This window comes from Rathayibacter agropyri (genome assembly GCF_013249015.1).
GTDB lineage: Bacteria > Actinomycetota > Actinomycetes > Actinomycetales > Microbacteriaceae > Rathayibacter > Rathayibacter agropyri.
In genome coordinates, this window is sequence record NZ_JABRPL010000001.1 from 55089 (window position 1) to 169410 (window position 114322).

Here is a 114322-nt window from a genome sequence, read left to right on the forward strand (position 1 = left end):
CGCCCTGGCTGACCGAGCAGGGGCACGCCTCCTACGCGTGGACTCTCCTCGGCGCGGTCGCCCAGGCGACGTCGACCATCGACCTGACGACCTACGTCACTGCTCCCACCATCCGCTACCACCCCGCGGTCGTCGCGCAGAAGGCGGCGACCCTGGCGATCCTCTCGGACGACCGCTTCACCCTGGGCCTGGGCTCAGGGGAGAACCTGAACGAGCACGTCGTCGGCGAGGGGTGGCCCTCGGTCGCCGTCCGGCAGGACATGCTGGAGGAGGCGGTGCACCTCATCCGCGAGCTGCACACCGGCGAGTTGGTCACCTGGGAGGGCGACTACTTCCGTGTCGACTCAGCGCGGATCTGGGACCTCCCGGACAAGCCCGTCGAGATCGGTCTGGCCGTCTCCGGGACGAAGTCGATCGAGCGCTTTGCCCCGATCGCCGACCACTTCATCACCACCGAGCCCGACCCCGAGCTCATCTCGCAGTGGACTGCGGTTCGCGGAGCCGACGCCGCTCCGTCGCGCACCATCGGGCAGATCCCGGTCTGCTGGGCGCCCAGCAAGGAGCAGGGGGTGACGCTCGCCCACGAGCAGTTCCGCTGGTTCGCGGGCGGCTGGGCGGTCAACTCCGACCTGCCGACGCCCGCCGGTTTCGCGGGCGCGAGCCAGTTCGTGCGCCCGGAAGACGTCGCCGAGCAGATCGCCTGCGGACCGGACCTCGACGAGCTTGCCGAGAGCGTCGTGCCCTACATCGAGGCGGGCTTCACCGACATCGCGCTGGTTCAGGTCGGCGACGAGCTGCAACAGCGCTTCCTCGACGAGGCGGCAGAGGGGCTGCTCGAGCGCCTGCGCTCCCTCGCCCCCTGACTGAGGCGGGCGCTTCCCGATCAGAAGCCGCGGAGGCGCTCGATGTCGCGGCGGTCGCGCTTCGTCGGCCGTCCGGCGCCGCGGTCGCGCACGATCACAGCGGGAGCCGACTCCCGCGGCGGAGGCGGAGGCGTGCGGTCCTCCACGCACTCGGCGGCGACCGGGGCGCCGACCCGCTTGACCACCAGCCCGCGCACGACGAGTTCTCGGTCGAAGCCACCGATTCGGGCTCGCACCTCATCGCCGACACGCACCGTCTGCGCCGCCTTCGCCCGCTCCCCGTTCACGCGGATATGGCCGGCCCGCGCGGCGGTCGTGGCGGCGGAGCGGGTCTTGTACACGCGGACCGCCCACAGCCAGGCGTCCACTCGCACCGAACCGGTCACCGGGATCTGCATCCCGCCAGTCTACGAAACGGCCCGCTCCCTTCTCCACGGCCCACCATCCACCCCGCGGCCCGCCAGAGGCCGCCGACAGAAGGATCGACATGAACCGAGACGACAGCATCTACTCCGGGTCCGACGACGCACGAGGCGACGACGCCCTTCGTAGTGACGACAGCCGCATGGTCGCCGCGAACGACAGCTCCGGTGCCGGTGGCACGCGCGGCGACGTCGGGATGAGCACCACGAGCGGCGCGGACACCGGCGTCCCCACGCGGGGCGCACCGCCGCACAGCGGCTCGCCCTCGGAGCTGCGGCCGACAGCCTTCCCGCATGCGGGCCTCGAGTTCTCGCTTGTCCCGTCGGGTCACGAGGAGTGGCGCATCGAGCACCCTGCTGGTCGCGCTGTCGGTGTGCTCGCCGTGATCTCCCACGCGGGCGAGGAGGCGGAGGCTGTGTTCGTCACGCGCCGCGTCGGCTCCGAGGATGCCGTGGCCGAGGGCACGGACTGGCGCGGCATCGTGTCCGCCGTCATCAACGACGAGGCCGCCGATCAGCGCGACGCCGTGCAGCCCGACCCCACCGTCTCCCACGTGCGCGGCGGCCTCATCACCCGCGCCCCGTCCGCCCCCGACGCCCTCTCCTGACCCCACTGCCCCTCCGCGAGATGCCACTCGAGGCCACCGTCACCCGGCGTGTCGCGTACCCAAGTGGCATCGCGGAGGGGGTCAGCGGGCGCCGCTGCGGTGCGGGTGCGCGTCAGCGTCGAGGGAGGGGCGATCGAGGAGAACCGTCAGCAGGGCGCCGAGCAGCGAGCCGCTGCCGTTGGACACGAGGTCCTGCACGTCGGCGACCCGGGTCGGCAGCCAGAGCAGCTGCGCCGTCTCAAAGAAATTTAATTTTGCATAAGCCTTAGTGAGGAAGCGATGTTCTGGCCTAATAGCATAGGAAGCCTATTCAAGGCCCCGACGGGTCACTACTAAACCCCTGATCAGTGAACATTTCCAAGCTGGGAATCGCGTGGCCTGAATAAGCTCTACGGCAACCCTCGTGTAAAAAGCAGTTGCGGAAATATTGGCGTGGAGTAGGCTGCTCGCCCAAGCACACCAACATTTACAAGCATGAAAGAAGATGAAATGAACAACGCGGGAATTTTTGCCATCGAGTTCGATCTGGATAATATCGAGGTCATAGACGTGGCAAAGGGCCTGGATGACCGTGCACTTGGAGTTTCAGCTTCCGACACTTGGGCTTACACGTCCTCGTCTTCGTCTACGTGCAGCTCCACCTGCTAGAAGACGCATGGAGGCTTAGCAGAGCGCGGCAGGGTCAGTACGAAATCCTAGATCAACGCTTATTCCCAAGCCGTGGATCGTATGCTCGGCATAGATCTCATGATAGCGAAGTAAGGGTAATAAACCGGAGGCCGTCCGGCCCGGGCGAGGATCACGATCAGTGAGTGACACCGATGAATCATACGTCGCGTTAAATCTTGAGTTGCGGATTCCCAACTTTGATCCGCGCATCGGTGACGAGGTCATCACCCGCGTTGCTCAAGATGTCGGTGGTAGACCGTGGTGGTTTCTCCGATACTGGCAATCGGGGCCGCACATCCGCTTCAGGGCCTTGCGCGGCGAAGACGTGGAAATCATCATGCAGTCGGTAACGACCAGCTATATGGATTGTATGACCTCATCCTGGAAGGGTGTTACAGTACTGACAGATCGGGAATACCGGGACGCCACATTCAGCGCTGCACGACAGGGTGAAGGGCATGGTGAACTGGAGTCTCTGCCGCTCGCGCCCCTCGGAGTGCATGTGCGTCCGTTCGAAAGCGAAGAGACCCGGTATGGGGGAGTGCAGCGCTATCGCGCAGCCATTAGGGCATTTGCTGAGATAGTCAATCTAGATAAAACCACGGATGGCGACGAAAGAATACGACCGTCCGCTCCTCTGTCGAATAGCCCTGAGTTCGTTCCCGGATCGGTTGTGAAGATGATGGACCGGATAATTGGGAACTCTCGTCCAGACGGTTTCGAGCACGTGGACCCGCGTCTGGCTGGCCCGACGGTGACGGACGTGCTGAAAACCGGATTCGCGTCGATACACGGAACGTACCTCCGCTCGATAATTCACACCACATGCAACAGACTAGGGCTTGCAGTAGAGGCGGAGAGGTCGTTGCGCCGGACGGCCCTCGATCTAGTGGATAAACACCGTCGACCTTTACGCCGAGACGATATCAAATGACCCGGCCTCGATTCGGTGGAAAAGTAAACCTATAGTAATAGGCAGGAGCAGTACATGTCTGATAGATCGCGCGTGAGTACACCTAAATCGAAAATTGTGATGGGTGCTCTCAACGTCGCGGTCCCGGTTGCGCTATATTATTTGTCCCGCGCTCTCGGCGCGAGTCAGGTTGTGGCGCTGATGACGGGAGTCGCCTGGTCTCTTGTCTCCACGACGTACGTCTTCGCGATCACCCGGCGGATCAGTGCAAGTTCCGGCGTTGTCGGTTTTCTCCTCTTGCTCAGTGTGATCACCGCATTAGTCACAGGGGATGCCTCGTCGGTCCTCGTCGCCTCCGGCATCGTGCCCGCGGGCATCGGTGTGCTCATGATTGTCTCTGCCGTCGCAGGACGACCCGTAATTCAGGGCCTGATCGCCCCGGCCATCGACGCCGCTGCGAAGAATGAGCGAGTTTCTGCTACGTGGATGTGGAACAACGAACCGACTTACCGACGCGCCATGATCGTGTCCACGGCTCTGTGGGGGTTCTTGGTCCTCGCCGAGGCAGTGGCCGGTGTAGTCCTGGCTGTGACTTTGCCGGTCGACGAAGTGGTGGTCATCCGTCCGGTGGTCGGCATTCTAATCGTCGGGGTAGCTGGCGTCTGTCAGTACCTGCACATACGCCATCTGAAGAAGTCCGTACCCGAAGAACTACGTGAGGGTGGGAACGCCGAGTGAAGCAACCGCGGCTCGTGAATAATGTACGACGCAAGGCCATGAAATTCGGAGTCTCGTTCCTGCCGGACGTCGATCCTGGCCTACGGTCGCCGGTCCAGTACTTCCGCGACCTCATTCGACTCAGCGTTCAGGCAGAAACGCTCGGATACGACTACGTCAAAATGACAGAGCACTATCTCGGGGACTATGGTGGCCATTGCCCGTCACCGATGATGTTCCTCTCAGCCGTAGCGGTCGAGACTCAGGACATCAGACTCATGACGGGAGGCATACTCCCGGTCTTCCATCACCCGATTCAGATCGCATCGCACGCGGGCATGCTCGACGCCTTGAGCGACGGTCGCTTAGAGCTGGGATTCGCACGCGGCTTTCTTCCCTACGAATACGCAGCATTTCAGATCCCGATGAGCGAGAGTCGTGACCGTTTCTGGGTAACCGTTGACGCAGTTCGTCGGTTGCTGAGCTCCGAGGACGTTTCCATAAGCAATAAGTACTGGGAATTCGCGCACGTTACGACGCGCCCTAGACCGCGCGGTATCGAGGGAATTCGTTCTCTGGTGGCGGCGTCTACGTCGGAGGAGTCGTTTGTCCGCGCCGGAATGCAGGGCGTGGGCTTGATGATCAGTCCCGGTCTCACCGCGCCATTGCCGCATCTCGTCAACACATACAGGAAAAGCTTTTTCCCGTCTGGCCACGATGCCGCCCCGCGGGTTGTGGTGCGGCGGTTTTTGCCGAGGAGGGCGAGGTGGGGGTCGTCAGGAGCTTCATCGGCGCCGGCTGGCACGGCTATGGGCATTGCGTGAGCGCCACGCTGTCAGGTCGTGTCCTGCGACCCGTCGGGGAGTTCGATGACTTCGAGGTGGCCGAGCTGTTGAATTTGCCGCGCGCGACGCACGTCTTGCTCGCGGGATTTGGCGGCCTCGATCGTGAATTCGGTGCGGTTCACAGCTTGGTCTGACGGGATCACCTTGGTGGCGATCGGGTGCGCATGCGGCTCACCCGGCGTGTCGCGTACACAAAGTGCCATCTCGCGGAGGGGGTCAGCGGGCCGGAGGGGGGTCAGCGGGCGAGGAGGGCGGTGTTGATGCGGGTCGAGAGGTCTCGGTCGACAGGGCGATCTACTCCGTTGACTGCGCGGATGGGTGCTGCGTTGCGGGCGCTTGAGACAAGCCAGGCCGCGTTCGCTGCGTCGAGGTCTGGTGCGCGGAGGGGTCGTACGGCGGTTCGTAGACCCAGGCTGGGCGCCAACTCGAACAGGTCGCTCTGCGTGGTGCCTGGCAGCAGCCCGAGGCTTGGTGGAGGTGTTACCAGTTCCTCGTCCGTCAGTAGCACGAGGGTGGAGGTCGGTCCTTCGAGTAGGTAGCCGTCGCTTGAGACGAAGACCGCGTCGTCCGCTCCTCGCCGCGCTGCCTCCCGTGTTGCCGCGCGGTTGACTGCGTAGGAGAGCGTCTTCGCTCCCGCGAGCAGCCAGGGTGACGTCTGCTGCACGTCCGATCGCAGTCCGCGGTCCAGGAGCACCACCCGAACGCCGTCGCGTCGTGCGGGACCGAAGTCGGGGCTGGTCTGCACGAAGACCACGCCGGTCGGTCGTCCGTCGCCCTCTACACCGCGGGTCAGGATCGTCTTCACCATCGCCTCGGCGACAGGCGGATGTTGGGCGACAGCGGTCGCGATCGCGCTCAGCCAGGCCGCGCGGTCCGGGCGGGGAAGCTCTAGCATTCGCGCCGATCGCTCGAAGCGGTCGAGGTGCGCGTTCACCGCCTGGAGACGGCCGTTGACGAGGTTGATCGTCTCGAAGACGCCGTCGCCTCGGGTGAAGCCGAGATCGGTGACGTCGATGTCGCCGCTGCGGTGCGGGTGCGCGTCAGCGTCGAGGGAGGGGCGGTCGAGGAGGACGAGCGTGTCAGCGGGCATGGGCGGTGCGGTCCTTCCGGGGGCGGCGGGGGTAGCGGATGAGGAGAACCGTCAGCAGGGCGCCGAGCAGCGAGCCGCTGCCGTTGGACACGAGGTCCTGCACGTCAGCGACCCGGGTCGGCAGCCAGAGCAACTGCGCCGTCTCAATGACGGCCGAGACGCCCAGGCCGATGAGCGCGGCGAGCAGGCGGCGGCGCGGAGGCAGTTGCGCGGCGACCAGCGCCCCGAGCGGCACGAACAGCAGCACGTTCGCGGTGAACTCCGCCACGGTGAAGTCAAACCAGCGGGTCAGCGGAGTCGAGCCGAGGAAGGCGATGATCCCGCGGATCAGGTCACTCGGCTCCCCGGAGGGGTATGGCGCGGGCGTCAGCGTGATCGAGGCAATCACCGCGAGCCACGCCAACGTCGCGACGGGGAGCAGTCTCGAGCGGCGCATCGTCCGATTGTGTCAGTCCGTCGCCGTCAGCACGTCCGACGCCGCGGGTCCCGTGTGGGAGGCTGGAGGGCATGACGAGCGAGGACACCGGCGGCGCCTGCGTGCCCTCGCGCCCTCCGTTCGACTCCGCCCTCGGGGATGGGTGGGTCGAGATCGGCGACGGGCGCCGCTTCTGGGGTCGGTTCGGCGCCGCGGGCCTGCTGCTGCGTGATCCGGCCGACCGCGTCCTCCTCCAGCACCGCGTGAGCTGGAGCCACTTCGGCGACACCTGGGGCCTCCCCGGTGGAGCTCGGCATCCGGAAGAGTCAGCGTTCCAGGCCGCGCTCCGCGAGTCGGAGGAGGAGGCGGGCGTCCCCGCCGAGCTGATCGTCCCCGTCCTCTCCAGCGTGGTCACGATCGGACCCTGGAGCTACTCCACTGTCGTCGCCGACGCTCTCGAGCACTTCACCCCGCGCATTACCGACGCCGAGAGCACGGAACTGCGCTGGGTCGCTCCTGAGGACATCGACGCCCTCCCTTTGCATCCCGGATTCGCCGAAGCCTGGCCGGGCCTGCGCTCGCTGGCCGCGCCGTTGCCCGTGCTCGTGATCGACGCGGCGAATGTCGTCGGGTCGCGGCCCGACGGGTGGTGGCGCGATCGCGCTGGGGCCGCGCAGCGCCTCCTCCTTGCCCTCGCGCGGCTGGCGGCCACCGGGGTCCCGGGCGCGCTGCTCGGGATCGACGCCGAGACGGTCTGGCCGCGCGTCGTGGTCGTCCTCGAGGGCGCTGCCCGCGCCGCCGATTCGACCGCGGCCGTCGAGGCGGCACCCTCCGGACGCCTTCTCGTGGACTCCGCCGAGGGCTCCGGCGACGATGCGATCGTCGACCTCGTCGCAGGCTTCGATGCCGTCGTCGTCGTGACCGCCGACCGCGGACTCGTCACCCGCATCGAGGCGCTCGGGGCGACCGCGACGGGACCACGATCCGTCCTCGATCTGCTCGACGCGGCCCGGGAATAGGCCGTCGGGCACCCCGGTTGCATCCCCCATGACCACGACGCCGATGACCCTCGACTCCCATGACCAGACGATCGCCGACGGCATCGTTTTCATCGACTTCTGGGCCGACTGGTGCGGCCCGTGCAAGCAGTTCGCGCCCGTCTTCGAGGCGACGAGCGAGAAGAACGCTGACATCACCTTCGCCAAGGTCGATACGGAGGACCAGCAGCAGCTCGCCGCGAGCTACGGCATCTCGTCCATTCCGACGCTCGTCGTCTACCGCGACGGCATCCCCCTGATGGCCCAGCCGGGCGCCTTGCCGGCCCCCGCCCTCGACAACCTGATCGAGCAGGTCCGCGGCCTCGACATGGTCGAGGTGCGTCGTCAGTACGAGGAGGCGAAGGCAGCCCAGGAGGCGAGCGCCGCCTCGCAGGTCTGATCCCGCAACGGCGTCGTTCGAGATCAGCCCGTGTTCTGCAGGCCCGCCGCCACGCCGTTGACGGCCAGCAGGAGCAGGCGCTGGTTCTGCTCGGTGCCCGAACCGCCCGGGTCGGTCCGCAGGGCACGCAGGGCACGCAGCTGAAGGAGCGAGAGGGCGTTCACGTAGGGCGTGCGCAGCCGCACCGCCCGGCCGAGCACCCGATGCCCGGTGAGCAGACTCTCCTCTCCCGTGATCGAGAGCACCCAGCGGCGGGTCAACTCCATTTCGCCGAGCACGAGGCCGGCGAGATCGTCGCGGGAGTCGAGCGCGAGGTAGCGGCGAGCGATCCCCTCGTCGGTTTTCGCGAGCGACATTTCGACGTTGTCGATCATCGTCGTGAAGAGCGGCCAGGAGGCGTAGGCCGCCTGGAGCAACTCCAGGTCCCCGACCGCCTCAAGGGCGCTGCCCAGGCCGAACCACCCGGTCAGGTTGACGCGTGCCTGCGTCCACGCGAAGACCCACGGAATCGCCCGGAGGTCCTCCAGCGACTCGACCGAGAGACCGCGGCGGGCCGGGCGCGAGCCGAGTGCGAGCAGCCCCACCTCCTCCTGCGGGGTCACCCGGGCAAACCACGGGGCGAAGCCGTCGGCCTTGACCAGCTCGAAGAACCGGCGACGGGATTCGCGGTCCATCGTCGCGGCGACCTCGGCGAAGCGGTCAGCGGCTGCGGCATTGCGCTCGCCGACCGCGGGGGAGGAGGCGAGAAGCGTCGCTCCCGCGACCTGCTCGATGTGTCGGGTCGCGATGTCGGGGTTGCCGTAGCGGGCGAAGATGACCTCGCCCTGCTCCGTGAGCTTGAACCGGCCGTCGACCGAACCCGGCGGCTGCGCGAGGACCGCGCGGTTCGCTGGACCGCCACCGCGACCAAGCGCACCGCCGCGGCCGTGGAACAGTGTGAGCACGATCCCCTCGCTGGCGGCCCACTTCGCAATGCGCGCCTGGGCGTCGTAGAGCGCCAGCGTCGCCGACACCGGTCCAACATCTTTCGACGAGTCCGAGTAGCCGAGCATCACCTCGAGGCGGTTGCCGGTCTCGGCCAGACGCTCGCGGACCTGCGGGATGCGGATCATCTCGGCGAGGATGTCGGTCGACGCGTCCAAATCCGCGAACGTCTCGAACAGCGGGACTGCGTCGATGATCGGGGGAGTCCCGTCGGTCGCCGCCTCCGCGAGCTCGAAGACCGTGCGCAGGTCGTCGGCCGACTGAGTGAACGACACGATGTAGCGGCGAGCCGCCTCCGTGCCGAAGCGCTTTTGGACCGTGGCGATCGCGCGGAAGACCGCGAGCACCTCGAGGCTGCGCTCGTCGAGCTCGCCGCCCGCACGCACCGCCGCGATGGTCTCGCGGTGCACCTTCGAATGCTGGCGCACCTCGATCTCGGCGAGGTGGAAGCCGAAGGTCTCGAGCTGCCAGACGAAGTCTTGCAGGTCGCCGTAGGCGGCACGGACGTCGCCTGCAGCGACCAGCGACTCCTGCAGCGTGCGCAGCTCACCCAGCAGTTCGGCGGCGTCGGAGTAGGCGAGCGGCCCCTCGGAGCGCGTCGCGGCGAGGCGGTCTGCGGCGAACAAGAGCACTCGGCGGTGCGTCTCGTTCGGCGAGCGCTCCGCGATCACTGCGGCGAGCTCGGGGGCTCGCTCGGTGCACGATGCCCAGAGAGCGTCGACGGCGGCCGACGGGGGAGTCGTCGAGCCGTCGAGCGTCAGCGCGCGGCCGACGCGGCGGGCGACCCGCTCGAGTCCGATCAGCACGTGTTCGGAGGCAATGTCGACGGCTTGCAGGGTCGTCTCGGCGGTGACGAACGGATTGCCGTCGCGGTCGCCGCCGATCCAGGTGCCGAGGCGCACGAAGGCAGGAGCGACTGGCGAGCGCATGCCTGAGCCTTCGCCGAGTAGGGCGTCGTCGAGGCGGCGGTAGACGCGGGGCAGCACAGAGAACAGCGACTCGTCGAAGACGCTCATCGCGGTCCGCACCTCGTCCAGCGGACTCGGCTTCGACTCCCGCAGCGGCGCCGTGCGCCAGAGGGTGTCCACCTCGGCCAGGAGGCGGCGGCGGATCTCGACCAGCACGACCCCGCCCATCCGCGGGTCGTCGCGCTGCTCGAGCAGATCGCTGATGCGCCGGATGGTCGACGCGACCGCACGGCGGCGGGCTTCCGTCGGGTGCGCCGTGAGGACGGGTCGGAACTCCAGGCGCGAGAGGCGGTCGAACGCCTCCTCTTCGCCGAGTTCCCCGGTGAGACGGCGCATCGACGCGAGGATCGAGTCCTCCGGCGATTGGGCGCCCGCGTCGGCTTCGCGGCGGCGCAGCACGCGTACCCGGTGGAACTCCTCGGCCACGTTCACGAGGTGGAAGTAGCAGGTGAACGCCCGAGCCACCTCTTCGGCGCGCTCGAGCGAGAGCGAGGCGACGAACTCCTCCGCCTCTGCCATCGTGGCGGCGGCGCCGCTGTCGTAGGCGCTGATGGTGAGCGCGCGCAGGCGTTCGACGTCCTCGTAGAGCGCCGGCTCCCCCGATTCGCGCAAGACCTGGCCCAGCAGCTCGCCCAGCAGGTGGACGTCGCCACGGATCCGCTCATCCAGCGGGGGAGAGGTCGTCCCGTCGGCGGAGGAGAGGGACGAGGAGGCAGGTGCTGCGGTCGCGTCTGACGCGTCGGAGTACGGAGGCACGGGACAGACCTTAGCGGCGGGGCCGATCACGCGCGTGAATCCACCCTCATGATCGAACCTCTCTCACGATCGAAACTGGAATGATCAAGGGGTGACCGTGACACTCGCATCTCCCGCCTCCGCTGTTCAGACCGAGCAAGCGGCGCCCCACGTCGTCGTTCTCTTCGGCGCGGTCGGCGACCTGGCTCGGCGCAAACTCATTCCGGGGATGGCCCACCTCGCTCTGTCCTCGCTTGCTCCCGACTTGCAGATCGTCGGCACCTCACTGGAGGAGCACGACGATGATTCCTTCCGCGCCTTCGCAAAGCTCGCCTACGACGAGTTCGGCAGCCGCTCGCTCACGACCGCCCAGTGGGACGAGTTCGCCTCGAAGCTGCGCTACGTCCCTCAGTCGGCCGGTCCCGCCGCGCTGGCCGAGGCAGTCACCGCCGCCGAGGCGGCACTCGGACCCGACGTCAGCCGCCTGCACTACCTCAGCGTCCCGCCCAAGGCCGCGCTCTCGGTCGTGCGGATGCTCGCCGAGGCGGGTCTGGTCGAGCGCTCCCGCATCATCATGGAGAAGCCTTTCGGCGTCGATCTCGACAGTGCCGTGGTGCTCAACGCCGAGCTGCACGAGACCTTCAGCGAGGAGCAGATCTTTCGGATCGACCACTTCCTGGGCAAGGAGCCGGCGCAGAACATCCTCGCGTTCCGCTTTGCCAATGGGCTCTTCGAGCCGATCTGGAACCGCAACTTCATCGACCACGTTCAAATCGACATCCCGGAGAAGCTCACCCTCGACCGCCGCGCCGAGTTCTACGAGTCGACCGGCGCCTACAAGGACATGGTCGTCACCCACCTCTTCCAGGTTCTCGCCTTTATGGCGATGGAGCCGCCGACGGCCCTGGAGCCGCAGGCAATTAGCGAGGAGAAGAACAAGGTCTTCCGCTCGATGCGTCCGCTCAATCCCGAGAATGTCGTGCGCGGCCAGTACATCGGCTACCGCGACGAACCGGGCGTCGCCGCCGACTCCGAGACCGATACCTTCGTGGCGTTGAAGTGCGAGATCGACAACTGGCGCTGGGCGGGCGTGCCGTTCTACCTCCGCACCGGCAAGCGGATGGCCGAGGGGCAGCGCATCATCTCGATCGCCTTCCGCGAGCCGCCGAAAAGCATGTTCCCGCAGGGCTCCGGAGTCGGCGCCCACGGGCCGGACCACCTCACCTTCGATCTCGCCGACGCCTCGAAGGTCTCGCTGTCCTTCTACGGCAAGCGGCCCGGTCCCGGCATGCGGCTGGACAAGCTGAGCATGCAGTTCGCGCTGCAGGAGACCGACCGAGCCGGCGACGCGCTGGAAGCCTACGAGCGCCTCATTCTCGACGCGATGCGCGGCGACCACACGCTGTTCACCACGGCCGAGGGCATCGAGCGCCTCTGGGAAGTCTCGGCGCCCCTTCTGCAGGACCCGCCGCCCGTCCGCCTCTACGCCCCCGGCTCGTGGGGCCCGAATGCGATCCACCAGCTGATCGCCCCGCACGCCTGGCGGCTTCCGTTCGAACGCGTCTGGCGCGACAAGCGCTGACCGCGCCGCCGAACGCCCGGCCTAGGCTGGGGCGCATGATGCGCACGGGGGAGGACCGGATCTGGACGGTCCCCAACGTCCTGAGCATGGTGCGCCTGGCGCTCGTCCCGGTGTTTCTCGTGCTGGTCGTCTCCGGCCAGGATGCGCTCGCCCTGCTCACCCTCGTCGTCTCGAGCCTCACCGATTACCTCGACGGATGGATCGCGCGCCGCTTCGACCAGATGACGCGCCTCGGCCGGATCCTCGATCCCGCTGCCGACCGGCTCTACATCTTCGCGACCGTCCTGGGCCTCGCCACTCGCGATCTCGTGCCCTGGTGGCTCGTCGCTGTGCTGCTGGCTCGCGACCTGATGCTCGTGGTCCTCGCCGTGATCTTGGCGAACCACGGCTACGGGCCACTTCCGGTGCACCACCTGGGGAAATTCGCCACTTTCTGCCTCTTCTACGCCCTCCCGCTGATCATGCTCGGGCAGGCGTTCCCCGCTCTCGCACCCGCCTCGCTCCCTCTCGCCTGGGCGTTCGCGCTGTGGGGTGCGTTCCTCTATTGGTGGGCGGGGATCGTGTACGCCGTGCAGACGCGCGGACTCGTCCTGCAGGTGCGCACAAGGGATCAGGGGTCCGGCGAGGGTCACGATTCGGATACGCTGGGCCGGTAGGAGGTACCTCTTGGTCGAGCCAGTCGGTGGAGCATCATCCGCCCAGCACAAGTCCGTTCCCGACGAGCCGTCGACGGAGACGACGCTGACGTTCACCGACGACATCGGTGCCCAGCTCGCCGCTCTCGATAACCGCGCCTCCCGCGAGGAGGCCGAGGCCGTCGGCGCCCTCCCCTCCGGTTCGGCGCTGCTCGTTGTGCGCCGCGGCCCCAACACGGGTGCCCGCTTCCTTCTCGACACCGACTCGACCACGGTCGGCCGACACCCCGAGGCGGGCATCTTCCTTGATGACGTCACGGTCTCGCGTCGTCACGCCGAGTTCGTCCGCCGGGGCACCTCGTTCGAGGTGCACGATCTGGGCTCGCTCAACGGCACCTACTTCGACGGAATCCGGATCGAGTCCGCGCTCCTCACCGACGGCTCCGAGGTGCAGGTCGGCAAGTTCCGTCTCACCTTCTACGCGTCCCGCGCCGACCTCGTCGCCGCTCCGGACGCGTGAGCCGTGGGCCGCTCGTCCGCGCGCGCCCTCTCCACCGGCTCCGCCGCTCTTCTGAGCATCGGGCAGGTGCTGGCCAGGCTCACCCCCGAATTTCCTGACGTCACTCCCTCGAAGCTTCGCTTCCTGGAGGAGCAGGGTCTTGTCTCGCCCGCCCGCACCGAATCCGGCTACCGCAAGTTTTCCGCCTCCGACGTGGAACGGCTCCGGATGATACTCGCGCTCCAGCGCGATCACTACCTCCCGTTGAAGGTCATCCGCGGGTACCTCGACGACATCGACGCTGGTCGCGAGCCCACCCTGCCCGCCGGTGTCGGCGGTGGGGGAGCCGCCCTGCTCGGCCCGGCCACTCGGCTCAGCCGCGAGGGGCTCTCGAGCGAGTCCGGCGCGAGCGCCGCTCTCATCCAGGAGGCGATAGCCGCGGGCCTCGTCCGGGGCGGCGACGTTTTTGGCGACGAGGCGGTCACGACGCTGAAGGCTCTCGTCGAGCTCGGCCGCTCGGGCGTCGAGCCGCGGCACCTGCGGCCCTTGCGCGTCGCCGTCGAGCGCGAGATGTCGCTGATCGAGAGCGTCGTCGCCTCGAGTTCTCGGCGCGGTGAGGCCTCAGGAACAGCGGGCGCGGCCGAGAATGCGATGGGGCTCGCGGCCCAGCTGGGCACCATCCGTGGAGCGATGGTACGCAGTGCCCTGTCGCGGATCGGACGATCATGAGCCACGGCGAGTGGGGCGCTGACCGCGGACGACACGCCGCCGCCGGAAGGCCGATGTCGTTTACTCGGCCTGCCGCGGTGAGTACGGTAGGGAGCGCGTTCGGAGGATCCGGCGTCCGGATCCGAGAGGCACAGGGATGAGAGAAGTCAGCCGCGACGTCAGCGGCCAGCGCGACCTCCTCCTTTTCACCGACGGGCTCCCCGATCTCGACGCGGATGCGGGCTACCGTGGCGCCGTCGCCGCTCGCGCCGCAGGAATCACGTACCGCCAGCTCGATTACTGGGCGCGTACCGAACTTGTCGAGCCGACTGTCCGTGGGGCGTCCGGGTCCGGCACCCAACGCCTCTACGGCTTTCGGGACATCCTCGTGCTCAAGCTGGTCAAGCGCCTGCTCGACACCGGCATCTCGCTCCAGCAGATCCGCACCGCGGTCAACCAGCTCCGCGAGTCGGGTGTAGATGATCTCGCCCAGACCACGCTGATGAGCGATGGCGCAAGCGTCTACCTGTGCACGTCCAACGACGAGGTCATCGACCTCCTCAGTCGCGGGCAGGGCGTCTTCGGCATCGCCGTCGGCAAGGTCCTTCGCGAGGTCGAGTCCAGCCTCGTCGAACTCGACCACCAGTCTGTCGACCCGACAGACGAGTTGGCCCAGCGCCGCGCCTCCCGCCGCGTCGGCTAACGACGGCGATCCATACGGCGCGCCGCTCGGCGCCCCGGACCTACTTCGCGGCCGGAACCTGCTCGCCGATGCGGCCGGTGCGGATCACGCGGTCGAGCAGCAGATCGAAGTTGTGCGCCATCTCCTGAGCGCTCTCGCCGGGCCACACGTGGACCGGCTTCGCTGCGCCCTGAGCCTGCTGGAGCGACGTGCGCTCGGGAAGCTGCGGGCTCAGCACCAGGGGACCGAACATGTCGCGCAGCTCCTTGATCCGGAACTGGTGCTCGAGTGACTGCACGCGAGCGCGGTTCACGATGATGCCGAGAGGCTGGAGGCGCGGGCTGAGGCCGCGGCGAATCTCTTCGATCGCGCGCAGGGCGCGGTCGGCGGCGGCCACCGAGAAGAGGCCGGGTTCGGTGACGACGGCGACGCGATCGCTCGCTGCCCACGCCGTGCGGGTGAGCGCATTGAGAGACGGTGCGCAGTCGATCAGGACGAGGTCATAGTCGGCCTCGACGCTAGCGAGCGCTTCCTCGAGCTTCCAGATGTCGCGGATGCTGGGGTGGGGCCCGTCGAAGTTGATCGCGGACGGGCTGCCGATCAGCACGTCGATCGTGCCGTGGTGCTCTTTCGTCCAACCGGACGGGGCGATCGCCGAGCGGACGATCTTCTCCTTCGGCGACGTCAGGACATCCGCGATGTTCAGGTGCCCGGCGACGTTGATGTCCATCCCGGTCGACACGTCGGACTGGGGATCGAGGTCGACGACCAGCGTTCGCAGGCCCTTCGAGAACGCCGCGGATGCAAGGCCGAGGGTCACCGTGGTCTTGCCGACGCCGCCCTTAAGGGAGCTCACGCTGAGTACATGCATGGCTGACTACTTTACGGTCCCCCGGGCGGCAGAACCTAACCGTCCGCCGCACACGCCGCGCGTGCGTGTCGCGCAGGCGCCCCCATTAGCAGCCGCGGCAGCGCCGATCCAAGCCACCCCGCACCATCCCGGCCCGCCGGTACACTGACCGCAAGCGGAAGGAGGCTCGTTCGCATGGATGAGCGCAACGACGAACAGCCCGACACCGGCCCGACGCCTCGGACCGCTCTGGACGCGGCGCGGGAGTTCGAGCAGTACGCGCCTCGCGCGAGCGATACTGCGCCGACCCTCCTTCCGGATGGCGTGCGGTCGTCCTCGCCCGGCCCCCGCCGGCGATCGACCGCCCCCGCACCGGTCGAGGACGAGAACGCGATCGACGTGGGCCGCCTCGGTCTTCCGACGACGCGTTCGCACGCTCTCCCGCCGCCTGAGCCCGCACCGGATCCCGCTCGGCCTGTCCCCGGCGGTCCCGTTTCTGCAGGGACTCCCGTGAACCAGGAGCAGTCGCAGGCCGACGAGACCTCCGGGCTGTCCGTCCCCACCCGACGCGACCGCCTCCGTGCGGAATCCTCCGGATCGGGGGCACCGACGACTCCGGGCGCTCAGGGTGGCGTCACTCCCGAGTCGGCGTCGATGCTGACGCCCGACCGCCTCCTCGAAGTGAACCGCAAGACGCGTCCAGCGCCCACGGGTGGCTGGAACCGCTTCCTCTACGGCCTCACCTTCCGCACCGTCAACCTCGGCGACTCCGCGAGCGTTCGAGCCTGGAAGGCGATGGACGTCCGCATCGGCCGTCAATTCGAGGGCGGCACGCGCTTTGTGCCCGTGATGACGCGCAAGGGCGGCGTGGGCAAGACCACGGTCACCACACTCCTGGGCATGGCCCTCGCCGACTCGCGGGAAGACCGGATCATCGCGGTCGACGCCAACCCGGACCGCGGCACGCTCGCCGAGCGGGTGCCCAAGCAGACGCGGGCGACCGTCCGCGACGTCGTGAACCGCGCCTCCGGAGTGACGGGTTTTACCGAGTTCTCGACCATGGTCTCGCGGGATGAGACGCGACTCGACGTCCTCGCCTCCGACACCGACCCCCAGCTCTCGGAAGCGTTCGACGAGAACGACTACAACGTGGTCGCGGATCTCGTCGAGCAGTTTTACTCGATCATGTTGACCGACTGCGGGACTGGGATCGTCCACTCGGTGATGCGGCCCACCCTCCAGCGCGCGGATACCGTGGTGATCGTCTCGGGCGGCAGCGTCGATGAGGCGCGACTCGCGTCCGAGACCCTGACCTGGCTGGACGCGAACGGCCACGGCGCTCTGGTCCGCAACGCGGTGGTCGCGCTGAACACCGCTACCCCGGGGACGAGTCTGGTCAAGCTTGAAGAGATCGAGTCGCACTTCCGGTCCCGGGTGCGTGAGATCGTGCGGATTCCCTACGACCCGGTGCTCGCCGCCGGTTCCATCGTGAAGTGGGAGCAGCTGCGCCAGGGTACAAAGGAGGCGGCGCGGCTGCTCGCAGCGCACGTCGTCGAGGGCATACCGGTTCGGCGTGTCTGAGGCCTCCGGGCAGGAGCAGTCCGTTCGAGCCTTCGACCTGATCGTCATCGGAGCGGGCTCGGGCAACGCGATCGTCGGGCCGGAATTCGACGGCCTCCGGGTCGCGATTCTCGATGACGGGCAGTGGTTCGGCGGAACATGCCTTAACGCCGGATGCATCCCGACGAAGATGTTCGTGCACGTCGCCGATGTGCTCGCGGATGTCGACCAGGGCGACCGAATCGGCGTTCACTCCCGCCTCGCGCGGCCCGAGTGGGCGGAGGTCCGTGACCGGATTTTCGGACGCATCGACGCGATCAGCGAGGGCGGCTTCGAGTACCGCGATCAGCGCTCGCCGAATGTGACCGTCCTGCGCGAAAGCTTCGGCTTCGAATCCCTCGGCGACGGCACAGGCCCGCACATGCTAGTCAGCGCGAGCGGCGCCCGCATTAGCGCCCCGCAGGTCGTGATCGCCGCCGGCTCGCGCCCGGGGCCGCTCCTGGCGGCATATGAGCCCGACCCACGCATCCATGACTCCTCATCGGTCATGCGCCTCGAGGAGCTGCCCGAGCGGATGCTGATCCTCGGCGGCGGCGCGGTCGCCGTCGAGTTCGCCCACGTCTTCTCCTCCTTCGGCACCTCGGTGACCGTCGCCGTCCGCGGCGACCGGCTCCTCCGCGCCCTCGACGAGGATGTCGCCCGCCGCTTCACCGCGATGGCCGCCGAGCGCTACACGGTCCGCACAGGAGTCACTGTCGAGAGCATCGACGCCCGCGACGACTGCCTGTACGTCGTCCTCGACGATGGGAGCACGGTCGAGACGGACCTGCTCCTAGTGGCGCTCGGGCGCGACCCGAACAGCGACACGCTCGCCGCCGCCTCCGTCGGGATCGACGTGCACGAGGACGGACGGATCAGCGTCGACACCGAGCAGCGCGTTCTCTCCGGCGGGCACCCGGTGCACGGCCTCTTCGCCCTCGGCGACGTCTCGTCCCGCTGGCAGCTCAAGCATGTCGCCAACCACGAGGCTCGGCTCGTCGCGCACAACCTACTGCACCCGGGTGCGCTGCTCTCGAACACGCTCGTCCCCGTTCCCGGCGCGATCTTTGCCCATCCGCAGATCGCGCACTTCGGGCTCACCGCGGCCGAGGCCCGCCTGCAGGGGATCGACATTGTGGCTGTGACGCAGGAGTACGCGTCGACGGCCTTCGGCTGGGCACTCGAAGACGACTCGAGCGCGTGCCTGCTGGTCGTCGGCCTCGACGGCGCGCTCCTCGGCGCGCACATCATCGGACCGCAGGCCAGTATCCTCATTCAGCCGCTCGTCCAGGCGGCCAGTGCCGGCATCGGCATCCGCGGACTCGCCCGCAGCCAATACTGGCCGCACCCCGCAGCGAGCGAAGTCGTCGAGAACGCCCTCCTGAGCGCGGAGGAGGCCCTGAGGGAGCGAACTACATGACCGAACGCCAGATTCGCATCTTCGGGGACCCGGTGTTGAAGACGCCGTCGGCGTCGATCGAAACGGTCGATGAGGGTGTCCGCGGCCTCGTCGAGGACCTCGTGGACAGCGTCCGTCCGCCCGGTCGGGCCGGCGTCGCTGCTCCGCAGATCGGCGTCAATCTGCGTGCTTTCAGCTACAACGTCGACGGAGTCGTTGGCTACATCCTGAACCCCGAGCTCATCGAACTGAGCGGTGAGCCGCAGCCCGTCGACGAGGGCTGCCTCTCGGTACCGAACCTCTGGTACCCGGCGATCCGTTACCCGCACGCGAAGGCGCGCGGCATCGACCTCGACGGCAACGAGATCGTCCTCGAGGGCGACGGCCTCATGGCTCAGGCTCTCCAGCACGAATGCGACCACCTCGACGGTCGGCTCTACCTCGACCGCCTCTCCAAGGACGACCGCCGAGCTGCCATGAAGGCCGTCCGCGAATCCGACTGGTTCTGAGTGTGATTCCGAGCCGGTCCCTGCCCGGCTCGGCGCGGTTGGCGTGGCGGGGTGGCTGGGGTGGGGGGAGCGGGTTGCGTGCGCCGACGGGAAAGCGCTGGACGCGCTTTTCCGGATACGGCTGTGCTGGTGTCGAGCTGGTCGCTGCCCGGCTCGGCGCGGTTGGCGTGGCGGGGTGGCTGGGGTGGGAACCCTGGGTCATTGAGGGGGCCCGCCGTGGCGGGATGGCTCGACGGGTGGGGTTCCCTCGGGGTCAGCGCAGCGAGATGCCCTCCGTGGCGGGAGCCGCGGAGTAGACGGCCGCGATGGTCTCGGCGTAGTCGGCGAGGATCACTGACCGCTTGATGCTCATCTTGGGGGTGAGGTGGCCGCTTGCCTCGGTGAACTCGGTGGGAAGGATCACGAACTTGCGGATCGACTCCGCGCGCGAGACCCGTTCGTTCGCCGCATCGACGGCGCGCTGCACCTCGGCCAGCACGGCAGGATTCACCGCCGCGTCCTCGAGAGTGAGCGCCGCATCCTGGCCGTTGTTGGCGAGCCACGTCGGCAGCATCTCGCTGTCAAGGGTGATGAGCGCGGCGATGAAGGGCCGCTGGTCGCCGACGACGACGACCTGGCCGACCAGGGGATTCGCGCGGATCGGGTCTTCAAGCGCCGCCGGAGCGACGTTCTTGCCGCCCGCGGTGACGATGATCTCCTTCTTGCGGCCGGTGACGCGGAGGTAGCCCTCGTCATCGAGCGCCCCGAGGTCGCCAGTGCGGAACCACTCGCCGTCGAACGCCTCCGCCGTGGCCTGCTCGTTGTTCCAGTAACCGCCGAAGACGTCGATACCGCGCACCAGGATCTCGCCGTCGTCGGCGATCCGCACTGACACTCCGGGCAGCGTCGGCCCGACGCTGCCGATCTTGAAGCGCTCCGTGCGGTTCACGGTCGCCGGCGCTGTGGTCTCGGTCAGACCGTAACCTTCCAGGATCTTGATGCCGAGGCTGTGGAAGAAGTGGCCCAGCCGGTCGCCGAGTGGTGCGGATCCCGAGACGGCGTACCGGACGTTCCCGCCCATCGCCGTGCGGAGCTTCGAATAGACCAGCCGGTCGAACAGGAGGAACTGCAGCCTTAGCGCGAGAGGCACGGAGCCGGCCTCGACGGCGATCGAGTGCGCGACGGCGACATCCGCCGCACGCCGGAAAATCTTCCCGCGCCCGGCGGTCTCGGCCTTTTGCTCAGCCGAGTTGTAGACCTTCTCGAACACCCTCGGAACCGCGAGCAGGAACGTCGGCTTGAACGAGGCGAGCGAGGGGAGTAGCTGCTTGGTGTCTGGCTGATGCCCGACCTTCACGCCTCCGTGCACGCAGAGGATCGCGATGAAGCGGGCAAAAACGTGTGCTGTAGTGATGAAGAGGAGTGTCGAGGCGCCGGGCTGGTGAATGAGTTCCGTCAGAGCGACCGCGGCGTTGCGGCTCAGCTCGACGAAGTTCGAGTGGCGGATGATGCAGCCCTTGGGGTGGCCGGTCGAGCCGGAGGTGTAGATGATCGTCGCGATGTCGGAGCCGGTGGCGAGGGAACGCCGGCGCTCGATCTCGGCGTCCGGCACCTCGGCGCCGCGAACCACGAGCTTGTCGAGGTCGCCCAGTCCGATCTGCCAGGCGAGGCGGACACCGGGAAGATCGGCGCGCACCTCATCGAATCGGGCGAAGTGCTCCGCGGTCTCGACGATGACCGCGTGCGCGCCGGAGTCGGTGAGGTTCCACTGCACCTGAGCAGGGGAGGAGGTCTCGTAGACAGGGACGAGGACACCGCCGGCGAACCAGACGGCGAAGTCGATCAGGGTCCACTCGTATCGGGTCTTGCAGATGAGCCCGACTTTCTCGCCGGGCTCGAGGCCCACGGCGACGAAGCCTTTCGCCAGGGCGGTCACCTGGTCGAGGAACTCCTGTGCGGTCACGTCCCGCCAGCCCGCCCCGTCCGGCAGGGCGAAGAGCGCCCGGTCGGGCGTCTCGCGGACCCGGTCGAGCAGGAGCGCGGTCGCATTCGCCTGTGGGTCCGCGGGGACCACAGGGGGAGAGTCGAACTGGTTCATGGCAACTCCTTCGGTACCTGAATCAACGTCGTCTCCACCTTACCGGTGCAGAGCAGGCTGTGATTCTTTTCAGGTAAATCGACTGGGCATATCGAGTGGGCACATCGAGTGGGGCATATCGGTCGCGCACATCCGCGGAGGAGGCGAGCGAGCGTCGGGCGGGTCGGGTCACTACACTCATTCTGGTCGCCGCTGAGGCGGACCCGCCGTCGCGTCCGCGCCGGTGGCATCGTGAAAGGCGGTTCGCGTGCACGCGATCGGGATCGACATCGGCGGCACGAAGATCGCTGGAGCCCTGGTCGATGAGTTCGGCGGCATCCTCCGCGAGGACCGTCGGCCCACTCCCGCGGGGCATCCCGAACTCATCGTCGACGTCGTGGTCGAGATGATCGAGCACCTGCGCGAGGGGCTGTCCGCGCAGGACGTCGCCGCGGTCGGAGTCGCCGCCGCCGGCTTCATCGACGCGTCGCAGTCGATCGTCTACTACGCCCCCAATATCAACTGGCGCAACGAACCCTTCCGCGAGAAGCTGTCGGCTCGGATCGACCTCCCGATCATTATCGAGAACGACGCCAATGCCGCGGGCTGGGCTGAGTTTCGTTACGGAGCAGGGCGCCTTGTCAGCGACATGCTGATGCTCACCATCGGCACCGGAGTCGGCGGCGCGATCGTGATCAACGATCGACTTCTGCGCGGCGGCTTCGGTGCGGCCGCCGAGATCGGGCACATGCGCGTCGTTCCCGGCGGCCTGCCCTGCGGCTGCGGAGCCCGCGGCTGCATCGAGCAGTACGGGTCCGGTCGTGCCCTGCAGCGCTTCGCCGGCGAGTTCGCCGACGCGGGCGGGATCGGACAGGGTATCGCCGACGCCCGCGCGCACAACGGCGGCGTAATGAACGGGCAGCTGATCTCGGAGCTGATCATCGCCGGCGACCTCGGGGCGCTCGCCGCCCTGCGTCAGCTCGGCCACTGGCTGGGGGAGGCGGCCGCCAGCCTGAGCGCTGTGCTCGACCCGCAGATGTTCGTTATCGGCGGCGGAGTCGCGCAAGCGGGTGACCTCTTGCTCGACCCGATCCGCCAGGCTTACCTCGACAATCTCCCGGCCCGGGGCTACCACCCCGAGCCCGAATTCCGCATCGCCGAACTCGTCAACGACGCTGGAGTCGTCGGGGCCGCCGACCTCGCGCGCCTGCACGCGAGTTCCCTCTAGCCGGCACCCGCCGCGCCCGATCCACCGCACCGCCGAGGAGCCCGATGTTCTACTGGTTCATGAAGCACATCGTCGCGGGCCCGCTCCTGAAGACGATCTTCCGCCCGTGGGTGATCGGCGCCGAGCGCATTCCGCAGGAGGGAGGTGTGATCCTCGCGAGTAACCATCTTTCGTTCATCGACTCCGTGATCCTCCCGCTGGTGATTGAGCGCAACATGGTGTTCCTCGCCAAGAGCGATTACTTCACTGGCAAGGGCCTCAAGGGCTGGGCGACGAAGATGTTTTTCACCGCGACGGGGATGCTGCCGATCGACCGCTCGGGAGGCAAAGCGTCGGAGGCGTCGCTGAACACGGGCCTGCGTGTGCTGGCCGGCGGCCACGCGCTCGGCATTTACCCCGAGGGCACTCGGAGCCCCGACGGGCGCATGTACCGCGGGCGTACCGGCGTCGCCCGGATGGTGCTCGAGGCTCGCGTCCCCGTCATTCCGGTGGCGATGATCGATACTGCCCGCATCATGCCGATCGGCAAGCGGATGCCCAGACTCGGCCGGATCGGCATCGTCTTTGGCGAGCCGCTCGACTTCACCCGATTCGAGGGAATGGAGGGCGATCGCTTCATCCTCCGCTCGATCACCGACGAGATCATGTACGAGCTGCTCACCCTGAGCGGCCAGGAGTATCTCGACGTGTATGCGACCTCGGTCAAAGAGAAGCGCGCCGCGCTCACCCGCTGAGCGGACATTCGACGCCGAGCGGACATTCGACGCTGAGCGCCCCTCCCGATTGATCCCCCCGCAGACGATAAGCTCGTCAACCGCTGCCGTCCGTCCGGGCGGCGGCCCTCCACGCGCCGCTGGCGCCCGTCAGAACCGGGAACACCTCGTGGTCATCGATCCGAACGAACCGTCCGTCCTCGCTGCCCCCTCGGTGGTTGCCGGTCTGGACTCGTGGCGGGAGCTCGAGATCAAGCAGCAGCCGCAGTGGCCGGACCCGGAGGCGGCGAAGGCCGCGTCCGCCGAGGTAGCCGCTCTGCCTCCGCTGGTGTTCGCCGGCGAGGTCGACCAGTTGCGTGAGCGCCTCGGAGCCGCGGCCCGCGGCGAGGCGTTCCTCCTGCAGGGCGGCGATTGCGCCGAGACCTTCGCCGGAGCGACAGCCGAGCAGATCCGCAACCGCGTCAAGACGGTGCTGCAGATGGCCGTCGTGCTGACCTACGGTGCGAGCATGCCCGTCATCAAGATGGGGCGGATGGCCGGGCAGTTCGCGAAGCCGCGCTCAAGTGATCTCGAGACGCGCGGAGACGTGACGCTCCCCGCTTACCGCGGCGACATCGTGAACGGCTACGACTTCACTCCGGAGTCGCGGACCGCCGACCCGCGCCGCATCGTGCAGGGGTACCACACGGCCGCGTCCACTCTGAACCTCATTCGCGCCTTCACCCAGGGTGGCTTCGCCGACCTCCGGTTGGTGCACTACTGGAACAAGGGCTTCACCGAGAACCCGCAGAATCAGCGCTACGAGCAGTTGGCTCGCGAGATCGACCGTGCCGTGAAGTTCATGATCGCGTGTGGGGCCGACTTCGAGGGCATGAAGCGGACCGAGTTCTACACGGGCCACGAGGGTCTGCTGATGGACTACGAGCGGCCGATGACGCGGATCGATTCGCGGACCGGAACTCCCTACAACACGTCGAGCCACTTCATCTGGATCGGCGAGCGCACCCGTGACCTCGACGGTGCCCACGTCGACCTACTGTCGCGCGTGCGCAACCCGATTGGCGTGAAGCTCGGCCCCACGACGACTCCCGAGACGATGCTTGAGCTGATCGACAGGCTCGACCCGGAGCGCGAGCCCGGACGCCTCACGTTCATCACGCGGATGGGCGCGGGCAAGATCCGTGACGCCCTGCCGCCCCTGCTCGAGGCCGTCAAGCGGAGCGACGCGCTGCCGCTGTGGGTCACCGACCCCATGCATGGCAACGGCCTCACCACGCCCACCGGCTACAAGACCCGTCGCTTTGACGACGTGGTGGACGAGGTGAAGGGCTTCTTCGAGGCGCACCGCGCAGCGGGGACGCACCCGGGCGGCATCCACGTCGAGCTCACGGGCGACGACGTGACCGAGTGCCTTGGCGGCTCGGAGCACATCGATGAGGCGACGCTGGCCACCCGCTACGAGTCGGTCTGCGACCCGCGCCTCAACCACATGCAGTCGCTGGAACTGGCCTTCCTCGTCGCGGAGGAGCTGCGCGGCAGCGCGCTCTGACCCGACCAGCGGGACCGGGGCGCCGACTCAGGTCGTGATCGTGAGGGACAGCTGGACGGTGGTGCCGCGCTGTACGAGGTCGCCCGCCTTGTTCGACTGGTTGGTCACCTTCGTCCGCTCGTTCTGCGTCTTTGGGTCGTCGACCAACGGCCCGTAGCTCCAGGAGAGGCCGACGGCGCCGAGCGCTGCCTTCGCCTCGTCGCGGGTGAGGCCGACGACGTTCGGCACCGCCACCGGTTTCGGTCCCTTCGACACGACCACCGAGATGGAGTTGCCGGGGACGGCCGGAGACGTCGGATTCGCCTGCGTGAGCACGATGCCCGGGGCGACGGTGTCGCTCCAGTCGTCGCCCCTGCGATCGAGTGCGAGGCCCGCGGCCTCCGCCTTCTGGGTGGCGGCGTCCACCGACAGGCCCACCACGTTGGGGATCGGCCCGAGACTGACCACCATCGCGATGGTGGTGGCCTCGGACATCGTCTCGGGGAGAGCGGAGCCATCGGGCAACGCCGCGGAGATGACGACACCCGCATCGACATCAGCGTCGAAGACCTTCGAGACCTCGCCGACGGCGAAGCCTCCGCCGGTGACGGCATCGGACGCATCCCCTTCCGAGAGTCCCGCCAGCGCCGGCACCGGCAGCTGGCGCGGCCCGCTTGAGACAGTCAGCGTGATGACGGTGCCCTTATGCACGCCCTTACCGCCCGGAGGATCCGAATTCATCACGGTCCCGGCCGGCACAGTCAGATCGGGTGCCTGCTGGGGCTGGACCTCGAAGCCCTGCGCCTGCAGCTGGGCGGTGGCCTCGTCCTGAGACCGGCTGACGACGTCCGGGATCGACACGATTGTGCCCGGACCCTCGCCAAACCACCAGGCCGTCCCACCTCCGATCAGCGCGAGCAGCAGGATGACGACACTCAGCAGGACGCCGCGGCGCCGACGGGCGCGGCGCTTCTCCGCGAGGCGCGCGACGGTGTCGTCACCGTCGTCGACCACGGCTACCGCGCCCGGTGCCTCGAACGCGGATGTCTGATCGGGTACCGCCGGATCGAAGAGATCGGTCATCGGTTCCGCGTCGGAAACGGGACCCGGGAGCGGAGTGACCGCCTGCGTGTCTCCGCGCCGGTCGCTCGGCGTGATCCCCATCAGCCGCTCGGCCTCGAGTAGCTGCGCGAGCATCACGCCTGCATCGCGAGGACGCATGTCCGGGTCGCGCTCCGTCGCCCAGAGCACGAGTTCGTCGAGCGACGTGGGCACCGAGGGCACGGTGGCGCTCGGGTAGGGAACGGAGTCGTTCGCGTGCTGGTAGGCAATCTGCATCGGCTGCTCACCGGTGAACGGCTGCTCGCCCGTGAGCATCTCGTAGATCATGATGCCGATGGCGTAGATGTCGCTGCGGGTGTCAGCGGTGCCACGAGTGACGAGCTCGGGGGAGAGGTAGGCGATGGTGCCCAGCAGCGCCTGCCCGGAGGCGGTGTTCGCGGTCGCCGCACGCGCGAGGCCGAAATCGCCGATCTTGATCCGGCCGTCGTCAGCGAGTAGCACGTTCTCGGGCTTGAGGTCGCGGTGCAGAATGCCAGCACGGTGCGCCGCTGCGAGCCCGGACAGCACCGAGTGCATGATGTCGACGACCTGCTGAGCCGTCAGACGCCCGCGATCCTTGAGGAGATCGCGGAGCGTGATCCCGGGCAGGTATTCCATGACCAGGTAGGCCATATCCGAGTCCTGGCCCTGGTCGAAGACGCTGACCACGTTCGGGTGCGCGAGCCGGGCGGCCGAGCGCGCCTCCTGAACGAAGCGGTTCTTGAAGGTCGCGTCGTCCGACAGGTGCCCGTGCATCACTTTCATCGCGACGCGTCGCTCGAGGCGCTGGTCATGAGCGAGGTAGACCGTGGCCATGCCGCCGCGCGCGATCCGCGAGCGGACCTCGTATCGGCCGTCGACGAGACGGCCGAGGAGGGGGTCGAGTTGGCTGGTGGTCACGCGATGAGTCTAGGCAAGAGGTCCCGGTGAACCGGTGAGCGACGCCCGGACGGCGCGGGAGCCGGGCTTGGCCCCGCTTGGCCACTCCGCGGCACCGTGGCAGTCTTGGCGGGTGACCGACTCGTCCGCTTCCGCCTCCTCCACCACCGACTCCGAGTTCGACTGGCTGACCATCCCCGACCTCGTCGAGTTGACCGGGCTCGGTGTCAGCCGTGTCCGCCGCCTCCTCGAGGAGCGCCACTTGCTCGGCACCCGCCGGGACGGTGTCGTCGTGGTGCCCTCCCTTTTTCTGCGCGACGGGGAGCCGATGACCGAGATCCGCGGTACCGCGATCCTCCTCTCGGACTCGGGCTTCACCGATGAGGAGGCGGTCGAGTGGTTGCTCAGCACAGAGGACACCCTCGGGACGAGCCCGATCCTCGCCCTCCGCGCCGGTCGCAAGGCGGAGGTGCGCCGCGTGGCGCAGGCCCTGGCCTGACCAGCCGGTTCGCGGCGGCGCCCTAGGAGGTGCGGACCGTGACCCGCTCGGCCAGCTCGCGCAGCTCGGCCGCTCCCTCCGGCCGCAGCGGGGCGTCAGGCAGAACCGCCATCGCCGCGGCGACCTCCCGCGCGATCCGCTCTTCGAGCCGCTTGAGCGCTCCGCTTCTTTCGACGATCTCCTGAGCGCGGGAGATGGCTGCCGGATCCGCGTCGCTCCGGCCGACGACGGCGTCGAGTTCGGCCCGCTCGTTCGGGGAGCAGGCTTCACGCGCCAGCCCGAGCAGGACGGTTCGCTTGCCCTCGCGCAGATCGTCTCCCGAGGGCTTACCGGTGACGGCCGGATCGCCGAAAACGCCAAGGATGTCGTCGCGGAGTTGGAATGCGATGCCGACGGGGAGCCCGAAGTGCCGTAGCGCGTCGAGTTGCGCGTCGTCTCCGCCCCCGAGCGAACCACCGATCGCCAGCGGGGCCTCGATGCTGTACTTCGCGCTCTTATAGACGACGACCCGTTCGGCGCGCTCGAGGTGTTCGTGCTCGGGGTGCCGAATCCAGGCGCTCTCCTCGAGGATGTCGAGGTACTGCCCGAGTGTCACCTCGGTGCGCATGAGGTTGAACTCGGCGCGCGCGCGGGCTGCCGCGACTCGGTCCTCCAGCGACCACTCCGCGCCGGCGAAGATCTCGTCGGACCAGACCAGGAGGAGATCGCCCAGCAGGATCGCGGAGGAGCGGCCGAACTCCTCTCGGTCGCCCGTCCAGCCTCCCTCCTCGTGGAAAGAGGAGAAGCGGCGGTGCGCAGCGGGGGCGCCGCGGCGAGTGTCGGAGTTGTCGATCACGTCGTCGTGCACGAGTGCTGCCGCATGGAACAGCTCGAGGCTCGCTCCTACCTGCGCGATCGGATCGGATCCGCTCGAATACGCGTCGCTCGGCACACTCGAGACGGCGTTCCAGCCCGCCTCACAGAAGCGCGCCCGGAACCGCTTACCTCCGCTGAGAAAGTCCCGCGAAAGGTCGCCGAGGGCCCAGACGTCCTCACCGATCGAGCGCAGAATTGGCATGCGTCCGACGAGGAATTCATCGATTCGGAGCTGGACGCGATCGACCAGTCGAGAGCTGTGGGTCACCTGACCAGCCTATGCACCGGCGGCGCCTGGCGCCTGTGCTGGACTCGGTCTACACTGAAGCGCCGCCGACCGGTCGTGCCCAGTGCCGCCAATTTCGTCGCCGACCCCCGCGGGGCTCGGCGTCACACCCTGAAGGGGTCAAGATGCCGCTTTCGGAACACGAGCAACGGCTCCTCGATGAGATGGAGCGGAACCTCTATCAGAATGACGCCGATTTCGTGGCAGCGGTCGGCAAGGGTCGCGGTGGTACCAACTATCGGGCTCTCGTTCTGGGCATCCTGCTCGGCATTCTTGGTCTCGCGGTGCTCGTGGCGGGTGTCGTCGTCCGACAGCCACTCGTGGGCATCCTCGGCTTCGCCGTCATGCTCGGCGGAGTCGTCGTCGGTCTGCGCCCGGCGCCCGGCGGCTCCGTCGAGGCTGGGCTGGCCGACGCCGGTCGGCCGTCGAAGCCCCGCTCCAGCAACCGGCAGGGTTCCGGATTCATGGACCGCCTGAACGACAGGTGGGACAACCGCGGAGACGGGCGCGGCTAGCCCGCTCCTTTCCGCTCCACCACAGGGTCGATCCTTACGGATCGGCCCTTTTTTCATGCCCGGACTCTCCCTTTTCCAGCAGTCTCCCTCCACTTCGCCCCACCCTCGCCGATCCGCACCGTGCCGGGGATGTCACGGGCTTCATAAACGCGCCGTGGGGCACGCCGGGGTTGTTGGTGGGGGGAAGTGGAGTACTGTGGAGGACACGCCATCCTTGGCCAGAAGAAGTGGGGGGCATTACGTGTTCCTCGGCACCCATTCCCCCAAGCTCGACGAGAAGGGCCGCGTGATCCTCCCCGCCAAGTTCCGCGACGAACTCTCTTCCGGAGTCGTCGTCACGCGCGGCCAGGAGCGGTGCCTCTACGTGTTCAGCCAGGCCGAGTTCGAGGTGATGCACGAGAAGATCAGGCAGGCACCCGTCACGAGCAAGCAGGCGCGCGACTTCCTCCGGGTGTTCCTCTCGGGAGCGAGTTCGGAGACGCCGGATAAGCAGAACCGCATTACGCTCCCGGCTCCGCTGCGCTCCTACGCAGGTCTTGACCGCGATCTGACCGTGATCGGAGCGGGCAACCGCGCCGAGATCTGGGCTCAGGACGCCTGGGAGAGCTACCTCCAGGAGCAGGAGTCCGTGTTCTCTGACACCCAGGAGGAGGTGATCCCCGGCCTGTTCTAGCTCCTGTCGCGCGACTCCCAGCCACTCGGCGCCCGGACGCACCTTCCCCGGTGTCCGGACGCGAGGTGGATGGGGATCGGACGACAGGAACGGGACGGCGGGACCGCCATGGCAGAGAACACTCCGGACGACGGCGTGCGCCCGACCGAGCAGCGACACCTCCCCGTGCTGCTCGAGCGCTGCGTCGAGCTCCTCGCCCCGGCGCTCGGGCGTGAGGGCGCCGTCGTCGTCGACGCGACGCTCGGCATGGGCGGCCACTCGCTCGCGCTGCTCGAGCGCTTTCCCGGCCTGCACCTCGTCGGGCTCGACCGCGACCCCGAGGCGTTGCAGCTGGCGGGGGAGCGGCTGGCGGCTCACTCGTCTCGGATCGACCTCGTGCATGCCGTGTACGACGAGCTGCCCGACGTGCTCGACGAGCTGGGCATCGACGCGATAGACGGCGCGCTCTTCGACCTCGGCGTCTCCTCGCTTCAACTCGATGAGACCGAGCGCGGTTTCTCGTACTCGAGGGACGCGCCGCTGGACATGCGGATGGACTCGACCGCTCCGCTGACCGCGGCAAGCATCCTCGCCGACTACACCGAGGGCGACCTGCGCCGGATTTTCCACGAGTACGGCGAGGAGCGGCTCGCCGCGCGCTACGCCAAGAAGATCGTTGAGGCTCGCCGCGAGGCTCCGCTGGAGCGCTCCGGTCGGCTGGTCGAGATCATCCAGGCCGCGACCCCGGTCGCGATCCAGCGCAACGGGCACCCCGCCAAGCGGGTGTTCCAAGCGCTGCGGATCGAGGTCAACCAGGAGTTATCGGTGCTCGAGCGCGCCGTCCCCGCCGCTCTCGGGCGGATCAACGAGGGCGGACGCATTGTCGTGGAGGCGTACCAGTCCCTGGAGGACCGCATCGTCAAGCGCGCGCTCCAGGCCGCGTCCTCCTCGACCGCCCCAGCCGGGCTCCCCGTGGAGTTGCCCGAGCATCGACCCGAGTTCCGACTCGTCATCCGCGGCGCTGAACTCGCCTCCGACGACGAGAAGGCCCGCAACCCCCGAGCGACACCCGTGCGATTGCGCGCGGCCGAGAGGATCAGGAGCACCGCATGAGCGCCACCGCCGTCATCGACCCCGCCGTCATCGACCCCGCCCGCCGGACACGACCCGAGGAGGCGACGCCTCGTCCCCGGATCGAGGCCGTCCCCGCGGGCACGTCGCGCGCGCGTCCCAAGCTGGTCCACGGGATCGTCGCTGTCGCCGGCCTCTTCGCGATCATCGTGGTGCAGCTGCTCGTCAGCGTCGGCCTCTCGCAGGGGGCGTACCAGATCTCGGCTCTGCAGACCGAGCAGCGGACGCTGAGCCGCAGTAATGACGAGAAGCAGGACGCGGTCGACACGCTGAGTTCGCCGCAGAACCTCGCGAACGCCGCGCGGGGACTCGGCATGGTGGCGAACACGGCCCCCGTCTACCTTCGCCTGTCCGATGGAGCGGTGCTTGGCGACCCCGCATCGGCCGCCGCGAGCGAGGTGGGCGGTTCGGTCGCCGCGCCCCTGGTGCCCAACGCCCTGGTGCCGGCTCTTCAGCCGGGAGCGGCCGCCGCGAGCGCGTCCTCCCCGGGTCCGGACGGAGCGGCCGTACCGTTGCAGGGCGAGCTGCCGGCGCCGATCACCCACTGACGCACCGAGCCGCGGACAGCCTCCGGGTGGCCGCTGAAGCGCTCCATGACGATCATCTGGACCCGACGAACGGCGGCCCGACCGCCCGGAGCAAGAAGGACACCGCCGCAGTGAGACACCACCGCTCGAGCAAACGCCGCACGGCAGTCACGTTTGTGATCATCCTCGCCGTCGTCGGCCTCTTCGTCGGCAAGCTTGTCGACATTCAAATCGTGCGTGCGGACGAGCTCACTGACGCCGCAGCGGAGAACCAGTCGAACAGCGTCGTCACCTATGGCACCCGCGGACCGATCGTCGACCGGGCAGGCACGGTTCTCGCGGACACGACCACTCGGTACCGGCTGACCACCTCGCCCAAGAACGTGGCGGAGTTTCCCCGGGTGCTCGGCGACGGGCAGAAGGTGATCGTCAGCGTTCAGCAGGCCGCCGCCGAGATCGGCGCGATCACCGGCCAGTCGATCGAGCAGATCACGGGCGCGGTCAGCGCGGCGCTGGCCAAGGACAGCAAGGCCAACTACCTGGTGCTTGTCGACGGCCTGGACCTCGACGCCTACCAGAAGCTCGTCGCGCTCGACATTCCGTGGACCTACTTCGAGACGCAGCAGGGACGCAGCTACCCCAACGGCGCGGTCGCGGGCAACGTCGTCGGCTATGTCGGAGCCGACGGAGCAGCCCAGGAGGGAATGGAGTACGGCGAGAATACGTGCCTCGCCGGGCAGAACGGCTCCGAGAGTTACGAGCGCAGCGCCGACTACGTGCGCATCCCCGGCAGTACCGTCTCGGAGGCCCCGGCAGTCGACGGCGGCACGCTGAAGCTGACCCTCGACTCTGATCTCCAGTACTACTCGCAGCAGGTCCTCTCGAAGCGCGTCGCCGAGGTGGGAGGCAGCTACGGCATCGTCGTCGTTCAGGAGGTGAAGACCGGCAAGCTGCTGGCCGTCGCCGAGACCCCCACCGTCGATCCGAACAACGTCGAGGCCAGCGCCGCCGCGGATCGTAGCTCGCGTGCCTTCCGCGCGCCGTTCGAGCCGGGCTCCACCTTCAAGCCGATGACCGCGGCGATGCTGATCGACCAGGGTCAGGCGGACCCGACGACCCAGGTCGTCGTGCCGGACAGCTTCGAGAAGGACGGGGCGTCGTTCAGCGACGACTGGTCGCACTCGCCGACGAACTACACGCTGACGGGCATTCTCCGGGACTCCTCAAACGTCGGCATCTCGATGCTCGGCTCGCGCCTCTCGGCCGAGAAGCGTCACGACTACCTGCAGAAGTTCGGCCTCGGCACGCCGACCGCCAGCGGCTTCCCGGGGGAGGAGGGCGGCCTGCTCTCGGACTACCAGGACTGGGACAACCAGACGAACTACACGACCATGTTTGGCCAGGGTGTCTCGGCCACCGCCGTGCAGGTCGCCGGCATCTACCAAACACTCGGTAACGGTGGTGTGCGGATCCCGGCACAGTTGATCGATGGCTGCACCACGGCCGACGGCTCGGTCGTCGATGTACCGGATGCGACGGGCACGCAGGTGGTGTCAAATTCGGCCGCGAAGCAGGTTGTCGACATGCTGCAGACTCACTACGCCGAGGGCTGGCTCGCGAAGGACGTCCACGTCGACGGCTACAACATCGCCACGAAGACGGGTACCGCGCAGCAGCCGGACGGCAAGGGCGGCTATTCCAAGAGCTACACCGTGTCGCTCGCCGGGCTCGCCCCGGCGGAGGACCCGAAGTACGTCGTGACGGTCACCATCGCGGATGCGGTTAAGATGAATACGTCCAAAGCCACAGCTCCGGTCTTCCAGCAGGTCATGACCCAGGTGCTTAAGAGCAACCGGGTAGAGCCCTCCACCGTGCCGCCGGTGAACTACCCCAGCACGTGGTGACGGCGGCCAGGACCGACCCCCGGTACGCACTAGCACGAGAGAAAGAGCGGGCATTGCACGACCCTCGCCCGCAGTCCTCCCTCCGTCCCGAGCACCCGGTGCCGCGGAGCCTCTCCCAACTCGTCTCCGAGTTCTCCCTCGGTCCGGTTCGCGGCGTCGAGGGCGTCGAGGTCAGCGGGATCACGCTCGACTCGAAGCAGGTCGAAGCCGGTGATCTCTACGTCGGAGTCGCAGGACGACATGCACATGGCGCGGCCTTCGCCTCGACCGCCGCCGCGTCGGGAGCGGTCGCCGTGCTGACGGATCCTGAGGGAGCGGAACTCGCCGCCTCCAGCGGACTGCCCGTCCTGATCACCCCTGACCCGCGCGCCGCCCTCGGCGATGTCGCGGCCTGGATCCACCGCACCGGCGAGGATGTGCCGACCCTTTTCGGCGTCACGGGCACCAACGGGAAAACCAGCGTCGTGTACCTCCTCGATGCTCTGCTGCGTCGCCTCGGAGTCGTCTCGGGCCTGAGCTCGACAGCCGAGCGTCGCATCGGCGACATCGCTGTCGTGAGCTCGCTCACCACTCCCGAGGCGACCGAGTTGCACGCACTCCTCGCCCGAATGCGCGAGTCTGCGGTCCGGGCCGTGTCGATCGAGGTCTCGGCGCAGGCGCTGAGTCGGCACCGGGTCGATGGCCTCGTTTTCGACGTCGTCGGATTCACGAACCTCAGCCACGACCACCTCGACGACTACGCCGATCTTCGGGAGTACTTCGAGGCGAAGGCCGACCTCTTCGACCCGGAGCGCGCCCGCCGAGGTGTCGTCACGGTCGACAGCGCGTGGGGCCGCGAGCTCGCTGAGCGCAGCCGCATCCCGGTCGCCACCCTGGCCAGTTCATCCGCCGTCGGGGTTGCCCCCGCGACGCCGGCCGACTGGGCGATGACGGTCATCGACGCCGCCGCGGACAGCACTACCTTCCGCCTCGACGGGCCAGAGAACCGCTCCGTCGTCATCACCGTGTCGCTCATCGGCTGGTACATGGCAGCCAACGCTGCGCTCGCGATCGTGATGCTGGTCGAGTCCGGTTTCGACCTCGACGCGATCACCCACGCGCTCGAGGAGAGTCGCCTCGACGTCTACATCCCCGGGCGCGCGGAGCTGGTGTCGGGAGAGCGCGGCCCTCGCGTGTACGTGGACTACGGTCACACTCCCGACGCGTTTCAGAACGCCCTCGAGGCGCTTCGTGCGCTGACCCCCGGGCGTCTCGTCATGATCTTCGGTGCGGACGGCGACCGCGACACCACCAAGCGGAGCGACATGGGCGCCATCGCGGCACGGCTCGCGGATGTCGTCATCGTTACGGACTTCCACCCGCGCTGGGAGGACCCCGCGGCAATCCGGGCCGTCCTGCTCGAGGGAGCGCGCACCGCCGCGCCCGACAAGGAGATCCACGAGATCGCCGACCCGCGCGCCGCCGTGCGGGCCGCCGTCGCGCTCGCGCGCGAGGGGGATTCGATCCTCTACGCCGGCCCCGGCCACGAGGACTATCAGGAGATCGCAGGAGTGCACATGCCCTATTCGGCCAGAGACGATGTCCGGCAGGCCCTGCGCGAGGCGGGCTGGTAGATGATCGCCCTCACCCTCACCGAGATCGCCGAGGCCGTCTCGGGCCGCCTGCACCTGGCCGGTTCCTCGGCCACCGCCGCGACCCTGATCGACGGAGCGACCGAGACCGACTCCCGCGAGATCGCTCCCGGCGGCATCTTCGTCGCTAAGCGCGGCGAGCACACCGACGGCCACCTCTTCGCTCCGGCCGCCCTCGAGCGCGGAGCCGCCCTGCTGATCGTCGAGCGCCCGCTCGACCTCGATGTGCCCCAGGTGCTCGTTGACGACTCCGTCGAGGCGCTGGGCGCCCTGGCGACGGAGGTCGTCCGCCGCGTTCGCGAGAGAGGTGTGCTGACAGTCCTCGGCGTGACCGGCTCGAACGGCAAGACGACCACGAAGAACCTTCTTCGCACCATCCTCGAGCGCACCGGCGAGACGGTCGCCCCGCGCGGCTCGTTCAACAACGAGGTCGGCGCTCCGATCACGATGCTCAAGGTTTCGGAGTCGACCCGTTTCCTCGTTGCCGAGATGGGCGCGAGCGCTCTCGGTGAGATCCGCCGTCTCGTGCGGATGGCGAAGCCGGATGTCGGCGTGGTCCTCGCGGTGGGCCTCGCCCACGCTGGAGGCTTCGGTGGGATCGAGCGCACGCTCGAGGCTAAGACCGAGATGGTCGCCGACCTCACGGCCGATGATGTCGCCGTGCTCAACGCCGACGACGGGCGGGTCGCCTCGATGGCTGGTCGCACCGCGGCACGCGTGGTCTGGTTCGGACGCGGCGAGAGCGCCGACGTCCGCGCCGTCGACATTGAACCGGCCGCGGATGGCACGCGCTTCACCATCGAGGTCCGAGCGGGGGAGGGTCGCGAGGCCGCCCGCGCCGACCTGCTCCTGCGCGTCCTCGGCGAGCACCACGTGATGAACGCCCTCGCTGCCACCGCTGCCGCGCTCTCCGTCGGAGTAGCGCTGCCCGCGATCGTCGAGGCGCTCGCGACGGTCACGCTTGCGGAGCGCGGCCGGATGGAGGTCCTCGGTGGCGAGGACGTGCGCGTCATCAACGATGCCTACAACGCCAGCCCCGACTCCACGGCCGCCGCGCTGCGCACCCTGGCGCAGATCTCGAAGCCCGAGGGGCGCACTGTCGCCGTCCTCGGCGAGATGAGCGAGCTGGGCGAGTGGGCGGATGAGGAGCACGACCGGGTGGGACTGCTGGCCGTCCGTCTCAACATTGCCCAGATCGTGGTGGTCGGCCGCGGTGCTCGCCGGATCCATGTGGCCGCCGAGCGTGAAGGGTCATGGAGCGGGGAGTCCGTCTTCGCCGAGACCTCCGACGAGGCGTTCGAGTTCCTCGAGGGGTACCTGCGCCCCGGCGACACGGTCCTGGTGAAGTCGTCGAACTCCGCAGGTCTCCGCTTCCTGGCCGAGCGTCTCGGGGAGCGCCACCGATGAGGGCCCTGCTGCTGTCCGGCGCGTTCTCGGGAGCCTTCACGCTTCTGATGACGCCCCTATTCATCCGACTCTTCCATCGCCTTCAGTGGGGGCAGTTCATCCGCGAGGACGGACCGAAGTCGCACCACGTGAAGCACGGCACGGCGACGATGGGTGGCATCGTCATCATCTTTGGCACGGTGGTCGGCTACTTCCTCGGGATGCTGTTCGGCAACCGCTCGCTCGCTCCCTCCGCTTTGCTCGTTCTTTTCATGATGGTCGGGCTGGGGCTCGTCGGATTCATCGACGACTTCCTCAAGACGCGCAATCAGCGCAGCCTCGGCCTGGGTGGCTGGGCCAAAGTCGCCGGCCAGGTGATTGTCGCGGCCGCCTTCGCCGTCATCGCGATCATGGTGCGGGACTCCAATGGACTCGCGCCGGCGTCAACCTCGATCTCGTTCATCCGCGACCTGCCGTTCGACTTCGCAGCGCTCGGCTGGATCGGCATCGGCCTGTTCGTACTCTGGATCTGCATCATCGTGACGAGCACCTCGAACGGCGTGAACGTCGCGGACGGTCTCGATGGTCTCGCAACGGGCGCGTCGATTCTCGCGATCGGGTCCTACGTCATCATCGGATTCTGGCAGTCGAATCAGTGGTGCTTCGACCAGCACCTCAACCCCGAGGTCCTCGACAAGTGCTACCAGGTGAGCGATCCGTTCGACCTGGCGATCATCGCTGCGGCGGTGTCGGGCGCGCTCGTGGGCTTCCTCTGGTGGAACACCTCGCCGGCGCAGATCTTCATGGGTGACACGGGCTCATTGAGCCTGGGCGGCGCGCTCGCCGCTCTCGCGATCCTCACCCGCACGGAGCTGCTCGTCATCCTGATCGGCGGCCTGTTCGTGATCGTGACCGGCTCGGTGATCCTGCAGCGGATCTACTTCAAGCTGACGCGGGGCAAGCGCATCTTCCTGATGAGCCCGCTCCACCACCACTTCGAGCTCAAGGGCTGGGCCGAGATCACCGTCGTGGTCCGTTTTTGGATCATCGCGGGAATCCTGGTCGCGGCCGGCGTCGGGCTCTTCTACCTGGAATGGCTCTCGCTGGCATGACCGAACCCGCCCGCCACGAGTCGGCCCGTCTCGACTCCCTCCGTAGCTGGCACGACGACTGGCGGGGACTGCGCGTGGCCGTACTGGGCCTCGGGGTCACCGGCTTCTCCGTCGCGGACACGCTGACCGAACTCGGCTCCGACGTGCTGGTCCTCGCCGACCGCGCGGACGAGGAGCGCGAGCACCTGCTCGAGGTCATCGGCGCGCGCCTGTACCGGGCCGAGCGCCTTGATTCCGTGCCGGACGAGCTGAGCGCCTTTGCACCGGAGCTCGTGGTCGTTTCGCCCGGGTTCCGGCCGACGCACCCGATCCTGCAGTGGGCAGCGGAGGCGGGCATCGCTGTGTGGGGCGACGTCGAGCTCGCGTGGCGCGTGCGCGACAAGGTCGTCCGCGCCGACGGCACGCCCGCCGACTGGGTGGCGGTGACCGGCACGAACGGCAAGACCACGACGGTGCAGCTCACCGCGACGATGCTCGTCGCCGGTGGCCTGCGCGCCGCCCCGTGCGGCAACATCGGGGTCCCCGTGCTCGATGCCGTCCGGGATCCTCAGGGCTTCGACGTCCTCGTCGTTGAACTCTCGAGCTATCAGCTGCACTACCTCGGCGCGATCGAGCCGATCGCGAGCGTGTGCCTCAATTTCGCTCTGGACCACCTCGATTGGCACGGCTCCGTCGAGGCGTATCGCGCCGCCAAGGGCAAGGTTTACGCCGGAACCCGCGTGGCCTGCGTCTACAACCGTGCCGACGCCGCTACCGAGCAGATGGTGCTCGACGCGGAGGTGACCGAGGGGGCTCGCGCGATCGGCTTCGGCCTCGGCGTGCCCGGCCCCAGCGATTTCGGGATTGTTGACGGAATCCTCTGTGACCGCGCTTTCCTTGAGGACCGCCGCACGAGCGCGCTCGAGATCGCCACGGTCGATGAGCTGGCCGAGCGGCACCTCGCGGCGCCGCACATCGTGCAGAACGTGCTCGCCGCCGCCGCCCTCTCCCGCGCGTGCGGGATCGAGGTCGGGGCGATTCGTCGGGCGCTGGCCACCTTCGAACTCGACGCGCACCGCATCGAGGTTGTGGCCGAGCACTCCGGAGTGACCTGGGTCGATGACTCGAAGGCCACCAACACCCACGCGGCGGATGCCTCCCTGCGGGCGTACCCGTCGGTGGTCTGGGTCGTCGGCGGGCTGCTGAAGGGCGTCGACGTCGATTCCCTCGTGGCCGCTCACGTCGACCGTCTGCGCGGTGCCGTCGTGATCGGTGCCGATCGCTCGGCGCTGCTCGGAGCATTCCGACGACACGCGCCCGCCCTCCCGGTCAGCGAGGTGGTCCCGGATGACACTGGTGCGGTGATGCAGGCGGCCGTCGAGGCCGCCGCGGCGCTCGCCCGATCGGGCGACGTCGTTCTGCTCGCACCCGCCGCAGCGTCGATGGACCAGTTCCACGACTACGCGGCTCGGGGTCGCTCCTTCGCGGCCGCCGTGGCGACACACCTGGGAGAGGGAGCCGATGACCGCTCCGACGACGAGCCGCCCCACGGGCCTCTCGCGCACTGAGCCGCGCGAGAAGGACCGGAGCGGAGCCCGCACTGCGCGGATCGTCCTCTCGAAGGTCTTCGCGTCTCAGTCGCCGAACTTTTACCTGCTCTTCGGCACCACTCTGTTCCTCGTCCTGTTCGGACTGACGATGGTGCTCTCCTCCTCGTCGGTAACGTCTTTCGTGGCGAGCGACGACTCCTTCGGTGGATTCCTCCGCCAGGGCGGGTTCGCGCTGCTGGGCATCCCGATGATGCTCGTCGTCTCGCGCATGCCGATCTCGGTCTGGAAGAGGGCGACACCCGTGCTGCTCATCGCCGGGTGCGTGCTGCAGTTGCTGGTCCTCTTCACCCCGCTGGGCGAAGCGGTCGGCGGAAACCGCAACTGGATCCGGATGGGCGCTTTCAGCATGCAGCCCTCCGAGATCATCAAGCTCGCTCTCGCGCTGTGGCTGGGGTTGCTCCTCGCACGGCGCTACCGCGATCCGAAGGACTGGAAGGACGCTCTCGTTCCCGTCCTCATCGTTGGCGGTGCCGCGATCGGGCTGGTCTTGCTCGGCGGCGACCTTGGCACCGTCGTGATCATGGCCGGGATCCTGTTCGCCGCGCTGTTCTACGCGAATATGCAGCTGCGGGTGCTCGTCCCGCTGGTGGTCGCCGCATCGATTGGCGCACTTGTGTTCGCCGTGTCGAGCGCCAACCGCCTCACGCGCATCATGTCCTTCCTCGGTGACTGCTCGAACGTCGACGAGTACCAGAATTCGTGTTGGCAGCCCGTGCACGGCACCTGGGCAATGGCCTCCGGTGGCATCTTCGGAGTGGGTCTGGGTAACTCCAAGGCCAAGTGGTCGTGGCTTCCCGCGGCCGACAACGACTACATCTTCGCGATCATCGGCGAGGAGCTCGGGCTGATCGGGGCGATCGTCGTGCTCGCGCTGTTCGTTGTGCTCGCGGTCGCGTTCTTCCGGGTCATTCATGCGTCGACCGATCCGTTCGTGCGCATCAGCACCGGCGCGATCATGGTGTGGCTGATTGGCCAGGCCTTCGTCAACATCGGAGTCGTGCTCGGGGTCCTCCCGGTGCTGGGTGTCCCTCTGCCGCTCATCTCCTCCGGAGGCACCGCCCTGCTCAGCTCGCTCCTCGCCATCGGTGTCGTCCTCTCCTTCGCCCGCACCCAGACAGCTCCGCTGCCGGGCGCGGCGGCGCGGCGTACGAAGAAGGCGGCAGAGTGACGCGCCACCTGCTGGCCGGAGGCGGGACCGCCGGCCACGTCAATCCGCTGCTCGCGACCGCCGACGAGATCCGCGCGCGCGACGTCGGCAGCGAGATCCTGGTACTCGGCACGGCCGAGGGGCTGGAGGCGCGGCTCGTCCCGCTGCGCGGCTACGAACTCTCGGTGATCCCGCGGCTGCCCTTTCCCCGCCGCCCGAACACTGCCGCCCTGCGCTTCCCTGGCGCATTCCGAGCCACGATCGAGGACATCGTGCGGACGATCCGCGAGCGGAGGATCGACGTGGTCGTGGGCTTCGGCGGGTACGCGGCGGCCCCGGCCTACCTCGCGGCGCGGCGGGCGCACGTGCCCTTCGTCGTGCACGAGGCGAACGCTCGCCCCGGCCTTGCGAACCGGCTCGGCGCGCGCTTCACCCCGTTCGTCGGCGTCGCCTTCGAGGGGACGCCCCTCCCGCACGCCCGCGTGGTCGGCATGCCCCTGCGCCGCGAGATCGCGCAACTCGATCGTGCCGCCGGGCGTGAAGAGGCGCGGGCCGCCCTGAGGCTTGACCCGGACCGTTCCACGCTGCTCGTGACCGGCGGATCCCTCGGTGCGCGGCGGATCAACGCGACGATCCATGACGCCGCGCCCGCCCTCCTCGCGACCGGTTTTCAGATCCTGCACATCACCGGGAACCGCGCTGAGATCACCGATCCCGGCATCCCCGGCTACCACCTGCTCTCCTACTGCGACCGGATGGATCTCGCCCTCGCGGCGGCTGATCTCGCGGTCTCGCGCGCGGGAGCGGCGACAGTCAGCGAACTCAGCGCCCTGGGCCTGCCCGCGGTCTACATCCCGTATCCGGTCGGCAACGGCGAGCAGCGCTTCAACGCACGAGGTGTCGTCGACGCCGGGGGAGCGATCCTGGTCGAGGACGCGGCTTTCGTGCCCGGCTGGGTCGAGCGCGAACTCGTGCCGCTGCTGGCTGACCCTGGTCGCCGCGAGGAGATGGCTCGCCGCGCCGCGCGCGTCGGTGTCCGCGACGGGTCGGGGAGGCTTGTCGACCTCATCGAGGCGAGTCTCGCCGCGCCGCGATGAGCACACTCCGCGCGGCTCCTGAGCGTGCTCGCGCCCACCGTCTACACTGATCCGGCGCGCGACGCGCGGCCCCTCCCGTGTCGAGCCGACCATCCGAAAGCGAGACCCCCGTGATCAAGCCCGACCTTGACATCACTGTCCCTGACGAACTTGGATCGGTCCACTTCATCGGCATCGGCGGCTCCGGGATGAGCGGGATCGCGCGCCTCTTCCACCACGCCGGCCACCGGGTGACGGGATCGGACGTGCGCGAGTCGCACCCGATCGAGCAGCTGCGCGAACTGGGCATCCCCGTTGCGATCGGTCACGACGCGGCGAACCTGGACGATGCCGAGGCCGTCGTCGTCACCTCCGCACTCTGGCCCGATAACCCGGAGTATCTGCTCGCGAAGGAGCGCGGCCTGCCCGTGCTGCACCGCTCGCAGGCCCTCGCCTGGCTGGTGCGCGGCAAGCGGCTCGTCGCTGTGGCCGGCGCTCACGGCAAGACCACTTCGACCGGGATGATCGTTACCGGTCTGCTCGGCGTCGATGCCGACCCGAGCTTCGTCAACGGCGGCATCATCGAGAGCCTCGGCACGTCCTCCGCGGCTGGCTCCGGCGAGACCTTCGTCGTAGAGGCCGACGAGTCCGACGGCAGTTTCCTGCTCTACGACGCCGCGGTCGCCCTGATCACCAACGTCGATCCCGACCACCTCGACCACTACGGCTCGCTTGAGGCGTTCGAGGAGGCGTTCGTCACCTTTGCGTCGTCCGCGAGCGAACTCGTCGTCATCTCCTCCGACGATCCCGGCGCGGTCCGCGTCACCGAGCGGCTCACGGGCCGCCGGGTGCTGACCTTCGGCGAGGCCGAGGGTGCGGATGTCCGTGTTGTCGACCTTGAACTGATCGGCCCCGTCGGCTTCTCCGTCGAGTACGAGGGCCGGCGCTACTCCGCCCGACTGCGCATCCCCGGCCGACACAACGCGGTCAATGCCGCGGGTGCCTTCGCGGTGCTGGTGGGCCTGGGCTTCGATCCGGCGGCGTCCCTCGAGGCCGTGTCGGCCTTCGGAGGCACGGAGCGCCGGTTTGAACTGCACGGCTCGGTCCGCGGGGTCAGCGTCTACGACGACTACGCGCACCACCCGACCGAGGTCGCCGCCGCTCTCTCCGCCGCGCGCACCGTCGTCGGCTCGGGACGCATCATCGCGCTGCACCAGCCCCACCTCTACAGCCGCACCCGCCTCTTCGCACAGGAGTTCGCCGAGACGCTCGAACGCTACGCCGATGAGACGGTCGTGCTCGACGTCTATGGAGCCCGAGAGGATCCCGAGCCGGGTGTCACCGGCGCTCTCGTCAGCGACAAGTTCGCCGATTCGTCGCGCGTCTCTTTCGTCCCCGACTGGGCGGAGGCGGCGCGCCGCACCGCCGAGATCGCGCGCGAGGGCGACTTCGTCATCACCCTCGGCTGCGGTGACGTGTACCGGATCATCCCGCAGGTGCTCGAGTCGCTCGGCGCGAGCGAGGACGCACCGGTCGCACGATGACCGCGGCCAGCAGGCGGTCGGCGCGCGGAGAGCGCTCGTGAAGCGGCCAGAGGGGACGCGGCCCCAGGTAGAGGAGCAGCCCACCGAGCCAATTCACCTCTCATCGCCGCTCCAGGTGACGGCGCAACCGTCGCCGCCACCCGCAGCGCACTCCGGTGGTGTCGGGGCTCGGATCGCCGCTGCTCGCTCAGCGTTGGCTAGCGTCCGCCTGCCCAGCGTTCGCCTGCCCGGGGCCGAAAACCGTGCCGTGAGGCGCGCCGCACGCGAACGGAGACGCTTCGAGCGCGGCGAGGTGCGCCGCTTCACGAAACGAGCCCGTCGTCGCCGCCTCGTCGCCCTCGTCGTCGCCGGCTCGCTTGTGGCGCTGGCCGCGGTGGTCGGGATCGCCGCGTACTCGCCGCTGATGGCGGTGAGGAGCATCGAGATCTCGGGTACCCAGCGAGTCGACGCCGCCGCCCTGCAGGGCGCGCTGGGCGACCAGCTCGGTGTGCCGCTGACGCTCGTCAACCGGGATGAGGTCGGCCGGGTGCTCGGAGCGTCACCGCTCATCCAGAGCTATTCGGTGCAGACGAGACCCCCCAGCACGCTCGTGATCGCCGTCGTGGAGCGGACGCCGCTCGGAGTGCTCGCTAAGGACGGGCGGTTCGATCTGGTCGACGCCGCAGGGGTCGTCATCGAGTCGGCCGATGCTGCCCAGGCCGGCTACCCGGTGCTCTCCACGCCGTCGGGCGACGCCTCCGGAGCCGGTTTCCGGGCCACAGCTCGGGTCCTGCAAACTCTGCCCGCGTCGCTGGCAGGTCAGGTCACCGTAGCGACGGCAACGACAGGCGACGACGTCTCGCTGACGCTCGCGAATGGGGCGAGGATCGTCTGGGGCGGCTCGAATGAGTCTGCTCTGAAGGCCGTCGTGCTCGAGAAGTTGATGGCCACGACCGATCCCGCGACGATCGCCTCGTATGACGTGTCCTCTCCCCAGGCCGCCGTGGTCGCCCCTCGGCCGTGACCTCCCACGGATCCGCTCGGCTCTTTGGCGATTGCGGGCGTGTCTGCTGGGAGCGCGCGCCAACTCCGCCTACCGTCGGAGCCGAACCCCAAATGCATACTCAGCATAACTTTAAGCCTCAACTACAGGTTTAAGGTTCAGCCCGGAGGCCGGAGACGTGACTTCAAACCAGAACTACCTCGCCGTGATTAAGGTCGTCGGCATCGGCGGTGGCGGCGTCAACGCCGTCAACCGCATGATCGAGCTCGGCCTGCGCGGTGTCGAATTCATCGCGATCAACACGGACGCCCAGGCGCTCCTGCTGAGCGATGCCGACGTCAAGCTCGATGTCGGACGCGAGCTGACCCGCGGACTCGGCGCCGGCGCCGATCCGGAGGTCGGCCGCCGCGCCGCCGAGGACCACGCCGAGGAGATCGAGGAAGTCCTCGCAGGCGCCGACATGGTCTTCGTCACCGCGGGCGAGGGTGGCGGCACCGGCACCGGAGGCGCGCCCGTCGTCGCGCGCATTGCCAAGTCGATCGGCGCGCTCACCATCGGCGTGGTGACCAAGCCCTTCGGGTTCGAGGGTCGCCGTCGGCAGACGCAGGCCGAGGCGGGCGTCGCGACGCTCAAGAACGAGGTCGACACCCTCATCGTCGTGCCGAACGACCGCCTGCTCGAGATTAGCGACCGCGGCATCTCGATGCTCGAGGCTTTCGCGACCGCCGACCAGGTGCTCCTCGCCGGTGTCCAGGGCATCACCGACCTGATCACGACCCCCGGCCTGATCAACCTCGACTTTGCCGATGTCAAGTCGGTCATGCAGGGCGCTGGCTCCGCGCTGATGGGCATCGGATCCTCCCGAGGCGCCGATCGAGCGATCAAGGCGGCCGAGCTCGCCGTCGCCTCCCCGCTGCTCGAGGCGAGCATCGACGGCGCGCACGGAGTGCTCCTCTCGATCCAGGGCGGGTCGAATCTCGGCATCTTCGAGATCAACGACGCCGCCCGCCTCGTGCAGGAGGCAGTGCACGCCGAGGCGAACATCATCTTCGGCGCCGTCATCGACGACACGCTCGGCGATGAGGTGCGGGTCACCGTCATCGCCGCAGGCTTCGACGGCGGGGAGCCGGGTGGTACTGCTCCGGCTGCCATCGCCCAGCCTCGGCAGCAGCAGAGCGCAGTGACCGAATCGACGGCTGAGCCCGCTCCGACCCCCGTCGCTGCGCCCCCCGCCGGGTCGATCTGGTCGAGCACTCCCGTCGCGGCCCCGGCCCCCGTCGCCGACCCGTCGTTCGACGATGATGAGAGTGACCTGGACATCCCCGACTTCCTCAAGTAGCCGTGTCCGATCCGGAACTCGCCGCGCGCTGGGCCCACGTCTCCGAGCGGGTCGTCGACGCGACCCGCTCGGCTGGTCGGGACGCGAGCTCGATCACGACGATCGTGGTGACGAAGTTCCATCCGGTGTCGCTGATCCGTGACCTCCTCGCCCTGGGCGTCACCGACTTCGGCGAGAACCGGCACCAGGAGGCGCAGGAGAAGTCGATCGAGCTCGCAGGCACCCCGGCGGGCTGGCACTTCATCGGCCAGCTGCAGAGCAAGAAGGCGCCGCACGTGCGTCGCTACGCCCGAGCCGTGCATTCCGTCGACCGCCTTTCCCTGGTGCCGCTGCTCGACGCCGGAGACGGCACGCTCGACGTGTTCCTCCAGGTCAACCTCACGGACGACCCCGAGCGTGGCGGGGCCGCGCCCGTCGATGTCGAGCCGCTCGCCGAGGCCCTCGCGGAGGCGCCCGGTCTGACTTTTCGCGGCGTGATGGCGGTCGCTCCGCTGGGGGAGGAGCCGCGCCCGGCCTTCGCCCGTCTGCGTGGCGTCTCGGATCGTGTCCGTGCGGTCGATCCTGCTGCGACAGCGATCTCGGCAGGCATGTCGCACGACTTCGCTGAGGCGATCGCGGAGGGCGCGACACACCTGCGAATCGGGTCGGCAATCACCGGAGAACGCCCCGCCCGCACCTAACCTCATGGTGACCCACCTGTGGGCGCAGACACGACACGGAGGACCCCCATGGCCAACCCGCTCAAGAAGACGATGGTCTACCTCGGACTCGCCGACGAAGAGGTCGGATACGAGCGAACCGAACCCGTCGAGGCGGCTCCCGCGGCGACGAACCGCTCGCCGCTCTCACCAGTGCACCCCGTCCCGCCCGTCGAGGCGGTACCGCAGCCCCGCGCGACGGTCACCCCGCTCCGCAAGTCCACCCCCCAGACCCCGAAGGCGACGGCACACGCCGAGATGAATGAGATCCTCACCGTCCACCCGAAGCAGTACCGCGACGCGCAAATCATCGCCGAGAACTTCCGCGACGGCATCCCCGTGATCATCAACCTCTCGCAGATGAGCGACGCGGATGCCCGCCGTCTAATCGACTTCGCGAGCGGTCTCTCGCAGGGCCTCTACGGCCGGATCGAGCGCGTCACGAGCAAGGTCTTCCTGCTCTCCCCCTCGCACATCACGGTCGCCGGCGACTCCGCCTCCGCCGAGAGCGACGCCGACGCGTCGTTCTTCGCGAAGTCCTGATCCTGGGGAGTCCTGACTCTCGGTGAACTTCATCGTCTCGCTCCTCGGGAGCGTCCTCTACTTCCTGCTGCTTCTCTACTTCCTCGCGATGTGGGCGCGCTTCGTGCTCGATCTCGTCCGAGTCATCCGACGCGACTGGCGGCCCCGGGGCGTCGGTCTCGTCGCGGCCGAGGGTGTGTACACCGTCACGGATCCGCCCATCGGCTTCTTCCGTCGGCTCATCAAGCCGGTTTCGGTGGGGCCGATCGCCCTCGATTTCGGCTGGAGCCTCACGATGCTCTGCGTCATCGTGGGCATGTACGTCGCCACGTGGCTCCAGCGCGCGTGACTGTCCCTGTATCGTTGACGGCGACCGGACGTTCTCCGCGGTGCCAGCACTGCGCCGTGCGCCTGAAGTTGCTAGCTTTAGTCGAACGTTGATAAACGTGTACCTACTTGAAATCGAAGGTGGAAAGCCATGGCGCTCACTCCCGAAGATGTTGTCAATAAGCGGTTCCAGCCGACCAAATTCCGCGAGGGCTACGACCAGGACGAGGTCGATGACTTCCTCGACGAGGTCGTCGTGGAGTTGCGTCGCCTGAACCAGGAGAACGAGGAGCTGCGTCAGCGCCTCTCCTCCGGTGACACTCGCGGTTCGGACGCGCCGCGCGACAGCAGCCCCGCGCCCGTCGTCGATGAGGCTCCTGAGCCCGAACCGCAGCCCGAGCCTGAGCCGACCCCCGCGCCTGCTCACGTCACCGCCCCGGTCGTTGCTCAGCAGCCAGCGCCGGCCGATGAGGCCGAGAGTTCCAGCGGGCTCCTGCAACTCGCGCGCCGTCTCCACGAGGAGCACGTTCGCGAGGGTGCCGAGAAGCGCGACGCTCTCGTCGCCGAGGGTCGTGCGACCGCTGCGCGTCTGGTCGCTGAGGCCGAGGTCAAGCAGCGTCAGCAGATAGCGAAGCTCGAGGAGGAGCGCGCGACGGTCGAGCACCGCATCGACGAGTTGCGCACCTTCGAGCGCGAGTACCGTCAGAAGCTGAAGAGCTACATCGAGGGCCAGTTGCGCGACCTCGACACTCAGCCGGCACAGGCGGAGTCCTCGATGTCGGGCTTTGGGGCGTAGTCCCGCCGCAGCGGACGTCAGGCCGAGGGTGCTCGTCACCCTCGGCCTCGTTGCGCTCGCGGTCTTCGCGATCGATCAGACCGCGAAGCTCCTGGTCACGACGACTCTCACTCTCGGCGAGGACGTGCAGGTCCTTGGCGACGTTCTGATCTTCCACTACGTGAAGAATCCGGGTGCGGCCTTCTCCCTTGCCAGCGGATCGACGTGGATCTTCTCGATCATCGCGGCGTGCGTCGTCGTGGCCGTCATCTGGTTTTCGCGCCGTATCCGCTCCACCGCGTGGGCGATCTTCTTCGGGCTGTTGCTTGGCGGCACCCTCGGCAATCTTTTCGACCGCCTGTTCCGCGAGCCGTCGTTCGGCCTCGGGCACGTGGTCGACTTCCTCTTCACGCCCTGGCTGCTACCGGCGATCTACAACGTTGCCGACATCGCGATCTGCACGGCCATGGCCCTGTTCGTCCTCCTCAGCCTGCGCGGCGTCGGTCTCGACGGGTCCCGGGCGGAGCGCGAGCCCCGTAACGCCGCCCGCGGCGGCGGACGCTAATGGTGCAGTCGCGTTCCCTGCCGGTTCCCGACGGTCTCGACGGGCTTCGGGCCGATGCCGCGGTGGCCAAGCTGCTCGGGTTTTCGCGGAGCTTCGCGGCCGAGGTCGCCGAGGCCGGCGGAGTCAGTGCAGACGGCCGCGTGCTCGACAAGAGCGACCGGGTGCACGCCGGTACGTGGCTCAGCGTCGAGTGGAGCCCTCGTGAGGAGCCGACGATCGTGCCCCTCTCTGTGCCCGATCTCGGCATCGTGTACGACGACGACGACATCGTGGTGATCGACAAGCCGGTCGGTGTCGCCGCTCACCCCGCCGTGGGCTGGCAGGGGCCGACCGTCCTCGGCGCTCTCGCCGCCGCGGGATTCACGGTCGCCACCTCCGGTGCCGCAGAGCGCGCGGGCATCGTGCACCGGCTCGACGCCGGCACGAGCGGCCTGATGGTCGTTGCCAAGTCCGAGCGTGCCTACACGCACCTGAAGCGGGCTTTCCACGATCGCACCGTCGAGAAGGTGTACCACGCCCTCGTGCAGGGCCATCCGGATCCACTCGCAGGCACCATCGACGCGCCGCTCGGCCGCCATCCCTCCTCCGACTGGAAGTTTGCCGTCCGCGCCGATGGCAAGCCCTCCGTCACGCACTACGAGACGATCGAGGCATTCCCGTTCGCCTCGCTGCTCGAGATTCACCTCGAAACGGGGCGGACCCACCAGATCCGCGTGCACATGGCGGCCCAACGCCACCCCTGCGTCGGTGACGCGATGTACGGAGCCGATCCGACGCTCTCGAAGCGGCTTGGGCTCACCCGCCAGTGGCTCGACGCGGTGCGGCTTGGGTTCACGCACCCGGGCACGGGGGAGTGGGTGCAGTTCGAAGCCTCCTACCCCGACGATCTTTCGCACGCGCTCGAGGTGCTGCGCGAGGAGTGAGCGTGGATCCGCGCATGCCCGGCTCCGGTCGCTCCGACCCCGGTTAGACTTTCTGCCGCCGTGGTCGCGGCCTCCTACGAGGCCCGCGGCCCCCCCGCCCGCTGTCCGTCGGAGGCGCATCCTTGCCGAGTAACGATTCCTTCGTCCACCTTCACGTGCACAGCGAGTACTCGATGCTCGACGGCGCCGCGCGGGTCAAGCCGCTGATCGACGCGGCGGTCGAGGAGGGTATGCCGGCCATCGCCGTGACCGACCACGGCAACGTGTTCGGCGCCTTCGACTTTTGGCGCACGGCGACGGCCGCGGGGATCAAGCCGATCATCGGCACGGAGGCGTATCTGACGCCGGGGACGCACCGCTCCGACAAGACGCGGATCCGCTGGGGTGACGGTGGCGGGGACGACGTATCCGGCTCCGGCGCCTACACGCATATGACGCTGCTGAGTTCGACCACGACGGGCATGCACAACCTCTTCCGCCTCTCCTCGAAGGCATCCATCGAGGGCTACTACTTCAAGCCGCGGATGGACCGCGAGATCCTCTCGCAGTACTCGGAGGGCCTGATCGGCACCACCGGCTGCCCGAGTGGCGAGGTGCAGACCCGGCTCCGGCTGGGGCAGTACGAGGAGGCGCGCCAGGCCGCCGCCGACTACCGCGACATCTTCGGCAAAGAGAACTTCTTCGCCGAGATCATGGACCACGGCCTCGACATCGAGCGGCGCGTTATTGCCGACGTCATCCGGCTGGCAAAGGACCTCAACCTGCCCCTCGTGGCGACCAACGATCTGCACTACACCCACGCGCACGACGCCACCTCGCATGCGGCGCTGCTCTGCGTGCAGTCCGGCACGACCCTGGACGACCCCAAGCGCTTCAAGTTCGACGCCGACGAGTTTTACCTCAAGTCGCCCCGCGAGATGCGGCAGGTGTTCCGCGACCATCCCGAGGCGTGCGATAACACGCTCCTGATCGCTGAGCGCTGCGACGTGCAGTTCGACACCTCCGCGAACTACATGCCCCGTTTCCCCGTCCCCGAGGGCGAGACGGAGGACACCTGGTTCGTGAAGGAGGTCGAGGCTGGCCTGCGTGAGCGCTACCCGGACGGGATCTCGCAGGAGGTGCGCGAGCGCGCCGACTACGAGACCACCGTCATCCTGCAGATGGGCTTCCCTGGCTACTTCCTCGTCGTCGCCGACTTCATCAACTGGTCCAAGCGCAACGGCATCCGAGTGGGTCCGGGTCGTGGCTCCGGCGCTGGCTCGATGGCTGCATACGCGATGAAGATCACGGACCTTGATCCGCTGCGTCACGGCCTAATCTTCGAGCGCTTCCTCAACCCCGACCGCGTGTCCATGCCCGACTTCGATGTCGATTTCGATGACCGTCGCCGCGGCGAGGTGATCCGCTATGTCACCGACAAATACGGCGACGAGCGCGTCGCTCAGATTGTCACCTACGGCACGATCAAGGCGAAGCAGGCGCTCAAGGACGCCTCCCGAGTCCTCGGCTTCCCGTTCGGGATGGGCGAAAAGCTCACGAAGGCGATGCCGCCGGCGATCATGGGCAAGGACATTCCGCTCAGCGGGATCAATGATTCCGCACACCCGCGTTACAAGGAAGCGGTCGACGTCAGGAACGTCATCGCCGAGGACCCGCAGGCGAAGCTCGTCTTCGACACCGCGCTCGGACTCGAGAACCTCAAGCGCCAGTGGGGAGTCCACGCGGCCGGCGTGATCATGTCGAGTGACCCGCTGCTCGACATCATCCCGATCATGAAGCGGGAGCAGGACGGCCAGATCGTCACGCAGTTCGACTATCCCGCGTGCGAATCGCTCGGCCTGATCAAGATGGACTTCCTGGGGCTGCGCAACCTCACGATCATCGATGACGCTCTCGACAACATCAGGGCGAATCGGCAGCAGAACCTGGTCCTCGAGGATCTCGACCTCGATGATCAGGCCGCCTACGAACTCCTCGCCCGCGGCGACACGCTCGGCGTGTTCCAGCTCGACGGCGGACCGATGCGCGGCCTCCTGCGCCTGATGAAGCCTGACAACTTCGAGGACATTTCTGCGGTCCTCGCGCTGTATCGGCCGGGTCCGATGGGCGCCGACTCCCACACCAACTACGCGCTGCGCAAGAACGGCGTGCAGCAGATCACGCCGATCCACCCTGAGCTCGAGGAGCCCCTGGCGGAGGTGCTCGGCGGGACCTACGGCCTGATCGTGTATCAGGAGCAGGTCATGTCGATCGCGCAGAAGCTTGCCGGGTTCACCCTCGCGCAGGCCGACCTGTTGCGGCGCGCGATGGGCAAGAAAAAGAAGTCCGAGCTGGACAAGCAGTTCGAAGGTTTCTCGGGCGGCATGACCGCCAACGGCTACTCGATGGAGGCCGTCAAGACCCTCTGGGACATCCTGCTGCCCTTCTCCGACTACGCCTTCAATAAGGCGCACTCCGCCGCCTACGGAGTCGTCTCGTACTGGACCGCTTACCTCAAAGCCCACTATCCCGCGGAATACATGGCGGCACTGCTCACGAGCGTTGCCGACTCCAAAGACAAGATGGCCGCCTATCTCAACGAGTGCCGGCGCATGGGCATCAAGGTCCTGCCGCCGGATGTGAACGAGTCGATCGGCTTCTTTACCGCGGTCGGCACGGACATCCGCTTCGGTCTTGGCGCCGTTCGCAATGTTGGGACGAACGTGGTCGAGGGTATCCGCGCGGCGCGCGAGGAGAAGGGGCGCTTCGAATCGTTCCACGACTTCCTGCGCAAGGTTCCGATGCAGGCCACCAACAAGCGCACGGTCGAATCGCTGATCAAGGCCGGTGCGTTCGACTCGCTCGGCTCGACCCGGCGCGCGCTCGTCGAGGTGCACGAGGACGCTGTCGAAGCGGCCGTGGGGGAGAAGCGCAACGAGGCCAACGGCCAGGTCGGTTTCGACTTCGACAGCCTCTGGGATGAGCCGCAGGCCGCGATCCACGTGCCGGAGCGGCCAGAGTGGGCCAAGCGGGACAAGCTCGCCTTCGAGCGGGACATGCTCGGCCTCTACGTCTCCGACCATCCGCTCGCCGGACTCGAGACCGAGCTTGCCAAGCACTACAGCACGACCATCGCCGACCTGTTGATCTCGGAAACGATCGCCGACGGCGAGACCGTCGTCGTCGCTGGACTCGTCACGAGCGTTCAGCACCGCATGGCCAAGACGTCCGGCAACCAGTACGGGATGATCCAGGTCGAAGACTTCGGCGGCGAGATCACCTGCATGTTTATGGGCAAGGCATACCAGGAGTTTGCGCCGGCCCTGACGAACGACTCGATCGTCGTCGTCCGCGGACGCGTCAGCATGCGCGATGACGGCATGAACCTGCACGCGTTCAGCCTTTTCGCCCCCGAGCTGAACCAGGACGGTGACTCCGGGCCGCTGACCGTGTCGATGCCGGAGTCGCGCGCGACCACCGACACGGTCTCGCAACTCAGCGACGTCCTCATCCGCCACTCCGGCCAGACGGAGGTACGCCTCAAACTGATCAAGGGCGAGACGGCCCGCGTGTTCGAGGTCCCCTTCCCGGTACGGATCACCCCCGACCTCTTCGGCGAGCTGAAGAGCCTGCTGGGGCCCAACTGTCTGTATTGAATTTCGAGATTGAATTTCGAGCCGGTCCCTGCCCGGCTCGGGCGCGGTTGGCTGGGGTGGATGGTTGGGTTTTGTAGAGCGGGGTGCGTTCGGCTACGGCGATCCGCTGGCACGCGGATCGGCGGTTCGCCTCGGAGAGAGCGCGAAAGGGTAGCGCCCCATGGGGGTCGCGGAGGCGAGGGGCGGCGGAGTGAGACTCGGTGGGGCGCGGGGGGAGTGGGTGGGGGCGGCCGGTAGGCTAGGGCGGCCATGATTCAGACTCTCGACCTTCGCGGCAGTCGTCCCTCCGCCGCCGAGCTGCTCGCGCTTGTGCCCCGCAATCCGGGGACCTCAGCCGCCGTGGGGCCCGTCGTCGCCGAGTTGATCGCCGATGTGCGCGCACGCGGAGCCGAGGCGCTGCGTGAGCAATCCGAGCGCCTGGACGGCGTCCGACCGCCGCACCTCCGGGTGCCGGTCGCGCAGATCGCCGAGGCCCTCGACCGGCTTGACCCCAGCATCCGCAGCGCGCTCGAGGAGGCGATCACTCGCGTCCGCCGCGCCAGCGCCGCGCAAATCCCGCCGCCCCGCACCACCGAACTCGATGACGGCGCCACCGTCACCCAGCGCTGGCAGCCCATTGCCCGTGCCGGGCTCTACGTTCCCGGCGGCAAGGCCGTCTACCCGTCCAGCGTGATCATGAACGCGGTGCCCGCCCAGGTAGCCGGAGTCGCCTCCATCGCCCTGGTCTCACCCCCGCAGAAGGCGTTCGGCGGATCCGTGCACCCGACGATCCTCGCGGCCGCTGCCCTCCTCGGCATCGACGAGGTGTACGCGGTCGGAGGCGCGGGCGCCGTCGCCGCGCTGGCCTTCGGCGTCGACTCCATCGGCCTCGATCCCGTCAGCATCATCACCGGGCCCGGCAACATTTGGGTCACCACCGCCAAGCGCCAGGTGCTCGGTCAGGTCGGCATCGACTCCGAGGCCGGCCCCACCGAGATCCTGGTGATCGCCGACGCCTCCGCCGACCCGCGCCTCATCGCTGCCGACCTGGTCAGCCAGGCTGAGCACGACGAGGCCGCCTCCGCCGTCCTGGTTACCGACAGCGCCGAACTCGCCACCGCCGTCGAACGCGAGGTCGCGGAGCAAGCCGCCGCGACCTACCACGCCGAGCGCGTGGCGATCGCCCTCGACGGCCCGCAATCGGCGCTCGTGATCGTGGACGACCTCGAGCTCGCGTGCGCGTTCAGCGACGCATACGGCCCAGAACACCTCGAGCTGCACACAGTAGATCCCGAATCCACGGCCGAGCGGATCCACGACGCCGGCGCGATCTTTCTCGGCCCGACCACGCCGGTCAGCCTTGGCGACTATCTCGCGGGCTCCAACCACGTTTTGCCGACGCTGGGTCAGGCACGTTTTTCCTCCGGACTCGGTGCGTACACCTTCCTGCGTCCGCAGCAGCTGATCTCCTACGACCGCGCGGCGCTCGAACGGGTCGCCCCGCATATCCGTGCCCTCAGCGACGCCGAGGCGCTACCCGCTCACGGTGACGCCGTCGACGCCCGCTTCGCCTGACCTGGAAAGGCCCCGATGTTCTGCCCCTTCTGCAGGCACCCCGACTCCCGCGTGATCGACTCACGCACGAGTGATGACGGCCTCTCCATCCGCCGCCGCCGCCAGTGCCCCTCCTGCGGCCGCAGGTTCTCCACCACTGAGACGGCGAGCCTCGTCGTGATCAAGCGCAGTGGTGTCGTCGAGCCGTTTAGCCGCGAGAAGATCGTCAGCGGGGTGCGGAAGGCCTGCCAGGGCCGGCCGGTCACCGATTCCGACTTGGCGGTGCTTGCGCAGCGGGTAGAGGAGAACATTCGCTCGACCGGGGCCTCGCAGATCGATGCGAACGACATCGGCCTCGCGATTCTCGCACCGCTGCGCGAGCTTGACGAGGTCGCGTATCTGCGCTTCGCCAGTGTCTACCAAGCCTTCGACTCCCTCGACGACTTCGACTCCGCGATCACCCTGCTCCGCGCCGAGCGTTCCGCGGCACTCGACGGCGACGACGGAATCTGACGCTTGTGTATCCGCTGCTGTTCCGTACATTCCTCAGCCGCCTCGACCCTGAGCAGGCGCACCACCTTGCCCTCCCGGTGATCCGTGCCCTCGAATTCGTTGCTCCGCTGGCCCGCCGCTTCACCGTGCCGAAGGCCGACCTCTCGGTCGAGACGCTCGGTCTGCGGTTCGAGACGCCGTTCGGCATGGCGGCAGGATTCGATAAGGATGCGACGGCGGTCCTCGGCCTCGGTGCGCTCGGATTCGGGCATGTCGAGGTCGGCACTCTGACTGCTCGCGCGCAGCCGGGCAACGATCGTCCACGTCTCTTTCGGCTCGTCGCCGACCGGGCTCTCATTAACCGCATGGGCTTCAACAATCATGGGGCCGAGGAGGCCGCCCGTCGTCTGACGCGCCTCCGAAACACCCGCCGCCGACCCGTCATCGGCGTGAACATCGGGAAGAGTCGCATCGTCGCCGTCGACGACGCGATCGAGGATTACCTGATCAGCACCCGGCTGCTCGCGCCACTGGCTGACTATCTGGTGGTCAACGTCAGCTCGCCGAATACGCCGGGACTGCGCGGCCTGCAGGAAATCGACAAGCTGGAGCCGCTGCTCACCGCGGTCAAGAACGCCGCAGATCCAACGCCCCTCTTGGTGAAGATCGCCCCCGACCTCGTGGATGACGAGGTCGGCCGTGTGGCGGAACTTGCGGTGCGCCTGGGCCTTGGCGGCATCATTGCCACCAATACGACGATTTCGCGCGAGGGCTTGAGCGCCGATCCCGCTGTCGTCGAGGCAGCCGGAGCCGGCGGTCTCTCAGGCGCTCCGCTCGCCGCTCGCTCGCTGGAGGTGCTGCGCCTGATCCGCGCCGTCGTCCCCGACGACTTCTGCGTCATCTCGGTTGGCGGAATCGAGACCGCCGCCGATGTCCGTGAGCGCCTCGACGCGGGAGCCTCCCTGGTGCAGGGCTACTCTGCCTTCGTCTACCGCGGCCCTCTGTGGGCACGCGAGATCAGTCGAGGGCTTGCCCGCACTGCGTCCTCGGTCGTTCCTCCTGCCCCCAACGGCTGAGGCGAAGCCCGTCACTCGGGAAAAGCGCCGCGCTTCACCTGGGGCTTGGGAAGGCGCATCACACGCAGCTGGAGGGCGCGTGTCGCCGCGTACCAGCGGATTCCCTTCTCGACCTTGTCTGCACCGAAGCGCTCGGCGAGTTTCCGGCGCATGCGAGTGCCGAGGAAAATGCAGTCGATCACCGCGATGAGGAAGAAGACCCAGATGATGAGGAGCGACGCGGACTGCAACTCGGGCTGCGGAAAGAAGCTGAGCAGGAGCACGATGACCATGACGGGGATGAGGAACTCGCCGAGGCTGAATCGCGCGTCGACCCAGTTGCGGACGAACGTGCGCTGCGGACCTCTGTCACGCAGCGGGAGGTAGCGCTGGTCTCCGGCTGCAAGGCCGAGGCGGGCCTGTTCGCGTGCGACGGCGGCCTTCTCGCGGGCATCGCGAGCGGCCTGCTTGCGATCGGTCACGACCAGCGGACGCTTGCGGGCTAGCTCCTGCTCGCGCCGCGTCGGCGTCGGCCGCCCCTTGCCGACGCCGGGGGTGTCGGCGTCATCGGGCGTGTCGGTTGCGATCGGGTGCTTGGCCACGGGAACGTCCTTGGAATCGGGGGTCTCTTAAGATTACCTCCATGGCTCACGACGCTCTCACTCCGTCCGTCCTCTCCTCGGCCGAGGAGGCCATCCTCACCGCGGTGCAGGATGACCTGCCCCGCTCACTCGCCCAGCTTGGGAAGCTCGTGCGCATCCCGTCCGTCTCCTGGGACGGCTTCGACGCGACGCGGGTGGCGGCCAGCGCCGAGGCGATCGCCGAGCTCGCCCGCGAGACCGGTGTCTTCGAGGAGGTCTCGATCCGCAGCTCTGAGATTGGCGACTCTGGTGTGCTTGGCCAACCGGCCGTGCTGGCGACTCGTGCCGCGCGCAACGGAGCGCCCACCGTCCTCCTCTATGCGCACCACGATGTTCAGCCGCAGGGCGCCGAGGAGGCGTGGGAGACACCTCCGTTCGAGCCGACCGTGCGCGGCGATCGTCTGTACGGCCGTGGTGCCGCCGATGACAAGGCTGGAGTGGTCTCGCACCTCGCCGCCGTGCGCGCGCTCCGCGAGATCGCCGGCGACGCCCACGACCTTGGGCTCGTCCTCTTCATTGAGGGGGAGGAGGAGTTCGGTTCCCGGTCTTTCCCCACGTTCCTGCGCGAGCACCACGACGCCCTCCGGGCCGACGCGATCATCGTTGCCGACAGTGATAACTGGGACATCGACACTCCGGCGTTGACCGTGGGGCTGCGCGGCAACGTCACCCTCACCCTGACGGTCAGCACGCTCGACCACGCCTCCCACTCGGGGATGCTCGGCGGCGCCGTGCCTGACGCAATGCTCGCCGCGGTGCGCCTGCTCTCGACGCTGTGGGCCGAGGACGGCTCGGTGGCGGTGCCGGGCCTCACTGAGCACGACGGAGCGGTCCCTGAGATCACGGAGGCCGACCTGCGTCGCGACTCCGGCCTGCTCGATGGCGTCTCGCCGATTGGGACCGGGCCGATCCTCTCGCGCACGTGGTCGAAGCCGGCGATCACCGTGACCGGAATCGACGCTCCCAGCGTCATCGACGCCTCGAACACCCTCGCCCCCTCGGTGCGCGTCAAGATCAGCGCACGCATCGCCCCCGGCCAGGATGCGAGGGAGGCCTTCGCCGCCATCGAACGACACCTGCGCGCGAACGCTCCGTTCGGAGCACACCTCTCCCTTGACGACGTCGACATGGGGGACCCGTTCCTCGTTGACACCTCGGGGTGGGCCGTCGACCTCGTCAAGGGTGCGATGACGGACGCCTGGGGGCGGGAGCCGCTCGAGACAGGCATCGGTGGCAGCATTCCGTTCATTGCCGACCTCGTCCGGGAGTTCCCCGAGGCGCAGATCCTGGTGACCGGGGTCGAGGACCCGGACTCACGCGCGCACAGCCCGAATGAGTCGCTGCACCTGGGCGTGTTCAAGCGGGCCGCGCAGACGGAGGCGCTGTTCCTGCTCCGCGCCCTCGCTCATCGACACTGACGGCCCCCATCGACACTGACGGCCCCACTTCGGCCGGAATACCCCGGGCGGCGTACGGGTTGCAGACGTAGAATCCCGGAAGCACGTCGACCGTTCCGCCCGTTCCCCTGAGGAGTGACATGACAGACACGACACTGATCGACCAGACAGTGGCTCCCGTCGCCCAGCCCAGCGCGGCCCACGGCGTCTCGATGACCCCGACCGCGGCAGCCAAGGTGAAGAGCCTGCTCGAGCAGGAGGGCCGAGACGACCTCCGCCTGCGGGTCGCCGTGCAGCCTGGTGGCTGCTCCGGCCTCATCTACCAGCTCTACTTCGACGAGCGGACTCTCGACGGCGACGCCGCAGTGGAATTCGAGGGCGTCGGCCTCGTTGTCGACAAGATGAGCGTTCCGTACCTCGATGGTGCCTCGATCGACTTCGAGGACACGATCCAGAAGCAGGGCTTCACTATCGACAACCCCAACGCCGGCGGCAGCTGCGCCTGTGGAGACAGCTTCCACTGACGCGTCCCCGCACTCCTTCAACGGCGCCCGACCGGCCACACACGTGGTTCGTCGGGCGCCGTTCCTCATGACTGCACCAGTCGGACACGAGGTCACGAGCACCTTGCCCTGCGTCGAGGCGTCGGAGGGAAGGGTAGGCTAGGGCCGGTCTAATACAGTTTCGTGTGAACTGGTCCCCAGTCTTCCGAAAGGTCACCGGTGCGCTTTAATCGCCGAATCCGCAGATGGGTCGCTGCCCCCGTCGCAGGAGCCCTCGCCCTCGTCCTCGCGGGCTGCACCCAGGAGCAGCTCCAGGGCTGGCTGCCCACCGAACCCGGTACGACGGACCACGTCGATCGAGTCATCGGGCTCTGGGTCACCTCCTGGATCGTCCTCCTCGCCGTCGGCGTCGTCACGTGGGGCCTCACCATCTGGGCGGTGGTTGTCTACCGCCGCCGCAAGGGGCAGACCGGTCTTCCGGTTCAGCTGCGGTACAACATGCCGATCGAGATCTTCTACACGATCGTGCCGCTGATCCTCGTGATCGGCTTCTTTGCCTTCACCGCCCGGGATCAGGCTGCCATCGAGCAGCCCTATGACGACCCGGACGAAACCATCCAGGTGTACGGCAAGCAGTGGGCGTGGGACTTCAACTACGTGGACGAAAACGTCTACTCCGCCGGAATCCAGGGCCAGTACAAAGATGGCGGCGATGCGGCCGGCTCCCTCGTCGAGTCCGAGGTTCCGACGCTGTACCTGCCGGTCGGCAAGAAGATCAAGATCCAGCTCGACGCGCGTGACGTCATCCACTCCTTCTGGGTCGTCGACTTCCTGTACAAGAAGGACATGATCCCCGGCAAGACGAACTACATGTACGTCACGCCGCTCGAGGAGGGGACCCACAGCGGAAAGTGCGCTGAACTCTGCGGCGAGTACCACTCCGCGATGCTCTTTAACGTGAAGGTCGTCTCGCAGGCCGAGTACGACGAGTACATCCAGTCGTTGCGCGATGCGGGCCAGACGGGTCAGCTCGGCGCCGAGTACAACCGCAACAACAACCTGCCCGGCACTGGCGCGCCGGCCCGCACCGAGAACGAGGAGTAAGGGAGCATGAGCACCGCTACGGCACCCGCCCCGACCCGCACGTTCGGCACACCACCGGTCCAGCGCAAGGCGAACGTCCTGGTTCGGTGGATGACGTCCACCGATCACAAGGTCATTGGGTACATGTACCTGATTACCTCGTTCATCTACTTCTGCATTGCCGGCGTGATGGCCCTCGTTATTCGTGCGCAGCTCTTCGAGCCCGGCCTCAACGTGGTCGAGACCCGGGAACAGTACAACCAGCTGTTCACGATGCACGGCACGATCATGCTGCTGATGTTCGCGACACCGCTGTTCGCAGGCTTCGCCAACGTCCTCATGCCGCTTCAGATCGGCGCCCCCGACGTCGCCTTCCCCCGGCTCAACGCGTTCGCCTACTGGCTCTACAGCTTCGGATCGCTGATTGCTGTCGCCGGCTTCGTCACTCCGCAGGGCGCAGCGTCGTTCGGATGGTTCGCCTACGCGCCGCTGTCGAGTACGACATTCTCGCCTGGTTTGGGCGGCAATCTCTGGGTTTTCGGCTTGGCCCTCTCGGGTTTCGGCACGATCCTGGGCGCCGTCAATTTCATCACCACGATCATCACGATGCGCGCTCCGGGCATGACCATGTTCCGCATGCCGATCTTCACGTGGAACATCCTTGTGACGTCGATCCTCGTGCTGCTCGCTTTCCCGGTTCTCGCCGCTGCGATGTTCGCCCTCGGGGCCGACCGCGTCTTCGACGCCCACATCTACGACGCGGCCAACGGCGGTGTCCTCCTCTGGCAGCACCTCTTCTGGTTCTTCGGGCACCCGGAGGTGTATATCATCGCGCTGCCGTTCTTCGGCATCGTCTCCGAGGTCTTCCCGGTCTTCAGCCGCAAGCCGATCTTTGGCTATAAGACACTGATTTACGCGACGATCTCCATCGCAGCGCTCTCCATCACTGTGTGGGCACACCACATGTACGTCACCGGCTCCGTCCTGCTGCCGTTCTTCTCGCTGATGACGATGCTCATCGCGGTCCCGACCGGCGTGAAGATCTTCAACTGGATCGGCACCATGTGGCGTGGCTCGGTGACGTTCGAGACCCCGATGATCTGGGCGATCGGCTTCCTGATCACCTTCACGTTCGGGGGTCTGACGGGCGTCATCCTCGCGTCGCCGCCTCTCGACTTCCACGTCTCTGACTCCTACTTCGTGGTGGCGCACTTCCACTATGTGGTCTTCGGCACCGTCGTCTTCGCGATGTTCTCGGGCTTCTACTTCTGGTGGCCCAAGTGGACGGGCAAGATGTTGAACGAGACGCTGGGCAAATGGCACTTCTGGCTGCTGTTCATCGGCTTCCACACCACCTTCCTCATTCAGCACTGGCTCGGCGTCGTGGGTATGCCCCGCCGCTACGCCAGCTATCTGCCTGAGGACGGTTTCACCTGGATGAACCAGGTGTCGACCGTCGGAGCGATGATCCTTGCGGTCTCACTGATCCCGTTCTTCTTCAACGTGTACATCACGGCCCGCAAGGCGCCCAAGGTGACGGTGAACGACCCGTGGGGCTTCTCGCGATCGCTCGAGTGGGCGACGTCGTGCCCACCACCCCGGCATAACTTCACGTCCATCCCGCGCATCCGCAGCGAGGCTCCTGCCTTCGACCTCAATCACCCCGAGGCGGGCATCCCGGTCGGTATCGGTCCGGCCAAGGATGCTCCGGACGCCCCCACGTACGACAAGTCGGAAGGCACGGTGAAGTAGGGCCATGCGCGCGAACGTCTCTCTGTTCTGGCTCCTCGCCGGTTTCTTCCTCCTTGCCGACATCGTCTACATAACGTGGTCGCTGATCGATACCGGCCAGGTGGAGTGGGTCGGAGCGGTCGCCATCGGCCTCTCGTCCGTGCTCGGCGCATTCATCGCGTTTTATGTCGGCCGGGTGCATACCGCGCAGGGCGCTGAGCTCCCCGAGGATCGCCTCGACGCTGACATCGACGATGGAGACCCCGAGCTGGGCTTTTTCAGTCCATGGAGCTGGTGGCCGCTGATCCTCGGCGGTTCCGCCGCACTGGGCTTCCTGGGCCTCGCAGTGGGCTTCTGGATCACGTACATCGCCGTGGGACTGTTCCTGGTCGCCATAGCGGGCTGGGTGTACGAGTACTACCGCGGATACTTCGCCCGGTAGGGCTACCCGCTCGGCTGAGGGCCGGGTGCACGAGGCTTCGGCCGTCGCGCACCCGGCCCTTTCACGTGCTCGGTGTCCGCGCACGACCCGCTACTTTCTTTGTACCCGCTTCGGAGTGATCCGGTTCGTCAAGCTCGCCCCGCGGATCGGGCGGCGTCTCGCGACGCAGATCCTTCAGGCGCTGTCGGAGCGGCAACAGCTTCGTCACCGCCGGCCACCTCGCCTCCTACGCCGGCCTGGCACCCGTTACTAGGCGATCCGGGTCCTCGATCATCGCCCTCGCAGGTCGCCGCTCCTTGGAAAACCATATAAAGACACCCCGCGCCCGCGCGATTGTTCTGTAGGTCCGCGAGCGAGCTGCTTCAATGGACAGGCCGAGAACGACAAGCCGAGAACGGCGATGGGCCCGGACGATCAGATCGTCCGGGCCCATCGCCGTGCTGTCAGTGCTCGCTGTGCGAGCTTTCGAGCTCCTTCTGAGTGACGGGAGTAATGCGATCCTCGAAGAACCAGCGGGAGAGGCCGGCGCGCACGCGTTCCGGGGCGGTGATACGGCCGCGGGAATTCGGGCGAATCATCAGCGGCTCGTACTCGTCCTGGCCGACCAGCTTCCAGCGCTCGTACTCGTCGAGCTGCTGGTGCACCTCGATGAATTCGCCACCGGGGAGGCGGACGATGCGGCCGGACTCGAAGCCGTGCAGGGCGATCTCGCGGTCCTTCTTCTGCAGCGCGAGGCAGATGCGCTTGGTAATGAAGTAGGCGATGAACGGGCCCACGATGAGCAGGAACTGCAGGCTGTGGATCACTCCCTCCATGGTGAGATGGAAGTGCGTCGCAATGATGTCCGACGACGCGGCAGCCCAGAGAACGGCGTAGAAACTGACTCCGGCAGCGCCGATCGCAGTGCGGGTCGCGGCATTGCGCGGGCGGTCGAGCAGGTGGTGCTCGCGCTTGTCACCCGTGATCCACGCTTCGATGAACGGGTAGAGCATGACCGCGACGATAAAGAGTCCCAGGCCACCGAGCGGGATCAGGATGTTGAACGAGAGCGTACCGATCCCGGGGATCGCCCACTCGAGTCCCGGTGGGATCAGGCGCAGCGCACCGTCAGCGAAGCCGATGTACCAGTCTGGCTGGGTTCCCGCGGAGACGGGGGAGGGATCGTACGGGCCGTAGTTCCAGATCGGGTTGATCGTGAACAGGGAGGCGATGAGGACGACGACGCCGAAGACGATGAAGAAGAATCCACCGGCCTTCGCGGCGTAGACCGGGAGCACCGGGTAGCCGACGACGTTCTGCTCCGTCTTGCCTGCACCGGGGAACTGGGTGTGCTTGTGCACGACGACGAACACGAGGTGCAGCGCGATGAACGCGAGCACCAGAGCCGGCAGGAGCAGGATGTGCAGTGTGTAGAGGCGGCCGACGATGTCGGTGCCCGGGAACTCGCCGCCGAAGAGGAGGAACGAGATCCACGTGCCCACGATCGGGATGCCCTTGACCATGCCGTCGATGATGCGCAGGCCGTTGCCGGAGAGCAGGTCATCAGGGAGGGAGTAGCCGGTGAAGCCCTCCGCCATCGCGAGGATGAAGAGGACGAATCCGATCACCCAGTTGAGCTCCCGCGGCTTACGGAACGCACCGGTGAAGAAGATGCGGAGCATGTGCAAGCCGATGGAGGCCACGAACAGCAGGGCCGCCCAGTGGTGAATCTGGCGCATGAGCAGGCCGCCGCGGATATCGAACGAGATGTCGAGCGCCGAGGACATGGCCGCCGACATCTCGATGCCCTTGAGCGGCAGGTAGCTGCCCTCGTAGTGCGTCTCGACCATCGAGGCCTGGAAGAAGAAGGTGAGGAACGTGCCCGACAGCAGGATGATGACGAAACTGTAGAGCGCGACCTCGCCGAGGAGGAAGGACCAGTGGTCGGGGAAGATCTTGCGACCGAACTCCTTGACGACCGCCGAAATGCTGGTGCGCTCATCGATGTAGTTCGACGCCGCTCCGACATAGCCCTTTTGGAACTTGCCGCTTCCGAGGATGACGCCGTCCTCGGGCTCCGCGGGGGAGCTGGAGGGCCGTGAGGGTGTGGTGGTGGACATGTGAGTCATCGCTCCCAGAAGGACGGTCCGACGGGCTCCGTGAAGTCGCTTCTGGCGACCAGGTATCCCTCGGCGTCGACGGTGATGGGGAGCTGCGGAAGCGGACGCTTCGCCGGGCCGAAGATGACCTCGGCCTCGCGCTTAATGTCGAATTGCGACTGGTGGCACGGGCACAGCAGGTGGTGGGTCTGCTGCTCGTACAGCGCCACAGGGCAGCCAACGTGCGTGCAGATCTTGGAGTAGGCGACGATTCCGTCGTAGTTCCAGGTCTCGCGACCCTCGCTGACGGTAAGGTCCTCAGGCTTGAGGCGCATGAGGAGAACAGCGGCTTTCGCCTTCTCCTCCAGCTTGTCTTCGACGTCGTTGAGGCCCTCGGGAATGACGTGGAACGCGGAGCCGATGGTGACGTCCGATGCGAGGATCGGCGCTCCTGACGGGTCAAGGGTGAGCCTCGTGCCCTCTGTCCACAGCGTGGTTTTCAGCAGGTCGACGGGGTTCTCGTTCTGCGGGCCGAGACCACGGAACAGGATCACGGCGGGCAGGGGGAACACGACGAGAGACGCGATCAGGCTATTCCGCACGAGGGAGCGGCGGCCGAAACCGGACTCCTTGTCGGACTGGTCGAAGATCTCAAGCGCACGGGCGCGGGTGGGCTCCGCGCTGCGGACGGGGTGGCGGATGTCGATGCCCTCGTGGTCCGACATCAACTGCTTGCCCCAGTGGACAGCGGCGATGCCGAGGGCGAGAAGGGCGAGGGACATGCCCAGACCGATGAACAGCGTGTTCAGACGGACGGACGAGACGTCCTCGGTGATCGGGAACGCCATGTACGCGGCGACCGCGAAGAGTGAGCCCGCGAAGGAGAGATAAAAGAGCGTGTACACCGTGCGCTCGGCACGCTTCTCGACCGTGGGGTCGAGATCGGTCATCCGGGGACGGTGCGGCGGGAGACCCGGGTCTTGGACGCGGTCTCGCGTCACGACCGCGGTGCCGGCCTGAGCCGTCCCGTGCCCGGTGGCCGACGAGGTGGCGAGGTCGCTGCCACCCTCATCGTGCTCTGCCATGGTTCTCCTTTTCACGCCGTGTCGGCACCAGTCGGTGCCGTGGGTCACTCGCGCCCGTCAGGGCGCAGAAATCGTCTAATTGGATCGAGCGGTGATCCACACCGTCAGGGCCACGATTGCTCCGAGGCCGAAGATCCAGAGGAAGAGGCCCTCCGCAACCGGCCCGAGGGAGCCGAGTGCGAATCCGCCGGGGGAGGGGTTGGCCTCGATGTACTTCAGGTACGAGATGATGTCGCGCTTGTCCTCCGGCGAGATGTTGAGGTCGTTGAAGACCGGCATGTTCTGTGGTCCGGTGACCATCGCCTCGTAGATGTGCGCCTCGGTGACTCCATTGAGCGCAGGAGCGAACTTCCCCTCGGTGAGCGCACCGCCTGCTCCCGCCACGTTATGGCACATGGCGCAATTGATCCGGAACAGCTCGGCGCCATTGGCGCTGTCGCCCTGTCCGTCGAGGACTTCGCCCTCGGGGATAGCGGGACCGGGGGCGAGCGACGCGACGTAGGCCGCGAGCTGCGCGACCTCGTCATCGGTGAACTGGACCGGCTTCTCCAACGCCTGCGGGCCGTGCATCTGCATGGGCATGCGGCCGGTACCGACCTGGAAGTCGACGGACGCAGCGCCAACGCCAATCAGAGACGGAGCGTTGTCGGTACCCGCGGCATCGAGTCCGTGACAGGTGGCGCAGTTTGCGGCGAAGAGCTTGGAGCCCTGATCGATCGTCTGCTGGCTGGTAGCGGAGGTCTCTGCGGAGGCTGCCGTGGCGACGCCGACGGCTGCGTAGGTGCCGCCGGTGAGCCCGAGGCCGATGGCGATCAGGGCCAGAGTGGCCAGCGGATGACGGCGACCCTTCTTGGCTCGGCTCTTCGTCTTCGGGGAGCCCATCGAGGCGTCCTTCCTGCGGGTGTTCGGGGTGTGGTGGTTCATCGGCGAGCGCGTCACTTGAGGAAGTAGATGACGGCGAAGAGGCCGACCCAGACAACGTCGACGAAGTGCCAGTAGTAGGAGACGACGATGGCGCTCGTCGCCTCCTTGTGGCCAAAGTTCTTGACCGCGAAGCCACGGCCAATGACGAGGAGGAAGGCGAGGAGTCCACCGGTGACGTGCAGGGCATGGAAGCCGGTCGTCAGGTAGAAGGCCGAGCCGTAGGCGTTGCTGGAGAGCGTGACGCCCTCCGAGACGAGCGTGGCGTATTCGAGAACCTGACCGGAGACGAAGACCGCTCCGAGGGCGTAGGTGAGGAAGAACCACTCGACCATGCCCCACTTGAACGGGCTGAGGCCCGTCGCACGCGGCTGCAGGCGCTCAGCGGCGAACACGCCGAACTGGCAGCTGAACGACGATGCGACGAGGATGACGGTATTCACACCCGCATAGGGCACGTTCAGAATCTCGGTCTCGGCGCCCCACAGTTCCGGTGAAGTGCTGCGAAGGGTGAAGTAAATCGCGAAGAGACCCGCGAAGAACATGACCTCACTGCCCAGCCAGACGATCGTTCCGACCGCGACCGGGTTGGGTCGGTTCACTACGGGCGCGGTGGCCGTGGGGGAGAGAGAGGTGCTCGTCACACAGACCATTATGGCCGATGGCCAAGGAGGGAAGTCGCACTTCCCGGGAGGCGATCGTCGTCGCATAATCTGTGAGCCATGTCGGAAACCCTGTCCTGGCCGCACCTTCTCAGCGCACTCCTCGAGTCCTCCGATCTGAGCGTCTCGGAGGCGACCTGGGCGATGGAGCAGGTCATGGAAGGGGAGGCGACCCCCGCGCAGCTGGCGGGACTGCTCGTGGCTCTGCGGGCGAAGGGCGAGACGGTGGACGAAATCGTGGGCTTCCGTGATGCAATCCTCGACCACGCGGTGCCGCTGGACGTCGATCCGATGGCGCTGGACATCGTGGGCACGGGCGGGGACCGCTTCGGCACCGTCAACATTTCGTCAACTGCGTCGATCATCGCGGCGGCGGCGGGGACGCCGGTCGTGAAGCACGGCAATAAGGCCGCATCCTCCTCCTCCGGGTCCTCGGATGTGCTCGCCGCACTCGGGGTCAACCTCACCCTCTCGCCGGCGGGGGTCGCGGAGGTCTTCCGGCGCACGGGTATCGCCTTCGTCTTCGCGACGGTGTTTCACCCCGGGTTCCGGCACGCGGGTGCGGTCCGCGCCGAGCTGGGCGTGCCCACGGTGTTCAACTTCCTCGGCCCGCTCTGCAATCCGGCACGACCGGAGGCATCGGCCGTCGGCGTCGCGCACCTCGACCGCGTCCCGCTCGTCGTCGGCGTCTTCCAGACCCGCGGAGCCACAGCTCTCGTCTTCCGTGGGGACGACGGACTCGACGAGCTGACGACGACCGGTCACAGCCACATCTGGGAGGTGTCGCGCGGTTCGGTCGTCGAGCACGATCTCGATCCGCGCGATCTGGGCCTTCGTCGCGCCCGCATTGACGAGCTGCGCGGACGCGATGCCGCCTACAACGCGAGCGTGGTGCGCTCGGTGCTCGGCGGCGACGGCGGCCCTGTGCGCGACATCGTTCTCCTCAACGCGGCCGCCGGCCTCGCCGCCTTCGACCTCGCGCGCGACCCCGACCTCGTCAGGACGCCGATCCTGGACCGCCTACAGGAGGCGATGACGCGCGCCGCCGACGCCGTTGACTCCGGTGCTGCCGCGGCGAAGCTCGATGAGTGGGTGCGCGAGACGCAGCGTCCCGAGCACAGGGCGTAACGTGGGAGCGCTGTCCGCGAGGGTGCGGGCGGTGCCCCATCACATGCCGGATCGCCCGCAGGACGGGACGCCCGAGTGGTGGCCCGATCCTGGAGGAGACCTCAATGAAGAAGCTCATCAACGACCCGAAGAATGTCGTGGCGGAGTCGGTGGCCGGCTTCGGCCTCGCTCATGCCGACCTAGTGCGTGTGGAGGCGGATCCGCTCGTTGTCGTGCGGGTCGACGCGCCACGGCGGGGCAAGGTCGGCATCGTCAGCGGCGGCGGGAGCGGGCACGAGCCCCTGCACGCAGGCTTCGTGGGCGTCGGGATGCTCGACGCAGCGGTTCCCGGGCCTGTCTTCACCTCGCCGACTCCTGATCCGATCGTGGCAGCAACCCTGGCGGTTGACGGCGGCGTCGGCGTCCTCCACATCGTGAAGAACTACACCGGTGACGTCCTGAATTTCGAGACCGCCGCCGATCTCGCCGGCGCGGAGGGCGTCGAGGTGCGTTCGGTCATCGTCGATGACGACGTCGCCGTTAAAGACTCGCTCTACACGGCCGGCCGACGGGGCGTAGCAGGGACGGTGCTCGTGGAGAAGATCGCGGGGGCGGCCGCCGAGCGCGGCGACTCTCTGGACGAGGTCGCGGTGATCGCCGAGACCGTCGTCGCGAACGTGCGGTCGATGGGCGTGGCCCTCACGCCCTGCACCGTGCCGCACGCCGGTGAGCCGAGCTTCGAGCTGGGCGAGGACGAGATCGAGATGGGCATCGGGATCCACGGTGAGCCCGGGCGCGAGAAGATTCGCCTCGAGCCAGCCGACCGCATCGTGGACCGCACCCTTGAACCGATCCTCGAGGACCTGCCCTTCTCTGCCGGCGACGACGTGCTGCTGTTCGTCAACGGGATGGGCGGGACGCCGCAGATCGAGCTGTACATCGCCTACCGCCGGGCAGCCGAGGCGCTGGCCGAGAAGGGCATTACTGTGACGCGGAGTCTGGTCGGGAACTACACGACGTCGCTCGAGATGCAGGGATTCTCGCTCTCTGTCCTCAAGCTCGATGACGCGCTTACCGCGCTGTGGGATGCTCCGGTGCAGACCGCGGCGCTGCGGTGGGGACGATGACGGGGACGACTACCGAGAAAAAGGAGATGACGATGCAGGACGGACCGGGAGTGTTCGACGCACCGTGGGCGACGGCGTGGATCCGGCGTGCAGCGGAGGCGATCGCGGAGCACCGGGTCGAGCTGATCACGCTCGATCGGGCGATCGGCGACGGCGATCACGGGGAGAACATGGACCGCGGCTTCCAGGCCGTGCGCGCGAAACTGGAGGCTGCCGACCGCCTTGCCACGCCCGCCGATGTGCTGAAGCTGGTCGCGACGACGCTGATCTCGACGGTTGGCGGGGCGTCCGGGCCGCTGTTCGGAACGGCGTTCCTCAAGGCCTCGGGGGCGGTCGCGGGCAAGGAGTCGCTGGACAGCTCCGATGTCGTCGCTCTTCTCACAGCGGCACGCGATGGCATCGTCCTGCGCGGCAAGGCCGAGGTGGGCGACAAGACGATGGTGGACGCCTGGACCCCGGCCGTGGAGGCCGCCGCGGAATCGGCCGGCGAGGGAGCCGCTGCCTCGGCCGTCCTCGCCGCTGCTGCCGACGCGGCGCAGAGGGGAGCCGAGTCCACGGATCCGCTCGTCGCCCGAAAGGGCCGCGCCAGCTACCTCGGCGAGCGGGCGATCGGGCATCGCGATCCCGGCAGCGTATCGACCGTGCTGCTCCTGCGCGCAGCGGTCGAGGCGACCGCATGAGCGTCGGCCTGGTCCTCGTCTCGCACAGCGCTCGGCTGGCGGAGGGGCTGGTCGAACTCGCCGAGCAGGTGGCTGCTTCGGTCGCACTGATTGCCGCGGGCGGGACGGACGACGGTGGCATCGGCACCAGCTTCGACCGGATCACGGCAGCACTCGGCGAGGCGGATTCGGGGGACGGCGTCGTCGTCCTCTGCGATCTCGGCTCGGCGATCATGACGGCTGAGACGGCGCTGGAGTTCCTTGACGACGACGCGCGAGAGCGCGTGCGGATCGCGGATGCACCCCTCGTCGAGGGGGCGGTGGCGGCTGCGGTAGCCGCGGAGACGGGTGCGCCGCTCGACTCCGTGCTGGCGGCGGCGGAATCGGCACGCGGAGAAGCGGCACATGGAGAGACGGCCGTCCCCCTCCCAGGTGAGGAGTCCGCAGCGGCGCCTGCGCAGCGGCGCGCCCGCCTGATCAACCCCAACGGGCTGCACGCGAGGCCGGCCGCCGACTTCGTCACGGTGGCGACGACGTTCGACGCGCGCATCGACGTGAACGGCAAGGACGCGACGAGTCTGCTCGGCGTGATGGCACTCGGGCTCGACCGGGGCGACGAGGTCGTTGTGTCGGCGTGGGGGCCGCAGGCGGAGGAGGCGGTCGGCCGCCTCGCGGCACTCATCGAGTCGGGCTTCGGCGAGGTGTAGCGCAGATCCAGCGACCGCGGAGGCGCTGGCTCCTACTGTGGGCAGATGGCCCTTCGCGGAACCCGCCCCTCATCGGTGCTGCTCCGTCGGCTCGTCACCATCCCGCGGGTGGTGCGACGAGCGGATGCACGCGTGGCACGGCGTCTGAACGCGCGTCACCCCTCCGCGGTGGCCGACGGCGCGCTCGTCGTACTGTCGCGGGCGGCTGATCACGGCATTCTCTGGCTGGGCCTGGGTGCCGCGCTTGTGCTCGCCGGGCGACCGCGCGAGGCGTTGCGTGGCGCCGCTTCCCTCGCCGTCGCCAGCGCGACCGCGAATGTGGTGGGCAAAAAGCTGTTCGGAGGCGATCGGCCGCTGCTGGTCGACGTTCCCGTTGGCCGTCGGCTCGTGACAGTGCCCACCTCGCCGTCGTTTCCGTCCGGCCATGCGGCGAGCGCCGCAGCCTTCGCTGCGGGAGTGGCGCTGGAGTCGCCGCGGGCCGGCGCGGCCGTCGCTCCGTTTGCCGCCGCGGTCGCCTTCTCGCGTCTGCACGTCGGGGTGCATTGGCTCTCGGATGTGCTCGGCGGAGCCGCTCTCGGCGCCACCGTCGCCGCGGTCGGCAAACTCGTCGTCCCCGCCCGCCCGCGTCACGTCCCGGTGTCGGAGCGCGCAGGCCGCCCGCCTGTCGACCGCTGTCCGCTGGGCGACGGTGCCACCCTCCTGGTGGTACTCAATCCCGGGGCCGGGCGCGACTCGCACCGACCGGATCCGGAGCCGTTGATCCACTCCCGCTTCCCTCGGGCGCGCGTGCACCGGCTAGTCGATGGCGAGGATCTCGGCGACGTGGTCCGCTCCGCGCGGGCCGGCGCGACACCTCCCGAGGTCCTCGGCATCTACGGAGGTGACGGCACGATGTCGGTCGGGGCCGCCGTGGCGCGCGCCGAAGGGATGACGCTGCTCGTCTTACCCGGTGGCACGATGAACCACTTCGCCAAGGCGCTGGGGCTGCTCACCGTCGAGGACGCGCTGGACGCGGCGACTCTCGGCGAGCGCCGCGACGTCGATGTGGCCGAGGTGGTCGCCGACGGTGGGGAGCCGGTCACGGTGCTCAACACGGTGTCGATTGGCGTCTACCCGGAATTCGTCGCCGCGCGAGAGAAGCGCGAGAAGTCGATCGGTAAGCCGCTCGCCGCCGTGATAGCCGCCCTCTCGGTCGTGCGGAGCACCGATCCGTTCGAGCTACGACGTGATGGGCGTATCGACCGCGTCTGGTCGTACTTCGTCGGGGTGAACCAGGAGCATCCGCGCACAGCGACGCCGCTCGCCCGCCGCCGACTGGACGACGGGTGTCTCGATGTGCGGATCCTGCACTCCGGACGCACGCCTCGCACACGGGGCGCCTTCTCACTCGTCCTCGGACGCACTGCCACCCCACTGCTCGGGCGCGTCCCCGGTTGGCGAGCGCCCGTGGTCGAATCGTTCTCGACCCGCGAGATCACCGTCGGCGCTCGCCGTCCCGCGGGTACGGCTCCGGAATGGGCGCATGACGGCGAGACCGAGTGCTTCGACGGCACCTCAGACGGGTTTGACGAAGCGACGGTACGCATCATTCCACTCGGTCTGCGCGTCTTCGCGACGGCCGACTGACCACCCGCACGGCCGACTGACCATCCGCACGGAGAGGCGCATGAGCGACACCGACATCCTCCCTCGGCTCGGCGACGAGCTCGGTCAGCGCCTCGTCACGGGCGGTCCGGCCTTCGAGGCGGTCCACTCCGATAAGTCCGGCTGGTCAAGTCCGGGGCGTGCTCTCGCTCTGGTACAGGCCGAGAGCGTGGCGGATGTCCAATCGGCTCTGAGGCTCGCCGCCGAGTTCCACGTGCCCGTGGTTCCGCGGGGTGCCGGAACGGGACTGGCGGCCGGGGGAGTCGCGAGCGAGGGAGCCCTCGTCGTCTCGACCGCGGCTATGGACCGCATCCTCGAGATCTCACTGGAGGACGAGCTGGCAGTAGTCGAGCCGGGCGTGCTCAACCAGGCGCTCTCGGACACCGTGGCTCCCTCCGGGCTCGTGTTCTCCCCCGACCCGGCGAGCAAGGCCATCTCGAGCATCGGTGGCAACATCGCCACGAACGCGGGCGGCCTGCTCTGTGCCAAGTACGGAGTCACCCGCGAGGCGGTGCTCGGCCTCGCCGTCGTCCTTCCCGGAGGTCGCCTCCTGCGCACGGGTCGCCGCAGCGTGAAGGGCGTCACCGGCTACGACCTCACGGCGCTGCTCACGGGGTCGGAGGGCACTCTGGGCGTCATCGTGGAGGCCACGGTGAAACTCCGACCGATCCCCGCCGGGCCCGTGGTCACTCTCGGCGCGTACTTCCCGAGTGTGGTGGCTGCGGCCGCCGCGTCCGCCGCGATCACGGCAGCGCGCCTCCGGCCGGCGGTGATGGAGCTGATGGACGAGGCGGCGCTCGCCGCTATCGCGCGTTACACGGGCATTCGCCTCGATCGCGGGGCTGCCTACCTACTGGTGCAGACCGACGGCGGGGGAGCAGCGGGGGAGGCGCGGCAGATCCTCGAGATCGTTACGGCCTGCGGGGGCGAGGCGGAGGCCACCGACGACCCCGCGGAGGGTGAGGCGTTGCTCGCCGTGCGCCGCGCATTCCATCCGGCGCTCGAGGCCGAGGGCGAGGTGTTGATCGAGGACGTCTGCGTGCCCCGCTCGGCGCTCCCCGCGATGTTCGCCGCGATCCGCCGGATCGAGGAGCGGACCGGGCTGAGCATCCCCACGGTTGCTCACGCCGGCGACGGGAACCTGCACCCGAACTTCGTGCTGCCGACGGGTTCTCATGTGGTCGATGAGGGCGTTTGGGAAGCAGCGGCGGAACTGTTCCGCACGGCGCTGGCCCTCGGCGGGACTCTTACCGGGGAGCACGGCGTTGGCCTGCTCAAGCGGCGCTGGCTTGCGGAGGAGCTGGGGGAGGATTCGTTGGCCCTCCAGCGGGGGATCAAGGCGGTCTTCGATCCGCTCGGGATCATGAATCCCGGGAAGGTGTTCTGAAGGGTGCTCCTGCTGGAGCACCGTGAGTCGCAGGACAGTGGGCGATACCGGACTCGAACCGATGACCTCTTCCGTGTGAAGGAAGCGCGCTACCAACTGCGCCAATCGCCCGCAGGGTCATGACTGGACGACCCGAGAATCGATCGTAGCGGATCCCTCGGCGCCGGATGCACCACGACGCCACGCCACGCCCGCACTCCGCTCGATTTGGAAACTCGACCGCGGGTCGTATACATTCTTCTAGGTCGAGTCGGGCAGCGAAAGCGTCGGCCAGACAACGACCACCAGTACGACTTACATGCGGATGTGGCGCAGCGGTAGCGCATCACCTTGCCAAGGTGAGGGTCGCGAGTTCGAATCTCGTCATCCGCTCGAACGCCGGTCTTCTGACCGGTGTCATCGGGACGGCACCCTCGGGCCGCCGACACCGAATCCCGTGCACGGTGGATTGGCCGAGAGGCGAGGCAGCGGCCTGCAAAGCCGTATACACGGGTTCGAATCCCGTATCCACCTCGATCGTTCACCGAGCGAGGCGCTCCGCACGGAGCAACGGGCGATTGGCGCAGCGGTAGCGCGCTTCCCTGACACGGAAGAGGTCACTGGTTCGATCCCAGTATCGCCCACCACCAGAACCCCCGGCTTCGGCCGGGGGTTTTTGCCGTTGTGACGGTCGCCGTCGAGTCAGCTCGTCTAGGGTGAGCGACGCCGGAGCACGGGCGGCACTCGGAGCGGGAGGGACGGCCCATGACCACGCGGAACATCGGTGGACGCGACTTCGACTTCGAGCGGCAGGTCGCCGTGATGGCGGTCGTGAACCGCACCCCCGACTCCTTCTACGACAGGGGTTCCACCTTTGCCCTGGACAGCGCCGTGGCGGCGGCCGTCCGCGCGGCCGAGCAGGGCGCCGACTGGGTCGACATCGGCGGAGTGCCCTTCGGCCGCGGACCGGCCGTCTCGCCGCAGGAGGAACTTGACCGAGTGGTGCCGGTGGTGGCCGGCATTGCCGAGCGGAGCGACGTGGTCGTCTCCGTCGACACGACCCGTGCCGAGGTGGCCCTGGCGAGCATCACCGCGGGAGCCTCCGTCATCAACGACACCAGCGGCCTGCACGACCCGAGGATGCTGGCCGTGCTTGCCTCCTCCTCCGCGTCCCTCGTGATCACCCACAGCCTCGGCGCACCGCGCAGCGAGCCTGCCCGGCCCGAGTATGACGATGTCGTCTCGACCGTCCTCGAATACCTGGGCGCCAAGGCGGAGCAGGCCCGGGCCGCGGGTGTGCCGGCAGAGCGGATCATCGTCGATCCGGGGCACGACCTCAACAAGAACACGCTGCACACGCTCGAGTTGACCCGGCGTCTGGCGGAGCTGACGCCGCTCGGGTACCCGGTGCTCGCCGCGGTGTCAAACAAGGACTTCATCGGCGAGACCCTCGACCGGCCGCAGGGGGAACGGCTCGAGGGCTCGCTCGCCGCGGCCGTGATCTGCATCCTCCACGGTGCGCGGATTGTACGGATGCACGACGTGCGCCAGGCGGTCGACGCGGTCCGGCTCACGGAGGCGGTCCTGGGCTGGCGAGCGCCGGCGTTCCTCCGCCACAACGTGGAACCGACGGCGTGAGCGCCCGGATCGACGGGCTCATGCCGGCCGCGCCGGACCTCTCAGACGAGGCGTTGCTCAGGCTTTACACGGACGGGGGGAGCGAGGAGTGGCTGCGGGTCAACTTCGTCTCGAGCGTCGATGGAGCGGTCACGCGCGATGCTGTGTCGGGGGACCTGGGCGGCGAGGCCGACCTGCGCGTCTTCGACCTCCTCCGCCGACTCGCCGACGTTGTGCTGGTCGCTGCCGGGACCGTCCGCGCCGAAGGCTACGGTCCGATGGTCCTCGGGGACGAGGCCGCGGCGGCGCGAGGCGCCGCGGGCCTGCCACCGCATCCCGTGTTCGCGATCGTGTCGGGTTCGCTCGATCTCGATCCCGCCTCTCGGGTGTTCACCGAGGCTCCGGTGCGCCCGGTGGTCGTGACCACCAATTCCTCGTCGGCACACCGACGCTCAGAGCTGGCTGAGGTCGCCGACGTTCTCGTCTGCGGCGAGCAGGCACTCGACGTCGGGCGGATGCGCGCGCAGCTCGCCGAGCGCGGTCTCGGCCGGATCCACTGCGAGGGCGGACCGTCGCTGCTCGGCGCTCTGCTCGCGGCGGACGCCGTCGACGAACTCTGCCTGACGATCAGTCCGACGCTCGAGGCGGGGGAGGCGGGGCGTCTGGCGCACGGGCCGGTTCCGCAGGCGCGCGAGCAGCGCCTTGCGCATGTCCTCACGGCCGGAGACGTCCTCCTGTTGCGCTATCTGCGTCGGCGCTGAGCTACTCCTCCCGAGCAGCTGCTCCCGCGCTCCTACTCCCGCTGGCGTACGTTGTCGTCGCGCTTCGCCTCGGCGGCCGCTCGCGCGGCAATGACGGGGTTTGCCCCGGTGAAGCCGTCGCGGGCCGCGGCGATCGCCAGGATGCGCGGCTTCGCGACCTTCCAGCCGATGACGAGTGCGGGCACGCCGACGACCGCGACGATGCCTACCGTCCAGGTGCCGGTCGGGAAATCGGCCGCGATCAGCAGCACCACCACGACCAGGAACGTCAACGTGATCCACGAGGTGACCGGGGCTCCGGGCATTCGGAAGCTCGGACGCGTGAGCCGCCCCTGCGCGGCCCAGCGCTGCAGCTGCATCTGGCAGAGCACGATCATCCCCCAGCCCGTGACGATGCCCAGAGCGGAGACGTTGAGCACGATCTCGAACGCCTGCTTGGGGACGAAGAGGTTGAGCACGATGCCGATCAGGGTGATGCTCGCGGTGAGGAGGATCCCCCCGAAGGGCACTCCCTGCGCGTTCATCTTCCCGGTGAAGCGCGGGGCGGAGCCGTTCAGGGCCATCGAGCGCAGGATGCGGCCGGTGGAGTAGAGCCCGGCGTTGATGCTCGACAGGGCGGCGGTCAGGACCACGAAGTTCATGATCGAGCCCGCGATCTCGCCGAAGGAGCCGTCGCCGAGGCTGCTGAAGAAGGTGACGAAGGGGCTTTGGTCCTTCGAATAGGCTGTGAAGGGCAGCAGGAGGGTGAGGAGCAGGACCGAGCCGACATAGAAGACGGCGATGCGCAGGATCACCGAGTTGATCGCGCGCGGAATGACCTTGGCCGGTTCGGCCGTCTCGCCCGCCGCGGTGCCGACGAGTTCGACGCCGGAGTAGGCGAAGACGACACCCTGCACGACGAGGACGCTGGCGATCAGGCCGCCCGGGAGAATGCCGCCGTTGTCGTCCCACAGGCTGATGCCTGGCTCCACGGTCGTGCCACCGGCGTGCAGCGGCCAGCCCGCGGTCAGTACGACCACTCCGACGATGAGGAACACCACGAGGGCGGTGACCTTGATCAGCGCGAACCAAAACTCGAGTTCGCCGAAGACCTTCACCGAGACCAGGTTGAGCGAGAGCACGACGACCAGGGCGATGAGCGCGAGGAGCCACTGCGGCACCGAGGAGAACAGCGACCAGTACTTCACGTAGAGGGCGACGGCGGTGACGTCGGCGATCGCGGTCATCGCCCAGTTGAGGAAGTACATCCAGCCGGCGATGAAGGCCGCCTTCTCGCCGAGGAATTCGCGGGCGTAGGAGATGAAGGAGCCGGAACTCGGCCGGTGCAGCACGAGTTCGCCGAGCGCTCGAAGGATGAGGTACGCGAAAACGCCGCAGATGGCATAGACGATCACCAGCGAGGGTCCCGCCGAGGCGAGGCGACCGCCGGCACCAAGGAAGAGGCCCGTGCCGATGGCGCCTCCGATGGCAATCATTTGCAACTGCCGGGGCTTGAGTCCCGGGCGGTAGCCCTCCTGTTCCCTCGAGTAGTCGGGCTGCGAGGGCCCGTCGTGGTCGGCGTCGCTCTGCATCACGGAGGCTCCCTCGTCACCGGGTCGCGCCGAACGGGTGCTCGGCACGCCCGACAGGGTACGACCGCGAGTCAGAGAGGATGCAGGTGGCGTGAATTGTAGGCCGTGAATCCTCTCAGATTCGCGCTTTTCGGGCCCCTGGGCTGGTCCTCGCGCCGCCAAATCAGTCCTTTCGCGCCACTTCGTCGCCCTCATTCGGGGCCGAGCCGTCGCGGTTCTCGCTCGTGAGCCGTATCCAGCGTCCGTCACGCACGTCCTTCTCGTGCACAGTCGCCTTCTTGTCGCTCGCCGCCGTGTCGCGAGGAGGTAGCTGGATGGTTTCCTCCGCCTCGATGCCTGCCTGCAGCTCCCGGCCGCGCTCGAGTTCGGCGTCGAACTCGGCGCCGAAGAGCAAGGCGATGTTGGTGATCCAGATCCAGAGGAGGAAGACGATCACCGCGCCCAGGGACCCGTACGTCTTGTTGTAGTTGGAGAAGTTGGCCACGTAGAAGGCGAAGCCGGCGGAGGCGACGAGCCAGACCACCAGTGCGAGGATCGAACCGACGCTCATCCAGCGGAACTTCGGCTGCCGGATGTTAGGGGCCCAGTAGTAGAGGATCGCGACCGTCAAGACGGCAATGATCACGAGCACCGGCCACTTGGCGATGTTCCACACGGTCAGTGCTGCCGAGCCAAGTCCGATGACGTTGCCCACAGCGGTAGCGACCGGTCCGCTCAGCACCAGGATCAGCGCGGCGATCACGATGAGCACGACGGTGACGACGGTGACACCGAGCATCGTGGGCCGGAGCTTCCAAAATGGGCGCCCCTCGTCGATCTGGTACACCCGGTTCATGGCGCGGCCGAAAGCTCCGACATAGCCGGAGGCGGACCAGAGGGCGCCGACCACACCGGTCACGAAAGCGAGGCCCGCGGCGGAGGACCCGGTGAGCGCCTGGATCGGCTCACGCAGCAGGTCGACCACCTGAGCCGACGCGAGGTTGCCGACCAGGTCGAGGACGAGGTCGGTCGTAGCCTGCGCCTGCCCAAAGAGGCCGAGCACCGAGACGATCGCGAGCAGCGCAGGGAACAGGGCGAGAACCGCGTAATAGGTCAGCGCGGCGGCAAGGTCGGTGCACTGGTCAGCGCCGAACTCGCGGGCCGTTTTCTTCAGCACGTAGAACCACGAGCGCTTCGTGATATCAGTGATGTCATCCGGCTTGCGGGCGTCGTCAGGGTCGGGAGCGGTCTTCTCGCGGGTGGTGCTCTGCTCGGACATGCGCACACGCTACGGCGCGGTGGAAAGCGACGTGGCCCCCTTGACGAGAAGGGTGAAGACCTGTTGATGATCCTCAGCGCACGCGGGCATGGCGGGTGGCGGCGAGGGTTCCACAGACGAGGAACGAGCAGGTAGCGGCGAGCACGGTGAGCAGCGGCGCGTCCCAGCCGCCGCTGGCGTCGTGGGCGAACCCGATCACTGTCGGTGCCGTCGCGGCGACCGCATAGCCGATGCCCTGCACCGTGGCCGAGAGCCGTGAGGCGTGTGCATCCGAGCGCGACAGTCGCACGACGAGCACGAAGACAACCGTGAAGCCGCCGCCCTGCGCCACGCCTCCGAGCACGCACCAGAGAGCCCAGAGCTGCGGCGCCAGCAGCAGCCCGATCGGAACCGTGCACCAGAGCAGGCCGACCAGGAGGATGCTGCCGCGCGGTCCAAGCCGACGCACCAGGAGGGGGATCCCCACCGCTCCTGCGACCGCCGCGAGCTGGAAGACCGAAGAACTCGCTCCGGCCGTGGCTATCGAGAAGCCGTTGCGGTCGACCAGCAGAGACGGGAGCCAGGCGGTCACGCCGTAGTACGAAAAGGCCTGGCTCGAGAAGCACAGCGCGAGCGCCAGGACCGTCGCGCTGCGCCAGATCCTCGGTGCAGGTTCCGCTGGTCCGCTGCCGCGCACGAGCCGAGGCGCCGGTCGCAGAGCCGCCCGAGGGCCGACGGCGAGGAGCCAGCCGACGAGGGCCAGCGCGTTCAGGCCGAGCCAAATCACCAGGGCGCCGCGCCAACCGAGCGCGAGAGCCAGAGGTGCCGTTCCGAGTGACGTGATCGTTGAGCCGAGGTTAAGTGCCGCGGTGTAGACGCCCGTCGTCAGATCGATGCGCTCGGCCGAGACGTCGCGGCGGATCACGACGGGCAGCACGACGTTCCCGATCGTGATGAAAACCCCGATCAGAACCGTGCCCGCGACCACGGCGACAACATCGCCGGCCGAGCGGACGATCGTGCCCAGCGCGACTCCGAGGATCGTCACCGTCACGGCCGCGTCCGGACCTGCCCGGCGGATCACCAGGAGGGCGAGCGGAGTCGCGAGGGCGAAGCACAGCACCGGGATGCTCGTGAGGACTCCCGCCTGGCCGGAGGAGAGGGAGAGATCACCGCGGACGGCGTCGATCACCGGAGCGACGGCGACGATCGGACCGCGCAAGACCAGGGCGGCGAGGGCGACTGCGACGACGAAGAGCCAGGGCGCGCGCACCGGGATCAGCCGGAGAATCCGGAGGCGATGTTGCTCGCAATGGTGACGGCGCCCGAGACCAGGCCGAGGATCCCGGTGACCAGACCGGCTGTGGCGAGTCCTCGACCGCCTCCCACGACCGCGGCGGCCGCCCGGCCGCGCGCGGCGAAGAGGATCGCCAGGATCGAGGGCACCAGCAGCGGGTTGATCAGGAGGCTGATGATGCCGAGGACGAGGCTGGCGACGGCCATCGGATTGCGGCCGGCTGAGGAGGACGGAGCGGACGGGTAGGCGTACAGCTCCTGCTCAGGAGCTGCCTCGGGAGTGCCAGGCGCGGGCAAAGGGGCGGAGTCGTCGGGCATGCGCCGAGTCTAGAGCGGAGCGGAGTGCTCGCCTGCGCCCGGCCCACAGCGGACGGACGGCAGAATGGGCTCGACCAGGGGTCGGCCCCGAGAAAGGATGACGACGCATGGAAACCAGCGAGCACAGTCTCGCCGCCCGGGACACGGTCGCGATCATTGCGATCCTCGCGATGCTCGAGGGGGCGCTCGCCGTCGGTACGGTGCCGCAGTCGCTCGAGCGGATCCTCCTGCACGAGCTAGAGCGCAACGCCCTCGTCCTTCCCGGTGCCGAACGGGAGGAACTCGCCGCCGCTCTGCACGCGCTGGGTTCCCGCGTGCGCTGGACGCTCGGGTAGGGTCCCACCGCCGACTACAGTCGAGGGGTCAACCGAGCCCGAGGAGTGTTTGCCCGTGTCGAATGAACCGTCGAATCCCGCAGAGATCGAGTCCCACTCGGTCGTCACCGAGGCGGGTACGGGATTCACGCACTTCAGCGATCGGGCGGTCGTCGCGATCCGTGTCAACGGGGAGCTGAAGGACTTGGCGGCGGACGTCGTCGCGGGCGACCGCATCGAGCCCGTGCTGATCTCCTCGCCCGACGGGCTGAACATCCTCCGCCACTCCGCCGCGCACGTGCTCGCTCAGGCCGTCCAACAGGTCAACCCGGAGGCGAAGCTGGGTATCGGCCCGCCGGTCACCGATGGCTTTTACTACGACTTCGACGTCGAGGAGCCATTCACGCCTGAGGCGATGAAGGGGCTCGAGAAGGCCATGGACCGGATCATCCGTCAGGGCCAGCGCTTCGTGCGCCGCGTGGTCACGGAGGAGCAGGCGCGCGCCGAACTCGCCGGCGAGCCGTACAAGCTGGAGCTGGTCGGGCTCAAGGGCGGCGGAGCCGACGACGAGAACGTCGAGGTTGGCGGCGCCGAGCTCACCCTCTACGACAACGTCGACCCGCGCTCGGGCGAGACGGTCTGGAAGGACCTGTGCCGCGGCCCGCACCTTCCCAACACCCGCATGATCGGCAACGGCTACTCCCTGACCCGCAACGCGGCGGCGTACTGGCGCGGCTCCGAGAAGAACCCGCAGCTCCAGCGCATCTACGGCACGGCCTGGCCCACCAAGGACGAACTGCGCGCGCACCAGGCGCGGCTCGAGGAGGCGGCGCGCCGGGACCACCGCAAGCTCGGCCACGAGCTGGATCTCTTCTCGTTCCCGGACGAAATCGGGTCCGGATTGGCGGTGTTCCATCCGAAGGGTGGCATCATCCGCTACGAGATCGAGCAGTACATGCGGGAGCAGTTGCTCGCTCACGACTACGAGCTGGTCTACACGCCGCACATCACCAAGGGTGACCTGTTCATGACGAGCGGGCATCTGCAGTGGTACTCAGAGGGCATGTTCCCTCCGATGCACCTCGACGAGTTGCAGGACGAGGACGGCACCATCACTCGCCAGGGCCAGGACTACTACCTCAAGCCCATGAACTGCCCGTTCCACAACCTGATCTTTCGCTCACGGGGACGCAGCTACCGCGAGCTGCCGCTGCGCCTGGCCGAGTTCGGCACCGTCTACCGCTACGAGAAAAGCGGCACCCTCCAGGGCCTCACCCGGGTGCGCGGGCTGACGCAGGACGACGCGCACATCTACGTGACCCAGGAGGACGTCGCGGCCGAGTTGACCCGCAACCTCGAGTTCGTGCTCCAGGTGCTCCGCGACTACGGCCTGAACGACTTCTACCTCGAGCTCTCCACCAACGAGGAGGGCAACCCGAAGTTCGTCGGCGCACCCGAGCAGTGGGAGGACGCGATCGAGTCGCTGCGGGCGGTCGCCGTCGCCTCCGGCCTGGAACTCGTGCCCGACCCGGGCGGAGCCGCGTTCTACGGCCCGAAGATTTCGGTGCAGGCCCGCGACGCGATCGGCCGGACGTGGCAGATGTCCACGATTCAGCTCGACTTCAACCAGCCCGAGCGCTTCGAGCTCGAGTACACAGCGTCCGACGGATCGAAGAAGCGCCCCGTGATGATCCATCGCGCGCTCTTCGGCTCGATCGAGCGCTTTTTCGCCATTCTTACCGAGCACTACGCGGGTGCGTTCCCGGTCTGGCTGTCGCCGGTCCAGGTCGTGGGCATCCCGATCGCCGACGAATACCTGCCCTACCTCGAGGAGGTCGTGGGCGAACTCAAGCGCTCCGGCATCCGTGCCGAGATCGACTACTCCAGCGACCGGATGCAAAAGAAGATTCGCAACGCCACTCTGGCGAAGGTGCCGTTCCAGATCATCGTCGGCGAGAAGGACCGTGACGCTGGGGCCGTCAGCTTCCGGTTCCGCGACGGCACGCAGGAGAACGGGATCCCCGTCGCGGACGCCGTCGCGCGCATCCGCGACGCCGTCGCCACCAAGGCGCAGGTCTGAGCGTGACCGACCCTGTGCCCGAGGGAGCGGAGGGCTCGGCGCATCTCGCCGGCGTGCCCGACGAGTTCCAGCGCCTGTGGACACCGCACCGGATGGTCTACATCCGGAAGGGGCAGCCGGGAGCCGACAACTGCCCCTTCTGCGTCGCTCCCATGCTGAGTGACGAGGAGGCGCTGATCGTCGCCCGCGGCGAGCACGCGTACGTCCTGCTGAACCTGTTCCCGTACAACTCCGGCCACCTGCTGGTCTGCCCGTACCGGCACATCCCGTTGTACGACGAGGCCACTGACGAGGAAGTGGCTGAGATTGGGGCGCTCACGCAGACGGCCATGCGGGTCGTCCGTTCCGTCTCGAACAACGACGGCTTCAATCTCGGGATGAACCAGGGCGCCGTGGCGGGTGCCGGGATCGCCGCGCATCTGCACCAGCATGTGGTGCCGCGCTGGGCGACCGACGCCAACTTCTTCCCGATCATCGCGAAGACCAAGGCGCTCCCGCAGCTGCTGGGCGACGTCCGGGCGAGCCTTGCGGCGGCCTGGCCGAGCGAGTAGAACCGCCCGTATCTCGTAGACTCGCGAGCATGACCGACACGACCACCTCGTCCTCGTCCGCCTCGGAGCAGTTCGGCTCGAGCCGCGTCAAGCGCGGTCTTGCCGAGATGCTCAAGGGCGGCGTCATTATGGATGTCGTCACCGCCGAGCAGGCCCGCATCGCGGAGGACGCCGGTGCTGTCGCCGTCATGGCACTCGAGCGCGTTCCCGCCGACATCCGCTCCCAGGGCGGCGTTGCGCGGATGAGCGACCCCGACCTGATCGACGGCATCGTCTCTGCCGTCTCGATCCCCGTCATGGCGAAGGCGCGCATTGGTCACTTCGTCGAGGCGCAGGTCCTGCAGGAACTCGGTGTCGACTACATCGACGAGTCCGAGGTCCTCTCGCCCGCTGACTACGTGAACCACATCGACAAGTGGAAGTTCACCGTCCCCTTCGTCTGCGGAGCCACCAATCTGGGCGAGGCGCTGCGCCGCATCACCGAGGGCGCCGCCATGATCCGCTCGAAGGGTGAGGCCGGCACCGGCGACGTCTCCGAGGCGACCAAGCACATCCGCACCATCTCGGCAGAGGTGAACCGCCTCAGGGCTATGACGAAGGACGAACTCTACGTCGCGGCCAAAGAGTTGCAGGCCCCGTACGACCTGGTCGTGGAGATCGCGCAGACCGGCAAGCTCCCCGTCGTGCTCTTCACCGCGGGCGGGGTCGCCACTCCTGCCGATGCAGCGCTGATGATGCAGCTCGGCGCCGACGGTGTGTTCGTCGGCTCGGGCGTCTTCAAATCCGGCGAGCCCGCCAAGCGCGCCGCCGCGATCGTGAAGGCGACAACATTCTTCGATGACCCGAAGGTCGTCGCGGAGGCGTCACGCGGACTGGGCGAGGCGATGGTCGGCATCAACGTGGCCGATCTGCCCGCGCCGCACCGCCTCGCCGAGCGTGGCTGGTAACGAGCGGCTCCTCGTCGGCGTACTCGCGCTGCAGGGCGACTTCCGCGAGCACGCCAACGTACTGCGCAAGCTCGATGCCGACGTGGTGCTCGTGCGGCGTCCGCAGGAGCTCGCCTCCGTCGCCGGGCTCGTTATTCCGGGAGGCGAGTCGACGGTGATGGACAAGCTTTCACGACTCTTCGGACTCGCGGAGCCGGTCGTCGCGGCAATCGAGGCGGGTCTTCCCGTCTACGGAACCTGCGCAGGGCTGATCATGCTCGCCGACCGCGTGGTCGACCGCATCGACGGGCAGCGGAGTTTCGGCGGGCTCGACGTCTCCGTCCGCCGGAACGCGTTCGGCAATCAGCTCGACTCCTTCGAGACCGATCTCGACGTGCCGGCCCTCGGCGACCCTCCCGTGCACGCTGTGTTTATCCGCGCGCCCGTCGTGGAGGAGCTGGGGGAGCGGGCGACGGCGCTCGCCTCGGTGTCCGACGGCAGGGTTGTGGCCGTCGAGCAGGGCAACCTCCTCGGAACGGCGTTTCATCCGGAGATCACCGGTGACTACCGTTTTCACGAGCTCTTCCTGCGGAAGGTTGCGGCCACTCGCTTCGGCGCGTGAGGGTTGTTGCATGCCCGAACTCCCCGAGGTCCAGGCGCTCGCTCTCGACCTTGATGCTCGCCTCGGCGGCCGCGTGCTCGAAAGGCTCGACGTTTTCGCGATTTCGGCGCTGAAGACGGTAGCGATCCCGCCATCCGCTCTAGCAGGGCAGATGGTGCACGGCGTGACACGGCACGGCAAGTTCCTCGATTTCGCCGTCGGCGATGCGCACGTGCTTCTCCACCTTGCTCGCGCGGGCTGGGTGCGCTGGCGGCCAGAGCGACCGACGGTGCCCGTGAAGCCGGGGCGGGGTCCGCTTGCCGCGCGGCTGATCCTCGATGACGGTTCGGGCTTCGATGTGACCGAGGCCGGGACCAAGAAGAGCCTCGCGCTCTCGATCGTCGCCGATCCGCTCGACGTGCCGGGCGTCGCCCGATTGGGCCCGGATCCGCTCGATCCCGCCTTCACCCAGGAAATCCTCGGCGCGATCCTCGCTACGGCGGGCCGGGCGCAGCTTAAGGGTGTCCTCCGAGATCAGTCCCGGATCGCGGGCATCGGCAACGCCTACTCCGATGAGATTCTGCACGTGGCCCGTCTGTCACCGTTCAAGCCCGCTGCACTGACGTCCGATGAGCTGGACCGCCTGTACTCGGCGCTCCGCTACACGCTCAAGGAGGCGCTCGCACGAGCCGAGGGCCTGCATGCGGTGGACCTTAAACGCGAGAAAAAGCTCGGAATGCGCGTCCACGGGCGCACCGGTGAAGCCTGCCCCGTCTGTGGTGACACGGTCCGCCAGGTGATCTTCGCCGACTCCACCCTCCAGTACTGCCCCACCTGCCAGACGGGAGGCAAGGTCCTCGCGGACCGTGTGCTCTCCCGGCTGGTGAAATAACTGTGGCGGTGCTTGTTTCCGCGCCGGTTCCTGCCCGGCGCGTGCGCCTACGGTGATCCGCTGGCACACGGATCGCCGGTTCGGCTCGCAGAGGCCGCTCCTCGGTGAAGGGCGCGGGAGGGGCTGGTGAAAGGGGGCGTTGTCAGAAGGGCGGGGGTGAGGCGGTGGAGTGGGGCTGCCGTGGTGGTTGTGGGGGAGGGGCGGGCGGACGGCCGTGCAGCGTTGGTGGTCGCGTGGTGACGCGTCGGCCGGTCGGAGTGGTCCAGTCTGCGGTGCCGTCGGGGTGGAGCACGTAGGTCCATCGGTCGCCGTGCCGGACGTGGTGGTGCGCGACGCACAGGCAGGCGAGGTTAGTCAGTGCGGTGTCGCCGCCGTTGCGCCACTCGATCGTGTGATCGACCTCCGATGTCGCGGCGGGCCGGGTGCAGCCGGGGAAGCGGCAGGTCTGATCCCGCAGCTGGAGGTGGAGCCGCATCCGTGGCGGCGGTACCCGGTGCGTGCGTCCAACGGAGACGACCATCCCCGTGTGCGCGTCGGCGAGGACCCGGGTGAAGGACGGTGCGACGCCCGCGAGTTCCCGCGCGACGCTGGCGGGGATTGGCCCGTAGCCGTCGAGGTCAGCGGTGGCGTCGTCGAGACCCGCGGCTGTCCTTAACGCGAGGGTGAGCCTGACCTCGGCTCGCACTCCCGGCACGAAGGTCGCTGCGACCCCGGTGCCGTCGCCGACGGGGGTTGTGCCCGAGACGTCACCGTCGCAGAGCAGATCGGCGAGCGCATCGGCTCGAAGCTGGGCCAGCGTTCGCTCGTCGCCCTCGCGGAGCGTTCGGGCGATACGATCCAGCCGGTCATACGCTCCGAGAACGAGAGGCGCCGGGAGCTGTGCGCAGAGCGTCGCCATCCCGTCCACGTCTGGAGTCACCCAGACGCGCCGGTCTTCTTGGGCACGTGAATGGCGGCCGGCGAGAGGTTCCTCATGCAGCTCCTCCCGCAGCCGAGCCACCACGCGGCGCAACTGTGTCGGGGTCATCGAGACGGCTGCCTCGACGGCCCGCTGGTCGAACAGGGCCCGGGAGTCGACGGGCAGGGTGCGCGCGATGACGCAGATTACCTGGCCCGCCTCCCAACGGATGCGCGCCGCGGCCAGTGCGGCCCGTGTGCAGGGCAAGTCCTCGACGAGCAACTGCGCCTGCTCCAGCTCGCGCGACACGACCCGCTCCGACACTCCCAGTGCTACCGCGAACTCTGCCCGGATCGACCGCTCCACCAGATCGCCCGCCTCGCTGCGTGAGAGGGATCGCCCTCGTGCGAACGACTCCGGGCAGGCGAGCGCCGCGCGGTACCCCGCGTACAACTCCTCGGCCGCCGCGAGAAGCACGGGGGCAGCGGACCGGACGAGGCCGGCCGCCCGATCGCCACGCGACCGCACCTCCTCCAGCACAGCCTCCGCCGCGCCTGTCTCGCCTGCATCTGTCATACAAGTATTGAATCAGCGACCACCGACACCAGCGCGACTGTGACCGCTCACACGGGACAACTCGGCCGGGGTGGTCGCCTGTGGAGGAGCGACGTCCCCGCTTCCCGGTACTGCCCTCGGGCGCGGCTCCGGCCGCCCCGGCAGCGCCCGATTACACTGGTCGAGCCATCAGCGGCGTCCTGCGGGAGTCGCACGAAACGAACTTTCCGAGGGAGCACCGTGTCCGGGCATTCCAAGTGGGCCACGACCAAGCACCAGAAGGCGATCAAGGATTCGCGCCGCGCGAAGTCCTTTGCCAAGTTGATCAAGAATATCGAGGTGGCCGCCAAGATGGGCGGTGCCGACCTCTCCGGCAATCCGACGCTCGTCGATGCCGTGCAAAAGGCGAAAAAGACCTCGGTGCCGAACGACAACATCGACCGCGCGATCAAGCGCGGCGCCGGCCTCACCGGCGAGGTCATCGACTACACGACCATCATGTACGAGGCCTACGGACCGAACGGCATAGCCCTCCTGGTCGAGTGCCTCACCGACAACAAGAACCGCGCGGCAGCGGACGTCCGCACCGCGATGACCCGCAACGGCGGCACCATGGCCGACCCGGGCAGCGTCGCCTACAACTTCGCGCGCAAGGGAGTCATCTCGGTGCCGCACGGAGACAGCGTGACCGAGGACGATGTGCTCGGCGCGGTCCTCGACTTCGGTGTCGACGACGTGATCGACCACGGCGAGAGCTTCGAGGTCCGCACCGAGCCGAGTGAGCTCGTGCCTGCACGCTCCGCCCTCCAGGACGCGGGGATCGACTACGACTCCGCCGACGTCGAGTTCGTCGCCTCGCTCCAGGTCGAGGCCGACGCCGACACCGCCCGCAAGGTGTTCCGCCTGATCGACGCACTCGAGGACTCGGACGACGTGCAAAACGTCTACACCAACCTCGACATCACCGCAGAGGTCCGCGCCGAGCTCGAGAACGAGGAGTGACCCGGTGAGCCCGGCCTGCTCCGCGAGGATGCCCTGATGCGCGTCCTCGGGATCGACCCCGGGCTCACCCGGTGCGGTGTTGGCATCGTCGATGTCACGCGGGACCGCCGAGCGACCCTTGTGCACGTGAGCGTGCTGCGCACCCCGGTCGGTGACCCCCTCGAACGCCGCCTCCTGGCCCTCGGCGACGGGATCGAGGCGCTGCTCGATGAGCACCGGCCGGATGCGGTCGCTCTCGAGCGCGTCTTCGCGCAGAACAACGTGCGCACGGTCATGGGCATCGCGCAGATCAGCGGAGTCGCGCTCGTCGCCGCCGCTCGCCGCTCCCTCCCCGTGGGGATGCACACGCCGAGCGAAGTGAAGGCCGCGGTCACCGGCTACGGAGCGGCCGACAAGCGCCAGGTAACTGCGATGATCCAGCGGGTGCTGCGCCTCGACACTCCGCCGACTCCTGCCGACGCTGCGGACGCCCTGGCGCTGGCCGTCTGTCACGCCTGGCGCGCGCCCCTTGTCGCCGCGCCCGGCGCGGGCGACGGCGAGACCGCGGCGCAGCGGGCTTGGCGCGCCGCGGAGGCCGCGACTCGAACGCCTGTTCGAGCATCTAGACTGGCGCGGTGATCTCCTCCCTCCGCGGCACTGTCCTCTCCGCTCGGGGGAGTCTCGCCGTGCTCGATGTCCACGGCGTCGGCTACGCGGTCAATGTCACTCCGCAGCACGCCCTCGACATGCGCGTCGGCGACGAGACCACCGTCAGCACCGTGCTCGTGGTGCGCGAGGATTCGCTGACCCTCTACGGCTTTCCGGACGAGGAGCAACTCGAGATCTTTGAGCTGCTGATCGGAGTCACGGGTGTCGGCCCGAAATCGGCGCTCGGCGTCCTCGGTGCAGTCGAGCCGGATCGCGTCGCGCAGGCGGTCGCCGAGGAGGACGACGCGGTGTTCCGCAAAGTCAGCGGCATCGGCCCGAAGACGGCGAAGCTGATCGTCCTGTCGCTGGCGGGCAAGCTCTCCGTCCGCCCGCGAGCCGCGCGGGGCTCCGGCGCGGGTGCGACCGCTGCGCAGAGCGTCCTGTCGGCCCTCGTCGGTCTCGGTTGGCCCGAGCGCACCGCCGCCGACGTGGTGGACGAGATCCTGCTCGACGCGCAGGCCTCGGACGCCGCGAACGTGCAGGCCCTGCTCCGCCTCGCCCTCGCCCGCCTCGGCCCTGCGGCGCGCTCGTGAGCGACGACGACGTGCTCGGCCCCGAGGTCGCCTCCGAGGCCGAGATCGCGTTCGAGGGCGCGCTGCGGCCCAAGAGTCTCAGCGAATTCGTCGGTCAGCGAAAGGTGCGCGGTCAGCTCGAGCTGCTGCTGAAGGCGGCCTCGATGCAGGGACGCACGCCCGACCACATCCTGCTCGCCGGCCCGCCTGGTCTCGGTAAGACCACGCTCGCGATGATCGTGGCGGAGGAGAGCTCCTCGCCGCTGCGTCTTTCGAGCGGACCGGCGATCCAGCACGCGGGCGATCTCGCTGCCGTGCTCTCGTCGCTCTTGCCAGGCGAGATCCTCTTCATCGATGAGATCCATCGCATGGCGCGCTCGGCGGAGGAGATGCTTTACCTCGCGATGGAGGACTTTCGGATCGACATCATGGTGGGCAAGGGCGCGGGAGCCACGTCCGTCCCGCTGGATCTCGCTCCGTTCACCCTGGTCGGGGCGACGACCCGCTCGGGTCTGCTGCCCAATCCGCTTCGCGACCGTTTCGGCTTCACCGCCCATCTCGAGTTCTATGCGGAGGACGAGCTGCGGCAGGTTCTCGCACGCGCGGCGCGACTGCTCGAACTCGACATCGACGCCGACGCGGTGGCCGAGATCGCCGGCCGCTGCCGGGGCACCCCGCGCATCGCGAACCGCCTGCTGCGGCGGGTGCGCGACTTCGCACTCGTGCACGGGGGACGAGCCGACGTCACCGCCGTCCGCGCCGCCCTCGACCTCTACGACGTCGATGCGCTCGGCCTCGACCGGCTCGACCGCGCCGTGATGGAGATCGTGCTGACCCGCTTCGACGGCGGTCCCGTCGGGTTGAACACCCTGGCGGTGTCGGTGGGGGAGGAGGCCGAGACCGTCGAGGCGGTCGTCGAGCCGTTCCTGGTGCGGATCGGCCTGCTCACCCGCACACCCCGAGGGCGCGTCGCGACGTCGGCCGCCTACCGGCACTTCGGGATCGATCCGCGTGGAGCAGCGTCTCCGCAGTCGCTGTTCGAGGATGACCTATAATTTCCTAGGCCCGACGGGCCGCTCGATTCGCTCCTCCTCGACCCGAGGCCGTGCGGCGGATCGCCACTCCACTCCGGAAGGCCCACCCATGGATCCGACGATCATCCTGCTCGTCCTGCTGCTCGCCGTGATGATGATCTTCATGTTCCGCAACAACAAGAAGCGCCAGCGCGATGCGGAGAGCATGAAGAACAACCTCGTCCCCGGGGTGGAGTTGATGACCGGTTCCGGGCTGTTCGGCACTGTCGTGTCTATCGATGACGAAGCGAACAAGATCGTCATCGAGTCGACACCCGGCACGCTGCTCACGATCCACCGCCAGGCCATCGCCCGCCTGATCGACCCGAGCGAGAACGTCGCAACAGAGACCGAGGTCGAACCGCTGACCGCGACCACGTCGCCCGAGTTCGGCGAGCGCGACGCAGCGCATCGCGACCCGCTGGTCGACCCGGTCGAGCGCGATCGCCGACCGGACGCGCAGTAGTCTCCTGGGCGGGTAGGGCGCTCCGGCGCCCCGCCCGCCCTTCTCCGTGTCCGGGCGACTCCGGGCCGATCACCAACGAACGAAGAGAAAGCTGAGCCCTGGGTGGCCGCATCAACCCCCGTCCGGAAGGCCCGCCGCTCCCTGAGCTGGCTCGGTGTCCTGATCCTCGCTCTCGTTGGTCTCAACACGGCCGCTGTCCTGTGGGGTGGCGGGTCGTGGATGCCGAAGCTCGCGCTCGACCTCGAGGGCGGCACACAGATCGTCCTCCAGCCTCAGCTCAACGACGGCGACGCCGTCTCCTCGGAGCAGCTCACTCAGGCCGTCTCGATCATCCGTCAGCGGATCGACGCGTCGGGCGTCTCCGAGGCCGAAATCACCACGCAGGGCTCCAGCAACATCGTCGTTTCGATCCCCGGCACCCCGGACGACGAGACGCTCCAGCGCATCGAGGCCTCGGCGAAGCTCGACTTCCGGCCCGTGCTCGTCGCAAGCCAGGCCACGAACACCGCGGTCGGAGGCGACGCCACGTCATCGCCCACACCGACTCCCGTCGACCCGTCACTGGCCACCGAGCCGACGTCTCCGCCGGCCAACGCGAGCGACCTCGCCTACCTGACGCCGGCGCTCCAGGCGCAGTACACCTCGTTCGACTGCGCCTTCTTGAACAACCAGGACCCGAACCTCGCCCCAGCGGATCAGCCACTGATCACGTGCGACCCGAGCGGCGCCGTCAAGTACGTGCTCGGCCCGGTCGAGATCACCGGCGAGGACATCTCCGACGCCTCCAACGGCCTGATGACCACGTCCTCCGGAGCCAGCACCGGCACCTGGGCCGTCAACCTGTCGTTTGACGACCAGGGCACCCGCGCCTTCGGCGACGTGACCTCGCGCCTCGTCGCGCTCCAGGGAGCGCAGAATCAGTTCGCGATCGTCCTCGACGGCCGGGTCATCTCGGCGCCCTCGACGAACGCCGCGATCACGGACGGCAACGCGCAAATCTCGGGATCGTTCACGCAGGCGTCGTCGAAGACCCTCGCCGACCAGCTGAAGTATGGTGCGCTGCCGATCGGCTTCCAGGTGCAAAGCTCCGACAGCATCTCCGCCACGCTCGGCTCGGCCCAGTTGGCCAGCGGCCTTCTTGCAGGGGTGATCGGTCTCCTCCTGGTGATCCTCTACTCGATCGCGCAGTACCGAGTGCTCGGCGCCGTCACCATCGCGTCGCTGATGGTCGCCGCGATCGTTACCTACCTGGTGGTGACTCTGCTCTCGTGGCGGGAGGGACTGCGCCTCTCGCTCGCAGGAGTCGCGGGCTTGATCGTCGCGATCGGCATCACGGCCGACTCCTTCATCGTGTACTTCGAGCGGATCCGCGACGAGCTGCGCGATGGCCGTGGCTTGGAGTCGGCGGTGGAGGCGGGCTGGCGCCGTGCGCTGCGCACGATCTTCGCCTCCGACATGGTGAACCTGCTCGCCGCCGTCGTGCTGTTCCTGCTCGCGGTGGGCAGTGTTCGCGGCTTTGCGCTCACTCTGGGCATCACGACGCTGATCGACCTGGTCGTGGTTGCCCTCTTCACCCACCCGATCCTGCAGTTGATGGCGACGAGACCGTTCTTCGCGGAGGGGCACCGGGCGTCCGGGCTCGATCCGCGAGCGCTCGGAGCGGTCTACCGTGGTCGCGCGGCGTTCCGTCCGCAGGACCAGGTGGTCGCAGGCAAGCGCGCCTCCGCTGCCCGCGAGGCGGCCAGGCGGCAGACCATCGCCGAGCGCAAGGCCGCCGAGGCGGCAGGCACGCGCAACGCCACCGAATCGACCGGGAAGGACGCGTGATGGCCAGCTTCTCGCAGTTCGGAAACGACCTCTACACCGGTGCGCGCTCGGTCGACTTTGTCGGGCGGCGCCGCACCTGGTACCTGATCTCACTCGTGCTCATCCTGATCACCGTGCTCGGTACGGTCGCGCGCGGCGGGTTCAACTTCGGCATTGAGTTCACCGGCGGCTCGCAGTTCACGGTCTCGTCGCCGTCGAGCCTTGACCAGGCCACGGCGACGGATGCCGTGACCGCCGTGGCTCCCGAAACCGTGCCGCGCGTCTCGATCGTCGGCGACGACTCCATCCGCGTGCAGACCGGCCAGCTCTCGACGGACGAGTCAACCTCGGTGCGCAACGCGCTTTCGGAGGCTTACGACGTGCCGCCCGAGCAGGTCGCCTCCTCCTTCATTGGCGCGGCGTGGGGCAACGACATCACGCAGCAGGCGATCCGCGGCCTGATCATCTTCGTGGTCCTGGCCGCCCTGGCGATGTGGGCGTACTTCCGCACCTGGAAGATGTCGCTCGCCGCCATCGTCGCGCTGCTCCACGACCTCGTGATCGTCGCCGGCGTCTACGGCATCACCGGCACCGAAGTCTCGCCCGCGGCGGTGATTGGTCTGCTCACGATCCTCGGCTACTCGCTGTACGACACGGTGGTGGTCTTCGACAAGATCCGGGAGAACACGGCGGCGGCGATGGACAGCACGACGCGCACATTCTCCGAGACGGTAAACCTGGCCGAGAATCAAACCCTCGTCCGCTCGATCAACACGTCGATCGTCGCCGCGCTCCCGGTCGCCGCGATCCTCGTGATCGGTGCCTTCGTCCTCGGAGCCGGCACGCTGCGCGACATTTCTCTTGCGCTGCTGATCGGCATCATCGTCGGCACCTACTCCACCATCTTCGTCGCGGCTCCGCTCTACGCGCAGCTGCGCAGCCGTGAGCCGGAAATCGTCAAGCACGACAAGCGGGTCGATTCGGCGCGCGCGAAGGCGACCGCACCCGCCGCGCCGGCAGTGCAGGGCTAACCGATGGCCGACTACTCTCAGGTCTCCGCCGCCGACGCGGTCGGCCTCGTCGCGCGCGATGAGGTCTGGCTGCTTGATGTCCGTGAGCCGCACGAGTGGGCACTCGGCCACGCTCCCGGCGCCCACCACATCCCGATGGGCGAGATCGGACAGCGGCAGGCTGAACTGCCTGACGGCGCCCCGATTCTCGTTGTCTGCCACTCGGGCGTCCGCTCGGCGAGAGTCGCGCAGGCTCTCGCCGGCGCCGGCTACGAGACAGCGAATGTCGAGGCGGGAATGACCGCGTGGGCCGCGGCCGACGGCGCCGTGGTCGACGACGACGGTCGGCCCGGCCGCATCGACTAAGAACCGGTCTGTTCGTGAGAGGCGCAGCGGTCATCCGCATCCCCCGCACGGGCGATAATGGGGCGATGGAGACTCTCGCGTGACGGAAACGACGACGACGTCCTCGACCGCTGCTCTGCGCAGACTGGTCCCCCGGATCTTCTCCCGCGCGCAGCCCTCGGGCGCTGTCGACACCCTCGTCCGCACCGTCAGGACTCACCATCCCAAGAGCGACATTGCTCTGATCGAGCGTGCGTACTCGGTCGCGGAGCGCGCGCACGCGAGCCAGAAGCGCCGCAGCGGCGAGCCGTACATCACCCACCCGCTCGCGGTGGCGCAGATTCTCGCCGATCTCGGGATCGGCTCGAAGACGATCGCGGCGGCTCTGCTGCACGACACCGTGGAGGACACGGACTACACGCTGGATGAACTTCGCGCTGATTTTGGCGATGAGGTCGCGATGCTGGTCGACGGAGTCACGAAGCTCGACAAGGTCAAGTACGGTGACAGCGCCCAGGCCGAGACGGTCCGCAAGATGATCGTGGCGATGTCGAAAGACATCCGTGTGCTGATCATCAAGCTCGCTGACCGCCTACATAACGCCCGCACCTGGGGTTTTGTGCCGGCCGAATCGGCCGCCCGCAAGGCCACAGAAACCCTCGAGATCTACGCGCCGCTCGCGCATCGGCTCGGTATCCAGGCGATCAAGTGGGAGCTCGAGGACCTGTCGTTCGCGGTGCTGTATCCCAAGATCTACAACGAGATCGAGAACCTGGTGAAGCGGCGGACACCGCAGCGCGAGGAATTCGTCCAGAGCGTTATCGACCTCATCAGCGAGGATCTTCGTGCGGGGCGGATCCGTGGCCGCGTCGTCGGTCGGCCGAAGCAGTACTACTCGATCTACCAGAAGATGGTCGTCCGTGGTCGCGAGTTCGATGAGATCTACGACCTGGTCGGCATCCGCGTGCTCGTCAACTCGGTGCGCGACTGCTATGCCGTGCTCGGTTCGATTCACGCGCGTTGGACGCCGATGCCCGGCCGCTTCAAGGACTACATCGCGACTCCGAAGTTCAACCTGTACCAGTCGCTGCACACCACGGTGGTCGGGCCGAAAGGCCGGGCGGTCGAGATTCAGATCCGCACCAACGAGATGCACCAGCACGCCGAATTCGGTATTGCGGCGCACTGGAAGTACAAGGAGCAGATGGCCACCGGCAAGGTGCCCATCTCCGGCTCGAACGACAACGATCTGGCCTGGCTTGCGCACCTCTCCGACTGGCAGTCCGAGACGACCGACCCGAACGAGTTCCTCGACTCCCTCCGCTTCGAGATCGGCGCGAAGGAGGTGTACGTCTTCACCCCCAAGGGCCGGGTCATCGGCCTGCCCACCGGAGCAACCCCGGTCGACTTCGCCTACGCCGTGCACACCGAGGTCGGTCATCGGACGATGGGAGCCAAGGTCAACGGACGCCTCGTCCCGCTGGAGTCATCGCTGACCACGGGCGACGTCGTTGAGGTCTTCACGTCGAAGAATCCTGATTCCGGTCCGAGTCAGGACTGGCTGCAGTTCGTGCAGAGTCCGCGCGCGCGCAACAAAATCCGCCAGTGGTTCACGAAGGAGCGGCGCGACGAGGCGATCGAGCAGGGCAAGGACTCCATTGCCCGCGCAATGCGCAAGCAGAATCTGCCGCTGCAAAAGCTCATGAGCCAGGACACCTTCACTGAGGTAGCCAGCCAACTGCGCTACAACGACGTCGAGGCGCTGTACGCAGCGGTCGGCGAAGGCCATGTGTCGACCCAGTCGGTGCTCGAGAAAGTCGTGTCGTCGATTCAGGGCGATCCGGAGTCGGATGAGAACGAGGTCACGCTCCCGCGCTCGCCCCGGCCGCGCAGCCGTAGCAGCGAGTCGGGCGTGCTGGTCAAGGGTGCGCCGGACATCCTGGTGAAGCTCGCGAAGTGCTGCACGCCGGTGCCCGGCGACCAGATCGTCGGCTTCGTCACCCGGGGCGCCGGAGTCTCGGTGCACCAGGCAAACTGCCACAACGTGCAGGAGTTGCTGAAGGAGCCGGAGCGAATCGTCGACGTCGAGTGGGCGCCCTCCTCGAAGAGCATCTTCCTCGTCCAGATCCAGGTCGAGGCGCTCGATCGCTCCGGCCTGCTGAGCGATGTGACCCGCGTGCTCTCGGAGCACCACGTCAACATCCTCTCGGCCACGGTGTCGACCTCGAGTGACCGACTGGCGATCAGCCGCTTCGTCTTCGAGATGGGGGACACAACCCATCTCGACCGTGTGCTCAACGCCGTCCGCCGGATCGATGCGGTCTACGACGTGTACCGGGTGAGCGCGGGCTGAGCCCCCGGCGGCGCGGGGGAGAGCGCCGCCCGCAATCGGCGCTCGATCCGGTGCGGCGCTGCGACCGGTCCTCCGTTTTCGAGTCGCGCGAGCACCGCCTCGAGTCCGGTCCGTGTCGCAAGGGCGACGGCGCGGATCAGGCTCTCGCCTCCGACGGTGCGGGCCAGATCAATCAGGGTCCGGACGGCGGTGGTCACCGCAGTGTCGTTGTGGACCAGGACATCGCCGTCATCGAGAAGCACCTCGTGACAGCGGAGCCGGGAGCTCAGTGGCGGACGCAGTCGGTGCCGGCGGTCGACGGAAGCGCTGTGCACCTGAGGTGGGTCGTGCAGTGCTCCGTACACCCAGGCCGCGGAGAGACGATCGGCGACCGCACCCCGGGGGAGGATCGCAGCGAGTGCGGCCAGCCGTTCAGGAACGCCCAGTGGCAGGTCCGCGACGAGGAAGCCCTCGTCGAGACCGACGACTTCGCCGTCGAGTCTCGCGGCGCAAAGCTCGGCGAGCGGCAGATGCCCGGGAAGAAGAACGGCGGGAAGGCGCATCCAGCCAGGATGGCCGACGCGCGCGACCCGCAGATCGCCCGCGGCGGATCTGTGGAGGGATCCGCCGCGGACGTTCTCAGCCGATCGCGTCGAGCCACACCTTGCGGGCGTCGAGCGCCTCCTGAGCCTGGGCGATCGCCGCGCGGTCGCCGCGGGCCTTCGCCTCGTCGAGCTCGTCCTGCAGCTTCTGGATTGCCGCGGTCAGTTGCGAGGCGAGTCCCTCCGAGCGCGCCTTGCGCTCGGGGTTGCTGCGGTTCCAGTGCTCCTCGTCGAGCTTGCGGACATGCGCTTCGACTGTGCGCAGGCGGTCTTCGACGACCCGCACCTGTTCGCGCGGCACACGCCCGACCGCATCCCAGCGCTCCTGAATCGAGAGCAGCGCGCGCTTGGCCTTCTCGCGGTCCTGCTCCTCGAGCAGCGGCTCTGCCTCGGCGAGCAGAGCGAGCTTGAGGTCGAGGTTCTCGGTGTACTCGACGCTTTCCTGCGCGACGACCTCGGCTTTGGCGCCGTAAATCGCGTCGCCCGCGGCTTTGAATCGCGCCCAGAGTGCGTCGTCGAACCGCTTGCCCGCGCGGCCGGCGACCCGCCAGCGCTCGAGGAGCGCCCGATACTCCCGAATCGCGTCGGCGCCCTGGGGCACCAGTGCCTCCGCCTGGTCGATGAGCGCCTGCTTGGCCTGCTTCGCCTCACGGTGCGCCGAATCGAGATCGGCGAAGAACGCCTTGCGGTTTTGCTCGATCGTGGTCCGGGCACTGCGGAACCGGCGCCAGAGTTCGTTCGCGTCGTTCTTGGGAAGACGAGGGCCCTGCTGCTGGTGGTTCTGCCAGCGGGCAAAGAGTTCGTCGATTGCCGCACTGGCCTGCTTCCACTGGGTCTTTGCCGGATCGACGGCGGCGAGCGCCTCGGCCTCGGCGACGATCGCCTCGCGGTAGGCGAGGGCATCGGCCAGCGCGGCCTTGGCCTCGGCGGCCTGCTGCTCGGTGAGATCCTCCACGGAGCCGCTCAGAGCATCGACGCGGGATTGGAGCGCCGCGAGGTCGCCGACCGCGTTGGCCTGGGCGATGGCGGCAGACAGAGACTGCACGGTGCGCGCGACATCGCCGGCGGGCGCGCCGCGCTTGGCGCGCTGCTCGAGCAGGGAGACCTGCCCGGCGAGCTCGGTGTACTTGCGCTCGTAGTAGGCGAGCGCCTCCTCGGGACTCGCATCGGGGTATTGGCCGACCTCGCGCTCCCCGTCGCCGACGCGGACGTAGACCGTCCCGTCGTCGCCGACCCGTCCCCACGGCTGCTGGTCACTCATCGCTCGGAGCCTCACCTTGCTGTTCGATGTCGTGCTTCTCGGTGCCCGCATCATCGTCGGCCGGTGGGGCTCGACGGCCGGAGGGCCGAAGACCGCGCTCGGCGGCGAACGGGCAGTGACGACCAGCCTATTGCACTCCCCGCACGGGCGGTTCGTGCCCTGCCCGGTGCTTGCTCTCGGGGCTCGCGCTACTGGAGCGTCACGGAGGCTATCGAGACGGGTTCCGCGGGTGCGCCGTCGCCGGAGCCGTCAGCCGTGCCCTTGGCGACGACATCGTTCACGAGAGCGTCGAGGCCGGAGGTGATCCGGCCGATCACGGTGTAGCCGCCGGCAGCGTCGGCCGGGAGGCTCGTGTCCTGATACACGACGAAGAATTGGCTGCCCTGGCTGTAGCCGTTGCCGCCCTGGCGCGCCATCGCGATGGCGCCTGCCGGGTACACGCCGTCTGCCGGAGCATTCTCGACCGGGCCGTAGCTGTAGCCCGGGCCACCGGTGCCGTCGCCGTTCGGGTCGCCGCACTGGAGGACGTAGAGGCCCTCAGTGGTGAGGCGGTGGCACGAGAGTCCGTCGTAGAAGCCGGACCGGCTGAGAGAGATGAAGGAGGAGACGGCCTGCGGAGCGGCGCTGCCCGTCAGCATGATGCCGAGGGGATTTGAGCCGATGGTGAGCGTACCCGTCCAGTCGCGGCCCTCGGCGATGTCGGAGGAGGGGACGTCGCCGGTGTTCTCTCCGGTCGGCGCCGGCGTCGGCGACGCGGTGTCAGAGGAGGAGGCAGCAGCCACCGGAGCGCCCGGTCCCTCGGAGAAATAGAGGAGCTGGGCAACGACGGCGAGGGTGATGACGACGACGGCCGCGATCGCGGCGACGGTGTTGTCACGGACGCGACGTCTCTGCCTCATCCGGTGCAGGCTCTGGCGGGCCTGGTACGCCCGGAGTCGGGTGCGCGCCTCGCGGTCGGTCGCCTTTCCCCGGTCGTTCGACTTTCCCTGAGCCACGTGTTCCTCCGACGTCGTCCTCCGCGCTTGGACGGCGCGGCGACCCGCGCGTGCAGGCCGGGTCGAGCCTATGAGACTCCTCGGAGGCTGGACAAACGCTGTTCCGTCGCGGTGTCGGAGGCCGTCGTTACGCTGGTCGCATGACCATGCAGCAGGCCGGGCTCCGCTCTGGCGCGACTCCGCTCGCCGTGCGGATGCGCCCGCGCAGCCTCGAGGAGGTGGCGGGGCAGCGCCATCTGCTCACCCCGGGTTCTCCGCTGGTCGCCCTCGCCGCCGACACGACGGGCGAGCGGGGAGCCGTTTCGGTCATTCTCTGGGGTCCGCCGGGCACGGGTAAGACGACGCTCGCCCAGGCCGTTGCGCACTCGAGCGGGCGGCGCTTCGTCGAACTCTCCGCGGTCACTGCGGGAGTGAAGGACGTGCGGCAGGTGATGGAGGAGGCGCTGTCCACTCGCGACCTGTACGGCACCTCCACGGTGCTGTTCCTAGACGAAATCCACCGCTTCACGAAGGCGCAGCAGGATGCACTGCTCCCCGGGGTCGAGAACGGCTGGGTCATCCTCATCGCCGCGACGACGGAGAATCCATCGTTCTCGGTGATCGCTCCGCTGATCTCGCGCTCCCTGCTGCTGACGCTGGAGCCGCTGAGCGATGACGATCTCGGCGTGCTGGTCGACCGCGCGCTGCATGACGAGCGCGGGCTGCGCGACTCCGTCGTGCTTGAGGAGGAGGCGCGCGCGAGCATCGTGCGCCTCGCGTCGGGTGATGCACGGCGGGCGCTCACAGCCCTCGAGGCGGCTGCCACGTCGGCGCGGTCCGAGGCGCGCGAGGCCGAGCGCGTAGCGCGGGCATCTGCCGCCGAGGAGGAGGACGACGAGGCCCCCGCCGACGAGGCTTCCGCCGACGAGGCTTCCGCCGACGAGGCCCCCGCCGACGAGACCGCGGAGCCGGCGCTGCCCGTCATCACGACGGAGGTCGTCGCCCGCGCGGTCGACCGGGCGCTGCTGCGCTACGACCGCAACGGCGACGAGCACTACGACGTCATCAGCGCCTTCATCAAGTCGATCCGAGGCTCCGACGTCGACGCCGCCCTGCACTACCTCGCGCGGATGATCGAGGCGGGGGAGGATCCGCGTTTCATCGCTCGCCGCATCATCGTCTCGGCCTCGGAGGACATCGGCATGGCCGACCCGCAGGCCCTCGTGGTCGCGATCGCCGCGGCCGACGCGGTGCAGTTCATCGGCATGCCGGAGGGTCGCATCCCGCTGGCGCAGGCCGTTGTGCATCTCGCCACGGCGCCCAAGTCGAACGCCTCCTACTCCGCCATCGACGCCGCGATCGCCGATGTCCGCGCGGGCAAGGCCGGCCGGGTCCCGGCGCACCTGCGCGACGGGCACTACCCGGGAGCCAAACGCCTCGGCCACGGCAAGGGTTACCGCTACCCGCACGACGCTGACCTCGGCGTGCTTGAGCAGCAGTATCTGCCGGATGCGCTCCAGGGCGCCCGCTACTACCGGCCCACCGAGCACGGCAACGAGCGAGACGTCTCGGCGCGGCTCGCCAAACTGCTCCGGATCGTCCGCGGGTCGCGGGGCTGACGCGCTCCCTCCGATCCGTGCCTCCCAGGCGCTGCGGCCTGATAGTCTTGCGAGGTTGCCCACCGCTCTGTAGCCGAGCGGAGCAGCACATCCCTCTGAATCGCGCAGTTCGCCACTGTGGTCACCCTTCCCCCGCACCCGCGGAGGACACGACCGCGGCGTCCGCTCTCCTTCCGGAGCCGGCGGACGAGAGCTGCGACCGAACCTCTCAGACCTTGGAAGGACCACAGTGTCGACCACCTCACGTACCCGATCGAAGACGCGCCTCTCGCGCGCCCTCGGCATCCCCCTGACCCCGAAGGCCGCCCGCTACCTCGAGAAGCGTCCCTACGCTCCCGGTGAGCACGGCCGCTCGAAGCGCAAGGCCGACTCCGACTACGCGGTCCGCCTGCGGGAGAAGCAGCGTCTGCGCGCCCAGTACGGCATTCGCGAGAAGCAGCTGCGCATCGCCTTCCAGGAGGCGCGACGCACCCAGGGCCTGACCGGTGAGAACCTGGTCGAGCTCCTCGAAATGCGCCTCGACGCCCTCGTCCTTCGCTCGGGCTTCGCTCGTACCACTGCACAGGCGCGCCAGTTCGTCACCCACCGTCACATCATGGTGGACGGTAAGACGGTCGACCGCCCCTCCTTCCGTGTGAAGCCGGGCCAGGTCATCCACGTCAAGACCCGCTCCGAGGGCACCGAGCCCTTCCAGGTCGCGGCCGCCGGCGGTCACGTCGACGTCCTCCCCAAGACCCCGGGCTACCTCGAGGTCGAGATCGACAAGCTGCAGGCGACCCTCCTGCGTCGCCCGAAGCGCGCCGAGGTCCCCGTGACCTGCGAAGTGCAGCTCGTCGTCGAGTACTACGCGGCTCGCTGAGTCCAGCCCCGCACGAGGCCCCGGTGTCCGCACCGGGGCCTCTCTCGTTGCCTGACGTATAGGCTGGACTGCCGCATCTGGCGTCGAACGGAGGTCACCGTGTCCGGTGGAGACATCGCAGGGCTCATCGCCGCGGGGGTGTTCGCGATCCTGGTCGCGATCGCCGCGATCCCGCTCTGGAAGCTCGGGCGGGTCTTCGACAGCACGAGCGAGGCCATTAAGCAGGCCAGTGACGGCCTGACCCCCATCCTCGACGAGTCGGCCTCCACCCTTCGCGAGGCAAACCAGCAGCTTGCGCGGGTCGACACGATTACGAAGGACGTGGCCGAGGTCACTGGGAACGTGAACGCTCTCGTCGCCCTCACCGCTGCGACCATCGGCGGACCACTCATCAAGCTCGCGGGTTTCACCGCTGGAGTCCGCGCCGTGCTCGTCGCCAGCCGCACCGCCGGGGACGCCGGCGCCGCCGTCGGACGAACCGCGGCGAAGCGCTCGAAGCGCGCGCGCTCGAAGTAGCCCGGCGACCGCGCCCTACAATCGAACGGGTTGTGGCGCCTCCGCGCCCGCCCCACTGCCGTGGAAGGAACACCCGTGAAGAACATCCTCCTGATCGTCATCGGGATCGGCCTCGGATTCGCGGTCGCCCATCAGATCTCGCGCACTGAGGCGGGTGCTCGCCTGTTCGCCGACCTCAACCGCACGGCGAAGGAGCTCGGCGAGGCCGTCTCCGAGGGTTACCACCAGCGCGAGGCCGAGTTGAAAGCTGCCATCGGCGAGGGCTGATGCCTCGCCGCCCGACATCCGCGTACCGACCGACCGTAACGGAACCCATGCAGACCGCAGACATTCGCACCCGCTGGCTCGACTACTTCGGGAGCCGCGGCCACACCGTGGTCCCGTCGGCCTCCCTTGTCAGTGAGGACCCGAGTCTCCTCTTCACTGTCGCGGGCATGGTGCCGTTCGTGCCGTACCTCACCGGAGTGGTGCCTGCGCCATATCCGCGCGCGACGAGCGTGCAGAAGTGCATCCGCACCAATGACATCGAGGAGGTCGGCAAGACCCCCCGTCATGGAACGTTCTTCCAGATGAACGGCAACTTCTCCTTCGGCGACTACTTCAAGGAGGGCGCGATCGGTTACGCCTGGGAGTTACTCACCGGCGCCGAGAGCGACGGCGGCTTCGGCTTCGACGAGAAGGACCTGTGGGTCACCGTCTATAAGGACGACGACGAGGCCATCAGGCTGTGGAAGAAGATTGCGGGCCTACCCGACGAGCGGATTCAGCGCCTGGACAGGGACACCAACTACTGGTCCACCGGCCAGCCCGGCCCGGCGGGCCCCTGCTCCGAAATCTTCTTCGATCGCGGCCCCGCCTATGGCAAAGACGGGGGTCCCGCTACCGACGACGACCGCTACGTCGAGATCTGGAATCTCGTCTTCATGCAGTACCTCCGCGGGGAGGGCACGAGCAAGGTCGACTTCGACATCCTCGGCGAACTGCCGCGCAAGAACATCGACACGGGCATGGGCCTGGAGCGCGTCGCGTTTCTCAAGCAGGGCGTCGAGAACATGTACGAGATCGACCAGGTGCGCCCGGTCCTGGACCGCGCGGCCGAACTCTCCGGCCGGCGCTACGGCGCCGTCCACGAGGACGACGTGCGGATGCGTGTCATCGCCGATCATGTGCGCTCCTCGCTGATGCTGCTCTCGGACGGCGTGACGCCCTCGAACGAGGGTCGCGGCTACATCCTCCGCCGTCTGATGCGCCGGACGGTGCGCGCCATGCGCCTGCTCGGAGTGGACGCCGCGACGTTCCCCGAGCTCTTCACCGCCTCGCGCGATGCCATGGCGGCTGCCTACCCGGAGGTCTCGACCGAGTTCGAGCGTTTGTCGACCAGCGCCTACGGCGAGGAGGAGGCGTTCCTGCGCACCCTGGCCGCCGGCACCGAGATTCTCGACCTCGCCGTCCTCACGACCAAGAAGGCCCAGGCGCCGACGCTGCCCGGCGACACCGCGTTCCTCCTGCACGACACCTTCGGCTTCCCGATCGACCTCACCCTCGAGATCGCGGAGGAGTCGGGCCTCTCAGTCGACCGTGAAGCATTCGACTCGCTGATGACCGCGCAGCGCAACCGGGCGAAGGCCGACGCTCGGTCGAAGAAGTCGGCGCTGGCTGACCTCTCGGTCTATGCCGACTTCCGCGCGCACGGCGAAACGCTTTTCACGGGCTACGACGTGCTCGACACTCCTTCGCGGATCGTCGGCCTCATCGTCGGCGGCCACGCCGTCTCGAAGGCCGTCGCCGGCGACATCGCCGAGGTAATCCTCGAGGCCACGTCGCTCTACGCCGAATCGGGCGGACAGGAGGCCGACGCCGGTCGCATCATCGGATCGGGTTTCGACCTCGAGGTGCTCGACGTGCAGAAGCCGGTGAAGGGACTCATCAGCCACACGGTGCAGGTGGCCAGCGGCGAGGTCGGAGTCGGCGACGCCGCCACCTCCGTTGTCGATCGCGACTGGCGTCGGGGCGCACAGCAGGCGCACTCGGGCACGCACCTGGTCCACGCCGCGCTGCGGCAGGTGCTCGGCCCGCAGGCGCACCAGTCCGGCTCCTACAACAAGGCCGGCTACCTTCGCCTCGACTTCTCGTGGAACCAGGCCCTCTCGCTCGACACACGCAGCGAGATCGAGGACATCGCCAACACCGCGATCCGCGACAACCTCGAGGTTGTCACGCGCGAACTGCCGCTTGACGAGGCGAAAGCGCTCGGCGCGATGGCGCTCTTCGGCGAAAAGTACGGCGACGTCGTGCGCGTGGTCGACATCGGCGGACCGTGGTCGCGCGAGCTGTGCGCGGGCACCCATGTCGGGCGTTCCGCTGAGGTCGGGCTGATCAGCCTCGTGAGCGAGTCGTCCGTCGGGTCGACGAATCGCCGCGTGGAGTCGCTCGTCGGCCGCGAGGCCTTCCGGGAGCTCGCCGCTGAGCGCGCCCTGGTCAGCACGATCTCGTCGTCGCTGAAGACACCGCGCGAGCAGCTCCCGGAGCGCATCAGCGAGCTGGTAGCGAGCCTCAAGGCTGCCGAGAAACGCATCGCCGCGATCGAGGCGAGGGCCCTTGCCGACCGTGTCCCGGCGATCGCCGCGAACCGGCGCAGCATGAACGGCACCACCGTCGTCGCCGAGAACATCGGCACCGCCGGATCGACCGACGAGCTGCGCTCGCTGGTCGTGTCCGTCCGCGAGCGGCTGGGCCAGGATCCGGCCGTCATTGCCCTCGCGGCGGACGTCGCAGGCAAGCCGGCCGTCATCGTCGCGACCAACCAGGCCGCACGCGACCAGGGCCGCCGTGCGGGAGTGCTCGCGAAGCGCGCCGCCGGGATCCTCGGCGGTGGTGGCGGTGGCAAGGACGACCTCGCGCAGGGTGGAGGGTCAAACGTGTCGATGATCGGCGCGGCCCTCGAAGCCGTGGTTCAGGAAGCGACGAACTGAATGCCGCGGTTCGGCGTCAGGCTCGGGATCGACGTCGGTCGCTCCCGGATCGGGGTCGCCCGCTGCGACGCCGACGGTCTGCTCGCCGTGCCGGTAGAGACTGTTGCTCGCTCGAGTGCCGAGGGGGATTCGTCGGACATCATCAGGATCGTTCACCTCGCGGCCGAGTACGATGCCCAAGCGATCATCGTCGGATTACCGTTGTCCCTGTCCGGGGCGGAGACGGCCTCTACCCAGGACGCGCGCAGCTTCGCTCGACGGCTGGCCGAGGCGGTGCCAGCCGCTGCGGTTCGGCTCGTGGACGAGCGGCTGTCGACGGTGACCGCCCAGGGCGCTCTGCACCGCTCTGGACGCAGCACACGCGGCTCCCGTGCCGTGATCGACCAGGTCGCCGCCGTGGTGATCCTGCAGCATGCCATCGATTCCGAGCGCTCCGCCGGCCCTCCGGCACCTTCGGCGCTCGAACCGAACGAAGGACCGATACGTGACCGACGTCCCCCCGAGCCGCCGCGACGCCCGCGCCGCAGAGTCCGCGCGGTCGACTCCGCCGCCCTCGAACCTGGAGCAGGCGCCGACTGAGAATGCGGTGCACGATCAGATCCACCGCCTCTTCACCGGACCCGAGGTCCCGGAGGCGAGAGGCCGCGGCGAAGCGGTCGCCGGCCAGGACGCCCGCGCCGCGTCCTCCCGCCGTCGCGGCTCCCGCGGTACCCGCGTCGCGAAGAAGCGCCGTAGCCACCGAGGACTGATCGGCGGCCTCCTCGCCTTCGGCGTCTTCGCAGCGCTTGTGGCGATTGCCGTCACGATTTTCATCGAGCCCGTCCGGGGCCTGTTCGCCGAGCCCGAGCCCACGGACTACACCGGCACGGGCACGAGCGAAGTGCTGTTCACCATCCACCAGGGCGACGTCGGCAGCGACATCGCCAACAATCTCGTCTCGGACGGTGTGATCAAGTCGTACAAACCGTTCTATAACCTGCTGCTCACCCGGAGTCCGGAGCCGGTGTTCCAGCCCGGCGCTTACTCGCTCAAGGCCGAGATGAGCGCGAAGGCCGCCCTGTCGGCGCTGCTCGACGCCGAGTCCACCCGCCTCGCCAACACGTTTGTCATTCCCGAGGGAACGGCGCTGAAGGCGGCGCTTCCCCTGATTGCGGACGGCACCGGCGTTGCGCTGGCCGACCTTGAGACGGCCGCCGCCGACTGGGGCTCGTTCGGTCTCCCGGCCGGAGCCACGAGCCTCGAAGGTTTCCTCTTCCCGGCGACGTATGACATCCAGCCCTCGACCTCGGCCCACGACATCCTGAAGACGCTGGTCGACAGGATGTACAAGGCGCTCGATCAGGCCGGCGTGCCGGTCGATGACCGCTACCGTGTGGTCGTCTTCGCCTCCCTCATTCAGCGCGAGGCCCGCGTCGCGGCGGACTTTCCCAAGGTCGCGCGGGTGTTCCAGAATCGGATCGACCAGGGCTGGCGTCTGCAATCGGATGCGACGGTTGCCTACGGCACCGGAGCCACGAACCGGGTCTCGACGACCGACGCGGAGCGCGATGATGTGAACAATCCCTACAACACCTATCAGCACGACGGACTGCCGCCCGCGCCGATCTCGAATCCCGGTGACGTCGCCATCGCCGCGGCCCTGCGGCCTGCCGACGGTACGTGGATGTACTTCGTCACCGTGAACCTCCAGACCGGGGAGACGGTGTACTCGACCACTGACGCTGAGCACACCGCGGCCGTGGCCCAGTGGCAAGCGTGGATGCGGGACCACCCGGAGTACCAGTGACGGCCGGGTGCCGGCTGGCAGTCCTCGGTTCGCCGATCGCGCACTCGAAGTCACCGGCGCTGCACGTCGCCGCCTACCGAGTGCTCGGTCTGGACTGGACGTACACGGCCGTCGAGACGACCGAGGCGACGTTGACGGCGGTCCTTGAACGCGCCTCCTGGCACGGTCTCTCGCTGACTATGCCGCTCAAGCACGCCGTGCGGCCGCTGCTCGCCGAGGAGGATCTCATCGCGCGGGCGACCGGCGCGGTGAATACGGTGCTGATCGACAGGTCCGGCGCTGCCCCCATGCTCCGCGGCTTCAACACCGACGTGGCGGGGATCGTGCGCGCCCTGAGCGAGGCGGGCGTCGTGAGCGCCGAGAGGGTCGAGATCCTGGGCGCAGGTGCAACCGCCGCCTCCGCTCTTGCCGCCGCGGCCGAGCTGGGAGCGACCCAGGCCGTCATCACGGTGCGGACACCCGCGAAAGCCGCTGCCCTGGCTCCGGTCGCGGCCGCCCTCGGCCTCGTGCTCGAGGTCAGGTCCTTCACCGAGTGGGGCGCGGGGGAGCCCGCTCCGCTCGTGATCTCGACCCTCCCCGGGGGCGCCGCCGACGGAGTCGACGTGCCCGACGCGGTCGTCGCGGCCTCAACCCTCTTCGACGTCGCCTACTCTCCGTGGCCGAGCGCACTTGCCCGGCGGTGGGGATCGGCCGGCTCACCGGTCGTCTCGGGCCTGGGGATGCTGCTGCACCAGGCACTCGTGCAGGTGCGCATCTTCGTCGGGGGGGACCCCGCTGTTCCACTGGCCCGGGAAGCTGAGGTGCTGACCGCGATGCGTCGGGCCGTGGCGGCGGGTCCGCTGGGCTGAGCGTGTGTGCCAGAATCGGAGGATGCTCCGTTGGCTCACGGCCGGGGAATCCCACGGTCCCGAACTCGTCGCCGTCCTCGAAGGACTGCCGGCGGGCGTTCCCGTCTCCCTCGACGACATTCGCGCCGATCTTGCACGTCGAAAGCTCGGCTATGGTCGCGGTGTCCGGATGAACTTCGAGCAGGACGAGCTGACGATCTCCTCCGGCGTCCGTCACGGCGCCACGATGGGCAGCCCCATCGCGCTGCGGATTGGGAACACGGAGTGGCCGCGCTGGGTCGACGTGATGTCGGCCGAGCCCCGCGATCCCGAGACGCTGCCCAAGGGCCGCGGCGCCGCGCTGACCCGCCCGCGTCCGGGTCACGCCGATCTCGTCGGCATGCAGAAGTACGGCTTCGCGGAGTCGCGGAACGTTCTCGAGCGTGCCTCCGCTCGAGAGACCGCGGCCCGTGTCGCGCTCGGCGCCATCGCCCGCCGCTTCCTCGGCGAGCTGGGCATCACTCTTGTCAGCCACACCCTCGCCATCGGCCCGGTCCGCGTGCCCGAGGGTTCAGCGCTGCCGACGCCGGCCGACGTCGACACGTTGGACGCGGATCCGCTGCGCTGCCTCGACGCCGCCACGAGCGCCCTGATGGTCGCCGAAGTGGACCGAGCACACGAGGACGGCGACACCCTCGGCGGTGTCGTCGAGGTGCTGGCTTACGACCTGCCGCCCGGACTCGGCTCGTACGTGCACTGGGATCGTCGGCTCGACGCGCAACTCGCCGGCGCGCTGATGGGCATTCAGGCCATCAAGGGCGTCGAGGTCGGCGACGGGTTCTTGACGACGACGCGCCGCGGCTCAGAAGCGCACGACGAGCTCTTCCAGGGCCCGGATGGCATCGCGCGTTCCAGCGATCGAGCCGGCGGCACCGAGGGCGGGATGAGCACAGGCACCGTCCTGCGGGTGCGCGCCGGCATGAAGCCCATTGCGACTGTTCCGCATGCGCTGCGGACCGTGGATATCGCCACGGGCGAGGCGGCGGGCGCGCAGCACCAGCGCTCCGACGTGTGCGCGGTTCCGGCCTCCGGCGTCGTCGCCGAGGCTATGGTCGCCCTGGTGCTCGCTAACGCCGTGCTCGAGAAGTTCGGCGGCGACAGCGTGGGGGAGACGCGCCGCAACCTCCAGGGCTATCTCGCGGCCCTTCCGGATGAGTTGCGCACCGTCGCCGCGACCGACCCGGCGCTCGGCCTCGCGTGATGCCGAGTTGCTCGGCCACGCGCTAATGGCGGGTCACGATACCGGCGCGGCCCGCTCCCGCCTCGTCCTCATCGGACCGATGGGTGCGGGAAAAACGACGATCGGCAAGCGGGTCGCCCGAGCGCTGAACGCCGATTTCATCGACTCCGACGCCGAATTCGTGCGACTGCACGGGCCGATTGCTTCCTACTTCGAGGCACAGGGGGAAGCCGCTTTCCGGCGGGAGGAGCGGAGTGTCGTCGAGAGCGCCCTGCGGCGCTCCGCCGTGCTCAGCCTCGGCGGGGGAGCGGTCCTCGATCCGGCGACCCGCGTCGATCTCGCCGCCGTCCCCGTCGTCCTCCTGACCGCGACCGCCGACGCCGTGCGTGAGCGTCTCGGTTCCGGCACTCGCCCCCTGGTCCGCGGTGGGATCGCTGACTGGACTCGGATCATGGAGCAGCGGCGACCGGTCTACGAGGCACTCGCCGACATCGTGATCGACACCTCCCGGCGACCGATCACGCTGATCGCCGCCGAAATCACGGAGTGGATGCTCGCGCAGCGCCCCTCCGCATCATCATCGGACCAGGCGGCCTCGGGCTGCCCGAGCGGAAGACAGTCATGAACGACGGCACCACCGCCCTCACCGTCAGTGGAGAGAACGGCTACGACATTCACGTCGGGCGCGGACTCCTCGACGGACTCGCCGACGCGATCGGCCACCGAGCGACCAAGGTGCTCATCGTGCACCCGCCGACCCTCGCTGTCCTCGCCGCCGAGATCCGCGAGAGCTTGCTCGAACGCTATGAGGTACTGCTCGCCGAGGTGCCTGACGCCGAGGCTGCCAAGAGGGTCGAAGTCGCTGCTTTCTGCTGGCAGGTGATGGGGCAGTCCGATTTCACCCGCACCGACGTCGTCGTCGGCTTCGGCGGCGGGGCGATTACCGACCTCGCGGGCTTCGTGGCGGCAACCTGGCTCCGCGGTGTGGACGTGGTACAGGTCCCCACGACGGTGCTCGGGATGGTCGATGCAGCCGTCGGCGGCAAGACCGGCATCAACACGGCCGAGGGCAAGAACCTCGTCGGAGCGTTCCATGCGCCACGATCCGTCATCGCCGACCTCGATGTGCTCACCAGCCTCCCGCGCAACGAGATCCTCGCTGGCTTCGGCGAGATCGTGAAGTGCGGCTTTATCGCAGAGCCCGAGATTCTCGACATCATCGAGGCTGACGTGGAGCTCGCGACGGACCCCACATCTGAGGAATTCCGCCGCCTGGTCGAGCTCTCGATCGGGATCAAGGCGCGGGTCGTCGGCGAGGACTTCACTGAGCAGGGCGTCCGCGAGATCCTGAACTACGGCCACACACTGGGGCACGCGATCGAGCACGCCGAGCGCTACCAGTGGCGTCACGGCGCCGCGATCTCGGTCGGCATGGTCTTTGCCGCTGAACTCTCGCGCCTCACCGGCACGCTGAGCGATGCGGCGGTCGACCGTCACCGCAGCGTGCTCGAGTCGCTGACCCTGCCGACCAGCTACCCGCTCGGCCGGTGGGAGACGCTCCTCGCTGCGATGCAGCGCGACAAGAAGTCGCGCGCGGGGATCCTACGGTTCGTGGTGCTGGACGACATCGCGCGGCCGAGCATTCTGCAGGGGCCGGAGACGTCGCTGCTGTTCGCGGCGTACCAGGAGATCGGGGTGTAGGGCCTTGCGGACCGAACGTCTCTCCGGCTCGCAATGAGCGGAGACGATTCTGGCCCCGTGCGCGCTCACCGCAGGCTAGCGGCCGCGCTCCGCGATAAAGCGCTCGATAGCCACTCTCACCTGCGGTAGAATAGGCCTTCCTTGGAAGTAGTCCTCCACCCGCGAGCCTACGGAAGACCTCATCCGCTTCATGTCTTTCTCCGAAACAGTCCAGGACCGCCCTCTCCGGGTAAACAAATGCATATTGGCAGGAATATCTGCCCACCGTCCGAGGCCATCGTTTCCATAGGAGTAGTCAACCGTCGAATTCACTCCGGTGACTGTGATCTTTACCGTTGGGGCGAGAGTGCCACCGCGCGAGAAGTGACTGCTCGTTCCCACGGAGTCGATGAACGACTCCACGAGCCCTCCCGGCATGACGTAATGTGAGTACGCCGCAAACTGGCCGGCGGGCTGATTGTTGCTGGGTGAGTACGGCCTACCACCCGGAAAATTCAAGTTCGTGGGGTTTCCAAGCGCAAGTCCGGAACCACTGTTCAATGGTTGGAAATCGCTCCGGATACCATTGCCGACGAAAGCATAAACACCCTCTGGGCCGTCCATCCCCGAGGCGAACGTCTGACGATGACTGATGGTGAAGAGATACGCTTTTCCGCCTGTGAAAACAAACTGGGGGCGCTCGGTCTGATCGGTGACGCAGTTCGCCGACAGGACGGGCGGCAGAAACTCCCACTCGGTCAACGCTTTATTCTTAGCCCTCGCTAATCCGACGTTACCGATATAGTGTGCGGCACCAGACTCGTTCACCGCGTCAACGCTTTCGGCAAAAGGATCACCATCCCGGTAGCCAAGATCGCCCTTCGTGCATCGAGCTTCTTCTCGAGACAAAGCCGAGTTCCCCTCGAACACCATGTAGGTGTCGTCAGGGTGTGCTGGGTCCTTGAAAGTGAAGGGATCACGAAAGTTGAGATAGCGGTGTTGTTGCGCGTTTTGATAAAAAACACCGTCGGGAGTGAGTAGTTCATTCACATGATCGAATCCGTCGAATGAAACACCGTAAGCGTCCGCCTGGACGTGACCCACGCTCAGGACTAGACGGGGGTCGTAGGGTTTGATGTCCCGACCGGCGTCGTCCCAGTAAAAAGCGACATTGGTGAAAAATAGCTTGACTTCACCATTTTTGAATATGCGCGCGGAGCCTGACCACTGGGTTTGATGGCTGAAGGACCGATCGGCGAACATTTGATCTGTCACTCCCTCGTGGAAGACGAGACCACCGTAGGTCCAACCGCCGTTCTTTTGCCTTTTCGTCTCGGGAAGATTCGCTGGACGGTAGAAGTAGCCGATTTTGGCGGAAGTGTGGCGGTCATCGAAGCGGATGCTGCGATCAGCGACGAGCGAATAAATGATCTCCCACCCGTTCACCGAATACTGGTTCCCGTCTTCGTCCGTCACAGGCCAGGTATCCCACACCCAAACTTTTCCGTTCGACATGTCTGGGAAGGCCTGCGGAATAGTAGGCATCGTCAACGAGGTCGGCATGGAATTTTCCTGCGGCGGGGCAGACGAGTCTGACAGGCGCTTAAGTTGGCCGGCATCCGCACGAGTCCACTTCGACGTGAAGTTGTCCTCTGGAGCAAAAGCCTGTTGTGAATGATCCGTCGGCTGCGGCCCCTTTTGAAGTGATTCCGCAGCTGCCGCCGGCCCGCCCCCGACGAACATCGAAGCACACAGCGCACTACAAGCACAGATAATTAGAAGGGAACGACGTCGCCGACGTGCCCTCATTTCCTTAGTCATGACCGACCCCTTCATAGTGACCACCGCAATCTTAGGGGGCTGTGCCGGTCTGGGTAGGACGGCGGAGCCGTTAGACGCCACGAGGTGTCCCTCTGTGGTTTGTCAAGTGGTGGCGGCGGGTGGGTTGGAGTGTTTGTCCTTCAGGGACGGTCGCTCGTCGTGGCGCCCGCGTTACTCCTGAGCGTGGTCGTCGTCGCCCGAGAAGTTGTGCGCGCGATAAGTCGCTCCGGCTCACGACGATCGGAGATCATTCTGACCTCGATCCGACATCTCCATGATGCGCGCGAGCTCATGGATCCGATCGAGAAGCAGAGCGGGGACTCTCGCGTCGGAGTCGTAGAGGGCATCAACGACCGTCTCCAGGCAGAGCACGAACTCCGTGTGCTCGTTGTACTCTCGGCACGAGGAGAACCATTCGGGATCGAAACGCTCCTCCAGTCGATCGAGCAACTGACCGAGGGCGAGTTCCATTCGGGTGGAGTAGAGAATGCCGAGGCTCTTGCGCAGGATGCGCACCGTTTCCGGACGAATCGGCCCGCGGTACTTTCGGCGCCAGAGGCCCCTCGCACGGATGGGATCAGGCGGCCCGGCTCCCTCCTCCCATGTCCCGGACGAGGCATGGGCACCGGCACACCGCGGGACTCGATCCATGACTGTGCCGAGGTTCACGATGTACGCGACAGGGTAGTTTCGGGTTAGCACGTCCGGCCAGTTCTCGCTGTCCAGCCCGTGGAGGAGTTCATCCAGGCAGAGCGCGAAATCTTCGCGGCTCAGGGGATGCCGCAGGTACACCTCAGTCTGGGGATCGAGTCGCTGGCGCACCCGGTGGAGCACAGTGCGGAGTTCGGTGCGCACACGGCGGAGTCGCTGGTCGTAGATGGGTTCTCCTGTTCATGATGATGTGTGAGGTGACCGGAACTGCTGCGCCACCGGTCCGCGACGGTACAACCCTGGTGGTGAAGTGTACAGACCATTCACGACGCAGAGGCCGGATAAGCCCAGTTCTGCTTGAGCTTCATCATTGGCTATTGCGCTTGTTGCGCTCAATGGTACTCACCAAAGTCCACATGTGGATCAATAATCCAAAGATCCACTATCTTATTCCCACGGAGTCCCAAGGCACCGCCTTGACAAAATCGGTACGCAGTCCTGCTTTCCTCAACATCCACTTGTGCAACTCTAACAAGGTTTTTTGCGGAATCGTATTCTATGCGAAAATCGCCGAACCCGACTGATACGGACTCCGCGTGATAGGCCATCCCTCCGGGGGGAATATCGTCCGTGTACAGGCTTCGATCGACAAATTTTGGCGGAGTGAGAACTCGTGGTTTCCAACTCACGGCAGGCGCAAATCCGTCTATGTACTGCAAGCGGCCGTCGGAGACATCAATCTCGATAGAAAGTGTATCAAAAGCTAGCATTCCCCCGCCGAAGACATCTGGAGCACGATCGAGGAAAATAAAAGAATGCTCTGTTGTTCGGTAGACAAGCCGTCCTCTCGTTGGCTCTACGTCGTCGCCAGGTCTTATCACGATAGCCTTCACCTCCTCAACCAGTAGTGGTCAATTAGTTCTGCGTTTTGTTTCTAGGCAAGGTAAAGGGCAATCTCGTAGAGCCGATTCCGCAGCAAGTCGAGTTCCTCATTAGGGCCGCGCGGGTAAGTGCCGTTGGTGTAGATGAGGACGTCGTTGAAACTTCCCATCCCTCTATACATGTGAAGAATCTTCCTTGATGCTTCACTGACGTCTGCGGAACTGTTTGAGGCCTTGACTTCCTCGAGTAGGGCTTGAAACGCTTTGGCCCAGGATGCGTCTCTTGCGTCGACAAAAAGCTTCTCCAGCGCCGAAAGCGTTTCGAGCATCGCTTCAACACTCATGTGAGTGACGAAGCGCCGAGAACTTCCACGCCATCGGAAAGCGACGGCTTGCCAATTGGGGTGGAGCTTCCGCCAAAAACTGCTCAAATGATCCCGTTTCATTTCCTGTCCCGCAACTGCCTGCTTTTGATACTTTATGCAAAGTCACTCGCGAACTAGGTCTTGCCATTCGCTGGGGTCGACTTTCAAGGCTACTCCAAGCTGCTCTACCTTATCTACTACGCGTCTCGGCAATGGTATCTCTAATTCATCCAGCTCGTAGGCTATCTGCTCGAGGCACACTTTGAACTCTTCGTGCTCCACATACTCACGGATATATTTCTCCTGCTGTGGCTTCACATAGTCCTTGATTTCGTCGATTAACCACAGGAGTTCACGCGTGTAGAATCTGTAGATTGTTCCTTCTCCCTTCCTGTCAACTTATCAGAAATTTAGTAATTGTACCTCACGCGGTGAGGCTCATCCAGAACGTTTTAAATGGTCGGTGAGAATGCTTGTCACCAGGGAGCTTGTCACCAGGGATTTTGCTGCGCTTAGCTGGGTTGTGAAGAGGCCTCTGTGTCTCCTTCTGGCGAGGCATAGAGGACCGGTTCGAGGCCGTGTCGACCCCATCTTTCCTGGACGCTCGCGAGGGCCTCGAACTCGGAGAAGAGCGTGACGATCAAGGGGAGAGCTGGGCGGTCCGAGGAGTGGCCTTCCGCAATCGGCTCGCTCCAGATCTTTCCGGTGCGCTGGAGGGAGCCGGCGAAAAGCTCCGTCTCCGCCTCGGGTCGGTCGCGCAGGAGATGTTCTGACTCCATTACCGCGAGGAAGATGCCTGAGCCGACGTCTTGTTTTCCGAGGTCGCTCAGGCATGCATCGAAAGCGTTCGCGTCGCCGTCGCCGTCGTACGGCAGCTGCAAGGCGGCGGAGATCTGATCGAAGACACGTGCGATGTCCGGCATCGCTCGGC

The 114322-nt window shown here is 67.7% G+C and carries 110 protein-coding genes, 4 tRNA genes and 1 pseudogene (2 of these 115 only partly in view); 87 read left to right on the forward strand and 28 right to left on the reverse strand.

The window, feature by feature from the left end:
* Nucleotides 1-863, forward strand: partial view of a TIGR03557 family F420-dependent LLM class oxidoreductase gene (locus HRF29_RS00295; RefSeq protein ID WP_173243007.1) — the 3' portion only. The gene continues 118 nt to the left of window position 1, outside the view; 863 of the gene's 981 nt are visible here — the last part of the coding sequence; its start codon lies beyond the left edge, outside the window; it ends in the stop codon at nt 861-863.
* 20 nt (nt 864-883) lie between these two features.
* On the opposite strand, the gene HRF29_RS00300 is transcribed toward HRF29_RS00295, so the two are convergent.
* Nucleotides 884-1261: an RNA-binding S4 domain-containing protein gene (locus tag HRF29_RS00300; RefSeq protein ID WP_173243010.1), complete on the reverse strand. Its 378-nt coding sequence runs from the start codon at nt 1259-1261 to the stop codon at nt 884-886.
* 89 nt (nt 1262-1350) lie between these two features.
* Here HRF29_RS00300 and HRF29_RS00305 point away from each other — a divergent pair, with 89 nt between their 5' ends.
* The 5 genes from HRF29_RS00305 to HRF29_RS00325 all read left to right on the forward strand — a co-directional run bounded on the left by HRF29_RS00305 (nt 1351) and on the right by HRF29_RS00325 (nt 5016).
* Complete coding sequence (locus HRF29_RS00305; RefSeq protein ID WP_173243013.1) at nt 1351-1893, forward strand: hypothetical protein; 543 nt, start codon at nt 1351-1353, stop codon at nt 1891-1893.
* Between the two features lie 489 nt (nt 1894-2382).
* Nucleotides 2383-2541, forward strand: coding sequence for a thiazolylpeptide-type bacteriocin (locus HRF29_RS15425; RefSeq protein ID WP_425503100.1), 159 nt, complete (start codon nt 2383-2385; stop codon nt 2539-2541).
* Nucleotides 2542-2701: 160 nt separating this feature from the next.
* Nucleotides 2702-3496 (forward strand): lantibiotic dehydratase C-terminal domain-containing protein, encoded by a 795-nt coding sequence (locus HRF29_RS00315; protein ID WP_173243019.1) that lies wholly within the window; start codon nt 2702-2704, stop codon nt 3494-3496.
* Nucleotides 3497-3550: 54 nt separating this feature from the next.
* Nucleotides 3551-4213: a VC0807 family protein gene (locus tag HRF29_RS00320; protein WP_173243021.1), complete on the forward strand. Its 663-nt coding sequence runs from the start codon at nt 3551-3553 to the stop codon at nt 4211-4213.
* Nucleotides 4214-4251: 38 nt separating this feature from the next.
* Complete coding sequence (locus HRF29_RS00325; RefSeq protein WP_173243024.1) at nt 4252-5016, forward strand: LLM class flavin-dependent oxidoreductase; 765 nt, start codon at nt 4252-4254, stop codon at nt 5014-5016.
* Between the two features lie 11 nt (nt 5017-5027).
* Here HRF29_RS00325 and HRF29_RS15055 read toward each other — a convergent pair whose 3' ends face one another.
* The 3 genes from HRF29_RS15055 to HRF29_RS00335 all read right to left on the reverse strand — a co-directional run bounded on the left by HRF29_RS15055 (nt 5028) and on the right by HRF29_RS00335 (nt 6563).
* Nucleotides 5028-5159, reverse strand: coding sequence for a hypothetical protein (locus HRF29_RS15055; protein ID WP_281357238.1), 132 nt, complete (start codon nt 5157-5159; stop codon nt 5028-5030).
* Nucleotides 5160-5272: 113 nt separating this feature from the next.
* The gene (locus HRF29_RS00330) at nt 5273-6127 is read right to left on the reverse strand and encodes an aminotransferase class IV (protein ID WP_173243027.1); all 855 of its coding nucleotides are present in this window, start codon (nt 6125-6127) and stop codon (nt 5273-5275) included.
* Nucleotides 6117-6563 (reverse strand): VanZ family protein, encoded by a 447-nt coding sequence (locus tag HRF29_RS00335; protein WP_173243030.1) that lies wholly within the window; start codon nt 6561-6563, stop codon nt 6117-6119. The genes HRF29_RS00330 and HRF29_RS00335 overlap by 11 nt, the downstream gene beginning before the upstream one ends.
* Before the next feature lie 71 nt (nt 6564-6634).
* Here HRF29_RS00335 and HRF29_RS00340 point away from each other — a divergent pair, with 71 nt between their 5' ends.
* Both HRF29_RS00340 and trxA read left to right on the forward strand, forming a co-directional pair.
* Nucleotides 6635-7561 carry an NUDIX hydrolase gene (locus tag HRF29_RS00340; protein WP_173243033.1) on the forward strand — a complete coding sequence of 309 codons (927 nt, stop codon included), beginning with the start codon at nt 6635-6637 and terminating at the stop codon, nt 7559-7561.
* A 28-nt stretch (nt 7562-7589) separates the two neighbouring features.
* The gene (gene trxA / locus HRF29_RS00345) at nt 7590-7979 is read left to right on the forward strand and encodes a thioredoxin (RefSeq protein WP_173243036.1); all 390 of its coding nucleotides are present in this window, start codon (nt 7590-7592) and stop codon (nt 7977-7979) included.
* Between the two features lie 23 nt (nt 7980-8002).
* Here trxA and HRF29_RS00350 read toward each other — a convergent pair whose 3' ends face one another.
* Nucleotides 8003-10687, reverse strand: coding sequence for a phosphoenolpyruvate carboxylase (locus HRF29_RS00350; protein WP_425503074.1), 2685 nt, complete (start codon nt 10685-10687; stop codon nt 8003-8005).
* 97 nt (nt 10688-10784) lie between these two features.
* Here HRF29_RS00350 and zwf point away from each other — a divergent pair, with 97 nt between their 5' ends.
* The 5 genes from zwf to HRF29_RS00375 all read left to right on the forward strand — a co-directional run bounded on the left by zwf (nt 10785) and on the right by HRF29_RS00375 (nt 14793).
* Nucleotides 10785-12248 (forward strand): glucose-6-phosphate dehydrogenase, encoded by a 1464-nt coding sequence (gene zwf, locus HRF29_RS00355; RefSeq protein WP_343043589.1) that lies wholly within the window; start codon nt 10785-10787, stop codon nt 12246-12248.
* A gap of 35 nt (nt 12249-12283) precedes the next feature.
* Nucleotides 12284-12904, forward strand: a complete 621-nt coding sequence (locus tag HRF29_RS00360) for a CDP-alcohol phosphatidyltransferase family protein (RefSeq protein ID WP_173243042.1) — start codon at nt 12284-12286, stop codon at nt 12902-12904.
* Between the two features lie 10 nt (nt 12905-12914).
* Nucleotides 12915-13403 (forward strand): FHA domain-containing protein, encoded by a 489-nt coding sequence (locus HRF29_RS00365; RefSeq protein WP_425503075.1) that lies wholly within the window; start codon nt 12915-12917, stop codon nt 13401-13403.
* 3 nt (nt 13404-13406) lie between these two features.
* Complete coding sequence (gene ftsR / locus HRF29_RS00370; RefSeq protein WP_173243045.1) at nt 13407-14111, forward strand: transcriptional regulator FtsR; 705 nt, start codon at nt 13407-13409, stop codon at nt 14109-14111.
* Nucleotides 14112-14247: 136 nt separating this feature from the next.
* Nucleotides 14248-14793, forward strand: coding sequence for a MerR family transcriptional regulator (locus HRF29_RS00375; RefSeq protein WP_173243047.1), 546 nt, complete (start codon nt 14248-14250; stop codon nt 14791-14793).
* 40 nt (nt 14794-14833) lie between these two features.
* Here HRF29_RS00375 and HRF29_RS00380 read toward each other — a convergent pair whose 3' ends face one another.
* Nucleotides 14834-15643, reverse strand: a complete 810-nt coding sequence (locus HRF29_RS00380) for a ParA family protein (protein WP_097166986.1) — start codon at nt 15641-15643, stop codon at nt 14834-14836.
* 174 nt (nt 15644-15817) lie between these two features.
* Between HRF29_RS00380 and HRF29_RS00385 the strand changes: the two genes are divergently transcribed.
* From HRF29_RS00385 to def, 3 genes are read left to right on the forward strand one after another with little or no spacing between them, the layout of a single operon-like run.
* The gene (locus HRF29_RS00385) at nt 15818-17203 is read left to right on the forward strand and encodes a MinD/ParA family ATP-binding protein (RefSeq protein WP_173243050.1); all 1386 of its coding nucleotides are present in this window, start codon (nt 15818-15820) and stop codon (nt 17201-17203) included.
* Nucleotides 17196-18641 (forward strand): mycothione reductase, encoded by a 1446-nt coding sequence (locus HRF29_RS00390; RefSeq protein WP_173243052.1) that lies wholly within the window; start codon nt 17196-17198, stop codon nt 18639-18641. Before HRF29_RS00385 ends, HRF29_RS00390 begins: the two co-directional genes overlap by 8 nt.
* On the forward strand, nt 18638-19129 hold the full coding sequence (gene def, locus HRF29_RS00395) for a peptide deformylase (RefSeq protein WP_173243054.1): 492 nt from the start codon (nt 18638-18640) through the stop codon (nt 19127-19129). The genes HRF29_RS00390 and def overlap by 4 nt, the downstream gene beginning before the upstream one ends.
* Nucleotides 19130-19382: 253 nt before the next feature.
* Here the strand turns inward: def and HRF29_RS00400 are convergent, their stop codons facing one another.
* A complete protein-coding gene (locus tag HRF29_RS00400) occupies nt 19383-21206 on the reverse strand; it encodes an AMP-dependent synthetase/ligase (protein WP_173243056.1) in 1824 nt (607 codons plus the stop codon).
* Between the two features lie 247 nt (nt 21207-21453).
* On the opposite strand from HRF29_RS00400, the gene HRF29_RS00405 reads away from it, so the two are divergent.
* The 3 genes from HRF29_RS00405 to HRF29_RS00415 all read left to right on the forward strand — a co-directional run bounded on the left by HRF29_RS00405 (nt 21454) and on the right by HRF29_RS00415 (nt 24675).
* Nucleotides 21454-22413, forward strand: coding sequence for an ROK family glucokinase (locus tag HRF29_RS00405; protein WP_173243058.1), 960 nt, complete (start codon nt 21454-21456; stop codon nt 22411-22413).
* A 44-nt stretch (nt 22414-22457) separates the two neighbouring features.
* On the forward strand, nt 22458-23147 hold the full coding sequence (locus HRF29_RS00410; RefSeq protein WP_173243060.1) for a lysophospholipid acyltransferase family protein: 690 nt from the start codon (nt 22458-22460) through the stop codon (nt 23145-23147).
* Nucleotides 23148-23295: 148 nt separating this feature from the next.
* Nucleotides 23296-24675: a class II 3-deoxy-7-phosphoheptulonate synthase gene (locus tag HRF29_RS00415; RefSeq protein WP_425503076.1), complete on the forward strand. Its 1380-nt coding sequence runs from the start codon at nt 23296-23298 to the stop codon at nt 24673-24675.
* A gap of 27 nt (nt 24676-24702) precedes the next feature.
* On the opposite strand, the gene pknB is transcribed toward HRF29_RS00415, so the two are convergent.
* Nucleotides 24703-26655, reverse strand: coding sequence for a Stk1 family PASTA domain-containing Ser/Thr kinase (pknB, locus tag HRF29_RS00420; protein WP_173243062.1), 1953 nt, complete (start codon nt 26653-26655; stop codon nt 24703-24705).
* A gap of 112 nt (nt 26656-26767) precedes the next feature.
* Between pknB and HRF29_RS00425 the strand changes: the two genes are divergently transcribed.
* Nucleotides 26768-27133, forward strand: coding sequence for an Rv2175c family DNA-binding protein (locus tag HRF29_RS00425; protein WP_343043590.1), 366 nt, complete (start codon nt 26768-26770; stop codon nt 27131-27133).
* 22 nt (nt 27134-27155) lie between these two features.
* On the opposite strand, the gene HRF29_RS00430 is transcribed toward HRF29_RS00425, so the two are convergent.
* On the reverse strand, nt 27156-28256 hold the full coding sequence (locus HRF29_RS00430; RefSeq protein ID WP_173243064.1) for a polyprenyl synthetase family protein: 1101 nt from the start codon (nt 28254-28256) through the stop codon (nt 27156-27158).
* Nucleotides 28257-28399: 143 nt separating this feature from the next.
* Here HRF29_RS00430 and HRF29_RS00435 point away from each other — a divergent pair, with 143 nt between their 5' ends.
* From HRF29_RS00435 to HRF29_RS00550, 24 genes are all read left to right on the forward strand, one after another.
* On the forward strand, nt 28400-28789 hold the full coding sequence (locus HRF29_RS00435; protein WP_173243066.1) for a DUF3040 domain-containing protein: 390 nt from the start codon (nt 28400-28402) through the stop codon (nt 28787-28789).
* Nucleotides 28790-29030: 241 nt separating this feature from the next.
* Nucleotides 29031-29462: a division/cell wall cluster transcriptional repressor MraZ gene (gene mraZ / locus HRF29_RS00440; protein WP_173245749.1), complete on the forward strand. Its 432-nt coding sequence runs from the start codon at nt 29031-29033 to the stop codon at nt 29460-29462.
* 108 nt (nt 29463-29570) lie between these two features.
* A complete protein-coding gene (gene rsmH, locus HRF29_RS00445; RefSeq protein WP_222929570.1) occupies nt 29571-30554 on the forward strand; it encodes a 16S rRNA (cytosine(1402)-N(4))-methyltransferase RsmH in 984 nt (327 codons plus the stop codon).
* On the forward strand, nt 30551-31120 hold the full coding sequence (gene ftsL, locus HRF29_RS00450) for a cell division protein FtsL (RefSeq protein WP_173243070.1): 570 nt from the start codon (nt 30551-30553) through the stop codon (nt 31118-31120). The genes rsmH and ftsL overlap by 4 nt, the downstream gene beginning before the upstream one ends.
* A gap of 110 nt (nt 31121-31230) precedes the next feature.
* Nucleotides 31231-33003: a penicillin-binding transpeptidase domain-containing protein gene (locus tag HRF29_RS00455; RefSeq protein ID WP_173243073.1), complete on the forward strand. Its 1773-nt coding sequence runs from the start codon at nt 31231-31233 to the stop codon at nt 33001-33003.
* Between the two features lie 53 nt (nt 33004-33056).
* Nucleotides 33057-34616, forward strand: a complete 1560-nt coding sequence (locus HRF29_RS00460) for a Mur ligase family protein (RefSeq protein WP_173243076.1) — start codon at nt 33057-33059, stop codon at nt 34614-34616.
* Complete coding sequence (locus tag HRF29_RS00465) at nt 34617-36041, forward strand: UDP-N-acetylmuramoyl-tripeptide--D-alanyl-D-alanine ligase (protein ID WP_173243079.1); 1425 nt, start codon at nt 34617-34619, stop codon at nt 36039-36041.
* Nucleotides 36038-37132: a phospho-N-acetylmuramoyl-pentapeptide-transferase gene (gene mraY / locus HRF29_RS00470; RefSeq protein WP_173243082.1), complete on the forward strand. Its 1095-nt coding sequence runs from the start codon at nt 36038-36040 to the stop codon at nt 37130-37132. Before HRF29_RS00465 ends, mraY begins: the two co-directional genes overlap by 4 nt.
* Nucleotides 37129-38679, forward strand: coding sequence for a UDP-N-acetylmuramoyl-L-alanine--D-glutamate ligase (gene murD, locus HRF29_RS00475; RefSeq protein ID WP_173243085.1), 1551 nt, complete (start codon nt 37129-37131; stop codon nt 38677-38679). The genes mraY and murD overlap by 4 nt, the downstream gene beginning before the upstream one ends.
* On the forward strand, nt 38633-39889 hold the full coding sequence (ftsW, locus tag HRF29_RS00480; RefSeq protein ID WP_173243088.1) for a putative lipid II flippase FtsW: 1257 nt from the start codon (nt 38633-38635) through the stop codon (nt 39887-39889). The genes murD and ftsW overlap by 47 nt, the downstream gene beginning before the upstream one ends.
* Nucleotides 39886-40965 (forward strand): undecaprenyldiphospho-muramoylpentapeptide beta-N-acetylglucosaminyltransferase, encoded by a 1080-nt coding sequence (gene murG / locus HRF29_RS00485; RefSeq protein ID WP_173243091.1) that lies wholly within the window; start codon nt 39886-39888, stop codon nt 40963-40965. Before ftsW ends, murG begins: the two co-directional genes overlap by 4 nt.
* A gap of 110 nt (nt 40966-41075) precedes the next feature.
* Entirely contained in the window at nt 41076-42488 is a 1413-nt protein-coding gene (murC, locus tag HRF29_RS00490) for a UDP-N-acetylmuramate--L-alanine ligase (RefSeq protein WP_173243094.1), read from the forward strand.
* 247 nt (nt 42489-42735) lie between these two features.
* Nucleotides 42736-43491 carry a cell division protein FtsQ/DivIB gene (locus HRF29_RS00495; protein ID WP_173243097.1) on the forward strand — a complete coding sequence of 252 codons (756 nt, stop codon included), beginning with the start codon at nt 42736-42738 and terminating at the stop codon, nt 43489-43491.
* A 157-nt stretch (nt 43492-43648) separates the two neighbouring features.
* Nucleotides 43649-44809 carry a cell division protein FtsZ gene (ftsZ, locus tag HRF29_RS00500; RefSeq protein WP_173243100.1) on the forward strand — a complete coding sequence of 387 codons (1161 nt, stop codon included), beginning with the start codon at nt 43649-43651 and terminating at the stop codon, nt 44807-44809.
* Nucleotides 44810-44811: 2 nt separating this feature from the next.
* Nucleotides 44812-45489 (forward strand): YggS family pyridoxal phosphate-dependent enzyme, encoded by a 678-nt coding sequence (locus HRF29_RS00505; RefSeq protein WP_173243102.1) that lies wholly within the window; start codon nt 44812-44814, stop codon nt 45487-45489.
* Nucleotides 45490-45537: 48 nt separating this feature from the next.
* Nucleotides 45538-46050 (forward strand): cell division protein SepF, encoded by a 513-nt coding sequence (locus tag HRF29_RS00510; protein ID WP_173243105.1) that lies wholly within the window; start codon nt 45538-45540, stop codon nt 46048-46050.
* Between the two features lie 22 nt (nt 46051-46072).
* Nucleotides 46073-46378 carry a YggT family protein gene (locus HRF29_RS00515; RefSeq protein WP_343043591.1) on the forward strand — a complete coding sequence of 102 codons (306 nt, stop codon included), beginning with the start codon at nt 46073-46075 and terminating at the stop codon, nt 46376-46378.
* A 129-nt stretch (nt 46379-46507) separates the two neighbouring features.
* A complete protein-coding gene (locus HRF29_RS00520; RefSeq protein ID WP_173243108.1) occupies nt 46508-47152 on the forward strand; it encodes a DivIVA domain-containing protein in 645 nt (214 codons plus the stop codon).
* Nucleotides 47153-47180: 28 nt separating this feature from the next.
* Nucleotides 47181-47696: a signal peptidase II gene (gene lspA, locus HRF29_RS00525; RefSeq protein ID WP_173243111.1), complete on the forward strand. Its 516-nt coding sequence runs from the start codon at nt 47181-47183 to the stop codon at nt 47694-47696.
* 2 nt (nt 47697-47698) lie between these two features.
* Nucleotides 47699-48619 (forward strand): RluA family pseudouridine synthase, encoded by a 921-nt coding sequence (locus HRF29_RS00530; protein ID WP_173245755.1) that lies wholly within the window; start codon nt 47699-47701, stop codon nt 48617-48619.
* Between the two features lie 173 nt (nt 48620-48792).
* Complete coding sequence (gene dnaE / locus HRF29_RS00535; protein ID WP_246226605.1) at nt 48793-52254, forward strand: DNA polymerase III subunit alpha; 3462 nt, start codon at nt 48793-48795, stop codon at nt 52252-52254.
* A gap of 249 nt (nt 52255-52503) precedes the next feature.
* Complete coding sequence (hisD, locus tag HRF29_RS00540; protein ID WP_173243117.1) at nt 52504-53808, forward strand: histidinol dehydrogenase; 1305 nt, start codon at nt 52504-52506, stop codon at nt 53806-53808.
* A gap of 15 nt (nt 53809-53823) precedes the next feature.
* Nucleotides 53824-54300: a transcriptional regulator NrdR gene (nrdR, locus tag HRF29_RS00545; RefSeq protein WP_173243120.1), complete on the forward strand. Its 477-nt coding sequence runs from the start codon at nt 53824-53826 to the stop codon at nt 54298-54300.
* A gap of 5 nt (nt 54301-54305) precedes the next feature.
* Nucleotides 54306-55355 (forward strand): quinone-dependent dihydroorotate dehydrogenase, encoded by a 1050-nt coding sequence (locus HRF29_RS00550; protein ID WP_173243123.1) that lies wholly within the window; start codon nt 54306-54308, stop codon nt 55353-55355.
* Nucleotides 55356-55366: 11 nt separating this feature from the next.
* Here the strand turns inward: HRF29_RS00550 and HRF29_RS00555 are convergent, their stop codons facing one another.
* Nucleotides 55367-55936, reverse strand: coding sequence for a DUF3043 domain-containing protein (locus HRF29_RS00555; RefSeq protein WP_173243126.1), 570 nt, complete (start codon nt 55934-55936; stop codon nt 55367-55369).
* Nucleotides 55937-55977: 41 nt separating this feature from the next.
* On the opposite strand from HRF29_RS00555, the gene HRF29_RS00560 reads away from it, so the two are divergent.
* The 6 genes and pseudogenes from HRF29_RS00560 to HRF29_RS15430 form a co-directional block, all read left to right on the forward strand.
* Complete coding sequence (locus HRF29_RS00560) at nt 55978-57393, forward strand: dipeptidase (protein WP_173243129.1); 1416 nt, start codon at nt 55978-55980, stop codon at nt 57391-57393.
* Nucleotides 57394-57512: 119 nt separating this feature from the next.
* Nucleotides 57513-57896 (forward strand): iron-sulfur cluster insertion protein ErpA, encoded by a 384-nt coding sequence (gene erpA / locus HRF29_RS00565; RefSeq protein WP_173243132.1) that lies wholly within the window; start codon nt 57513-57515, stop codon nt 57894-57896.
* Nucleotides 57897-58094: 198 nt separating this feature from the next.
* Nucleotides 58095-58979 (forward strand): aa3-type cytochrome oxidase subunit II, encoded by an 885-nt coding sequence (ctaC, locus tag HRF29_RS00570; protein WP_173243135.1) that lies wholly within the window; start codon nt 58095-58097, stop codon nt 58977-58979.
* Nucleotides 58980-58985: 6 nt separating this feature from the next.
* Entirely contained in the window at nt 58986-60710 is a 1725-nt protein-coding gene (gene ctaD / locus HRF29_RS00575) for an aa3-type cytochrome oxidase subunit I (RefSeq protein ID WP_173243138.1), read from the forward strand.
* Nucleotides 60711-60714: 4 nt separating this feature from the next.
* A complete protein-coding gene (locus HRF29_RS00580) occupies nt 60715-61131 on the forward strand; it encodes a cytochrome c oxidase subunit 4 (protein ID WP_173243141.1) in 417 nt (138 codons plus the stop codon).
* A gap of 139 nt (nt 61132-61270) precedes the next feature.
* Nucleotides 61271-61403 (forward strand): annotated as a pseudogene (locus tag HRF29_RS15430) (transposase); the annotation flags it as partial.
* 171 nt (nt 61404-61574) lie between these two features.
* On the opposite strand, the gene qcrB reads toward HRF29_RS15430, so the two are convergent.
* The 4 genes from qcrB to ctaE form a co-directional block, all read right to left on the reverse strand.
* Nucleotides 61575-63230 carry a cytochrome bc1 complex cytochrome b subunit gene (gene qcrB, locus HRF29_RS00590; RefSeq protein WP_173243145.1) on the reverse strand — a complete coding sequence of 552 codons (1656 nt, stop codon included), beginning with the start codon at nt 63228-63230 and terminating at the stop codon, nt 61575-61577.
* A 5-nt stretch (nt 63231-63235) separates the two neighbouring features.
* Nucleotides 63236-64294: a cytochrome bc1 complex Rieske iron-sulfur subunit gene (gene qcrA / locus HRF29_RS00595; protein WP_173243148.1), complete on the reverse strand. Its 1059-nt coding sequence runs from the start codon at nt 64292-64294 to the stop codon at nt 63236-63238.
* A 75-nt stretch (nt 64295-64369) separates the two neighbouring features.
* Nucleotides 64370-65176 (reverse strand): cytochrome bc1 complex diheme cytochrome c subunit, encoded by an 807-nt coding sequence (qcrC, locus tag HRF29_RS00600; RefSeq protein WP_173245758.1) that lies wholly within the window; start codon nt 65174-65176, stop codon nt 64370-64372.
* A gap of 53 nt (nt 65177-65229) precedes the next feature.
* Entirely contained in the window at nt 65230-65868 is a 639-nt protein-coding gene (ctaE, locus tag HRF29_RS00605) for an aa3-type cytochrome oxidase subunit III (RefSeq protein ID WP_173243151.1), read from the reverse strand.
* Nucleotides 65869-65937: 69 nt separating this feature from the next.
* Here ctaE and trpD point away from each other — a divergent pair, with 69 nt between their 5' ends.
* The 6 genes from trpD to HRF29_RS00635 all read left to right on the forward strand — a co-directional run bounded on the left by trpD (nt 65938) and on the right by HRF29_RS00635 (nt 72508).
* A complete protein-coding gene (trpD, locus tag HRF29_RS00610) occupies nt 65938-67005 on the forward strand; it encodes an anthranilate phosphoribosyltransferase (protein WP_173243154.1) in 1068 nt (355 codons plus the stop codon).
* Between the two features lie 104 nt (nt 67006-67109).
* Complete coding sequence (dhaK, locus tag HRF29_RS00615) at nt 67110-68111, forward strand: dihydroxyacetone kinase subunit DhaK (RefSeq protein ID WP_173243157.1); 1002 nt, start codon at nt 67110-67112, stop codon at nt 68109-68111.
* Nucleotides 68108-68791: a dihydroxyacetone kinase subunit DhaL gene (gene dhaL / locus HRF29_RS00620; RefSeq protein ID WP_425503077.1), complete on the forward strand. Its 684-nt coding sequence runs from the start codon at nt 68108-68110 to the stop codon at nt 68789-68791. The genes dhaK and dhaL overlap by 4 nt, the downstream gene beginning before the upstream one ends.
* Nucleotides 68788-69477 carry a dihydroxyacetone kinase phosphoryl donor subunit DhaM gene (gene dhaM / locus HRF29_RS00625; protein ID WP_173243160.1) on the forward strand — a complete coding sequence of 230 codons (690 nt, stop codon included), beginning with the start codon at nt 68788-68790 and terminating at the stop codon, nt 69475-69477. The genes dhaL and dhaM overlap by 4 nt, the downstream gene beginning before the upstream one ends.
* Nucleotides 69478-69522: 45 nt before the next feature.
* Nucleotides 69523-71103, forward strand: a complete 1581-nt coding sequence (locus HRF29_RS00630; RefSeq protein WP_187698085.1) for a bifunctional phosphatase PAP2/diacylglycerol kinase family protein — start codon at nt 69523-69525, stop codon at nt 71101-71103.
* A gap of 40 nt (nt 71104-71143) precedes the next feature.
* On the forward strand, nt 71144-72508 hold the full coding sequence (locus HRF29_RS00635) for an FAD-binding oxidoreductase (protein ID WP_173243163.1): 1365 nt from the start codon (nt 71144-71146) through the stop codon (nt 72506-72508).
* A 38-nt stretch (nt 72509-72546) separates the two neighbouring features.
* On the opposite strand, the gene HRF29_RS00640 is transcribed toward HRF29_RS00635, so the two are convergent.
* Nucleotides 72547-72619: transfer RNA gene (locus tag HRF29_RS00640), tRNA-Val, on the reverse strand.
* Nucleotides 72620-72808: 189 nt separating this feature from the next.
* On the opposite strand from HRF29_RS00640, the gene HRF29_RS00645 reads away from it, so the two are divergent.
* From HRF29_RS00645 to HRF29_RS00665, 5 genes are all read left to right on the forward strand, one after another.
* Nucleotides 72809-72880: transfer RNA gene (locus HRF29_RS00645), tRNA-Gly, on the forward strand.
* 70 nt (nt 72881-72950) lie between these two features.
* A tRNA-Cys gene (locus HRF29_RS00650) sits at nt 72951-73021 on the forward strand.
* Between the two features lie 38 nt (nt 73022-73059).
* Nucleotides 73060-73134, forward strand: a tRNA-Val gene (locus HRF29_RS00655).
* 118 nt (nt 73135-73252) lie between these two features.
* Entirely contained in the window at nt 73253-74125 is an 873-nt protein-coding gene (gene folP / locus HRF29_RS00660) for a dihydropteroate synthase (RefSeq protein ID WP_173243166.1), read from the forward strand.
* On the forward strand, nt 74122-74865 hold the full coding sequence (locus HRF29_RS00665; protein WP_343043592.1) for a pyrimidine reductase family protein: 744 nt from the start codon (nt 74122-74124) through the stop codon (nt 74863-74865). The genes folP and HRF29_RS00665 overlap by 4 nt, the downstream gene beginning before the upstream one ends.
* A gap of 32 nt (nt 74866-74897) precedes the next feature.
* Here HRF29_RS00665 and HRF29_RS00670 read toward each other — a convergent pair whose 3' ends face one another.
* The 4 genes from HRF29_RS00670 to HRF29_RS00685 all read right to left on the reverse strand — a co-directional run bounded on the left by HRF29_RS00670 (nt 74898) and on the right by HRF29_RS00685 (nt 79287).
* On the reverse strand, nt 74898-76436 hold the full coding sequence (locus HRF29_RS00670; protein WP_173245770.1) for an amino acid permease: 1539 nt from the start codon (nt 76434-76436) through the stop codon (nt 74898-74900).
* 163 nt (nt 76437-76599) lie between these two features.
* Complete coding sequence (locus HRF29_RS00675) at nt 76600-77694, reverse strand: YihY/virulence factor BrkB family protein (RefSeq protein WP_173243169.1); 1095 nt, start codon at nt 77692-77694, stop codon at nt 76600-76602.
* 73 nt (nt 77695-77767) lie between these two features.
* The gene (locus tag HRF29_RS00680; RefSeq protein WP_343043593.1) at nt 77768-78946 is read right to left on the reverse strand and encodes an MFS transporter; all 1179 of its coding nucleotides are present in this window, start codon (nt 78944-78946) and stop codon (nt 77768-77770) included.
* A gap of 5 nt (nt 78947-78951) precedes the next feature.
* Nucleotides 78952-79287, reverse strand: coding sequence for a hypothetical protein (locus HRF29_RS00685; protein WP_173243172.1), 336 nt, complete (start codon nt 79285-79287; stop codon nt 78952-78954).
* Between the two features lie 107 nt (nt 79288-79394).
* Between HRF29_RS00685 and HRF29_RS00690 the strand changes: the two genes are divergently transcribed.
* From HRF29_RS00690 to HRF29_RS00715, 6 genes are all read left to right on the forward strand, one after another.
* Nucleotides 79395-79622 carry a hypothetical protein gene (locus tag HRF29_RS00690; protein WP_173243175.1) on the forward strand — a complete coding sequence of 76 codons (228 nt, stop codon included), beginning with the start codon at nt 79395-79397 and terminating at the stop codon, nt 79620-79622.
* Nucleotides 79623-79707: 85 nt separating this feature from the next.
* Nucleotides 79708-81681 carry a threonine--tRNA ligase gene (gene thrS / locus HRF29_RS00695; RefSeq protein ID WP_343043655.1) on the forward strand — a complete coding sequence of 658 codons (1974 nt, stop codon included), beginning with the start codon at nt 79708-79710 and terminating at the stop codon, nt 81679-81681.
* Nucleotides 81682-81683: 2 nt separating this feature from the next.
* On the forward strand, nt 81684-82232 hold the full coding sequence (locus HRF29_RS00700) for an HIT family protein (RefSeq protein ID WP_343043594.1): 549 nt from the start codon (nt 81684-81686) through the stop codon (nt 82230-82232).
* A gap of 29 nt (nt 82233-82261) precedes the next feature.
* A complete protein-coding gene (gene pdxS / locus HRF29_RS00705) occupies nt 82262-83179 on the forward strand; it encodes a pyridoxal 5'-phosphate synthase lyase subunit PdxS (RefSeq protein ID WP_173243182.1) in 918 nt (305 codons plus the stop codon).
* Nucleotides 83169-83780: a pyridoxal 5'-phosphate synthase glutaminase subunit PdxT gene (pdxT, locus tag HRF29_RS00710; RefSeq protein WP_343043595.1), complete on the forward strand. Its 612-nt coding sequence runs from the start codon at nt 83169-83171 to the stop codon at nt 83778-83780. Before pdxS ends, pdxT begins: the two co-directional genes overlap by 11 nt.
* A 10-nt stretch (nt 83781-83790) precedes the next feature.
* Nucleotides 83791-84651 (forward strand): Fpg/Nei family DNA glycosylase, encoded by an 861-nt coding sequence (locus tag HRF29_RS00715; protein WP_173243188.1) that lies wholly within the window; start codon nt 83791-83793, stop codon nt 84649-84651.
* 142 nt (nt 84652-84793) lie between these two features.
* Here the strand turns inward: HRF29_RS00715 and HRF29_RS00720 are convergent, their stop codons facing one another.
* Entirely contained in the window at nt 84794-86125 is a 1332-nt protein-coding gene (locus tag HRF29_RS00720; protein WP_173243191.1) for an HNH endonuclease signature motif containing protein, read from the reverse strand.
* Between the two features lie 219 nt (nt 86126-86344).
* Here HRF29_RS00720 and HRF29_RS00725 point away from each other — a divergent pair, with 219 nt between their 5' ends.
* The 9 genes from HRF29_RS00725 to HRF29_RS00765 all read left to right on the forward strand — a co-directional run bounded on the left by HRF29_RS00725 (nt 86345) and on the right by HRF29_RS00765 (nt 95358).
* Entirely contained in the window at nt 86345-87106 is a 762-nt protein-coding gene (locus HRF29_RS00725; RefSeq protein WP_173243193.1) for a YebC/PmpR family DNA-binding transcriptional regulator, read from the forward strand.
* 36 nt (nt 87107-87142) lie between these two features.
* Nucleotides 87143-87724, forward strand: coding sequence for a crossover junction endodeoxyribonuclease RuvC (gene ruvC / locus HRF29_RS00730; protein ID WP_173243197.1), 582 nt, complete (start codon nt 87143-87145; stop codon nt 87722-87724).
* Nucleotides 87721-88326 carry a Holliday junction branch migration protein RuvA gene (gene ruvA, locus HRF29_RS00735; RefSeq protein ID WP_173243200.1) on the forward strand — a complete coding sequence of 202 codons (606 nt, stop codon included), beginning with the start codon at nt 87721-87723 and terminating at the stop codon, nt 88324-88326. Before ruvC ends, ruvA begins: the two co-directional genes overlap by 4 nt.
* A complete protein-coding gene (ruvB, locus tag HRF29_RS00740; RefSeq protein WP_173243203.1) occupies nt 88323-89360 on the forward strand; it encodes a Holliday junction branch migration DNA helicase RuvB in 1038 nt (345 codons plus the stop codon). Before ruvA ends, ruvB begins: the two co-directional genes overlap by 4 nt.
* An 88-nt stretch (nt 89361-89448) precedes the next feature.
* Nucleotides 89449-89844: a preprotein translocase subunit YajC gene (gene yajC, locus HRF29_RS00745; RefSeq protein ID WP_173243207.1), complete on the forward strand. Its 396-nt coding sequence runs from the start codon at nt 89449-89451 to the stop codon at nt 89842-89844.
* A gap of 102 nt (nt 89845-89946) precedes the next feature.
* Nucleotides 89947-91671, forward strand: a complete 1725-nt coding sequence (gene secD, locus HRF29_RS00750) for a protein translocase subunit SecD (RefSeq protein WP_173243211.1) — start codon at nt 89947-89949, stop codon at nt 91669-91671.
* Nucleotides 91671-92681 carry a protein translocase subunit SecF gene (secF, locus tag HRF29_RS00755; RefSeq protein WP_173243214.1) on the forward strand — a complete coding sequence of 337 codons (1011 nt, stop codon included), beginning with the start codon at nt 91671-91673 and terminating at the stop codon, nt 92679-92681. The genes secD and secF overlap by 1 nt, the downstream gene beginning before the upstream one ends.
* Before the next feature lie 3 nt (nt 92682-92684).
* Complete coding sequence (locus tag HRF29_RS00760) at nt 92685-93026, forward strand: rhodanese-like domain-containing protein (RefSeq protein ID WP_173243217.1); 342 nt, start codon at nt 92685-92687, stop codon at nt 93024-93026.
* A gap of 79 nt (nt 93027-93105) precedes the next feature.
* Nucleotides 93106-95358: a RelA/SpoT family protein gene (locus HRF29_RS00765; RefSeq protein WP_173243219.1), complete on the forward strand. Its 2253-nt coding sequence runs from the start codon at nt 93106-93108 to the stop codon at nt 95356-95358.
* Here HRF29_RS00765 and HRF29_RS00770 read toward each other — a convergent pair.
* The 3 genes from HRF29_RS00770 to HRF29_RS00780 form a co-directional block, all read right to left on the reverse strand.
* Nucleotides 95328-95900, reverse strand: a complete 573-nt coding sequence (locus HRF29_RS00770) for a hypothetical protein (RefSeq protein WP_173243222.1) — start codon at nt 95898-95900, stop codon at nt 95328-95330. The two genes, HRF29_RS00765 and HRF29_RS00770, sit on opposite strands and share 31 nt — an antisense overlap.
* Before the next feature lie 76 nt (nt 95901-95976).
* Complete coding sequence (locus tag HRF29_RS00775) at nt 95977-97200, reverse strand: DUF349 domain-containing protein (protein ID WP_173243225.1); 1224 nt, start codon at nt 97198-97200, stop codon at nt 95977-95979.
* A gap of 188 nt (nt 97201-97388) precedes the next feature.
* The gene (locus HRF29_RS00780) at nt 97389-98195 is read right to left on the reverse strand and encodes a peptidylprolyl isomerase (RefSeq protein WP_343043596.1); all 807 of its coding nucleotides are present in this window, start codon (nt 98193-98195) and stop codon (nt 97389-97391) included.
* A gap of 140 nt (nt 98196-98335) precedes the next feature.
* Between HRF29_RS00780 and HRF29_RS00785 the strand changes: the two genes are divergently transcribed.
* The 11 genes from HRF29_RS00785 (at nt 98336) to aroB (ending at nt 109694) form a co-directional block, all read left to right on the forward strand.
* Nucleotides 98336-99793: a replication-associated recombination protein A gene (locus HRF29_RS00785; protein ID WP_173243227.1), complete on the forward strand. Its 1458-nt coding sequence runs from the start codon at nt 98336-98338 to the stop codon at nt 99791-99793.
* Between the two features lie 229 nt (nt 99794-100022).
* Nucleotides 100023-100652 (forward strand): 30S ribosomal protein S4, encoded by a 630-nt coding sequence (gene rpsD / locus HRF29_RS00790; protein WP_068210518.1) that lies wholly within the window; start codon nt 100023-100025, stop codon nt 100650-100652.
* 99 nt (nt 100653-100751) lie between these two features.
* A complete protein-coding gene (locus HRF29_RS00795; RefSeq protein ID WP_173243230.1) occupies nt 100752-101168 on the forward strand; it encodes a DUF948 domain-containing protein in 417 nt (138 codons plus the stop codon).
* A gap of 75 nt (nt 101169-101243) precedes the next feature.
* Entirely contained in the window at nt 101244-101435 is a 192-nt protein-coding gene (locus HRF29_RS00800) for a hypothetical protein (protein WP_173243233.1), read from the forward strand.
* A gap of 47 nt (nt 101436-101482) precedes the next feature.
* Nucleotides 101483-104140, forward strand: a complete 2658-nt coding sequence (gene alaS, locus HRF29_RS00805; protein WP_173243236.1) for an alanine--tRNA ligase — start codon at nt 101483-101485, stop codon at nt 104138-104140.
* Nucleotides 104141-104719, forward strand: a complete 579-nt coding sequence (ruvX, locus tag HRF29_RS00810; RefSeq protein WP_173243239.1) for a Holliday junction resolvase RuvX — start codon at nt 104141-104143, stop codon at nt 104717-104719. It begins immediately after the preceding gene.
* Nucleotides 104625-105926: an endolytic transglycosylase MltG gene (mltG, locus tag HRF29_RS00815; RefSeq protein ID WP_173243243.1), complete on the forward strand. Its 1302-nt coding sequence runs from the start codon at nt 104625-104627 to the stop codon at nt 105924-105926. The genes ruvX and mltG overlap by 95 nt, the downstream gene beginning before the upstream one ends.
* On the forward strand, nt 105923-106774 hold the full coding sequence (locus tag HRF29_RS00820) for a shikimate dehydrogenase (protein ID WP_173243246.1): 852 nt from the start codon (nt 105923-105925) through the stop codon (nt 106772-106774). The genes mltG and HRF29_RS00820 overlap by 4 nt, the downstream gene beginning before the upstream one ends.
* A 22-nt stretch (nt 106775-106796) precedes the next feature.
* A complete protein-coding gene (gene aroC / locus HRF29_RS00825; protein WP_173243249.1) occupies nt 106797-108014 on the forward strand; it encodes a chorismate synthase in 1218 nt (405 codons plus the stop codon).
* Between the two features lie 25 nt (nt 108015-108039).
* Complete coding sequence (locus HRF29_RS00830) at nt 108040-108618, forward strand: shikimate kinase (protein WP_173243252.1); 579 nt, start codon at nt 108040-108042, stop codon at nt 108616-108618.
* Complete coding sequence (gene aroB, locus HRF29_RS00835) at nt 108615-109694, forward strand: 3-dehydroquinate synthase (protein WP_173243255.1); 1080 nt, start codon at nt 108615-108617, stop codon at nt 109692-109694. Before HRF29_RS00830 ends, aroB begins: the two co-directional genes overlap by 4 nt.
* A 75-nt stretch (nt 109695-109769) precedes the next feature.
* Here the strand turns inward: aroB and HRF29_RS00840 are convergent, their stop codons facing one another.
* The 5 genes from HRF29_RS00840 to HRF29_RS00865 form a co-directional block, all read right to left on the reverse strand.
* Nucleotides 109770-111494 carry a glycoside hydrolase family 68 protein gene (locus tag HRF29_RS00840; protein WP_246226572.1) on the reverse strand — a complete coding sequence of 575 codons (1725 nt, stop codon included), beginning with the start codon at nt 111492-111494 and terminating at the stop codon, nt 109770-109772.
* Nucleotides 111495-111725: 231 nt separating this feature from the next.
* Complete coding sequence (locus HRF29_RS15245) at nt 111726-112349, reverse strand: MafI family immunity protein (RefSeq protein WP_173243259.1); 624 nt, start codon at nt 112347-112349, stop codon at nt 111726-111728.
* A gap of 730 nt (nt 112350-113079) precedes the next feature.
* Nucleotides 113080-113370: a DUF6966 domain-containing protein gene (locus tag HRF29_RS00855; protein WP_173243265.1), complete on the reverse strand. Its 291-nt coding sequence runs from the start codon at nt 113368-113370 to the stop codon at nt 113080-113082.
* A 144-nt stretch (nt 113371-113514) separates the two neighbouring features.
* Nucleotides 113515-113709 carry a hypothetical protein gene (locus HRF29_RS00860; protein WP_173243269.1) on the reverse strand — a complete coding sequence of 65 codons (195 nt, stop codon included), beginning with the start codon at nt 113707-113709 and terminating at the stop codon, nt 113515-113517.
* 194 nt (nt 113710-113903) lie between these two features.
* Nucleotides 113904-114322, reverse strand: partial view of a barstar family protein gene (locus HRF29_RS00865; RefSeq protein WP_173243272.1) — the 3' end only. Its footprint extends 439 nt past the window's final position; only the last 419 of its 858 coding nucleotides appear in the window; its start codon lies off the right edge, out of view; it ends in the stop codon at nt 113904-113906.

What these genes read in the sequence shown, in the direction of transcription:
- HRF29_RS00635 (WP_173243163.1), top strand. Translation starts at nt 71,144, where the DNA reads ATGAGCGACACCGACATCCTCCCTCGGCTCGGCGACGAGCTCGGTCAG.
- HRF29_RS00510 (WP_173243105.1), top strand. Translation starts at nt 45,538, where the DNA reads ATGGCCAACCCGCTCAAGAAGACGATGGTCTACCTCGGACTCGCCGAC.
- HRF29_RS15425 (WP_425503100.1), top strand. Translation starts at nt 2,383, where the DNA reads ATGAACAACGCGGGAATTTTTGCCATCGAGTTCGATCTGGATAATATC.
- hisD (WP_173243117.1), top strand. Translation starts at nt 52,504, where the DNA reads ATGATTCAGACTCTCGACCTTCGCGGCAGTCGTCCCTCCGCCGCCGAG.
- HRF29_RS00715 (WP_173243188.1), top strand. Translation starts at nt 83,791, where the DNA reads ATGCCCGAACTCCCCGAGGTCCAGGCGCTCGCTCTCGACCTTGATGCT.
- def (WP_173243054.1), top strand. Translation starts at nt 18,638, where the DNA reads ATGACCGAACGCCAGATTCGCATCTTCGGGGACCCGGTGTTGAAGACG.
- rsmH (WP_222929570.1), top strand. Translation starts at nt 29,571, where the DNA reads ATGGCAGAGAACACTCCGGACGACGGCGTGCGCCCGACCGAGCAGCGA.
- ftsW (WP_173243088.1), top strand. Translation starts at nt 38,633, where the DNA reads ATGACCGCTCCGACGACGAGCCGCCCCACGGGCCTCTCGCGCACTGAG.
- HRF29_RS00675 (WP_173243169.1), bottom strand. Translation starts at nt 77,694, where the DNA reads ATGTCCGAGCAGAGCACCACCCGCGAGAAGACCGCTCCCGACCCTGAC.
- ctaD (WP_173243138.1), top strand. Translation starts at nt 58,986, where the DNA reads ATGAGCACCGCTACGGCACCCGCCCCGACCCGCACGTTCGGCACACCA.
- HRF29_RS00340 (WP_173243033.1), top strand. Translation starts at nt 6,635, where the DNA reads ATGACGAGCGAGGACACCGGCGGCGCCTGCGTGCCCTCGCGCCCTCCG.
- yajC (WP_173243207.1), top strand. Translation starts at nt 89,449, where the DNA reads ATGGATCCGACGATCATCCTGCTCGTCCTGCTGCTCGCCGTGATGATG.
- HRF29_RS00410 (WP_173243060.1), top strand. Translation starts at nt 22,458, where the DNA reads ATGTTCTACTGGTTCATGAAGCACATCGTCGCGGGCCCGCTCCTGAAG.
- HRF29_RS00335 (WP_173243030.1), bottom strand. Translation starts at nt 6,563, where the DNA reads ATGCGCCGCTCGAGACTGCTCCCCGTCGCGACGTTGGCGTGGCTCGCG.
- erpA (WP_173243132.1), top strand. Translation starts at nt 57,513, where the DNA reads ATGACAGACACGACACTGATCGACCAGACAGTGGCTCCCGTCGCCCAG.
- dhaK (WP_173243157.1), top strand. Translation starts at nt 67,110, where the DNA reads ATGAAGAAGCTCATCAACGACCCGAAGAATGTCGTGGCGGAGTCGGTG.
- mraY (WP_173243082.1), top strand. Translation starts at nt 36,038, where the DNA reads ATGAGGGCCCTGCTGCTGTCCGGCGCGTTCTCGGGAGCCTTCACGCTT.
- aroC (WP_173243249.1), top strand. Translation starts at nt 106,797, where the DNA reads ATGCTCCGTTGGCTCACGGCCGGGGAATCCCACGGTCCCGAACTCGTC.
- alaS (WP_173243236.1), top strand. Translation starts at nt 101,483, where the DNA reads ATGCAGACCGCAGACATTCGCACCCGCTGGCTCGACTACTTCGGGAGC.
- HRF29_RS00360 (WP_173243042.1), top strand. Translation starts at nt 12,284, where the DNA reads ATGATGCGCACGGGGGAGGACCGGATCTGGACGGTCCCCAACGTCCTG.
- HRF29_RS00385 (WP_173243050.1), top strand. Translation starts at nt 15,818, where the DNA reads ATGGATGAGCGCAACGACGAACAGCCCGACACCGGCCCGACGCCTCGG.
- trpD (WP_173243154.1), top strand. Translation starts at nt 65,938, where the DNA reads ATGTCGGAAACCCTGTCCTGGCCGCACCTTCTCAGCGCACTCCTCGAG.
- HRF29_RS00720 (WP_173243191.1), bottom strand. Translation starts at nt 86,125, where the DNA reads ATGACAGATGCAGGCGAGACAGGCGCGGCGGAGGCTGTGCTGGAGGAG.
- HRF29_RS00300 (WP_173243010.1), bottom strand. Translation starts at nt 1,261, where the DNA reads ATGCAGATCCCGGTGACCGGTTCGGTGCGAGTGGACGCCTGGCTGTGG.
- HRF29_RS00330 (WP_173243027.1), bottom strand. Translation starts at nt 6,127, where the DNA reads ATGCCCGCTGACACGCTCGTCCTCCTCGACCGCCCCTCCCTCGACGCT.
- ftsL (WP_173243070.1), top strand. Translation starts at nt 30,551, where the DNA reads ATGAGCGCCACCGCCGTCATCGACCCCGCCGTCATCGACCCCGCCCGC.
- HRF29_RS00465 (WP_173243079.1), top strand. Translation starts at nt 34,617, where the DNA reads ATGATCGCCCTCACCCTCACCGAGATCGCCGAGGCCGTCTCGGGCCGC.
- HRF29_RS00325 (WP_173243024.1), top strand. Translation starts at nt 4,252, where the DNA reads ATGAAATTCGGAGTCTCGTTCCTGCCGGACGTCGATCCTGGCCTACGG.
- folP (WP_173243166.1), top strand. Translation starts at nt 73,253, where the DNA reads ATGACCACGCGGAACATCGGTGGACGCGACTTCGACTTCGAGCGGCAG.
- secF (WP_173243214.1), top strand. Translation starts at nt 91,671, where the DNA reads ATGGCCAGCTTCTCGCAGTTCGGAAACGACCTCTACACCGGTGCGCGC.
- pdxS (WP_173243182.1), top strand. Translation starts at nt 82,262, where the DNA reads ATGACCGACACGACCACCTCGTCCTCGTCCGCCTCGGAGCAGTTCGGC.
- HRF29_RS00435 (WP_173243066.1), top strand. Translation starts at nt 28,400, where the DNA reads ATGCCGCTTTCGGAACACGAGCAACGGCTCCTCGATGAGATGGAGCGG.
- HRF29_RS00690 (WP_173243175.1), top strand. Translation starts at nt 79,395, where the DNA reads ATGGAAACCAGCGAGCACAGTCTCGCCGCCCGGGACACGGTCGCGATC.
- HRF29_RS00775 (WP_173243225.1), bottom strand. Translation starts at nt 97,200, where the DNA reads ATGAGTGACCAGCAGCCGTGGGGACGGGTCGGCGACGACGGGACGGTC.
- qcrC (WP_173245758.1), bottom strand. Translation starts at nt 65,176, where the DNA reads ATGGGCTCCCCGAAGACGAAGAGCCGAGCCAAGAAGGGTCGCCGTCAT.
- qcrA (WP_173243148.1), bottom strand. Translation starts at nt 64,294, where the DNA reads ATGGCAGAGCACGATGAGGGTGGCAGCGACCTCGCCACCTCGTCGGCC.
- dhaL (WP_425503077.1), top strand. Translation starts at nt 68,108, where the DNA reads ATGACGGGGACGACTACCGAGAAAAAGGAGATGACGATGCAGGACGGA.
- HRF29_RS00685 (WP_173243172.1), bottom strand. Translation starts at nt 79,287, where the DNA reads ATGCCCGACGACTCCGCCCCTTTGCCCGCGCCTGGCACTCCCGAGGCA.
- dhaM (WP_173243160.1), top strand. Translation starts at nt 68,788, where the DNA reads ATGAGCGTCGGCCTGGTCCTCGTCTCGCACAGCGCTCGGCTGGCGGAG.
- HRF29_RS00630 (WP_187698085.1), top strand. Translation starts at nt 69,523, where the DNA reads ATGGCCCTTCGCGGAACCCGCCCCTCATCGGTGCTGCTCCGTCGGCTC.
- HRF29_RS00400 (WP_173243056.1), bottom strand. Translation starts at nt 21,206, where the DNA reads ATGAACCAGTTCGACTCTCCCCCTGTGGTCCCCGCGGACCCACAGGCG.
- HRF29_RS00380 (WP_097166986.1), bottom strand. Translation starts at nt 15,643, where the DNA reads ATGCATGTACTCAGCGTGAGCTCCCTTAAGGGCGGCGTCGGCAAGACC.
- ctaE (WP_173243151.1), bottom strand. Translation starts at nt 65,868, where the DNA reads ATGGTCTGTGTGACGAGCACCTCTCTCTCCCCCACGGCCACCGCGCCC.
- qcrB (WP_173243145.1), bottom strand. Translation starts at nt 63,230, where the DNA reads ATGTCCACCACCACACCCTCACGGCCCTCCAGCTCCCCCGCGGAGCCC.
- HRF29_RS00305 (WP_173243013.1), top strand. Translation starts at nt 1,351, where the DNA reads ATGAACCGAGACGACAGCATCTACTCCGGGTCCGACGACGCACGAGGC.
- HRF29_RS00670 (WP_173245770.1), bottom strand. Translation starts at nt 76,436, where the DNA reads ATGCAGAGCGACGCCGACCACGACGGGCCCTCGCAGCCCGACTACTCG.
- HRF29_RS00375 (WP_173243047.1), top strand. Translation starts at nt 14,248, where the DNA reads ATGAGAGAAGTCAGCCGCGACGTCAGCGGCCAGCGCGACCTCCTCCTT.
- HRF29_RS00320 (WP_173243021.1), top strand. Translation starts at nt 3,551, where the DNA reads ATGTCTGATAGATCGCGCGTGAGTACACCTAAATCGAAAATTGTGATG.
- HRF29_RS00520 (WP_173243108.1), top strand. Translation starts at nt 46,508, where the DNA reads ATGGCGCTCACTCCCGAAGATGTTGTCAATAAGCGGTTCCAGCCGACC.
- HRF29_RS00830 (WP_173243252.1), top strand. Translation starts at nt 108,040, where the DNA reads ATGGCGGGTCACGATACCGGCGCGGCCCGCTCCCGCCTCGTCCTCATC.
- HRF29_RS00855 (WP_173243265.1), bottom strand. Translation starts at nt 113,370, where the DNA reads ATGAGTGTTGAAGCGATGCTCGAAACGCTTTCGGCGCTGGAGAAGCTT.
- ruvC (WP_173243197.1), top strand. Translation starts at nt 87,143, where the DNA reads ATGCGCGTCCTCGGGATCGACCCCGGGCTCACCCGGTGCGGTGTTGGC.
- murD (WP_173243085.1), top strand. Translation starts at nt 37,129, where the DNA reads ATGACCGAACCCGCCCGCCACGAGTCGGCCCGTCTCGACTCCCTCCGT.
- HRF29_RS00770 (WP_173243222.1), bottom strand. Translation starts at nt 95,900, where the DNA reads ATGCGCCTTCCCGCCGTTCTTCTTCCCGGGCATCTGCCGCTCGCCGAG.
- trxA (WP_173243036.1), top strand. Translation starts at nt 7,590, where the DNA reads ATGACCACGACGCCGATGACCCTCGACTCCCATGACCAGACGATCGCC.
- dnaE (WP_246226605.1), top strand. Translation starts at nt 48,793, where the DNA reads ATGCTCGACGGCGCCGCGCGGGTCAAGCCGCTGATCGACGCGGCGGTC.
- HRF29_RS00560 (WP_173243129.1), top strand. Translation starts at nt 55,978, where the DNA reads ATGGCTCACGACGCTCTCACTCCGTCCGTCCTCTCCTCGGCCGAGGAG.
- nrdR (WP_173243120.1), top strand. Translation starts at nt 53,824, where the DNA reads ATGTTCTGCCCCTTCTGCAGGCACCCCGACTCCCGCGTGATCGACTCA.
- HRF29_RS00580 (WP_173243141.1), top strand. Translation starts at nt 60,715, where the DNA reads ATGCGCGCGAACGTCTCTCTGTTCTGGCTCCTCGCCGGTTTCTTCCTC.
- HRF29_RS00760 (WP_173243217.1), top strand. Translation starts at nt 92,685, where the DNA reads ATGGCCGACTACTCTCAGGTCTCCGCCGCCGACGCGGTCGGCCTCGTC.
- HRF29_RS00840 (WP_246226572.1), bottom strand. Translation starts at nt 111,494, where the DNA reads ATGACTAAGGAAATGAGGGCACGTCGGCGACGTCGTTCCCTTCTAATT.
- aroB (WP_173243255.1), top strand. Translation starts at nt 108,615, where the DNA reads ATGAACGACGGCACCACCGCCCTCACCGTCAGTGGAGAGAACGGCTAC.
- ruvX (WP_173243239.1), top strand. Translation starts at nt 104,141, where the DNA reads ATGCCGCGGTTCGGCGTCAGGCTCGGGATCGACGTCGGTCGCTCCCGG.
- HRF29_RS00785 (WP_173243227.1), top strand. Translation starts at nt 98,336, where the DNA reads ATGACCATGCAGCAGGCCGGGCTCCGCTCTGGCGCGACTCCGCTCGCC.